Origin of the sequence: Leucobacter alluvii (assembly GCF_039530485.1) — a bacterium.
GTDB lineage: Bacteria > Actinomycetota > Actinomycetes > Actinomycetales > Microbacteriaceae > Leucobacter > Leucobacter alluvii.
On record NZ_BAAAOP010000004.1, the window covers coordinates 67962 to 181838 of the forward strand.

The window sequence follows — 113877 nt, forward strand, 5'->3', positions numbered from 1 at the left end:
CCCCGGGCGTTCCGATCCTGCACTGATGTCGGCGACTAGTCCTTCAGCGCATCGCGCAGCTTGACGCGCACGCCGGTGCGCAGAATCGAGTTGCTGTAGATGCGCGACCCGATCCAGATGACGACCGCGATGGTGACGACCAGGATGCCGAGCGACACGATCGGCTCCCACCACTCGGCGATGCCGAGGTAGAGGCGCATCGGCATCGCGTTCGGGGCGGAGAACGGGATGTAACTCATGATCGCGAGCGCCTGGGGGTTGTCGTTGAAGAGGATGATGAGGAAGAACGGGATCATCACGAGCATCATGACCGGGCTCGTCACCGATCCGATGTCCTCCTGCCGCGAGACAAGCGCTGCCGCGGCCGCGTACATCGCAGCGAGCAGCACGAAGCCGAACGCGAACAGGATGCCGAACCAGATGAGCGAGGCGCCGAGCTCGCCGAGCAGCAGATCCTGCCCCGTCGCGAGCATGCCGACCGAGGCGAGGGCGAGGATCGCGACCACCGTGCCGAGCGCGAGGATGCTGTTGCCCAGGATCTTGCCCGCGAGCATCGTGCGCGCGGAGACGGTGGCGAGCAGGATCTCGATGATGCGCGTCTGCTTCTCTTCGACCACGCTCTGCGCGATCGTCGTGCCGAAGGTGAGCGCGGTGGTGTAGAAGATCATGCCGAAGGCGAGGGCGATGATGTACGCGAGGAACGGGTTCGTGCCGAGGGGTTCGAGCAGTTCGACCGACGGCACCACCGAGAGCGCCTGCACGAGATCGGTCGGAGCGCTGTCGAGCGCGACCACGGTGAGATCGAGCGGGGTGTCTCCGCCGGGAACGATCGCAGCCTCGACGTCGCCGTCGCGCACGAGCTGCTCGGCTTCGGCCCGGTCACCGACCTCGGTCACCTCGAAACCGGCGGAGGTGAGCGCGTCCCCCTGCTCCCCGCTCGCACCGGCCACCGTCGCCACCTGCGTGGGGCTTCCGATTCCGCCGTTCTGGGAGAGCAGCCCGCTGATGACGACGCCCCCGAGCACGACGAGCAGGAGGATGCCGGTCGAGATGAGGAATGCCTTGCTGCGCAGGCGCGTCGTGATCTCGCGCTCGGCGACGAGCCAGGCTCCCTGAGCCCCGCTGATCGGGCGCGACGAGGATCGCCGAGACTGGGAAGTGAGTGGGGCGGTCATCGCACGACCTCCTTGAAGATCTGAGCCAGTGATGGGGTGATGGGGGCGAAGCGCCGCACCGACGTGCCGGGTGCGGAGTGCTGCACGGCGCGAGCGAGCACCGCCTGGGCGGCGGACTCGTCCGGAGCATCGAAGCGGGCGAACCCGCCGTCGAGATGCGTGACCTCGACCCCTGGCAGCTCGCGCACCCAGCCGGCGTCGGCCGCCGGCCCAGCGAGCTCGAGCTCGAAGCTGCTCCCGGAGTGCTGCGCCCGAAGGCCCTCGCGCGAGCCGGAGGCGAGGATCCTGCCCCCGCCGATCACCACGACGTCGTCGCAGAGCCGCTCCACGATGTCGAGCTGGTGCGAGGAGAAGAGCACCGGGGCGCCCTGCGCGGCATAGTCGCGCAGCACCGCGAGCACGACCTCGACAGCCATGGGGTCGAGGCCGGAGAACGGCTCGTCGAGCACGAGGGCGGACGGCTCGTGCACCAGTGCCGCGGCGATCTGCGCGCGCTGCTGATTGCCGAGCGAGAGGCTCTCGAGGGTATCGGTGCCGCGGTCCCCGAGGCCCAGCCGCTCGATGAGGTCGGCCGCGGATTTCTTCGCCGCTCCCGCGCTCATGCCGTGGAGTCGCCCAAGGTAGACGAGCTGCTCGAGCACCTGCATCTTCGGGTAGAGGCCGCGCTCCTCCGGCATGTAGCCGAAGCGCGCGCGGTCGGCCGGGGTGAGGGGCGCTCCGTCGAGGCTGACCGAGCCTGCGTCGGCGGAGAGCACCCCGAGGATGATGCGCATGGTCGTGGTCTTGCCCGCGCCGTTGCCTCCGACGAAACCGGTCATGCGACCGCCCTCGACCGTGAAGCTCACGTCGTCGAGCACGCGCCGCTCGCCGAAGCTGCGGGTGACGCCTGCGATGTCGATCATCTCGATCCCTTCTATCGTGTGATTCCAGCATGGCGGGGCACCGGCGCGACGCGCTTCCCCCTCACGGCTGATTGCTGCGGCGAGGGGCGGATCGCCCTCCCCCGCGCGACGGAAGCGCCGTGTCGGCGGCACACCCTACGCTGGTGCCATGGAGGATCACGCGGAGTGGAGTCGGCCGAGCCCGGGCCGGAGCGGCCTGCGCGCCGACATCGCGCTCGCGCTGGTGCTCGCGCTCGCGTCGGTGACCACCGCGCTGCTCTACCAGCGCACCGGGATGTACCCGGGAGCAGCGGAGCCCTGGGTCTGGGCCGTCGGGCTGGGCTTGACGACGCTGCCGCTGGCACTGCGCCGCCTCTACCCGGTGCCGGTCGCGATCGTCGTGTCGATCGGATTCTTCGTCTGCGGCCAGTTCGGCGTGCCAGAGGTGCTGATCATCAACATCGCGCTGTTCTGCGCGCTCTACACCGTCGGCGCCTGGGAGCGCCGGCGCGCGCTCGCGCTCTGGGTGCGCCTCGGCATCGGGGTCGCCATGATGGTGTGGATCACCGTCGTCCTCATCGTCTCGTCTTCGAGCGATGACGCCTTCGAGGGCATTTCGCGATCAGGCATCTTCTCGGCATACGCCACCTTCGCGGTCATCCAGATCATCACGAACCTGCTGTACTTCAGCGGCGCCTACTTCTTCGGCGAACGCTCCTGGCGCTCGGCGCGTCAGCAGGCGCTGCTCGAGGCGCAGGGGCGCGAGCTCGATCTCGAACGGCAGACGAGCGCGGCGCAGGCCATTGCGCTCGACCGGCTGGCGATCGCGCGCGAGCTGCACGACGTCGTGGCGCACCACGTGTCGGTCATGGGCATTCAGGCGGCCGCAGCGCGGCGCAGCATCGAGCGCGATCCCGCCCGTGCGGTCGCAGCCCTCGGCGTCGTCGAGGAGAGCGCGGGCACCGCCGTCGACGAGCTGCGACGGCTCGTCGGCACCCTGCGCGACCCGGCGAAGGAAGGGTCGGCGCCGACCACGATCGGCGTCGCGCACCTCACCGAGCTCGTGGCAGAGGCGCAGAGCTCTGGCACGCCGACGACACTCATCGTCGCCGGTGCGCCGCGGCCCATCCCCATGCTCGTCGACGTCGCGCTCTACCGCGTCGTGCAAGAGGCGCTGACGAATGTGCGCAAGCACGCCGGCCGCGGTGCGACCGCCGAGGTGCGCCTGCGATTCGGCGCGGATGCCGTCGAGGTGGAGGTCGCGGACGACGGGGTGCGGCAGGAGCTGACGCAGCGCTCCCGCGGGTCCGGCCTCGGCCTGCAGGGCATGCGCGAGCGCATCGGCGCCGTCGGCGGTACCGTGCACGCCGGGCGGCGAGAGCGCGGAGGGTTCATCGTCCGCGCGTGCGTGCCGAATGAACTCGCCGCCGCCCATCCCCGCGCTGCTGCTGCCGCTGCCGCTGCCGCGAGCTGACATGCACCACTTCCCCGAAAGGCTCACATGATCCGCGTGCTGCTCGTCGACGACCAGGCGCTCGTGCGCTCGGGCTTCCGCATCATCCTGGAGTCGGAGCCCGACATCGAGGTGGTCGGTGAGGCCGAGAACGGCGCCGTCGCCGTCGCGCTCGCCGCCGAACTCCATCCCGACGTCATCTGCATGGACGTCGAAATGCCCGTGCTCAACGGGATCGATGCATCGCGGCGCATCCTGACGTCGGCTTCGTCGGCTTCGTCGGCTTCGTCGGCTTCGTCGGTCGCATCGGCTTCGGGCTGCGCGGCTCCGGCGATCCTGGTGCTCACGACGTTCGGGCACGAGCAGTACCTCTTCGACGCACTCGCCGCCGGAGTCAGCGGTTTCCTCCTGAAGACCGCACGCGCCGAGCAGCTCATCGACGCCGTGCACTCGCTCGCGGCGGGCAACGCGCTGCTCGGCCCCGACGTCACACGCGCCGTGATCGAGCGGGTCTCGGCGAGTACCGCCGTCGACGCGAGGGCCGCTGAGGCGGGCGGCGATCCCGAATCGAGCCAGGTACCCGATGCGGCGGCCACGGCGATGACGGAGGCGGGCCTCACCGAACGCGAGCGGGAAGTGCTCGCCCTCGTGGCGCAGGGCAAGTCGAACGGCGAGATCGCTGCGGCGCTCTTCCTCGGCGAGGCGACCATCAAGACGCACGTGTCGAACCTGCTGCAGAAACTCGGCGTGCGCGACCGCATTCAAGCGGTCGTGTGGGTGCACACGCGGCCGTAGCCCGCCGCTCGCGGCCCGGCGCCGGCGCAGCTGTGCGCCTCGAGATGGCAGCGGGGTCACTTTCGGAGCGTGTTGGGCGCTTTCGCAGATGCGACACCCTCCCAAAGTGACCCGGCTCGCAGGGAGGGGAGGGGGGAGGGGGGAGAGGGGAGGAGGGGGGATGGGAGCACGGCGCTCTCCGGCGCGCCGGGCGGCGCCGCAGCGGCGCGCCGCAGCGTCAGGCGCCGCCCACCGTCGAGGCGCGCACCACCAGCTCGGGGGTGAACTCGATCTGCTCGCGCGTCGCATCGGCACCGGCCTGCGCCTCTGACAGCAGCAACCCCACCGCGGTGGCGCCGATCTCGACCGCGGGCTGACGCACCGACGTGATCGGCACCACCGCGGCGCTCGCGAAGTCGATGTCGTCGTATCCGATGAGGGCGATGTCTTCTGGCACCCGCAGCGATCCGGTCATCACGAAGGCCTGCAGCACTCCCATGGCGAGCAGATCATTCGCGGCGAAGACGGCGTCCGGCCTGCGGTCGGCTGGCAGCGCGATGATCTCCTCGGCGATCCTGCGCCCCTCGAGCACGCTCAATGCGCGCGTCTCGCGCACCTCGAGCGTCGCTCCCGACGTCTCGGCGACCACCGACGTCGCGCCGTTGACGCGATCGGAGACCTGCTTGATGCCTGGCGGTCCGCCCACGAACGCGATGCGACGGCGCCCGAGCTCCAAGAGATGGCGGGCGGCGATGCGCCCGCCTTCCACGTCATCGACCGAGACGGAGGAGAAGGAGCGGTCGCTCGAACCGCGGTCGACGAGCACGACGGGGATCCCGGCTTGGCGCAGCCTCCAGAGCTGCGTGAGGTCGGTATCGACGGGAGAGATGAGGACGCCTGCGACACGATGCTCCTCGAACATTTCGAGGATGCTGTGCTCGCGCTGCGGAGAGTCATCGCTGCCCCCCATCAGCACGGTGTACCCGTCATCGATCGCGCGGCGCTGCGCTCCGTGCGCCAGGTCCATGAAGAAGGGGTTGCGGGTGTCGAGCACGACGAGTCCGAAGCTGGTGCTGCGCCCGGCGCGCAGCTGTCGCGCGGCATCGTTGCGCACGAAGCCCAACTGCTCGATCGCTTGGGTGACGCGCGCCACCGTGCCTGCGGCGACGATCTCCGGCCGGTTGAGCACGTTGGAGACGGTCCCGACCGACACCCCCGCCTCGCGCGCGACGTCGCGGATACTCGCTGCCATGGCGTGATCTCCCACTTCGTTGTCGTAAAGCCCTGTGCTGGGCAGCAGTCTACCGATCGCATCACTCTTTTGAAACGCTTCAATAACGACTGTGAAACCGTCTCGACATCGACTTGACTCATTGGAGACTCGCGCCATAAACTCACCTCAATCGCGATTGAAACGATTCACAAGTTCAAGCGCGTACCACCCCTGATATGCCCTTCCAATGGCAGGAAGTCCGTGAGTTCAATGAAGAAACCACCCGCCTGCGAGCCGCTGCTCGAACTGCGCGGCGTCGCCAAGGCCTTCGGCCAGGTGATTGCACTGCGCGACAGCACCCTCGCACTCTACCCGGGATCCATCCACGCCCTCGTCGGCGAGAACGGCGCGGGCAAGTCGACGCTGGTCAAGATCATCGCGGGTCTCTACCGCCGCGACAGCGGCGACTTCCGCTACGACGGCGAGACGGTCGACTTCTCCACCACTGCCGAGTCGAAGGCCGCGGGCATCGCGGTCATCTACCAGGAGCCGACGCTCTTCCCCGATCTCTCGGTCACCGAGAACATCTTCATGGGCCGGCAACCCCGCGGTCGGCTCGGCCGCATCGATCGCGGTGCGATGCGCGCCGAGGTCGAATCGCTCTTCACCCGCCTCGGCGTCGTGATGGATCCGGATCGCACCGCCGACGGCCTCTCCATCGCCGACCAGCAGATGATCGAGATCGCGAAGGCGATCTCGCTCGACGCACGCGTGCTCGTCATGGACGAGCCCACCGCAGCGCTCTCCGGTGTGGAGGTCGAGCGCCTCTTCCAGGTCGCACGCGCGCTCCGCGATGAGAACCGCGCGCTCGTCTTCATCTCGCATCGCTTCGACGAGGTCTTCGCGCTCTGCGACACGATCACCGTCATGCGCGACGGCAGTTACGTCTCGACGCGCGCCATCAGCGAGACGGATCCCGACAGCGTCGTCGCCGAAATGGTCGGTCGCGAGATCACGGACCTCTTCCCGAAGATCGAGACCGAAGCCGGCGAGCCGCTGCTCGTCGTCGAGGGGCTCACGAGCCCCGGCATCTTCAATGACATCAGCTTCACCGTGCGCGCCGGGGAGATCGTCGGGCTCGCCGGACTGGTCGGCGCCGGCCGCAGCGAGGTCGCCCGCGCCGTGTTCGGCGTCGACTCCTACCGCACCGGCACCGTCACCGTCGCTGGCACGAAGGTGGCGAAGAACAAGCCGACGGCCGCCATGCGCGCCGGACTCGCGCTCGTGCCGGAGGATCGCCGCAAGCAGGGTCTCGTGCTCGATTCGAGCGTGGGCCGCAACACCACGTCCGTGATCCTCGACTCCCTCGCGAAACTCGGCATCGTCACGACCGGCGCGGAGAACCGCGCCGCGCGCCCGTGGGCGGAGAAGCTCGAGGTCAAGGCGAACGCGCTGACCACCATCGCCGGCACCCTGTCGGGCGGCAACCAGCAGAAGGTCGTGCTCGGGAAGTGGCTCGCGACCGATCCGCGCGTGCTCATCATCGATGAACCGACGCGCGGCATCGACGTCGGCACCAAGTCGGAGGTGCACCGCCTGCTCTCCACGCTCGCGAGCCAGGGAATGGGCGTGCTCATGATCTCGAGCGAGCTCCCCGAGGTGCTCGGCATGGCCGACCGCGTCGTCGTCATGCACGAGGGCCGCATCACCGCCACCATCGATCGCGAAGACGCGACGCAGGAGAACGTCATGCGCGCCGCGACCCACAGCTCGAGCACGGAATCGGAGCACGCCGCATGAGCGCCACGACATTGAAGGCCCCGAGCGTCGGGTTCGGTGCGATCGTCGGCCGCCTGACACGGGCGCGCGAGGCGAGCATTCTGCTCGCCGTGATGCTCGTCGTCGCAGCCGCAACGATCAAGAACCCCAACTTCCTGTTCTCGACCGACGGGTACCGCGACCTCTGGCTGACACCGTCGCTGCTCCTGCTCGTCGCAGTGGGTCAGGCCGTCGTGCTGATCACCCGCAACGTCGACCTGTCGGTCGGCTCGATCCTCGGCCTCAGCGCGTACCTCACCGGCCGCCTGTTCATCGACACGCCGGGGCTGCCCGCCATCGTCGTCGTCGTGATCGCGATCGTCTTCGGCGGCCTGCTCGGTTTGATCAACGGCGCGCTCGTCGCGTTCGCGAAAGTGCCGGCCCTCGTCATCACGCTCGGCACGATGTACGCCTTCCGCGGCATCAACGTGCTCTGGACGGGATCGGATCGCATCAACGCCTCCGACATGCCCCGCAGCTTCCTCGCCCTCGGCACGGCGCAGGTGCTGACGATCCCAGTGCTCACCATCATCGCCGTCGTCGTGCTGATCGCCGTCGCCTGGTGGATGAAGAACACCCGAGGCGGGCGCGAATGCTACGCGATCGGCTCCGATCCCGACGCGGCCCAGCTCTACGGGCTGCCCGTCACGCGCCGCGTGCTCACCGCCTTCGTGCTGTCGGGCGCACTCTCCGGCTTCGCCGGCGTGCTCTACGCCGCCCGCTACGGCACCATCAACTCGCAGGCGGGCGCCGGCTGGGAGTTCGACGCGATCGGTGCGGCCGTCATCGGCGGCGTCGCCATCTTCGGCGGAGTCGGATCGGTGTGGGGCGCCGCCATCGGCGCGGCACTGCTCATGACCATCAACCGTGCGCTTCCGGTGCTCGGCGTGCCCGACTTCTGGCAGCGCGCCGTCGTCGGCGTCCTGATCATCGGAGCGATCGTGCTCGACCGGGTCCTGTCGCTCCGACAACATCGGAAGCTCATCGAAGAACGGGAGACGCAGCGATGACCGCTCAGACCACCGTCACCACCTCCACGACCAGCCTGCGGCACATCGCAGACTACGATCGTCCGCTCTGGCAGCGCCTCCTCCTCACCCGCGAGAGCGCGATCATCGCCCTCGTCATCGTCGTCGTGCTCTTCGCGAGCATCGTGGTGCCGAACTTCGGCAGCAAGATCACGATGACCTACCTGCTCCTCGACATCTTCCCGATCCTCATCATCGCGCTGCCGATGACGGCGATCATCGTGACGGGCGAGATCGACCTGTCGGTCGCGAGCATCGTCGGGCTCTCGAGCGTGCTCACCGGCGTGCTCACCCAGGCGGGGGTGCCGTTCGGGCTCACCATCGTGCTGGCGCTGGCGGCCGGCCTGCTCGCAGGCACCATCAACGGGTTCCTCATCACCGCGGTGGGGCTTCCCTCGCTCGCAGTGACCATCGGCACCCTGGCGCTCTTCCGCGGCATCGCCGTGGGCATGCTCGGCACCACCGCGGTGACCGAGTTCCCCGCCTTCTGGACGGACCTCGCGAAGGAGAAGATCGGCTCGACCGGCATTCCGGTCGTCATGATCCTCTTCGTGGTACTCGCGATCGCGTTCGCGATCCTGCTGCACTTCACGAAGCTGGGCCGAGGCGTCTTCGCGATCGGCCTGTCGCCGGAAGCAGCGCGATTCTCCGGCGTCGACGTCGCCCGAACGAAGATGCTGCTGTACATGCTCAGCGGCGCGGTCTCAGCTCTCGCCGGCATCTACTTCACCCTCCGCTACGGCAGCGCCCGCGGCGACAACGCGACGGGCATGGAGCTGCAGGTGATCGCCGCAGTGCTGCTCGGCGGCGTGTCGATCTTCGGCGGCCGCGGCGCCCTGCACGGCGTGATCGCCGGCGTCGTGCTGATCGGCGTGCTCGGCAGCGCGCTGCGCCTCGCGAACGTCACCTCCGACGTGATCAACATCATCACCGGAGCCCTGCTCATCGGCGCCGTCATCTCGACCAGCGTGATCGCTGCGGTGAAGTACCGGCGGAGAACGGGAAAGAAGCTGCAGATCGCCGGAGCTCGGGCCGCGACGACGTCCTGACGCACATCGGCACGCTTTCCCAGCACACTTCCACGACCACCCACACCAGTCCCCGCACCGCGGGGTGATGAAAGGAAACAACGAACGATGTGGTTCCAGAACAATAAGAAGAAGGCAGGCGCCGTTCTCGCGCTCGCCGCCAGCGCAGCCCTGCTGCTCTCGAGCTGCTCAGGGGGCGACGCCGGCAACGGCGGATCCGAAGGCGGATCCGAGGGATCGGGCGCGAGCATCACCTTCCTGCCGAAGAACCTCGGCAACCCGTACTTCGACACCTCCAGCAAGGGCGGCAAGGCCGCGGTCGAGGCGCTCGGCGGCACCTTCAACGAGGTCGGCCCCACCGAGGCCACGCCCGACGCGCAGGTCAGCTTCATCAACACCGCGACCCAGCAGGGCGTCGGCGCACTCGCCATCTCGGCGAACGATCCGAAGGCGATCTGCGACGCGGTCAACGAGGCACGCGACAACGACGTGAAGGTCGTCACCTTCGACTCGGACACCAGCGCCGACTGCCGCGACCTGTTCGTGAACCAGGCCGACGCCGCCGGCATCGCCCAGGTGCAGGTCGACATGATCACCGAGCAGATCGGCGACAAGGGTGAGATCGCCGTGCTCTCGGCCGCCGCGAACGCGACGAACCAGAACGCCTGGATCGACCTCATGAAGGAAGAGCTCGAAGCGAACCACCCCGACGTCGAGCTCGTCGAGGTCGTGTACGGCGACGACGACGATCAGACCTCGTTCGACAAGACCGCTGCCCTCCTCCAGACCTACCCCGAGCTCAAGGGCATCGTCTCGCCGACCACGGTCGGCATCGCAGCCGCAGCTCGCTACCTCTCGACCTCGGACGCGAAGGGCGAGGTCGCACTGACCGGGCTCGGCACCCCGAACCAGATGCGCGAGTACGTGGAAGACGGCACCGTCACCGAGTTCGCGCTCTGGAACCCCGAGGACCTCGGTTACCTGACCGCGTACGCGGCGAACGCGCTCGCCACCGGTGAGATCGAGGGCAAGGAAGGCGACACCTTCGAGGCCGGCGACCTCGGCGAGTACTCGGTCGGCGCCGACGGCGTCGTGCTCCTCGGCGATCCGTTCCGCTTCAACGCGGACAACATCAGCGACTTCGACTTCTAAGCCGCCCCGGGCGCGGGGATCCTGATCCGAGATCGTCAGGATCAGGATCCCCTCCGCACGCTCTCCGCTTCACTCCCCCACTCCCCACTCCCCCCTTCGACCGCGAGCCTCTCGGAGAATCACATGCGAGTCTGCTTCCAGATGCAGGTCAAGCCCGACCGCCTCTCCGAGTACGCCGAGCACCACGCCGCGGTCTGGCCCGACATGCTCGCGGCGATCGCAGACGCCGGGCGCCGCAACTATTCGCTCTTCCTCCGCCCCGACGGACTGCTCATCGGGTACTACGAGACCGATGACGACGACGCCGCCCAGCGCGCGCTCGAAGCCGACCCGCGCACCGCCGCGTGGGAGGAGAAGATGGCCGACTACTTCGTCGCCCTGGCCGGCCGCCCCGACCAGGCGGCCCCCCGACTTTCCGAGGTGTTCCACCTCGAAGACCAACTCGCGCGCCACCACGCGGGCACGAATCGCGCATAGCGCAGCATCAGACAGAAAGCCGCAGAACATGAGCACCCAGCTGACTCCCGAAATCCTCAGCACCCTCGAGAAGCAGTCCATCGAGGTCCCGTCGTGGGCCTACGGCAACTCGGGCACGCGCTTCAAGGTGTTCGGCACGCCGGGCACGCCGCGCGATCCGTTCGAGAAGATCGCCGATGCGGCCGAGGTCAACCGGCTCACCGGCCTCGCGCCGGCTGTCGCGCTGCACATCCCGTGGGATCTCGTCGACGACTTCTCGAAGCTCCGCGCACACGCCGAAGATCTCGGCGTGCAACTCGGCACCGTGAACTCCAACACCTTCCAGGATGACGACTACAAGTTCGGCGCTCTCACGCACGAGGACGCCGCGATCCGTCGCAAAGCCATCGACCACCACCTGCAGTGCGTCGACGTCATGGACGAGACCGGCTCGCGTGACCTCAAGATCTGGCTCGCCGAGGGATCGAACTACCCGGGTCAGGCCGACATGCGCGGCCGTCAGGATCGCCTGCAGGAGTCCCTCCAGGAGATCTACGCCCGCCTCTCCGATGACCAGCGCCTCGTGCTCGAGTACAAGTTCTTCGAGCCGGCGTTCTACCACACCGATGTTCCCGACTGGGGCACGTCGTACGCCCAGGTCGCGTCGCTCGGAGAGAAGGCCATGGTCTGCCTCGACACCGGGCACCACGCCCCTGGCACCAACATCGAGTTCATCGTGATGCAGCTGCTGCGGCTCGGCAAGCTCGGCTCGTTCGACTTCAACAGCCGCTTCTACGCCGATGACGACCTGATCGTGGGCGCCGCCGATCCGTTCCAGCTCTTCCGCATTCTCGTCGAGGTCGTGCGCGGCGACGGGCTGAACAACCCCGACGTCAGCTTCATGCTCGACCAGTGCCACAACGTCGAGGAGAAGATCCCCGGCCAGATCCGCTCGGTGCTCAACGTGCAGGAGATGACGGCCCGAGCCCTGCTGCTCGACCGTGACGCACTCGGTGCGGCGCAGCGCTCCGGCGATGTGCTCGGAGCCAACGCGATCATGATGGACGCCTTCTACACCGATGTGCGGCCGGCGCTCGCCGAGTGGCGCGAGTCGCGGGGCCTGCCCGCCGACCCGATGGCCGCGTACGCCGCCTCGGGCTACCAGGCGAAGATCAACGCCGACCGCGTCGGCGGCGCTCAGGCGAGCTGGGGCGCGTAACCGCCTCCCCGCTCCGTCCCCACCCCTCCGTCCCCACTCCTCCCCTCCCCATCTGCGAGCGGGGTCACTTTGGGAGCGTGTTGCTGTGTTTTCGACCGCGACACACTCCCAAAGTGACCCCGCTGCGGGTGTTGGGGTGGGTGAGTGGCTGACGCAGGTACCGAGGGTTGTGGCGGCGATGGCGAGCTCTGGGCGAACAGCTGCGCGTCTCGCGATAGGATCGTTCAATGAACCATCCTCTTCACTGCACCGGGCGGTAGCCCGTGGCGACTATTCGAGACGTCGCCCGCCTCGCAGGAGTGTCCTCGGGAACCGTGAGCAACGTGCTCAACCGTCCCTCGTACGTGCGCGCCGACACTCGCGAACGGGTGCAGCGCGCCATCTCCGAGCTCGACTTCATCCCCGATCAGCGATCGCGTCAGTTCCGCCCCGGCCGCACGCGAACCATCGGCATCACCGTCGCCGAACTCGGAAACCCGTTCTTCGTGGATGTCGCACTCGGCGCCGAAGCGGTGTGCCGGGAGCGCGACCTCGGAGTGGTGCTCTGCAACAGCTCGTACGATCCGCAGTTGGAGTCCCAGAATCTCGACCTGCTCGTGCAGCAGCGCGTGCAGGGCATCATCATCTCTCCAGTGGACGAGCGCAGCTCCCGCCTCGACATGCTGAAGGATCGCGGCGTGCCGATGGTCTTCGTGGACCGCGTGGGCGACGACCGCGACGTCTGGTCGGTGGTGATCGATGACCGCGAAGGCGGACGGCTGGGCGCTCGGCACCTGGTCTCGCGCGGGCACCGGCGCATCGCGTTCCTCGGGCATCCGCACCGCTCCCCCAAGGTGAGGTCGCGGTACGAGGGCGCTCGCGAGGTCGTGCATCAATCAGACGGAGACATCACCCTCGAAGTCGTGACCACGGCATCGTGGACCGTGGACGAGGGCCGGCGCCTCGGCGCGGCCCTCGCAGCGCGCCCGCACGACAAACGACCGAGCGCGGTGCTCTGCGCGAACGACATGCTCGCGCTCGGCCTCATCCAGGAGCTCGTGCGCTGCGGCTTGCGCGTTCCCGACGACATCGCCGTGGTCGGTTACGACGACATCGAGTGGGCATCGATCGGAGCGGTACCGCTCACGACCGTCGCACAGCCCAGAGAGCGGTTGGGCCGCACGGCGGTCGAGATGATGATCCAACTCATCGACCGGCCGGGCCCGCTTCCGCAGGCCAACCACATCGTGCTCGCTCCCGAACTGGTCGTGCGCTCCTCCACCTGATCGGGAGCGGTCTCGCAGCACAGGAACGGGCCCGCTGCACAACGCGGGGCCCGTTCCGTGCCTCTCGGCGGGTGGACCTAGAACGCGGGTTCGACGTCTTCGACGTTCTCCGCAGTGACGACCGTCAGCGGAATGGGGATGCGATTCTCAACGGTCTCGCCCGCCGCGGCCTGGACGATCGTCTCGAGCGCGAGCTTGCCGTCCTCGACCGGCGACTGCACGATGGTCGCGTAGAACTGACCGTCGCGAATCGACTCGAACGCGTCCTGCTGGCCGTTGATACCGACGATCGGCGGAATCTCCGCAGGATCCTTGCCCGCTTCAGCCCACGCGTCGATGAAGCCGCGCGCCATCGTGTCGTCGTTCGCGTAGACGCCGTCGATATCGTCCCCGAAGCGGGTGATCAGATCGCGGCTCGCGACGAGCGCCTTCTGCTGATCGAAGTCGGCGTTGACGGTCTGCAGCACTTCGATGTCCGAGCCGATCTTCTCGAGCTGCTCCGTGAATCCGTCGGTGCGTCCGATACTCGTGCCGTTGCCTGCCTGGCCGGCGATGATGACGACCCCGCCCTCGCCGCCGAGCGCCTCATCCATGGCGTCCGCCGAGAGCACTCCCTCCTCGTAGACGTCGGGGCCGGTGAAACTCTCCACCAGCTCGAGCGCCTCGTCGTCCATCGGCGAGTTGATCAGCACGACCGGAATGCCCGCCGTCTGCGCCTGGATGAGCCCCGGGATGTACGCCTGCGGATCGAGCGGCCACAGCACGATCCCATCGGGGCTGCGTCCGATGCACGTCGTCAGCTGCTCAGTGCCGGTCTGGACATCGAAATCCTGGCTCAGCATGGTGACTTTCGCCCCAGCCTCGTCCGCTGCCGCTTGAAACGCCTCGTTCGCGGGAGTGGCGTACGCGTGCGACTCGGCGGCGGTGATGTAGCAGATCTCCGCCCCTGCACCGGCTTCGGCGTCGGGTGACTCGGCGGCGGAATCGGCTCCTGAAGTCGAGCAGGAGGCGAGGAGGAGTGCCGCGGCGAACGCGGTCCCTCCAAGGAATACCTTCTTGATCATGCGGGTGTCCTTTCGGTTTCGTGTTGACGGGCGACATCCCTCTTCGGTGAGAGGCGCCGCAGCAGTGCGGTAGGTGATACATCAGTGCCACGCTTCGCGTGGGTCAGACGGTCGAGCAGGATGAGGAGGAGCAGGATGGCACCGGTGACGATGTCCTGCACATACGCGGGGATGCTCTGGTACTCCATGGCGGTCGTCAGAGCGGCGAGGGTGAGCAACCCGCCGAGTGTGCCGAGGGCCGAACCGACGCCTCCCTCGAGCCTGGTTCCTCCGATGACCACCGCGGCGATGGCGGTGAGCACGATCGTGTCGCCGAAGACCGGGGACCCCGTATTGGAGGCGATGCCGAACGTCACCCCTGCGAGACCGGCCATCAGACCGCTGAAGGCGAATGCTCCGAAGAGATACCAGCGCGACCGGATGCCGCTCGCCGCCGCACTCGTCGCGTTGCTGCCGACCGCGAACAGGTTTCGCCCTGAGACCATCCGCGTCAGCCAGACATGCAGCAGGAGAATGAGCACGACGAAGATGAAGACGCGCGTGGAGAGCGTGCCGAGGACCGGCTGCGTCAGAGGAATCCCGAAGAACGGATCGATGCCGCTGACGGGCCGCGAATCGGTGATGAGGTGGCACACCGCGCGGAATAGCAGCATCGAGGCGAGTGTCGCGACGAGGGAGTTGATCCGGAGCAGCACCACCAGCACCCCGTTGCAGCAGCCGGCGAGCAGTCCGATGCCGAGGCCGGCGATGGCCGCGGGAACCTGACCCATGGATTCTTGGAGACCGACTGCCGCGATACCGGACAGCGCAAGGATCGCGCCCCCGGAGAGGTCCAGTTGGCCGGCGATCAGCACGACCGTCAGTCCGATCGCGATGAGTCCCATGGTCGCCACGCGATCGATGCCGAGGCTGAGCGTTCGAGCTTCGAAGAACCCGGGGACGAATGTGGCGGCGATGACGAGTGTCGCGATCAGGATCACGATGACGCGGTAGCGCACCAATCCGAGCAACGCGAGACTCCATCCGCCACGCAACGGTGATACCGCGCTCATGAGCGGCCTCCCTTCCGACGGAGGTAGATGTCGAGCGAGACAGCGCCGACGATGAGCAAGCCCTTCGCGATCCCCTGGACCGCCGTGGGTACGCCCTGCAGCACCAGGATGTTGTTGAGCAGGGCGACGAACAGGAGTCCGCCGATCGCTCGAGGAATGCTGCCCGACCCGCCGAGCAGACTGATACCGCCGACGACAACGGCCGTGATCGCGTCGAACTCGTAGCCGACCCCGATCGCGGGCCTCGCCGTCTGCAGGGTGATCCCGAGCAGCGCGCCCGCAAGCCCGCTCAGCCCGGCGGTCATGACGAACGCGGACGCCCGGGTTCGTGCAAGCGGCACCGCACTCGCCCGCGTGGCGTCAGGATTGCTTCCCGCCGCATAGACCCAGCGACCGAGCGTCGTTCGCGAGAGCACCAGATGGCCGATGACTGCGACGATCACGAAGATGATGACGATCACCGGGATCCCGAACACCCGACTGTTCACGAAAGCCTGGGCGTCGGCGTCGGAGCCGTACACGATGACCCCGCCGACGCTCCACTGCGCGATGCCGAGCACGATGGTGCTGACGCCGAGTGTCGTGATCACGGGGTTGATGCGCGCATACCCGATCAGGATGCCGCTCACGACCCCGGCGCCGCACGCCGCCATAATCCCGACGAGCGCTGCCGCGAAGGTGCCGATGGCCGGTTGGAGGCCGAGGGTGAGAATCGCACCGACGGCCACGGTGGCCGGGACCGAGAGATCGGCCAAGCCGCGCGTGATGAAGACGAACGTCATACCCACCACGATCACGCCGAGTATCGAGATGTTGATCAGCACGTTGACCAGATTGCCGACCGAGAAGAACCGGTCGGAGAGCAGCGTGCCGATCACGAGGAGCAGCACGATGCCGACGGGCATTCCGATCACCGGACCGAGGCGCGCCCCCAGATTGGCGCGGGTGACCCGGCTCGTGCCCGGCACCCCCGTGATCGTCGTATCGAGTTTCGTATCGGTCATGCGTGCGCCGCCTCTCCCGTTGCCGCGAGCATCACGGTGGCCTCGTCGGCTTCGGCTCGATCCAGTTCAGCCGTCACGCGCCCCTCACTGAGCACGTATATCCGGTCGCTCACCGCGAGCACCTCTGGCAGCTCAGACGAGATGAGCAGAATCGCTGTGCCAGCGGCGGCGAGCTCGCCGATGATCGCGTGGATGTCTGCCTTCGCGCCGACGTCCACCCCGCGCGTCGGCTCATCGAGGATGAGCACTCGGGGTCGAGCGGCGAGCCATTTCGCGATCACCACCTTCTGCTGGTTGCCGCCGCTCAGGGTGTCGACGGCGCGTTCGATGACCGGCGGTGAGACCCCGAGCGTCTCGACCTGCTCGCGCACCAGGTCCCGCTCGCGCGAGCGGGAGATCCATCCCGCGGTCGAGAGGCTCCGCAGCACGGGGAGCGAAACATTGTCTTTGATGGATGCGGAGGGCACGATGCCGTCGCGCTTCCGATCCTCTGGCACGTACGCGATGCCCGCAGCGACTCCCTGCGCCGGTGTGCGCGCGACCAGCTCGGCTCCATCGACGCGCACGGCGCCCGCCTGCGCACGATCCAAGCCGAACACGGCCCGCGCGACTTCCGTGCGCCCCGCCCCGACGAGGCCCGCCAGACCCACGATCTCTCCTGCGCGAACGTTCAGCGTCACGTCGGAGAACGCTCCGGCTCGCGTGAGCCCGTCGACCTCGAGCACGACGTCCCCGATCGGGACGACGCGTTTCGGGAAGATATCGGTGAGATCCCGACCCACCATCAGGCGGATCATCTCCCCCGCCGTCAACCCGTCCGAAGCCCGGGTGTCGATCTGCTGACCGTCGCGCAGCACCGTGACCTGGTCGGCGAGATCCAACACCTCGCGAAGCCGGTGACTGATGTAGATGATCGCGATTCCATCGGCGCGCATGCGGCGCACGATGCGGAAGAGCGCCTGTGCTTCGTGCTCGCTCAGTGACGATGTGGGTTCGTCGAGCACGATGATGCTCGGGTGCTGCGCGTACGCCTTCGCGATCTCGACGATCTGCTGCTGGCTCACGGTGAGCGACCCGAGAAGCGCCGAGGGATCGATCCGAGCGTTGAAGGCGTCGAGCACGGCAGACGCGGCATCGGAGAGGGCCCGACGACGCACGAAGCCGAACCGGGCAGGGGTCGCGCCGAGCATGATGTTCTCCGCGACCGTCAGATCCGGCACGAGATTCAGCTCCTGGTAGACCATCCCGATACCGCGCTTTCGCGCGTCGATGGGTCCGGCGATCCGGGTTTCTGAGCCTCCGAGGACGATGGAGCCAGCATCCGGCTGATACACACCGGCGAGGATCTTCATCAGCGTCGATTTCCCTGCGCCGTTCTCGCCGACGATCGCGTGCACCTCACCGGCTCTGGCGACCAGATCGACATCCGCGAGTGCCCGGATGCCGGGGAACGATTTCGAGATGCCGCGCATCTCCAGTGCGACGGTCATGCGGATCCTCCTGACTCGGGTGAGCTGCCGACCCGGCTCGCTCCGCAGTGAAACTCGAGACGATAGTCCGCGCTCTCCCCGGCGGCGAGCGTCGGCAGGACGCCGGCCTCGCTCGCGGCGGCACGGCCGCGGCTCCAGTCGACGTTCGTCGGTTCGAGCCCGAGTACGTAATGCCCTTCTCCCAGCATCTTCCACTGGTGCAGCGCCGGCAGCGAGGCGGTGTCGAACCGCACGGCGACGCGGACATCGCGCGTCGGGTTGTCGAGCGACACCTCCGCGATCCCCTGCCCGGTGAAATCGTGCTTGAACACCTGTTCGGCGTACCCCGGAACCGGCCCGGTGATCTCGAACCACTGCGAGAGTCCGTGTTCCGCGTCAGCGTCACGAGGGGACACCGAGACCGACGGCACCTCGAGCACCGAGCCGTCGTCGAGCAGAGGCCACCCGAGATTCGCGTGGTAGAGCACCATGTGCCCTGCCGCCGCCGACCCTTCGTTGGTCACGCGATCCTCCACCACGATCGACGCCCCGCCGAGCGGTACGGTGATGCGGCGGGTGAGCAGCAGGTTGTCTCCGAAGACGCTGGCCTGACGCACCTCCGCTTCCACCACGAGTTCGGCGTCGGTCACCTGCGCCCGAGTGACGACCGACGGCGTCGAACCGATTCGGCCGTGCATCGGGTACTCGACTCCCGCCACCGTGCTCGCGGGGCCGTACGAGTCGAGCCCGCAGGTCGCGAGCAGACCGCCTCCGAACGTGCGGAGCCACTCGGTCCCCGAATCCACGGTGAGGCCGGGGTCGGCGAATCCGGTGGGAGAGTGCCAGGCGATCGGGACGCCCCGGTACGCCACCGCGCCGATGTCGAGTGCGCGATCGGGGTGCAGCTCGACCGTCAGCCCGCCACCCGAGGTGAGCACGATGCGACGAGCGCCCCGAGCCGCGCCCTGCGTCTCGTCGAATTGATCGATGCGGGCGAGCTGATGGAGCGAGCCGGTGCGACGCCTCACCTCCGCGAGTGTCCGGCCGTACAGCTTCGGTTGAGCGGACATCGTTAGAGTCCCAGCTCGACGCGTTCGCTCGCGAGCTGCTGATTGCCCGGCCCGAAGTGCTTCAGAATGACCAGATCGTCGGTCGCCGACGTGTTGACCACCTGCACCCCGCCCGATGCGGCGCCCGCCGTGATGAAGAACTCATCGCTCGAGAACTGCCCATATCGGATGCTCGAGATCGCGGCGATGTGCTGCCCGCCGATGCTGCCGTGCCCGGCGACCGCGATGAGTCCGTGCGCGTCCCGGTCGCCCACGGTGACGGACCCGCCCGGAGCGACGGTGAGTTCCTTGGCGCTGAACGCAGTCGCGCGGTAGGTGATCCAGCGCTCCGTGTGCTCAGGCGACCCGGCGCGGCTTTCGACTGTCTCGACCGGCGGAGTGAAGCGGTGACTCCAGAAGTCGGCGTCGATGTTCAGGTCCCAGTCCGCGAGATCGACGATGAAGTCCAGGTCGCCGACATTGCTCGCGGGCACGTCCTTCCACATCAGTTCGTCCGGAACCTCGCGATTGTTCGACCACGACTCGGTCATCGCGAACACATCGCACGCCGCCTGAGGCTCGTAGGTGCACATGCTGGCCGGTGCGTGCAGGACACCTGCGGGTACGTCCCATCCGGTGCCAGGGGTGATGCGATACGCCTTGGACAGGTCGGTGATGCGGTTGTCGCCGCCGCGGAGGAACGCCTCGAGTTTGTCGCGGAGCTGCTCTTTCGTGACCTCCGGGTGAAGCCCGAAGAACGTGTACGGGAACTGTCCGCCATGGTTGTTCATCTGCGGCGGGAAGTAATAGGCCTCTGGTTTGCCGGGCTTGCCGACGAGGGCGGCGTGTTCATCGCGGTGATGGATGTGGAACGGCAGCGGGAACTCGTTGTCGAAGAACTTCGAGTACATCGGCCAGAGGCCGTGCGACGCCCACAGCGCGCCGATGGCATCGCCCTTCGCGTGCGCGATGAGTTCATCGAGCGGGATCACCCCGCCGTCGGGATCGCGCACGAGGCTCAGACCTTCGAACGGGTCGGTTCGCGGCCCGTTCTCGGCCCGGATCGCACTCGCCAACCAACGCTCATCGATGCCGCCGCGCTCCTTGCCCAGCGGGAAGTAGTCGTCTGGGTGCAGCCGGATACGCCGACCCGGGGTGCAGAACGCGCGCGGCACCCAAGCGGGAGCGAGACGCAGCACGCCGTTCGCATCGTTCATCGCGCGTTCGATCGCGGCTTCAGAACTCGTGACTCCCGCGTATGGACCGGCCTGTGCCATTACTCACTCCTTTGTGGTGATGCTGCGTGCGCTTCTCTGGTTCATTGAACCAAGAAGGTTTCATTGAAACTACCAAATTGTTTCGCGCGGCACAATAGGCGGCGGGGCCGATACGGAATCGTTACCCCGGATCTCCCCGCAGCGCTGCGCGATCGCTCGACACGGGCGCTCGCGCTCCCGACGCATTCCCGGGCCGTGGACGCCGAAATGGATCAATGAAGCGGTCGACCCGCGCGCAGTACGCACCGCTGACCCGCTCCCACCGACCGCGCAGCGCCGCCGCCGCCAAGCGAGCCGGGTCGCCAAGCGAACCGGGCCGCCAAGCGAGCCGGGCCGCCAAGCGAGCCGGGCCGCCAAGCGAGCCGGGTCACTTTGGGAGGGTGTCATGCTGGTATTCGACCGCGACACCCTCCCAAAGTGACCCCGCTGGAAGTTGGCCGGGGTCGGTGGTGGCAGGGTCTCCGCGACGGGGCAGAGGGCGAGTCGATTCGCGCGGCTCAGCGGCGGCGGTCGTTCAGGGCGCTGAGGGTCGCGAAGTGAGCAGTCCGTTCCGCGTAGGCCGCTGTCAACAGGGCGTCCGGCGTGAAGCTCGCCTCGAGTTCACGACCGTGCGAGCGGATCGCGTCGAGCGAGTCGATCGCGCCCGTCGCGATTCCTGCAAGCATGGCCGCCCCCTGCGCCGCACCGTGCCCGCTCGCGGGATGATCGACGCGCACCCCCAGCACATCGGCCTTGATCTGCGACCAGGCGCGCGATGCCGACCCGCCGCCCGTCGATACGACGCGATCGATCGGGAACCCCGCCTCGCGAACCGTCGCGATGTCGCGAGCCAGGGCGAGGGCGTTGCCCTCCATCGCGGCGAGCATCAGATCAGAGGCGGTCGTCGCGAGCGATATGCCGTCGATCACTCCGCGGGAGTGCGGATTCCACCCCGGCGTGCGCTCGCCGGCGAGGCTCGTCACCATGGTGAGCTCGCCGGGTCTCGGCAGCTGCAGGAGCACGGCGTCTTCGCGCAGGTCCGTTGCGCCTTCGAGGCCGTTCACCCAGTCGATGGTGGCGCCCGCGGTCACCTGCGCCGTGATGAGCAGATCGACGTCCGCCACGCAGTGCCGCGTGTGGATGAAACCGGGAACGCGTGTGCCGCGCGGTACCGCGAGAATCGTGACGCTCGAGAACCCGGTCATATCGACGAGCGGATCGCCGACCTCGACCACGCCGGCTTCGAGCGCTGAACCGATCGAGTCGATGCCTCCGGCGACGACGCTCGCCCCCGCGGTGATGCCGGTCGCCTGGGCTGCCTCGAGTGTGACGGTGCCGACGATCGTTCGCGCGGCCACGATGGGCGGCAGATATGCGAGCGAGTCTTCGGCATCGAGCAGCGCCGCGTCGAAGGCACCGGTTTCGTCGTCGAACCCCTGCATGAGTGCGGCCGTCGTGTCGTCGAGCGCGGCGACGCCGCTGAGACGGCGCACGATGAAGCCGTTCGCAGACAGCACATGCTCCGCGGCGGCGAGCGCCTCGGGCCGGTGCGCGGCGAGCCACGGCAGCTTCGCGGTACCGAAGAAGGGATCCGCGCCGTTGCGCGAATGGGGAACGATCTCCGCGATCCGCTCAGCTTCGGCCGTCGCCCGCCGGTCGAGCCACGTGAGCGCCGCACACGTCGGCGATCCGCTCCGATCCACGGGCACGAGTGTCGGAGCCTGCGCGGTGACGGCGACCGCCCGTACCGTTCTTCCGGCGACGACCTGCCGCGTCAACGCGCAGACCGCCTCCCACCACGCCGTCGCATCCTGCTCGGCGGCCGCGCCAGCGGTCGCGGTCGGGTATCGCTGCGACGCATCGGCGACGAGCATGCCAGCCCGATCCGTCGCGACCACTTTCACCGAACTCGTACCGACGTCGATGCCGAGCAGCAGTTGGGTCATGGGGTGAGTTCCTCTTCGTCGAAGGGTCCGGTGACGGTCGCGCCCTGCCCAGCACGGGCCAGAGCAGGCTACCGCCCCAGCGCGGTCGGGCTCGGCGCGGTTCGGGTGATCGTGGGGGACGGCGCCTCGACGAGCGGGTGCAGCAGCGGTTCGCCCGAGAGATACCGGCGTATCTCCTCCGCCACGCCGTCTGCCGCGCGATCCGCGGTCTCACGGCTCGCTCCGGCGATGTGCGGGGTGAAGACGATGTCGTGCCCGGCGGCCGCCAGGCCGAAGATGCGGTGCGTGAAGTCGACCGGTTCTTCGGGGAAGACGTCGAACGCGGCGCCCGCCAGGTGCCCGCGCTCCACGGCATCGGCAACGGCGTCGTAATCGACGAGGCCGCCCCTCGCGGCGTTCACGAGACGCGAACCCGGGCGCATGAGTGCGAGCCGTTCGGCATTGACCATATGGGTCGTCTCGGGAGAGAGTCGCGCGTGCACGGATACGAGATCCGATTGCGCGAAGACGTCCTCGATGCTGGGCGCCGACCGCACGCCGGAGCCCAGTGATCCTGATTGCACGTACGGATCGTAGACGAGCACGTCGGCTCCCATGGCTGCGAAGACACCTGCGACGTGCCCGCCCACGGCGCCTGCGCCGAGGAGCCCGATGGTCGACCCTCTGACCTCGCCGCCGACCTCCTCATGCCGATAGAACTCTCCCCGCCACTCGTGCGACAGCAGCGTGTTGTGCGAGAGCGGGATGCGGCGGAGAAGCGCGAGCGCGAGCCCGATCGTCATCTCGGCGGTGGAGATGCCGTTGCGGCCCGGGACATTCGCGACGGCGACTCCGCGGGCCCGCGCCGCGTCGAGGTTCACGTTCGTCGGGCCGCCGCGCGAGACCGCGATCAGACGCAGGTCTGGGCAGGCCGCGAGTACGTGTTCCGTGAGCGGCGCGAGCTGCGTGGCGATGGCGGTGACCCCGTCGAGCGCTTCGATGAGTTCCTCCTCCGTCCCCGAGGCCTCATCGACCTCTCCCACTCGCCCGAACGGCGCGTCGGGCCACGGGAACTCGATCTCCCTCACCTCGATCTCGGATCCCGGGCCCCCAGCCCCGCTCAGGGCGAGTTCGATCGCGCTGCGAAGACGGGTCGACCGGATGAACAAGTCTCCGGCCGCAAGAATGCGTGTCATGTGTCTGTCTCCTCGACGTTCGCCTGCCGTCGCGCGACGGTGCGGGCAGTGACAGGGCGGCGCGACCCGATCCGGTTCGCGCCGCCCCAGATATCTGATTAGCCGCCGAACATCTCGTCGAAATAGTCCTGCGCGTTGCTCTCGTCGATCACGGTGATCGGCATGAACTGGTCCTTCTCGACCTCTTCGCCGTTCAGCAGGTCGGAGGTGATGTCGATCAGCGTCCGCCCGTGCGCTTTGCCGCCGCCGAGGCTGATGGAGCTCTTCTGCGGGTCGCCCTTGATGATGTTCTCGATCTCGATCTGGGTGGCGTCGATCCCGAACAGTCCGAAGGAGTCGAAGTCGGTGATCCCGCTCGCTTTGACTCCCTCGTTGCCGCCCTGCGCGCCGCCGCCGCCGATCGTGGCGATCATCTTCAGATCGGGGTTGGCCTGCAGGAAGTTCTCGGCGTTCGTCACGCCCTCCTCGGCGGTCAGCGCGGAGTTCGTCGCGACGAGTTCGGCGTTCGGCGCGATCTCCTCCACGGCGTCCTTGATGCCGTTCGCGCGATCGATGATCTCGGGGAACGTCGGCAGGTCCATCAGCGCCCACTCGACGACGTCCTCATCGCCGTAGTTCTCGTTGATCCACTCCGCTGCGGCTTCGCCGTTCGCGTACCCGGTCTCGTATGCATCGACCAGGTACTGGGCGTCGTAGTTGTCGAGCACCTGGGTGTACCCGACGATCTTGATACCCGCGTCCTGCGCCTTCTGCGTCGCCGCCTTGAGCGATTCCGAATCGACGGCGCAGATGATGATCGCGTCCACATCCTGCTGGATGAAGTTCTCGATCTGCGTCACCTGCGTGGCTGCATCGCTCTTGGCGTCGACGTAGTTGACCTCGACGCCTTCCTCGGCGCCGTAGGACTGCGCCTCCTGCACGAGCTCAGCCCAGACGGGATTGGAGAGATCGGAGAATGTGACGCCGACCGAGAATTCGGTGTCGGCCGGAGCGGCGCTGCTCCCGCCGGAGCTGCACGCTGCGAGAACGAGCAGCAGTGCTCCTGTCGCCGCAATCGCAGTGATCTTCTTCATGGGGTTCCTTTCGTTGGTTTCCGTGAGAACGGAGGGTTCAGGAGAGGGGGACGGTCGCGGTCTTCGGTTCAGCCGTCGGCCCTCGTGAGATGGACACGCCACCGATCTGCTTGCGCCGCCCGCCGGAGCGCTTCGAGGTGGCGTCGTAGATCACCGCGACCAGCAGGATGAGGCCCTTGATCACGAGCTGCACGTACTCGCTGACGTTGAGCAGCACGAGACCGTTGTCGAGCACGCCGACGATGAGCACGCCGATGAACGCACCGAACAGGCTCCCGCGCCCGCCCATGACGCTCACGCCGCCGAGCACGCACGCGGTCAGCACGCTGAATTCGAACCCGGCTCCGGTGGCCGACTGCGCCGAGTTCAGTCGGGACAGCAGCAGGATCGCGCCGACGGCGGTGAAGAGGCCGCTCACTGCGTAGACGAGCAGCAGGGTGCGTCGCGTATTCACACCGGACAGGCGCGCCGCCTCGACGTTGTTGCCGATCGCGTAGAAGTACCGACCGATGCAGGTCTGATTCGCGATGAAGTACCCGATCGCCCAGACGAGGGCGAGCACGATGACGGAGATCGGGATGCCGATGACGGCGCCCTGCCCGAGCACGGAGAAGCCGCTCGGGAAGCCGGAGATCGGCAGGCCCTTGGAGAGCAGGTAGCTGACGCCGTTGAGGATCGTCATCATGGAGAGGGTGACGATCAGCGGGGCCACACCCGTCAGGGTGATGATCAGCCCGTTGATCAGCCCGATCACGACGCCGAGCACGAGCACGAGTACGATCGCGAGCGGCCAGGGAACGTCGAATTGCGCCATCATGATGCCGCACACGACGACGTACAACGAGATCTGGTAGCCGACGGAGAGGTCGATGCCGCCGGTCAGCAGCACGAACGCGAATCCCACGGCCACGATCCCGAGCGTCGTGACCTGGCGAAGAATGTTGAACAGGTTGTTCGCGTCCAAGAAGTTCGGGGAGAGCGCGCTGAAACCGATGATGAGCAGCACCAGCACCAGCACGATCCCGAGCTCGTGCAGTCGCGGTCGGAACTTCGAGATCATGCGAGGTCTCCTTCCGAAGCCAGCGTGAGGATGGCTTCCTGAGTGATGTCTTCCGATTCGAGCAGCCCGCGTTGCAGGCCCTCCTGCAGCACGACGACCCGGTCGGACATGCCGATGAGCTCTTCCATATCGGAGGAGATCATCAGGATCGTCTTCCCCTCCTCCGCGAGCCGGTTCATGATCAGGTAGATCTCATGCCGCGCCCCGATGTCGATGCCCCGGGTGGGTTCATCGAAGATGAGCACTTCCGGGCTCGTGGCCAGCCACTTCGCGAGCACGACCTTCTGCTGATTGCCGCCGCTCAGATTGCCGACGATCTCGGCGCCGCTCGGCGCCTTGATGCGCAGCTCGCGCATGTAGCGGTCGGAGAGTTCGCGCTCGGCCGCGGTCGAGATGACGCCGGCGCGCGACATCGCCGGGAGCCGTGGGAGGGAGATGTTCTGCTCGATCGAGAACTCGAGGATCAGGCCGTGCCGTTTGCGGTCTTCAGGGACCAGGGCGATGCCGTTCCTGATCGCCGCGATCGGGTTGAGCGAGAGCACCGAGTTGCCGTGCAGGTCGACCGTGCCGGATTCCGGCCGTTTCGCCCCGAAGACGAGCTCCATGAGCTCGGTGCGACCGGCGCCGATCAAACCCGCGAACCCGAGGATCTCTCCCTTTCGCGCGACGAAGCTGATGTCGCGCACGCCGTTGCCGGTCAAGCCGGTCACCGTCAGCGACGGTTCGGTCAGCACGTTCGTGCGCGTCGGGTAGTCTTCCCCGAGCTCACGGCCGACCATCATCGAGATGAGTTCGCGCTTCGCGGTGGCGGGGGTGTCGACCGTGCCGACGTACTGACCGTCGCGCAGCACGGTGACCCGATCGGAGAGCCGGAAGACCTCTTCCATGCGGTGCGAGATGTAGACGATGGTCATGCCCTCGCGCTTGAGCACGTCGACGATCGCGAACATGGCGTCGACCTCGGAGGCGGTGAGCGGCGCTGACGGCTCGTCCATGATGAGCAGCTTCGCCTCCTTCGACAGCGCTTTCGCGATCTCGACGATCTGCTGGTAGCCGGTGGTGAGCGTCTCGACGAGGGCGTTCGGCGCGATCGATACTCCGAGTCGCTCGAAGAGCGAACGCGATCTCGCCGCCATGGTCTTGCGGTCGAGCACCGGCCCCTTCATGATGAACTCTCCGAGAAAGACGTTCTCGGATGCGCTGAGGTTCGGGAAGAGCGTGAACTCTTGGTAGATCACCGCGATCCCGAGCTCCCTGGCCAGCTGAGGCGTGAGCCGCTCATGGACCACCCCATCGACGGTGATCGTGCCGCTGGTCGGGGCGATGGCGCCCGAGAGGGTCTTGATGAGCGTCGACTTGCCCGCACCGTTCTCGCCGATGATCGCGTGCACCTCACCGGGCCGCAGGTCGAGACTGACGCCGTCGAGTGCGCGAACCCCGGGGTATTCCTTCACCAGCCGGTCGACCTGCAATGACAGACCTGCCCCGCGGCCGGTGGCCGTCGATACGTCCTGTAGGGACATTGCTGCACGCTCCTCACGTCATCGTGGCGTCACCTTCAAGACATGAGTGTGTTACAAGATGTGAGGTTTTGTCAACTTTTGTGAAGTAACGATGACGCAACGGCGCACCCCGGCCCCACGGACCCGGACCACCGCCTCGGCGCGTCAGCGCAAGTCGGAGACGAGGCGGCGGAACGCCGCGAGATCACGAGCATTGGGGGCGAGCTCGGTCGCGAGGGTGTCGATCTCATCGATATCAACGGCGTGCGCGACGGAGACACTGCCGAGCTTCTCGCTGTGCACGCCGATCAGCACGCGCTCCGAAGCACGCGCGATCGCCCGCTTCACCTCGGCCTCCTCGAGCGTGCTCTCATGGCAGCCCCGCTCGTCCAGGGAAGCGGCAGACGCGAAGAACGCCGAGAAGTGGACGCGGGAGACGAAGCCCGTGGTGACGGGCCCCACCAGCGAGTCGCTTCGTCGATCGGCCGCTCCTCCGGTGAGCACGGCGGTCAAGCCGGGTCGCTCCTGGAGCGCCTGGAAGGTGAGCATCCCGTTCGTGACGACGGTGAGGTCTCCCGAACCGGAGATGCGCTGAGCGAGCTGATGCATCGTGGTCGACGAGTCGAGCGCGATCATTCCGCTGGTCGGCACGAGCGGAAGCAGCTTCTCGGCGATGGTCGCCTTCTCGGCGGCCTGAGACTGCTCGCGGCCGTGAAAGCTCACGGGACCGGTGTACATGGCGCCGCCGCGTACCCGTCGAATGGTGCCGCCCAGCTCCAGGCCGTCGAGGTCCCGGCGAACGGTCATCTCGCTGACGCCCAGCTCCGATGCGGCCTCGGCCAGCGAGACGCGCTGGAGCGCACTGAGCCGCTGCAGCAGCCAGGCGCGTCGTTCTTCGGCGGCGAGGGAGACCATGGTGGTCCTAGCGTAGTAGCGCCGGGTCACTAAGCTCAGAGACATGGCCGTGAACGGAAGCATCGAGGGAGAGCGGCGGCGCAGAGAACTCGTCGAACTCGCGCGCACCGCGGGTGAGATCTCCATCGAGCAGGCCGCGACGCAGTTCGACGTCTCGACGATGACCATTCGGCGCGACCTGGAGATGCTCGAGGTCGAGGGATCGGTGCGACGGGTGCGCGGGGGCGCCGTGCCCGCCACCGGCCCGCGCAGCTACGACGAACGGCTTGCGACCCGCGGGAGCGCGAAGCGCGCGATCGCGCGCAAGGCGCTCGATCTCGTGCCCCGCCGAGGTGCGATCGCCCTCGACGCATCGACGACGGTCAACGCCCTCGCTGAGATGCTCGGCGATCACGGCGCGCTCACCGCGTGCACCAACTCCGTCCAGACCTTCGAATTGCTCGCGCGTCTCGGCGGCGTGGAGGCCCAGTTGACGGGCGGTGCGCACGAGGCGATCACCGGCAGCCTGGTCGGCCCGATTGCGAACGCCGGAGCGCGCCTCCTGCACACGCGCGTGTTCTTCACCTCCTCCGACGGGATCAGCCCGGAGGGAGGCACCTCAGAAGCGTCGCTCGCGGAAGCCGAGGTGAAGCGCCACCTCGCGCAGTCCGCCGACGCGACCGTGCTCTGCGCCGACTCGTCGAAGCTCGGAAAGCGCTCGACCGGCATGGCGCTCGAACTCTCCGACGTTTCGACGCTCATCACCGAACTCGACCCCGCAGATCCCAGGCTCGATCCGTATCGGGACCTCGTCGAGATCCGATGATGCACGATCGCTTGTCGGCCATGTTATTTCGTGTTAAATTCACACGAAGCAACAAACGGCAGCTCCGGAGGCACCCATGACCGACCCCACCGCCCAGGCACTCATCGCCCGCTCGAACCGACTCGGCGCAGATAAGAAGAACACGAACTTCGCGGGCGGCAACACGTCGGCGAAGGGGTTCACCACCGATCCCGTGACCGGCGAAGACGTCGAACTCATGTGGGTCAAGGGCTCCGGCGGCGACCTCGGCACGCTCACCGCCGCCGGGCTCTCGGCGCTGCGCATCGACCGCCTCCGCGCACTCGTGAACGTCTACCCCGGCCTCGAGCGCGAAGACGAAATGGTCGCAGCCCTCGACTACTGCCTCCACGGCAAGGGCGGCGCGGCGCCGTCGATCGATACCGCAATGCACGGCCTCGTCGACGCGGCCCACGTCGACCACCTGCACCCCGACTCCGGCATCGCGATCGCGACCGCAGCCGACGGCGAAGCGCTCACCGCGAAGATCTTCGGCGACAAGGTCGTGTGGGTGCCCTGGCGCCGCCCCGGCTTCCAGCTCGGCCTCGACATCGCCGCCATCAAGGCGGAGCATCCCGAGGCGATCGGCTGCATCCTCGGCGGCCACGGCATCACGGCCTGGGGCGACACGAGCGAGGAGAGCGAGCGGAATTCGCTCTGGATCATCGACACCGCTGCCGCCTACATCGCCGAGCACGGCGCACCCGAACCCTTCGGCGGCGTCGTCGCCGGATTCGAGCCTCTTCCCGAGACCGAGCGCCGCGCCCGCGCAGCCCAGCTCGCGCCGGTGGTGCGGGGAATCGCGAGCACCGACAAGCCGATGGTCGGGCACTTCACTGACTCCGACGCCGTGCTCGACTTCCTGTCCCGCGAGAAGCTCGCCCCGCTCGCGGCGCTCGGCACGAGCTGCCCCGACCACTTCCTGCGTACAAAGGTGAAGCCGCTCGTACTCGATCTGCCGGCCACCGCCACGGCCGAGGATCAGATCAATCGCCTGCACGAACTGCACGCGGCATACCGCGAGGACTACCGCGCCTACTACGAGGCGCACGCCGACGAGACGAGCCCCGCCATGCGCGGCGCCGATCCGCTCATCGTGCTCATCCCGGGCGTCGGCATGTTCAGCTACGGCGCGAACAAGCAGACCGCACGCGTCGCCGGCGAGTTCTACGTCAACGCCATCAACGTCATGCGCGGTGCCGAGTCGCTCTCCACCTACGCCCCCATCAGCGACGCAGAGAAATTCCGCATCGAGTACTGGGCCCTCGAGGAGGCCAAACTCCAGCGCATGCCGAAACCGAAGTCGCACCAGGGCCGCATCGCCTTCGTCACCGGCGCCGCCTCCGGCATCGGGAAGGCGATCGCAACGCGCCTCGCCGCCGAGGGCGCGTGCGTCGTCGTGGCCGATCTCGACCTCGAGAAGGCGCAGGCCGCAGCAGCCGAGCTCGGGAATGCAGACGTCGCCATCGGCGTGGCAGCGAACGTCGCCGACGCGGCAGCCGTACAGGGCGCGATCGACGCCGCGGTGCTCGCATTCGGCGGCATCGACCTCGTCGTCAACAACGCCGGGCTCTCGCTCTCGAAATCCCTGCTCGACACCACCGAAGCCGACTGGAACCTGCAGCACGACGTCATGGCGAAGGGCTCCTTCCTCGTCGCCCAGGCCGCCGCACGCGCCATGATCGCGCAGAAGCTCGGGGGCGACGTCATCTACATCTCCTCCAAGAACAGCGTCTTCGCCGGCCCGAACAACATCGCGTACTCCGCCACCAAGGCCGACCAGGCCCACCAGGTGCGGCTCCTCGCCGTCGAACTCGGCGAGCACGGCATCCGCGTCAACGGCATCAACCCCGACGGCGTCGTGCGCGGATCCGGGATCTTCGCAGCGGGGTGGGGCGCCAACCGCGCCGCGACCTACGGCGTCAAGGAAGAGGATCTCGGCCAGTTCTACGCGAACCGCACCATCCTGAAGCGCGAGGTCGTGCCCGAGAACGTCGCCGACGCGGTCTACGTGCTCACCGGCCCCGAGCTGACCCGCACCACCGGTCTCCACATCCCCGTCGATTCCGGCGTCGCCGCGGCGTTCCTGCGATGAGCGACGCGGCTGCAGGATCGGCGGTCGGCGGCGCCGACGTCGGCGCTCCGGCCGCCGGTCGCGCCGTCGCGGCAGTCGACCTCGGGGCGACGAGCGGGCGCGTCATCGTCGGCCGCATCGAGCACGGCCCAGACGGAGCCGAACTGCGCACCCAGCACGTGGCGCGCTTCGCGAACGACCCCGTGCGCACGAGCGACGGCCTGCACTGGAACTTCCTCGAGCTCTACCACCAGGCGCTGCAGGGGCTCGCCACCGCCGAGCGCAGCGCACCCGGGGAGATCGCGTCGATCGGCATCGACTCGTGGGCGGTCGACTACGGCCTGCTGCGTCACGGCCGCCTGCTCGGCATCCCCTACCACTACCGCGATGCGCGCTGCGAAGCCGGCGTCGCAGCCGTGCACGCGCGCGTACCGGCCGAGCGCCTCTACGCCCGCAACGGCCTGCAGCATCTCACCTTCAACACGATCTTCCAGCTCGCCGCAGAGGACGGCCTGCTCGACGTGGCCGACCGCGCACTGCTCGTGCCGGACCTGTTGAACTACTGGCTCACCGGAGTGGAGGCCGCGGAGCGCAGCAACGCATCGACCACCGGGCTGCTCGATCCGCGATCACGCGAATGGGATCTCGAACTCGCGGAAGAGGCGGGCATTCCCGCGCGCATCCTGCCGCAGCTCATCGAGGCGGGCACCCGCCTCGGGCCCGTCACCGGAGACGCAGCGAAGGTCATCGGCCGGGCGATCGACGTCGTCGCGGTCGCCTCGCACGACACGGCCTCCGCCGTCGCAGCGGTACCGGCCACGCGATCCGACTTCGCCTACATCTCGTGCGGAACCTGGGGCCTCGTCGGCCTCGAACTCGATGCTCCCGTGCTCACCGACGCCGCCCGCCTCGCGAACTTCACCAACGAGGGCGGCATCGAGGGCACCACGCGCTTCCTGCACAACGTCATGGGCACATGGCTGTTCTCGGAGTCGCTGCGGCACTGGGAGCCCGGTGCGACGAACGCGCAGCGATCCAGCCTGCTCGGCGAACTGCTCGCCGACGCAGCATCGGTCACCGGCCCCATCCCCGTCTTCGACGCGAACGACCCCCAGTTCATGCCGCCCGGCGACCTGCCCGACCGCATCGTGCGCTGGTTCGAAGCACGCGGCGAACGCGCACCCGAGGGGCGGGCCGAGATCGTCCGCTCGATCACGGAGAGCCTCGCCGTGGCATTCGCCGACGCCGTGGAGACGGCGAGCCGACTGGCGGATCGCGAAGTCTCGACCATCCACGTCGTCGGCGGCGGCTCGCAGAACACCCTGCTCTGCCAGCGCCTCGCCGACCGATCCGGCCTCGAAGTGCTCGCCGGCCCCGTCGAAGCGACCGCGATGGGCAACCTGCTCATCCAGGCGCAGACGCTCGGCCTCATCGGCCCGGGCCTCGCCGAGCTGCGCGCCGTCGTGGCCCGATCCACCGCCCCCATCCGTTACACCCCCGCTTCGCGTTAGGTTTCAGTCATGGTTACCCGTCAACTCCCCGACGCTTGCATCGCGGGGGCCCGCTTGCGCGCCGAGCGGAACGGGTGCTCGACTTCGCACAACGACACCGGCTGCGATAATCGATGGCGATGAAGGCTCACGAGGCGGTCATGGAGTGGGTGACGGAGGAGCTGCGGAGCGGGCGGCTCCACATCGGCGACCATCTGCCGGGCGAGCGCGCGCTCGCGGAGACGCTGCAGGTCTCCCGCAGTTCACTGCGCGAAGCACTGCGCGTTCTCGAGGCGCTGGGCACGATTCGCACCGCCACAGGATCTGGCCCGCGATCGGGCACCGTGATCACGGCCTCACCCGAGCAGGCACTCACTCTCGCACTCAACCTGCAGCTCGCGACGAGCCAGGTGAAGCATCACGACATCTACGAGATGCGTCTGCTGCTGGAGAGCTGGGCAGCAGAGCACTCCGATCCCGCGCGCGGTGACTGGGATGGCGCAAGCCGCCTCCTCGACCGCATGGATGAGCCGGAACTCTCGGTCGAAGAGTTCCTCGCCCTCGATGCTGAGTTCCACGTGCTGCTCTCCCTCGCGGCGAACAACCCGCTGACGAGCACGCTGATGGACGCCCTGCGCATTTCTATCGCCGATCACACGCTGCAACGCGCTCAGTCGCTCCCCGATTGGGCGCGCACAGCGCAGCGCTTGCGCGCCGAGCACCGCAGCATTCTCGAGAGCATGCGCGACGGCCAGCGCGACACTGCCGTCGAACGAATCCGGGCGCACATCCGCGGCTACTACGTCGAGACCGCTCGCTGAGTCGGAGCCCACCGCGAGCCCACCGCCTGAAGCGACTGCACCTCGCGCGAATTGACGACCGGCGAACGGGCGACCTACACTACTTGTGGTCCTACCACATGGTCCGACCACAATTGTTTCGCAGAGATGACATCTTCACGACCGCAGATCTCAAGGGAGAGATGACATGACGTCCACCGCAACCCGACCCGATGCGACACCCGGCATCAATTACCGTGTGCTCCTCGGCAGTCTGAGCGGCAGCGTGATCGAGTGGTTCGACTTCCTCGTCTACGGCACCGTCGCCGCGCTCGTGTTCAACAAGCTCTACTTCCCGAACGACAACGAATTCATATCCACGATGCTCGCCTTCGTGTCGTTCTCCCTCACCTTCTTCTTCCGCCCGCTCGGCGGCATCATCTTCTCTCATATCGGCGACCGCATCGGCCGCAAGAAGACGCTCTTCATCACACTCACGCTCATGGGCGGCGGCACGGTCGCGATCGGCCTGCTGCCCGATTACGCGGCCATCGGGATCGCGGCGCCGATCCTGCTCATCTGCTTCCGCATTCTGCAGGGCCTCGGCATCGGTGGCGAGTGGGGCGGTGCGCTGCTGCTCGCTTACGAGTACGCCCCCAAGAACCGTCGCGGCCTGTACGGAGCGGTGCCGCAGATGGGCATCAGCATCGGCATGCTGCTCGCGGCCGGAGTGGTCGCGCTGCTCACTCAACTGCCCGACGGCCAGTTCATGACGTGGGGCTGGCGCATACCGTTCGTGTCCAGCATCGTGCTCGTATTCATCGGACTGTGGATCCGCAACGGCCTCGACGAAACCCCCGAGTTCAAGCGCGTGCAGGAGACCGGGGCGCGCCTCAAACTTCCCATCAAGGAGGTCGTCACGAAGCACTGGGGCGCTGTGCTCGTCTCTATCGGTGCGAAGGCAGCCGAGACCGGCCCGTTCTACATCTTCGGCACCTACATCGTGGCCTATGCGACCGACATCCTCGGCGCCCGCGACAACGTCGTACTGCTGGCTATCGCCGCAGCCGCGCTCGTCGCAACCGTATGGATGCCGATCTTCGGCAGCATCTCCGACCGGGTCTCCCGCGCTTCCCTCTACCGCTGGTCGGCATGCACCACCATCGTGCTCGTCGTCCCCTATTACCTGATCCTCAATACCGGCGAGACCTGGGCGCTGTTCGTCGCGACGATCCTCGGCTTCGGCTTCCTGTGGGGCAGCGTGAACGCGATCCTCGGCACCCTGATCGCCGAGAACTTCGCCCCCGAGGTCCGCTACACGGGCGCATCCCTCGGTTACCAGCTCGGTGCGGCCATCTTCGGCGGCACCGCCCCGCTCATCGGCGCCTGGCTGCTGGAGATCAGCGGCGGCCAGTGGTGGCCGATCGCGCTGTACGTCGCTATTTGCGCGGCGATCTCCGTCGTGGCATCGCTCTTCATCAAGCGCGTCGCCCACGTCGAGGAGGAGCCCGCACGTGAGCCGGCCAACCCCGCCGGCCAGGCGGCATAGCGTTCCGGTCCACCGCGCCGACCCGACCCCAACCCGAGAGGCAGCTCACATGAAGCGTCAACTCCCCAACCCCTCCGAACTTCTCGACCTCATGCAGTTCAAGCGCCCCGAGTTCGACGGCAAGAAGCGCCGCCTCGACTCCGCGCTCACCATCAACGACCTGCGCACCATCGCGAAGCGCCGCACTCCGAAAGCGGCGTTCGACTACACCGACGGCGCCGCAGAGGGCGAGCTCTCCCTCGCCCGCGCGCGTCAGGCGTTCGAGGACGTCGAGTTCCACCCAGGCATCCTGAAGCCCGCCGCGAACGTCGATACCTCGGTGCAGGTCCTCGGCGGATCATCAGCCCTGCCCTTCGGCATCGCCCCGACCGGGTTCACCCGCCTCATGCAGACCGAAGGCGAGACCGCGGGAGCCGGCGCCGCAGGAGCCGCGGGCATCCCGTTCACGCTCTCCACCCTCGGCACCACGTCGATCGAAGACGTGAAAGCGGCCAACCCCCACGGCCGCAACTGGTTCCAGCTGTATGTGATGAAGGATCGCGAGATCTCCTACGGCCTCGTGCGCCGCGCCGCGGAAGCCGGATTCGACACCCTGCAGTTCACCGTCGACACGCCCGTCGCCGGAGCCCGGCTGCGCGACAAGCGCAACGGATTCTCCATCCCGCCGCAGCTCACCCTCGGCACCATCGTGAACGCGATCCCCCGGCCGTGGTGGTGGGTCGACTTCCTCACCACCCCCAAGCTCGAATTCGCGTCACTCTCCACGACCGGCGGCACCGTCGGCGAGCTGCTCGACGCCGCGATGGATCCCACCATCAGCTACGAAGACCTCAAGGTGATCCGCGAGATGTGGCCCGGCAAGCTCGTCGTGAAGGGCGTGCAGACCGTCGAGGACGCGGCGAAGCTCATCGACCTCGGCGTCGACGGCATCATCCTGTCGAACCACGGCGGCCGCCAGCTCGACCGGGCGCCGATCCCGTTCCACCTCCTGCCGCAGGTCGTGCGCGAGGTCGGTAGCGACGCAACGGTGATGGTCGACACCGGCATCATGAACGGCGCCGACATCGTCGCATCGATCGCACTCGGGGCGAAGTTCACCCTCATCGGACGCGCCTACCTCTACGGACTCATGGCCGGCGGGCGAGCCGGGGTCGATCGCACGATCGCGATCCTGCGCGACGAGATCGAGCGCACGATGAAGCTGCTCGGCGTCGCCTCGATCGCGGAGCTCGAGCCCGCCCACGTCACCCAGCTGCAGCGCCTCGCACCGCTCGAGCACGGCGCCGCGGCCCGCGCCCGCGCTGGCGCGTAGCGCTGCGCTGCAGCGGCGGCGGCCGCGGCTGCGCCCCGCTGCGCTGCGGCCGCGGCGCCCCGCACTTCAACGAGCCGGGTCACTTTGGGAGCGTGTCGCATTTCTGGAGCGTGTCGACACGCTCCGAAAGTGACCCGGCTCGAACAACGGAAGCGATGGGGCGGGGGAAAGGGGCGTGTTTAGCACCCTCCCCCGGGTGCAGCGGTTCTCCCCCCACATCCTGCCGGAGCGCTGAATCCGCGCCACATATCCACCAAGACTGATATTCGACTCAGGCATATTCCGCGCAGAGTGATGCTTGCACTATGTCACGGCGGCACACCATCAATGTTCCTCCCGGCGCCTATCGCTCCGCGGAGCTGATTCAGGCCGGAGTGCATTCGAAACGTCTCGGTGCAAACGATGTGCGCCGGATCGGGCGCGGGATCGTGCTGCACCCGAATTTCGAGTACGACGATTTCAGCTACCGCGACCGTTGCATCGCGGTGGGAATGACGCTCAGGCAGGAGTTCTTCCTGTCGCGTCGATCTGCCGCAGCACTGCTAGAGATTCCGCATCCACCGCACCCTCAGGGGCTCGTCGATGTCGCTTCCTTTTGGCCGCAACGCGCACCCCGGCACCGTCTCATCGACGGTCACCGAGTGAAGAGCGGGATACTCCAGTGGACCGAAAACCACGGCCTCACCCTTCCGTCCGCCAGTGATATCTGGTGCCAGCTCGGCCCGGTGACTACACTCGCCGGCCTCGTCGCCGCGGGAGATTTTCTGATCTCCGGCGCGCGAATCCGAGGCGCACCGGGCGGGCGGGCCGCACCACTCTGCTCGCTCGAGGAGCTCCGACATGCTCACCAGCGCCATCGGACCACGGTGGGCGGACCACTCCGCACGCGCGCACTCGCGCTACTCCGCGCGCCGGTCGATTCTCCTCCGGAAAGCTTTCTGCGAATTGCTATCATTCTTGCCGGCTTCGAGGAGCCGAAAGTGAATTGTCCTGTGCCGACGCGAGCACGGACGTTCCATGCCGATCTCGGCTACCCCGAACTGCGTATCGCGATTGAGTACGAAGGTCGATACCACTTCTCGAGCCCCGATCAAGCGCGGTTCGACTTGCAACGGCGCCGCAGCATGGTCGAAGCAGGTTGGACTGTTCTGCAAGTTCTCGACTCCGACGTCGACGACCCGCACAGCTTCTTCGTCGGCCTCGGCATGGCGATAGAAGCTGCGCGGGCACACCTCGGATAGGGAGACCAGCGTCGCCTGAGCGACCACCCATTTCTCCTCGGCGGGTCACTTTGGGAGCGTGTCATAGATCATTCCTGAGCGACACACTCCCAAAGTGACCCCGCTCGCAGATTGAGGAGGCAGCGGCAGCGCGGCAGCGCGGCCGCGGCAGCGCCGCGCCGCTAGTGGTGCACGGGGTGGCGGCGCTCCAGCGCCGACCCCTCGACGTCGACGTTCGGGATGATGCGGTCGAGCCACTTCGGCAGCCACCAGGCGCCGCGCCCGACGAGATGCATCAGCGCGGGCACGAGCAGCATGCGCACGACGATCGCGTCGAGCAGCACGCCGAGCGCCAGGCCGAAGCCCATCGACTTGATCATCACCGAATCCGATGCGATGAACCCGCCGAATACGGCCACCATGATGATGGCTGCCGCGATGACGACAGTGCGACCGGCCCGGAATCCCTGCGCGACGGCGAGCTTCGCGGGCGCCCCGTGGGCGTAGGCCTCGCGCATGCCGGTCGCGAGGAAGAGCTGGTAGTCCATCGCGAGCCCGAACAGGATGCCGACGAGAATCACGGGCAGGAAGCTGAGGATCGGGCCGGGGTTGTGCACCCCGAGCCACTCGCCGAGCCAGCCCCACTGGAACACCGCGGTGACGGCCCCGTACGTCGCGAAGAGCGACAGCACGAAGCCGCCGGTCGCGATGAGTGGCACGACGAGGGAGCGGAACACCATCACCATGATGAGGAAGGAGAGGCCGACGACGACGACGAGGTACAGCGGCAGCACCTCCTGCAGCCCTTCCGAGATGTCGATGTTGATGGCGGCCTGGCCGGCCACCCCGAGCACGATCTCGCCGTCGACGGGCGGGAGTTCGCGCAGGTCGCGCACGAGGGTCTCGGTTGACAGGCTGTTCGGCCCCTCGGCCGGCACGACCTGGAAGGCGGTGAGACGGTGGTCGTCCGAGACGGCAACCGGAGCGATCGCATCGATGTCGTCCATGGAGGCGAGCTCGCGTGCGACGGCGAGCTGCGCGTCGAGCACTCCGTCGTCGTCGAGCCCCTCGGGCAGATCTGCGGTGATGAGCAGCGGCCCGTTCGCGCCCTCGCCGAACGCCTCGTCGGTCAACGTGTACGCCTCGTACGCGGTCGAGCCTTCGGCCTCCGACCCGCCGTCGGGCAGACCGAGACGCATCGACATCGACGGGATCGCGATGACGAGCAGCACGACCGTGGCGACGACCGCCGTGACGACGGCGCGCAGGTTCGTCATGGGCTTCACGCCGCGATTCACGTCGGGGGCGGTGCCCGGTTCGCCGGCCGCTGCGATCGAAGCCCGCGCACGGGCCTTCTTGCTCAGCAGGCGCGTGCCGGCGAGACCGAGCAGCGCCGGGGTGAGGGAGATCGCGATGAGCACTGCGACGGCGACGCTGACGGCGCCTGCCGTGCCCATGAGGCCGAGGAATGGGATGCCCGTGATGTTCAGCGCGAGCAGGGCGACGATCACGGTGGTGCCTGCGAACACGACCGCGTTGCCCGCGGTGCCGTTGGCGAGCCCGATCGATTCGACGACGCCGGCGCCCTGCAGCATCTGCTTGCGGTGCCGGTACAGGATGAAGAGGGAGTAGTCGATGCCGACGGCGAGGCCGAGCATCACTCCGAGGATCGGGGTGACCGAGGCCATCTGCGTCACGCCGGAGAACGCGAGCGTCGCCATGGCTCCGATGCCGACGCCGACGAGTGCGGTGACGATGGGGAAGGCGGCGGCGAGGATCGAGCCGAGCACGACGATGAGCACGATGGCCGCGATGACGACGCCGACCGCCTCGCCGACGCCGAGGATCTCGGGCACGCCCTGCGAGATGTCGGTGGAGATCGCGACCTGCACCCCGTCGACGGGCGTGCCTTCGAAATGCTCGACCACGGCGTCCTTCGTCTCCTGCGAGAGGTCGAGCCGGGGCTCCGTGAAGGAGACGTTCACGAGCGCGGTCGCCTCATCGGCCGATACGACGCCGATCTTCTCGGCGTAGGAGGCGAGCTCCGCGCCCTGTTCGAGCTTCGCCTGGTTCTCGTCGAGTTCGGCGATGCCGGCGTCGAGCTGCTCCTGCTGCGCGTCGAGCTCGGCGTTCCCGGCGTCGAGCTGCTGCTGCTGCGCTTCGAGCTGTGCGAGCTGGGGCGCTCGCGCTTCTTCTGGCATCTCGATCGCTGCCAGCTGGGCGCCGGCCGCGTCGAGTTGCGCCTGCCCCTCGGCGATCTGCGCGCGGGCGGCGTCGAGCTGCTGCTGACCGGCTTCGGCTTGCGCTCGCCCGTCTGCGATCTGCTGGCGTCCGTCGACGATCTGCTGCTGCTGCTCTTCGAGTTGCTGCTGGGCTTCGAACGGGTCGATGACGTCTGCCACGTCGGGCAGGTCTTTCGCTGCCTCGGCCAGCTCCGAGATGTCGGATCGCTGAGCGTCGGTGAGCGGCGCCCCGTCCTCGGAGTGGAACACGACCGTTCCCGAGGCGCCGCTGAAGTCGGGGAGTGATTCTTCGAGCTCCTCGAGCACCTCGCCGGAGGCGGTTCCGGGAACGTCGAAGCTGGAGCTCAGGCCCTTGAACCCGATGAGGAACCCGCCGACGGCGATGCCGAGGATGACGATCCACGCGAGAATCACCGTCCACGCGCGTTTCGCGGCGAAGGTTCCCAGTCGGTGCAGCAACTCGGCCATGCAATCTCCCCAGTTCGCGGCGGCCGCATCAGGCGGGCCGCCTTCGTCGTCGACCAGCAGGGGCTAAGATAACACGGACCGTCTCGTCTTTACTGAATGGAGGTCACGTGGCAGCGTCATCCCGCAGCGGCCCGGTGCGCAGCGAGGCCGCGCGCCAGGCGATTCTGCAGGCAGCCGTCGAGATGCTCGCGGAACGCGGCTACGACCACCTCGCCATCGAGGGCATCGCCTCCCGCGCGGGCGTCGGCAAGCAGACGATCTACCGGTGGTGGAAGTCGAAGAGCGCGATCATCGCCGAGGCCCTGCTCGAGGGCATGATCCTCGCAGAACGGCTCGAGGTTCCCGACACAGGCGATGTGCGCCGGGATCTGACGGCGTGGCTGCGCGCCGTCGGCGATGTACTGCTCAGCCCGCAGGGTGAGAGCCTGGCGCGCTCGCTGATCGCTGCGGCGACCGACAACGCCGATGTCGGTCAGCGTCTGCGCGACGTGATCGCCGGATCGGGGTCGGGCGCCGTCTCGACGCGGCTCACGGCGGCGCTCGGAAGCGAACCGCACCTGCCGCCTGGCGCTCCGGTCGACGACATCTCCGAGGCGCTCGTCGGGGCTCTCCTGCTCCGCGCGCTGAGCCGCACCCCTCTCGACGATGACGCGATCGCGGCTCTCGTCACCGTCGCCGTGGGCCCGCCGAGCCTCTGAAGCGCTACGCCGCCAGGCGCTTCGCGAGACGATGCTCGAGCCCGAGCCGCACGCCGGCCCACTCTGGCTCGGTGATCGAGAACACGACCGTGTCGCGCTGATACCCGGCGGCCGGCCGGAGGTGGGCGCGCAGGATGCCGTCCTGCTTCGCGCCGAGCCGGGCGATCGCTGCGCGCGATTGGTGATTGTTGTGGTCGGTGCGGAACTCGACGGCGCTGCACCCCCACACCTCGAATGCGTGCTGCAGCATCAGCAGCTTCGATTCGGGATTGGTGCCGGTTCCCTGCGCACTTGCGGCGTTCCAGGTCGACCCGATCTCGACGCGCGGCGTGAGCGCATCGATGTTCATGAAGGTCGTCATACCGATGATCGCGCCCGTGTCCGTGCGACGTGCGGTGAACGGGAGCATCGAACCCGCGTCCTGCAGCCTCAGGCGGCGCCGGATCTCGGTCTCCATCTCGTCGGGTGCTGGGATCGTGGTGTACCAGAGCTTCCACAGCTCACCGTCGGAGCTCGCCGCGGCGAGACCCTCCAGGTGGTCGAGCGAGAGAGGGTCGAGCGTGACGAGAGAGCCGCTGAGCGTGCCCGGGTGATCGAGTGCCATACGCGTCATTCTGCACCGGCTGGTGTCTCGCGGCAATCAGCGGTGCGTCGCTGCGAACCGGCCGTCGTGCGACACGGCGCGCTGCTCCGCGACATCGGCGACTTCGGCGACTTCGGCGACTTCGGCGACTTCGGCGAGGATCGCGCGCGCCACCCGGTCGTGGATGCGGAACGGCAGCGAGTCGAGCCCGGGCCGGGTGAACGCTCCCCCGGTCGGTCCGGCGACGAACGGACCCAGCCCGAACTGTCTGGTTCGGCCGGGGATGCGTCCGCCTGGTCCGGTCTCGATCTGCCCCGTGGTCGATGCGCCGTCGGCGTCGGCCACGGCGTCGGCGCCGGCGTCGGCCACGGTGAGCTCGGAGACGCGCCCAGACGCCACCAGCTGCCGCAGCAGGGGGTTGTCGCTGCGCGACGCTCGAGCCTCGGGCAGCCAGGCGTCGATCAGGGTGCTCGCGGTGATGCTCGCACTCGCGACCGCGGTCTCGCTCACCACGGCGGTGCCGGTCGCCGTGAACGCCCCGCCGTCTTCATCGGCGCTCACCTGCAGCTCGCCCCCGAGAAAGCGCACGACCCCGGCGTCGGCGAGGGCGAGGAGCTCTGCGAGCCGGTGGCCCGGAGGCCCGGAGGCGAGATAGCTGAATGTGGCATGCCAGCGGCGCGGGAGCAGCTGTGTGCGACTTCGAGCGTTCCACCGCTCGGGGGGAATCTCGGCGAGCGAGATGTAGACGTGCAGGCCGGTCATGAAGAGGGCCTGGGTGGCGCTGTGCCGCTGAGCGGTGCGGTGTCGCAGATCGGTGCTGACGTGCTCGACGACGCGGTGGTGCACGTCGCCGCTCGGCGTGCGCTCATCGGGACGACCGGGCGGCTGCGGCTCGCGGCCCGCTGGCGCGAAGGCGAGCGGACGCTCGAAGGCTTCGAGATCGAAGCGATCATCGCAGTCGGGCACATGCGTCGCGATGAGTTCGGCGAGTTCTGCTGAGGCGTAGCCGCCGTCGCGGGCGAGTGCCGCGCGCAGGAGCGGCCAGAACGCCGCCCAGTCGCCGACGACGCGCTCGGCGTGACCGGTGAACAGCTCTCGGTAGTACCCGGTGATCAACTCGTTGGCGACGAGCGGCCAGACGTCGCGCTCGAAGTCGAGCGGCTCGTCACGGTGCTCGACGGCAGCGCGAAACTCGGCCCCGACGTATTCGAGCACGGTGGCATCGCCGACCATGCGGCTCGTGATCTTCGACCGGTAGGGCACACCGCGGCGCGAGCCGAGATGCAGCACCGGCTCGCGGCCGCTCGGGGCGTACTGCAATGCGCCGCGAGCGTTCTCGAAGAAGCGGCCGCCGCGTCCGCTCGTGAGCATGACGATCAGGTCGACGGCGGCGAGCCCCATGCCCCGAACGATCACATCGGTGCCCGCTCGGAGGTGGTCGAGGGAGAGGTCGGCGGTGAACGCGGGCGCCACGTACTCGAGCCCGTTCCGCCGGGCGAAACCGGCGAGGCGCTTCGACTCCGAGGAGGGCTCGGTGCCGTTGTGCCCGAGTGCGTAGACCAGGATGTCGGCGTCGAGTGCTGCGCCGGATGCGAGGTGCACGGATGACCGGTCCGACTCGGAGTCCTGGTGATCCTCGACCGCGACAGCGATGTCTCGATGCCATTCGACCGTGAAGCGGTCGGACGCGCGACGCAGCGTCTCCTCGTACACCCATCCGAGGTAGGCGCTGTTCAGCCGTCGAGTGGGGAAGTCGCGCGCCTCGATCTCACGGATCTCCCGTTCGACGGCCTCGTCGGCCCATTCGGGCATCGGGATCTCGCCTGCGCGCACGCTCCGCACCCATTCGGCGAGCGAGAGCCCGGGGGCGACCGGCCCGTCGAGGGTGCAGGAGGGGTCGGTGAAGCAGGCGACGTCTTCGAGCATGGAGTTGAGTTTGAGCAGCGGCGACTGATCGCGCCGCCAGATGCGGCCGCCGCCCGGGTGGTGCGGATCGACGAGGTGCAGCTCGATCGGCAGCCCGGGGCGATCCCGCTCGTGGTTCGCGATGAGGCGCTCGAGCAGCATGATCGCCGCGGGGCCGGCCCCCACGCATACGACGACGACCGGATCCGCTCCGCCGGCCTCCCACCCGTCGCTCACGGCTTCGGCAGCCCGGGCGGATTGATGAGCGACTCGGCGATCGCCTCGTCCTCCTGCCCCCAGCGCTCGAGCACCGCGTCGTACTGCCCGTTCTCGATGAGGGACGCGAAGACGAGCTGCACCGGTTCGACGAGCCCGCTGCCCTTCGCGGTCACGGCGCCGATCTGCCCGTCGACGGGATAGGCACTGTTGAATGCGCCGACGATGCGCGTGTCTCCGAGCGTCTGCTCCCGGAAGGCGGCCAGCGCGTAGGGCTCGATGCTCGCGTCGGCGCGGCCCGAGGTGAGCGCGAGCAGCCCCGCTGCCGAGTCGTCGTAGTAGACGGCTTCGCCGGGGTCGATGCCCGCCTCCTCGTTCTGGACGAACCAGTCGAGCAGGTACTGCTCCTGGTTCGTCCCGCTGCCCACGATCACCTTGATCCCGGAGACGTCGGCCGGCTCCGCGATCTCGGTCACCTCGGAGTCCTCCGCCACGGTGAACGCCATGACGGCGTCGCGATAGGTGGCGAAGTCGAAGAGCTCCTTCCGCTCCTCGGTCACGCCGATGTTGATGAGGGCGAGGTCGTACTTGCCCGATTCGACGCCGAGCGGCCAATCGGCCCACGCGACGTTCTCGGGCGCGTATGCGAGATCGAGCCCCTCGGCGAGCAGGGATCCGAAATCGGGATCGCTGCCGATGATGGTCTGCGCGTCGTCCTCTGCGAAGAAGGAGGTGGGCGGGGATCCCGCGCCGAGAATCGCGACGGTGAGCTTCCCCGCCTGCGCCGGCTCGAAGCCGCTGGCGGCGAGGGCCTCGACGGCCTGCGGAACAGGGTCCGTGTGCGGGCGGGTGTCGAGGTTCGAGGTGGTGAGGTCGAAGGCGGCTTCGGAAGCAGGTGCGGTCGATTCGGTGCTCGCGCCCCGGCGCTGCTCATCGTCGGTCACGAGCGCCGAGCATGCGGTGAGGGCGCAGGCGGTCGCTGCGAGCGCGGCGAGCAGGGCCGCACCGCGCCGGAGGGAACGGTGGTGCTGCGGGGAACGGTGGCGACTGGCGGTCATGTGATCTCCATCGGATGCGGCGCGGCGGGATCGCGGCACCGAGTGCTGGGTGCGGAAACGGGAGCGGCGCTCGGTCACGGGCGCGGCAGGCCGGGAGGGTTGACGAGAGACTCGGCGACGGCCTCGTCCGAGAGGTCCCAGCGTTCGAGGGCTTTCGCGTACGTGCCGTCCTCGATGATCGCGTTCAGCACGATCGAGACGGGTTCGATGAGCCCGTTGTCGCGAGCCGTGGTCACGCCGATCTGGGCGTTCTCGGGAAACCCTCCGTTGAGCGTGCCGACGACCTTCGATTCACCGCTCACCGCGGCGACGTAGGACGCGGTCGGATTCGGCCCGAAAATGGCGTCGACCCGACCGGATACGAGCGCCAGCTGGCCTGCGGCGTTGTCGTCGTAGTACACGGCTTCGCCCGGTTCGAGTCCGTTCCGCTCGTTCTCCGCGAACCAGTCGAGCAGAATCTTCTCCTGGTTCGTCCCGCTGCCGACGACGACGGTGAGTCCGGCGACATCCTTCGCCTCGGCGATCTCCTCGATCTCGCTGTCGGCGGCGACGGAGAACGCGAGCACGTCGTTGCGGTGCGTCGCGAAGTCGAACAGGTCTTTCCGCTCTTCGGTGACGGTCACGTTCGAGACGACGACGTCGTACTTGCCCGACTCGACGCCGAGCGGCCAGTCCGCCCACGCGACGTTCTCGGGCGCGTACTCGAGGCCGAGCCCGTCGGCGACGAGGTTCGCGATGTCGGGCTCGATGCCGAGGAGGGTCGCGTTGTCGTCCTCGGCCAGGAATCCGAGTGGTGCCTCGTACGCGGAATGAGCGACGGTCAGCTTGCCCTCCTGGATCGGATCGAACCCGCTCGCCTCCAGTGCGGCAACCGCCTCTGGCACGGGATCGATGCGCAGGCGCTCGTCGACGCTCGCGCTGGTCAGGTCGAATGGGGAGTCGCCGGCGGGCGCTGCATCTGCCGCGCTGCCGGGAGCGGCGTTCGCCTGCTCCTCCTCCGTCACGACCGCGCCGCAGGAGGTGAGACCGGCGAGCGCGAGCACGGCGAGCGAGACGAGCGCGACGCGGGAGCGGAGGCGCGGCGCGGGAGCGGAGGGTGTGGGGATCGTGGGCATGGGTGACGTCCTTCGTAATCGTGATGCGGTGGATGCAGAGCGGATGGGCGGATGGAGCGGCGACGGCGTCGCGGCGGCCGACTCGTCGTGAGCGGGCTCGAGTCAGATGACCCAGTCGAGGAACTCCTGCGTGCGCGCCTGCTCGGGTGCCCGCAGCACCTGCTGCGGAGTGCCCGCCTCGATGACGCGACCCGCGTCGAGGAATACGACATGGTCGGAGACCTCTGCGGCGAATCCGATCTCGTGGGTGACGATGATGAGTGTGGTGCCGCTGTGGGCGAGGTCCCGGATCACACGGAGCACCTCGGCCACCAGTTCCGGGTCGAGCGCACTGGTGGGCTCGTCGAACAGCAGCACGTCGGGCTCGAGCGCCAGCGCACGGGCGATCGCCACGCGCTGCTGCTGGCCGCCCGAGAGCTGGCGAGGATAGTGGTCGGCGCGATCCGCGAGCCCCACCCGCTGGAGCAGCACCTCGGCCTGCGCGATCGCCTCACGCCGCCCGGCCCGCTTCAGGCCGATGGGGGCTTCGATGATGTTCTCGAGCGCGGTGAGGTGCGGAAAGAGGTTGAAGTTCTGGAACACCATGCCGACGCGGGTGCGGCGCTCGAGCACGTATTTCTCGTGGAGCTCGTGCAGCTTGCCGCCGCGCCGCTCGTACCCGATGTACTCGCCGTCGATGGTGATGGCGCCCCCGTCGATCGTCTCGAGGTGGTTGATCGCTCGCAGCAGCGTCGATTTGCCCGAGCCGGAGGGGCCGAGCAGGCTCACCACCTGCCCGGGTTCGACGCGGAGGGAGATGTCGTGCAGCACCTCGTTGGCTCCATACGACTTGTGGACGCCGCTGATCTCGACGAGGCCGCTCCGTTCGGAAGGGGCCGCCGACGAGGCTTCGGTGGTGAGAGTCATGCGATGCTCCTACTGGGCGTGCGCGGTGATCGCCGCGACGGAGTGGGTGGACACGGGGCCGGTCGTCGCGATGGTCCGACCGTTTCGAGCGGCGCGCTCGCGAGGGCCGTGGGATCGGCCGCCCGAGAGCGCCGTGATCTTGCGGCGCAGGCGCTGCAGCGGGGTCGGGGGCAGTTCTCGGGCGGTGCCGCGGGAGAACCGGCGCTCGATGTAGTACTGCACAATGCTGAGCACCGTGGTGAAGATCGTGTACCAGACCGCGGCGACGAGCAGCAGCGGCACCACCTGCTGGTTCCGGTTGTAGATGACCTGGACCGTGTAGAAGAGTTCTGGCAGAGCGACGACGAAGACGACCGATGTTCCCTTGAGCAGGCCGATCACCTCGTTGAAGGCGTTCGGGAGGATCGCTCGCGCCGCCTGGGGCAGCACGATGCGGAAGAAGCGACGAGCACGCGGGATGCCGAGCGCGCGTGCCGCTTCGAGCTGGCCCTGATCGACGGAGAGGAGCCCGCCGCGGATGATCTCCGCTGAGTAGGCCGCCTGGTGCAGCGAGAGACCGAGGATCGCCGCGACTGATCCCGACAGCAGCCGCACGGTGTCGAACTCGACGACGAAGAAGTCGTATGTGAACGGCCAGCCGATGCCGAGCGTCGGGAACAGGTACCCGAGGTTGTACCAGATGACCAGTTGCACGACCAGCGGAACCGAGCGGAAGAACCAGATGAACCCCCAGGCGAACGAGCTCAGCAGCGCAGATCCCGAGAGCCTGCCGAGGGCGAGGATCCCGCCGAGCGCGAAGCCGACGACGGCGGAGACGGCGGTGAGCCAGAGGGTGAGCCAGAGGCCGCGCAGCACGGCGTCGTTGAAGAAGTACTCGGCGAAGACGCTCCACCGCCATTGGGGGTTGGAGAAGAACGTCCAGATGAGCTGCGCGAGCAGGAACACGGCGACAGCGCTGAACGCCCAGCGCCACCAGTGGCGCAGCGGTACGACGTCGAGCTGGTGCGGCTGCGCAGCGCGGTCCGCCGCCTCGGTCGTCGGGGTCTCGAGTGTTGCGGTCATGATGGGTCCTTCTGCGCGGTGGGAGTGAGTGGTGCCGGTGCGATCCCGGTGATGCCCTGCGCCACGGGCGCCGCTCGGCCGACGATCGGCGGAAGCGTCTTCTCGAATGCGTGGATGCCGATCGTCGCTGCGTCGAGCGCCTGGTCGAAGAGCGGTGTGTACCCGGCCCTGAGGTAGAGCGCGACCGCCTCGGGCTGGCGCGGCCCCGTCGTGAGCGTGACCCGCTGATAGCCGAGGCGACCCGCCTCCTGCTCGAGCGCGCTCAGCACGCGCCGCGCGAGCCCGCGCCCGCGGAGGTCCGTACGGGTCCACACGCGCTTGAACTCCGCCGTGCGCTCGTCGTATCGCATGCACGCACCGCCGGAGACGGGCTCGCCATCGAGCAGCAGCACGATGAACGCACCGTTCGGGGCCGCGAAGGCGCCGAGCGGGTACCGATTCATCTCGACCGCCGCAGGCTCGCCGAACACCTCGACGCCGTACCGCGCGTCGTACTCGCGCTCCAGGTCGGCGAGCAGCGGCTGGGCGAGCGGATCCGACGGGTGCACGATGCGCACTTCGAATGCCTCGCGATCCGCCGTCGCGCCCCCAGCCGCCGAGGTCGCGAGCGACGGAGGAGCCGCGGTCATGCCGCGACCTCGTCCCGGCGCACCGGTGCCGCCGCCGCGGGAGGCTGCGGCAACCCGAGCGTGCGCCGCAGGGTGACGGGCGCACCGGTCTCGGCGTCGGTCTCGTACCGGTCGCGGAGCACGCCGCGCTCCTGCAGCACGGGCACGACTCGGTCGACGAACGGGTCGAGGCCGCCCGGAGTCAGGTGCGGCACGAGCACGAACCCGTCGGATGCGCGCCCCTGCACGTAGCGGTCGATCTCCGCCGCGATCGTCTCGGGCGAACCGACGAAGGTATGAGACGCTGTCTCGGCGGCGACGAGCTGTCGGAGCGTCAGCCCCTCGGTCGCCGCCCGATCCCGCAGGGCCGCAGCGCGGGCGACGCGATCCTCGACTCTCGTGGAGACCTGACCGAGGCGCTGATTGCCCTCCGCGGGTTCGACCGACGGAAGCGGTCCGTCCGGGTCGAGCCCGGGGAGCTCTCGACCCCAGATCGCCTCGATCCAGGCGACCGCGGTCTGCGGAGACGTCTGCGCGAAGCCGATCTCCCGAGAGATCTCCCGAGCGTCGGCATCGCTGTCGCCGATCGCGAACGTCGCCGCGGGCAGAATCAGCAGCGAGTCCTCTGTGCGCCCCGACGCCGGCAGTCGACCCTTCACATCGCGGTAGAACGCCTGACCCTCGTCGAACCCGGTGTGCCGGGAGAAGATGATCTCGGCGTTGGCCGCCGCGAAGTCACGGCCGGCTGGGGAGTCTCCGGCCTGCACGATCACGGGGAAGCCCTGCGGGCTCCGCGGCACGGTGCTCGTCGCGGAGACGTCGAACTGCCGGCCGCGGTGGGCGACCTCGTGCACGCGGTGCGGGTCGACGAAGCGCCCCGCCGCTCGGTCGGCGAGCACGGCGCCCGGCTCCCACGACTCCCACAGGCGCTTGGCGAGTGCGACGAACTCCTCAGCTCGGGTGTAGCGCTCGTCGTACGGGAGATACCCGCCGCGGCGGAAGTTCTCCCCGTGGAAGGCGTCGGACGAGGTGACGACGTTCCATCCGACCCTGCCGCCGGAGAGATGATCGATGGTGGCGAGCTGCCGCGCGAGCTCGTAGGGCTCGTTGAACGTGCTGGAGAGGGTGCCGACGACCCCGATGCTCCGCGTCACCGATGCCATTGCGGCCAGGATCGCGAGGGTCGCGGGTCTGCCGGCGACATCGAGATCGTGGATCTCGCCGCCGTGCTCGCGCAGGCGGAGCCCTTCGGCCAGGAAGACGTAGTCGAACAGCCCGCGCTCCGCCGTCTGCGCGAAATGCTGGAACGAGGCGAAGTCGATCTGGCTGCCGGAGGCGGGGTCGCTCCACACCGTCGTGCTGTTGACGCCGGGAAAATGGGCGACGAGTCGTGCCTGTCGTGCGCTCATGCTGCGACCTCCTGTGCGGTGCGCTCTCGTTCGTATCGGTTCGGGGCGGGGGCGAGCCCGAATCGCTCGCGGAGGGAGACCGTCTCCTGCGTCTCCGGGCTCGCGAGTCCCCGCGCCCGCAGGAGCGGCAGCAGTTCTGCGGCGATGAGCTGCAGGTCGAGCGGCAGTGCTGCGGGTCGGAGGCGCACTCCGTCGATGCCTGCGGCGCGCCATCGGTCGATGGTCTCGGCGATGTGCGTCGGGGGGCCGCTCTCGACGCGCGCGTCGCTCTTGAACGGGGCTCCGGCGAGATCGTCGAGACGTGCGATGCGATGCGCGCCCGGTTCAGCAGGGGTGTCGAGCGCCACGACGAGGTCTGCGACGATGCGCAGCGGCGGCAACCCGAGCGTCGCACGATCGACCGCCGCTTCGGCCGCGCGCACCTCGGCGACGATCTCGGCGACGTCCGTGCCGGAGGATGCGCCCGCCGGGCGTGCGTCGTGCTCGGGTGCGACGAATACGACATCGGCCGCCCGCGCTGCGAGCTCGTACACCGGCGTGGCGTGCGCCAGCAGCGTGACCACGATCTGACCCTGCGGCGAGCGCGGCACGATCGAAGGGCCGACGACCGAGAACTCCTCGCCGACGAAGTTGATGCGGTGCACGCGGTCGCGGTCCAGGTACCGGCCCGTCGATGCGTCGCGGATGACCGCGTCGGCCTCCCAGCTGTCCCAGAGCTGCCGCGCGACCTCCGCGGCATCGGCCGCACCGGACACGAGCTCTGCCAGCCCGGCGTCCCGCTCTCCGGCGAGGACCGCTGCGGTATCGACGCGGGGCGCTGGCCTGCGCCCGAAGGCTGCAGCCGATTCCGAGTCGGCTGAGATGCGCAGTTGCCACCCGGCGCGGCCCGCCGAGATGTGGTCGAGCGTTTGCAGCGCAGTCGCAACGTGGAACGGTTCGGTGTGCGTCGTGGTCACCGTCGGGATGAGCCCGATCCGGTGCGTGCGCGGTGCGATCCAGCTCGCCGTGAGCAGCGCGTCGAGACGCCCCTGGACGACGGTGGGATCGACGTGCGCCGGGGATCCGGTCGCCGGCTGCACCCGCAGCTCGTCTGCGAACGTGACGTAGTCGGCTCCGGCGGCTTCGGCGATGCCGACCAGCTGCTCCCAGTAGGCGGCGGAGAAGAGCTCGTCGGGTCGCGCGCTGCCGTCGCGCCAGGCGGCGGGGTGCCAACCGGCGCCGTCGAGCGCGATGCCGACGGTGAAGGGTGCCCCAGTTTGATTGGGTTCGATTATGGAAGACATGCGGTGAGCTTATGGCGCGAAATCGCGATCGGGGAAGGAACATGACGAACGATGACCATTACGCACTGTTGCGCTGCACTCGCCGAGCGACGTGAAGACCGACCTACACTGAGCAGCAGCTCCCGGGATGAGATCCCGAGGCGACTCCGCGACATCTCACCGTGGATCACGACCGCCCGCCCATAGCAGCGGTGGTGCCGCGCGGCCCCCGCCCGCCCCCGCCGCGCAGCCGCGCCCCTCGGCACAGGCCGTTCGCGCGCCGCTGCCCTCCCGAAGGGAACGATGTGTCCACCCTCTCCGTCATCGTCGGCAACCCGAAGCCGCACTCGCGCACCCGGCAACTCGCCGAAGCCCTCGCATCACGCATCGCCGCCCGCACCGGCGCCGACACCCTGCCCACCGTCGATCTGATCGATCACGCGACCGACCTCTTCGCCTGGCCCGCAGCGCGCGTCGACGCCATCAGCGCCCAGCTGCGCGCCTCCGACTACGCGATCATCGCCACACCGACCTACAAGGCCAGCTACACGGGGCTCCTGAAGGCATTCCTCGACCGCTACCCGGCGAACGCGCTCCGGGGCGTCACGGCCGTCCCGGTCTTCACCACCGCCTCCGATGAGCACGCGCTCGCCGTCGAATTCACGCTCCGCCCCCTGCTGGTGGAGCTCGGAGCGAGCGTGCCGACGCGCGGGCTCGCGTTCCCGACGCCGCACTTCGATCGCCGCGACGTGATTCTCGACGCCTGGCTGGAGTCGGAGGGCCGGTGGCTGCCTTCCGCACCGGCACGATCGGAGGTCGACGCATGAGCTCTGCGACCACTTCCGCGCTCATCCCCGCCGCGCTCGCCTCCGCCTCACCTCCCCCCGCCGCACCATTCGGCCAGCGTGAGTTCCGCGATGCCATGGGCGCCTTCGCCTCCGGCATCACCGTCATCACGACCCAGAGCGCCGAGGGCCCGGTCGGCTTCACGTGCCAATCATTCACCAGCGTGTCCATCGACCCGCCGCTCATCTCCTTCTCCATCGCGCGAACCTCGAGGAGCCTCACTGCTGTGCGCGCGCACGGCAGTCTCGTCGTGAACGTCCTGGGCGCGCAGCAACGGGACTTGAGCGGGCAGTTCGCGCGCTCGGGGACCGACAAATGGGCGGGCGTCGAGTGGGCCCCGTCTGAGATCAATGGCGCGCCGGTGCTCGCGGGCGCACTCGGCTGGGTCGCGGGAGCGGTCGAGCAGGAGATCGAAGCCGGTGATCACCTGATCTTCCTCGTCTCCGTCTCCGGGATCTCGACCGGGGTCGAGAGCGACCCTCTGCTCTTCTACCGGGGCGCCTACCACGAGCTCGCCCGACAGGCCTGAGGCGGCGGGGTTAGCGCCTCAGCTTCTGGTCAGGGTGCCGATCTCAGCGCCCGGATCGTCGAACACCGTCAGCGTGTTCCCGCTCACCGAAGCCGTGTCGAGACGGTCGAGCCACGACGTGAAACCGCTGCATGCCATCTGGGTGATCGCGACGTCGTCGAACTCGATCTCCGCATCGTCGGCCTCCCACCGGCCGGCGAGACGATTGCAGCCGTCGGTGCCCGAGAAGGTGCCGTCGTCGACGAACGTCAGCTCCGGAGCGGCATCTCCCTCGGCCTGCCCCGCCCACGTTCCGAGCACTTCGGAGGCGAGGGCGGAATCAGCTGCATCGTCGCGGGCATCGGGAGCGTCGGGAGCATCGGGGGTGTTCAGGCTCGGCACGCATGCGGTGAGGAGGACCAGCAGCACCCCTGCCACCGCGGTTCCGCCTGCGCACCGGGCGGCACGTCTTCGCATCGACACGGCGACTCCCCCCACTCGGCATCCCGGCACTCCCCTGCGAGCACCTCGATGGGCTCCAGCGTACGTCGCGGTCCCGACTCGCTCAAGGCCGGCGAACGGGGCCTCGCGGCTCGCCGCGGCGCCTCGGGCAGCGCACCGGTCAGCGCGACGCCCCCACGCGCGCGGCGATTCCCGCGAGCAGCAGATCGAGCCCGCGGTCGAACAGTCGTCGATTGCGTTCGGCACCCGCTGGGTGCTTCGCGAGCAACCCGCTGAGCACCTCACCGGCGCTCGCGGCATCGAGGATCGAGTCGGGTGAGAGCGTGTCGAGCGCCGCTCCGAAGGTGAAGGCGTCGATCACCTCGATCGTGGTGAGCAGCTCGCCCGCCGGGAGGCCCGCTTCGGCGAGCGCGTCGGCGAGCGCGTTGTAGAAGCGCATCACGTCCGGCTCGTCGATGACGGAGGTGACCATGTACTGGAGCACCCGCGGATGATCGGCGTACATGCGCCAGGTGCACTCCACCTCGAGGCGAATGCGCTGCTCCCAACCAGACCCCGCAGGCACGTCCACGAGGTACCGGGGCACGAGCACTTCGCGCATCGCCCTGATCACGCCGTCGCGTCCGTCGACGTGGTGATACAGCGACGACACGCTCACCCCGAGCCTCTTCGCGAGCGGCACCAGCTGGAGTTCGCGACCGGATTCGGCGAGCTCGATCGCTGCGCGCCCGATGATCTCCCGGCTGAGTCGTGCGGTCGTCGGTCGCGCCACGTCTCCCTCTCCCGTCGCCGCGCAATGCCGGTGCACTGCAGGTCCGTATTGACAGATCCTCCCACACGGGGAGAACATGGTTGCGGTTAAACCGAAACCAATTCGGTTAACGCATCCACCCGGCGACGCAGCCGGAGAAACGAGTTCCCGTGTCACGCACGCAGATCGACGCCGATCCCCGGCTCCCGCTGACCCTCCGCAACGGCAGCGCGACCTTCCTCATCGCACTCGCCAGCCTGATGATGGCGAACCTCGCACCGTTCATCATCACCGCGCTCGGCAGCCTCGGCTTCGACCCCGTCGCCTCCGGCAACATCCTCACCTGGGCGCTGCTCGCCTCCGCCGTCGTCGGCCTCGGCACCGGCCGCATCGCCTCCGGCCGACTCCGCCGCCCGCTCGCCATCACCGGGCTCATCGTCGCCGTGGTCGCCTTCGGCGCCGCCGCGCTCGTGCCGTCATCGACGGTCATCGTCACCGGCCTCATCGTCGGCGGCGCAGGCGTCGGCGCGGCGATCTCGACATCGGGCGCCGCCATCGCGGCGCTGCGCAACCCGAATCGCATCTCCGCGACGAGCGGTCTCGTCAACCGAGCACTCATCACCGTGATCCTCGCGGTGATCCCCCTGATCGGCATCACCCAGGGCAGCGTGTTCGGCACGCTCGCACTGATCTCCCTCGTCGGGCTCGCACTCGCGGTGTGGCTGCCGAACGCGCCCGAGCACGCGGCGCCCGTCGACGTGACGCAGAGCCTGCAGATCGCCGAGCCCCGACGCATCACGCTCGCGGGCGTCGCGATCCTCTTCCTCTTCCCGATCTGGGGCACGAGCGAAGACGCGATCTGGACGATGGCCCCGGTACTCGGCGACGCGCTCGCCATCGGCGAGCAGTCGCTCGGTTTCACGCTGAGCCTCTCCGCCGCAGGCGGGATCCTCGGCATGCTGATCGCCGCGGTGATCGGCAACCGCTTCGGACGCGCCTGGCCCCTGACCATCGCGCTCGCGATCGGCGGGGTGCTCAAGATCTGGACCGGTCTCACGGCCGACCCCGCCACCTTCGCCGTGCTGATCATCGCGGTGAGCTCGATCTACGCCTTCGCCTTCGCCCTGTTCATCGCCACGGCAGCCGGCCTCGATGCCCGCGGCCGCTGGTCGGGGCCACTGCTCGGGGCCTACCTCGTCGGCTCCAGCTTCGCACCGCTCATCGGCGGCGTGCTCATCGAAGGTCTCGGCATCGGCCCGTTCACGCTCATCACCGGTATCGTCAGCTTCGTGGTGATCCTTCCGATGGTGTTCGTCGCTCGCGTATCGACCGGAGCCGAGCGCGCGCTCGCCCGCTCGGCGGCGCGCGCCGCCGAGCCCGTCCACTGAGCACCCAGCCCCAGCCGCCGAGCACCCAGGACTCGGCACCCAGCACCAGCACCAGCACCAGCACCGAAAGCGAGCCCCTCATGTCGGCCCCCACCACCGTCTACCGCAACGCCGTCGTCTTCACCGGACCGGCAGACCGCGCCCCGCTGGAGAGCTTCGCGGTCGCCGGCAACCGCTTCCTCGCCGTCGGCGACCTCGATACGGTGCGCGCCGCAGCCGGCCCCGACGCCCGTGAGATCGACCTCGCGGGATCCTTCGTCACCCCCGGGATCACCGAGGGCCACGCGCACATGCTCATGCTGGGTGAAGCGCTCGGCAAGGTCCAATTGCGCGACGCCGATTCCGTGGCCGAAGTGCAGCGCCGCTTGGCCGCCGCTCGCGAGGCGGACCCCGAAGCGATCAAGCTCACCGGAGTGAGCTGGCGCTTCGACATCTTCGCCGAGGGCGAGCGCCCCACCGCGGCGATGCTCGACGCCGTCGTAGCCGACGTGCCCGTCGTGCTCGACGCGAACGATTTGCACTCCGTCTGGGTGAACACGGCGGCACTCGACGCGATGGGCATCACCCGCGAGACGCCCGACCCGGTCGGCGGCGAGATCGTGCGCGATGCGGACGGCGACGCGACCGGCTTCCTGCTCGAGACCGCAGCGGTCAAGTACGCCTGGAGCTACCTGGAGACGATGTCGACCGATGCTGACCGCGACCGCTTCCTCGACAACGCATTCACCGCATATCTCGAGACCGGCGTCACCGGGGCGACGGAGATGTCGTTCGGCCACGCCGAACTCGCGACCTACGGCCGCCTCCTCGACCGCGACGGGCGGTTGCCCTTCCCCGTGAACGCGCACTGGCTGCTCACCGCATCGGGCGATCTCGACACCGACCTCGCCGAGATCGCAGAGGTCGCGCGGATCCGCGACGAGGTCGCCGAGAAGTACGGCGACCAGTGGCTGCGCATCGCGGGCGTGAAGTTCATTCTCGACGGCGTCATCGATGCCTGCACCGCCGCGATGCGGGCACCGTACGCGAACGGCGCGCTCCCCGGTCCGATCTGGGAGCGCGAATTCGCGCTGCCCGTCGCCGTCGCGGCAGACGCGGCCGGCCTGCAGTTCGCCCTCCACGCCATCGGCGACGAGGCGAGCACCATCGCGCTCGACATGGTCGCCGAAGCCGAACGCGTCAACGGCCCTCGCGCAGACCGCCGCTCGCGGGTGGAGCATCTCGAATACGTCGCCGACGACACCATTGCACGCATGGCCGAACTGGGAGTCACCGCCTCGATGCAGCCCGTGCACTGCGATCCCGCCGTGCTCGACAACTGGCAGGCGGTGCTCGGAGACGAGCGCGCCGTCACCGGGTTCCCCTGGCACAAGTTCCGCGAAGCCGGCGTGCGACTCGCCCTCGGCACCGACGCGCCGACCGCTCCGCACGAGGCGGCCGACAATCTGTTCATCGCGCTCACCGCGCAGTCGGTGCTCGAGCGCGATCGCGCGCCCTACCAGCCCGAGCGCGTCTTCACCCCGCCGCAGGCCCTCGAGGCCTTCACCGTCGGAACCGCGTACGCGACCGGACGCGACGACGAGCTCGGCAGCATCGTCCCGGGCTACCGCGCCAACTTCGTCGTCTGGGCGGCCAATCCCCTGGTCGAGGCCCCCGAACTGCTGCTCGGAGCTTCGGCGGTGCTCACCGTCGTCGACGGCGAGGTGGCGACGGCCGGCTGATCCTCGCATCAATAGACTGGTTCCGTCGTCGATCAGCCGAGGAGGCCCCAATGACGGAGCGCGAACACGCCGCAGCCCACCTCGATCTCGACGAGCTGGATCGCAAGCTCATCGCCGCGCTCCAGGTCGACGGCCGTACGCCCTTCAGCAGCCTCGCCCAGGATCTCGGCGTCTCCGCGTCGTCCGTGCGCTACCGGGTGCAGCGCCTGCAGGACAGCGGGCTCTTCCAGATCGTCGGCATCGCCAATCCGCTGAACATCGGATTCGACCGCCTCGCACTCATCGGCATCAAGTGCGAGGCGGGCACCGCGCCCGGGGTGTGCGAGGCGCTCGCAGCACTCCCCGAGACCAGCTACGTCGTGCTCACCAGCGGCGGTTTCGACGTGATGGTCGAGGTGGTGTGCCGCGACATCGAGCACTACACCGACCTCATGTTCAGCACCCTGCAGCAGGTGCCCGGCGTCGTCTCGACCGAGTCCTTCTTCGTGCTGAAGGCGCACAAGCTCGCGTACGGGTGGGGCGTCGGCGACGGCTCGTGACTCCGACGCGCGTTCAGCGCGCTCCCTGGCGCGGGCACCGACGAGACAGCAGAATGGGCAGATGAGCATCACGGGAGAGCGCGTCGAGTTCGACTTCGTCGACGCACACGGTGTCGAGATCCGCTGCTACGAGTGGCGCGCGGCCGAACCGGTCGGCGTCGTGCAGATCTCTCACGGCATCGGGGAGCACGCGCTGCGCTATGAGGCGTTCGCGCGCTTCCTCGCCGACATCGGGTTCACCGTCGTCGCCGACGACCACCGCGGGCACGGCGAGACGGGACGCCGCCAGCACGAGGGCGATCTCTCCCGACTGGGCCGGCTCGGGGTCGGCGGGCTCCTCGCCGCAGAAGCAGCGGTGCGCCGACTGGCCGAGATCGCCCGCGAGCGCCACCCCGGCCTGCCCCTCGTCGCCTTCGCGCACTCCTGGGGTTCGCTCATGGCCCAGCGCATCATGAACGAGCACCCGCGCACGTGGGACGCGGTGGTGCTCTCGGGCTCGGCGTTCCGCACCTTCCGCCACATGGAGAGCGGCAATCTCAACGCGAAGTGGGCCTCTCCCGAGGCCAACGGGTTCGAGTGGCTCAGCCGCGACGCCGCGGTCTCCGCGGCGTTCGCGAACGATCCCCTGTGCTTCGAAGCCGACATCCTGCGACTCTTCGGCGTCGCCGACGGCCTTCGCCTGTTCGGGAAGCCGGCATCCGGCCTCGCGCCTGACGTGCCGATCCTCATCGTCTCCGGATCGCACGATCCGCTGAGTCGCGGTGACGGCATCCGCCTGCTCGCCGATGCCTATCGGGCGAAGGGCGTGCGCGACGTGACCGTCAAGGTCTACGCCGACGCCCGGCACGAAATCTTGAACGAGACGAACCGCGACGAGGTGTTCGCCGACATCGCGACCTGGATCCAGGAGCGCGTCGCGAGCGACTGATCGCCGAAGCCGCAGTGTCGCTGCGCTCCGCGCGGGCGTACTCTGAAGTCATGAGCATGCACGGCGAGTACAAGGTTCCTGGCGGCAAGCTGGTCGTCGTCGATTTCGAGGTCGTCGACGATCGCATCACCGACTTCCGCCTCTCCGGCGACTTCTTCCTGGAACCCGATGATGCGCTCGGGTGCATCAACGAGGCGATCGAGGGGCACCACCCGAACGGCACGATCGAGGAGTTCTCGACCGCCATCCATCAGGCGCTCCCGAGCGAGGTGCACCTGCTCGGGTTCACGCCCGACTCGGTCGGGGTGGCGATCCGCCGCGCCGTCACCGGCGCCGCGCACTGGCGCGACTACGACTGGCAGATCGTGCACGAACCGCCCATCGCCCCCGTGCTGAACGCCGCGCTCGACGAGGTGCTCACCGCAGCCGTCGGCGAGGGGCTTCGTGGGCCGACCCTGCGCATCTGGGAGTGGAACGCCCCCGCCGTGTTCATCGGCAGCTTCCAGTCGGTGAAGAACGAGGTCGACGAGGAGCAGGCCGCGGCGCGCCACGCGCAGATCGTGCGCCGCATCTCGGGTGGGGGCGCCATGTACATGGAGCCGGAGGCCTGCATCACGTACGCGCTCTACGTCCCGGGAGAGCTCGTGCGGGGCATGAGCTTCGCCGACTCGTACGCGTACCTCGACGAATGGGTGCTCGAGGCGCTGAAGTCGCTCGGCATCGACGCGGTGTACAAGCCGCTCAACGACATCACGAGCCCCCAGGGCAAGATCGGCGGCGCGGCGCAGAAGCGCCTCGGGTCGGGCGCCGTGCTGCACCACGTGACCATGGCGTACGACATGGATGCCGAAGCCATGACGCAGGTGCTGCGCATCGGTCGCGAGAAGCTCTCCGACAAGGGAACCGCGAGCGCTGAGAAGCGCGTCGATCCGCTGCGAAGCCAGACCGGTCTGCCGCGCGAAGAGATCATCGAGCGCATGATCGAGGTCTTCAAGCGCCGGCACGGAGGCACCGATGGCGAGGTCACCGAGGGCGAGTGGGATGCCGCCGAGCGGCTGGTCGAGAAGAAGTTCTTGACGGAGGAGTGGATCCGCCGCGTGCCGTAGGGCGCCGCCCGTGCCGGGCAGTGCGCTAGCCCAGTGGGAGACGGGCGCGCACCGCGAATCCGCCGGCGTCGGTGGCGCCGGCGGTGACGGCGCCTCCGAGGGCTTCGACGCGTTCGCGCACCCCGGCGAGACCGAGCCCTGAGCCGGGGGCTGGGTGCTGCGCACGCGTCGCGTCCGCAGGCCCGTTCACCACCGCGACATCGAGCGCTTCGGCGTCGGATCGCACCGAGACGGTGATCTCAGACCCTGGCGCGTGTCGCATCGCGTTGCTGAGCGTCTCCTGCACCATCCGATACGCGGTCAGCCCGAGCGCCGGCGCGAGCGACGGCGAGGCGCTGCCCGACTCCTCAGGTCCCTCGACGACGAGGTCGACGCGCACCCCCGAGTGGCGGGTCGACTCGATGAGCGACGGGATATCCGCGATCGACGGCTGCGGGGCGAGCGGCGCATCGCGATCCTCATCGCCGGATCGCAACAGCGTGAGCAACCCGCGCATCTCGGCGAGTGCCTGCCGTGACGACCCGGCGATCGACGCGAATTCCCGTTCTGCGTCATCTCCGAGCGCCGGAAACCGGTACTTCGCCGTCGTCGCCTGCACGCTGATGACCGACATGCTGTGGGCGACCACGTCGTGCAGCTCACGCGCGATGCGGTTGCGCTCTTCGAGCGCCCGGCGCTGCGCGCTCAGCCCGGCGCTCATGCGGCGCTCCTCGCGGAGGGCGCCGCGGTTCGCGAGCCACTGCCGCCCGAGCACGCCTGCGACGAGCATCGCGCCCGACACCGCGGCCGAGACGATGAGATTGGCCCACCCCGCACCATCGATGCCGCCCGGCAGCGCGGCGATCGCACACGCCAGTTGCGGTGCGGCCCACGCGATCGCCGCCCACACCCAGTGGCGGCGCAGCGCGACGATCATCACGAGCGCGGCCTGCACGAGAAGCGCCATGACCGGCCACGGCCACGGCCACGAGAGCCCGGTCGCTGCGCTCGCCAGCACGGTCGATACCGCCGCGATCGACTGCAGCGCGATGCCCGCCGCCGGCCAGCGAACGACGAGCACCACGGCGAGCGCCTGCCCCACCGCGATGAGCATCGCGATCGCGACGTGGATGCCGTAGAGGGACGCGAGCACCGGCCAGCCGACCGCGACGGCGACGATCGCCACGAACGCCGCTGCGATCCACGACCAGTTCTCGGGAGACCACGACGATGCGGCGCTCGCCGGCGCCGTCGCCGGCGAGCGGTTCGGGGCACTCCCCGCTGGGAGCTCGACTGGTGGCCGCTCCCCCACCGGCACCGCTTGCCCGAGCGCTGCGGTCGTCACGAGCACGTCCAGGCGTGCGAGGCCGCGCAGCACCGCAGGCAGCAGCAGGATGAAGACGACGCCGACGACGAGATTGAATCCGGCGTTGACGAGGTGCGAGTGCGTGTACGTGCCGGGCTCGGCCCCGGTCGCGGATTCGATGGCGATCCCGGGGAAGGTCTGTTCGTGCGGCGGCAGGAAGATGCCCCACACCACGTAGGTGAGGCCGCCGAGCGCTGCCGCCGTCCACGCGATCACGAGCACCGCGCTCACGGTGCGCAGTGGAAATGCGATGAGCGTCTCGAAGACGAGATCCGCCCAGCGGCGCGGCTCGCCGAGCACGCGCAGCTGTCCGCGCAGACCCGGTGCGGGCGCCGCGTACTGCGCCGCGGGCAGCTGCCCGCCCCAGCGGCGCACCCGCGCCCGCGAAAGCTGCGCGGCAGCGGAGGCGGCGCGCAGCGTCAGCGGGAGCAGGAGAGCGCCGATCCACACGATCAGCGTTCCGATCGAGAGCAGTGCGAGCGGAACGAGCACGACGAACGCTGCGAGTGAGAGCAGGAAGCCCGGCACGATGAGGGCGTAATCGCGCCCCATGCCTGACAGCATGCGGGCAAAGCGTCGGGTGCTGCCCGATGAGTCGTTCACCATGTCAGCTTCTCCTATTCTGAGGTGCGACGCCAACGGCGTCGTGTCGTGTTGATGCGGCCGGTGCTGGTGCGAAGCCCGGGTGATGGTGCGCGATGAGCAGAATGCCCGCCGCCGCGGCCCCGCCGCTCGTCACCAGCCCGAGCAGAGCGATCGGTGGCAGCGGTGCGTATTCGCCGAGCAGCAGGACGCCGACCCCCACGGCTACGAGCGGATCGAGCACCGGCAGCCCCGCGAGCACCGTCTCGGGCGGTCCGCTCGCGTAGGCGGTCTGCACCAGCCAGAGACCGACGAGCGCGGCGGCTCCGAGAAGTGCGATGAGCGCCCACATCGCACCGGGGGCGATGGCGCGTGCGCCGTGATCGCCGAGCGTCCCCGCTCCGTTCCGATGCAGGATCGCGACGCCTTCGACCGCCACCACGTGCATTGCGGCTGCGACGGCGCCGTACATCATGCCGGCGGTCACCACGCGGGAGAGGTGACCCGCTCGGCTCACCGCGACGAGCCCCCCGGCCACGATGCCGGCGCCCAGCGCCACCGAGAGCTGCAGCACCTGAGCATCAGCGGGGTGCGCATCCCGGGTGAACCCGGCGCTGACGAGCACGAAGGCCACGACGGCGAGCACGGTGAGTGCGATGCCGGATGCCAGTCCGCGAGTGATCCGCAGCCCCGACGAACCTGCGCTGATGACGGCCGCGACGACGAGGGCGAGTGCGCCGACGGGCTGCACGACGGAGATCGGGGCGAGACCCAGCGCGACGACGTTGAGTGCGGTCGCGCCCACGATGACGGCGCCGCCGAGCAGCCAGAGCGGGGATCGCCACATCTGGAGGAGCCCGTCGGGGATCCGCGCGTTCGGGCGGGGCTGCGACGCCGGGTCGCGATGCATCGCGCCGAGCCGCACCGCGCGATGCTGCAGGTGCGTGCCGGCGGCCAGGCCGACGGCGCCGACTGCGGCGAGAAGCACAGGGAGGAGGACCATGCGGTTCACCGTACGAGCCGCTCACGCATCTGCGCGTCACCCTCAGGGGTCGACTCGGGTGGTACCTCCGGGTGATCCTCCCACTCGATCTTCTCGATACCATCGAGTTCATGGTGCCGTCAGACCGAGAAAATGCCCCCGTGCGGGTGGCGATCATCGACGATCAGGCGATGGTGCGCCAGGGGTTCGGCGCGCTGCTCGACGCGCAGCCCGACCTCATCGTCGTCGGCAGCGGGTCGGACGGCAGCGAGGCCGTGGAACTGGTGCGGCGATCGCGGCCCGACGTGATCCTCATGGATATTCGCATGCCCCAGATGAACGGTCTCGACGCGACCAGGGCGGTGCTCTCGATGCCCGGGCTCGATCACCCGCGGGTCATCATGCTGACCACCTTCGACGCCGACGAGTACGTCTTCTCGGCGCTGCAGGCCGGCGCGAGCGGGTTCCTGCTGAAAGACGCGACCGCGGAAGACCTCATCGCGGCCGTCCGCGTCGTCGCCGCGGGAAACGCGCTGCTCGCGCCCTCCATCACGAGCAAGCTGATCGCCGACTACGTCGCGCGCCCGGCGCCCCGCGACACCTCAGCGCTGCTCTCGCCGTTGACGGAGCGCGAGCTCGGAGTCATGAAGCTCGTCGCGGTGGGCAAGTCGAACAGCGAGATCGCGGAGCACCTGTTCCTCTCCGAGCAGACCGTGAAGACGCACGTGTCCCGGGTGCTCGGAAAGCTCGGATTGCGGGATCGCACGCAGGTCGTCATCGCCGCGTACGAATCGGGGCTCGTCGGCGTCGGGCGCTGATCCGCCTCACCCCGCAGTTCGGCCGGTTCACCCGCGCGAGTGACGCGGAGCGGGCCACCCCGCGTCTACCGTCTCTCCTTGTACCCGATGCAAGGAGCCACCGTGACACTCACCCACTCGCAGCCCGACCTGCTCGCGCTCGACGGCCCGGCCTCACCGCCGCCGGCCGCCCGACCGGCCTCGCCTGCGCGGCCAGCCTCGCACCGCGACCCCACCGTCGATGCGGTGCGCGCGGGCGCTCTGCTGATCGTCGTCGTGCTGCACGCCCTCATGGTCGGCGCGCAGATCGCACCGACCGGGGCGCTGCGCACGAGTGTCGCGCTTTCTGGCGAAGCCTGGTTCGTGCCGATGACGTGGGTGCTGCAGATCATGCCCCTCTTCTTCATCGCCGGCGGCTTCGCCTCACTGTCGCAGTGGCGGCGCATGCGCGAACGCGGTGCAAGCGCCGCCGAGTACGTCATCGCACGCACGCGCCGCCTGGCCGTGCCCGCGATCCTCATGATCGGATCGGTCGGCGGAGCACTGCTGCTCGCCCGAGCGCTCGGGGCGGACGCCGCCCTCATCGACGAGGCGAGCCTGCGGATCGGCCAGCCGCTGTGGTTCCTCGCGACCTACTTCGGAGTCACCGCGCTGGTGCCGGCGCTGGCGTGGCTCCACGACCGGATCCCGCTGATCACCGTGCTCGCGCTCGCCGTCGGCGTCATCATCGTCGACGTGGCGCATGCACGTCTCGGCGCGCCGGTCGGGTATCTCAACCTCGTGCTCGTCTGGCCGCTCATGCAGCAACTCGGATTCCTGATGCGCGACGGGCTGTCGTTCGCCGTGTGGCGCCGGCGGGGCCTGATCACCGGCCTGCTCGCGTCACTGGCGCTGCTGCTCGCGTTGATCGGGCGCGGATGGTCGCCCGACATGCTCGTGAATCTCAACCCGCCGACGACGGCGATCATGCTGCTCGGCACGGCGCAGTTCTTCGTGCTCCAACTGCTGCGCCCTCGACTCGACTCGCTCACCCGCGCGCCCCGCCTCACGCGCGTCATCTCACGGGCGAACGCCGTCGCAATGGGGGTGTATCTCTGGCACATGCCCGTCGTACTCGGCCTGGTCGCCCTCATGTGGAGCGCCGGCCTGCCCCTGCCTGCCCCGCACTCGGAGGCGTGGTGGGCGACGCGCCCGCTGTGGCTCCTCGTGATCGGGTGCTGCGTGCTGCCGGTGGCCGCCTGCATCGCACCGCTCGAGCAGCGGATAGTCGCGCGACTTCAGGCGACGGCTACGGCGACGGCGACGGGCTTCGGCAGCCGCGCCGGCATGCGGGGGATGCGCGGGATGCGGGGGATGCGGGGGATGCGGGGGATGCGCGGCTGGTCGGCGTCGCTCAGCGTGCTGTGCGGCATCGGCGGAACCGCCAGTGCACTGCTCGCCGGGATCGCCTCGCCCCTGCCCTACGCAGCCGCGCTCGCGCTCCTCGCACTCGGCCTCCACTTCGCCACGCTGCGCCCGCGCCCACGCCCGCGCCTCGTGACGCTTCGGTGAGAGATGCCGCTTCGGTGAGTCGGTTCGCGCCCGCAGCTGCGCACCGACGCGAGATCTCCTGCCGAAGCCGCCGGCGTCTTGCCGGGCGGGCCGCCGCTACGGCTCGAGAATCACCTTGCCCGTCGTGGCTCGCGACTCGAGCGCCTGATGCGCGGCAGCCGCCTCGGCCAGCGGGAACCGGGCGCCGATGCGGAAGTCGAGCTGGCCGGCCTCCATCGCTGCGAAGAGCTCGCGATAGCGCCACGCCCGCTCTTCAGCGGTGCGCACGAAGTGCCCCATCGAGGGTCGGGTGACCGACAGGGATCCCCCCGCGTTGAGGCGCTGCAGGTCGAAGGGCGGCACTGGGCCACTCGCCGCGCCGAAGAGCACGAGCTCGCCGCGCACGCGCAGCGCCGCCAGCGAATCGTCGAACGTACGCGCCCCGACTCCGTCGTAGACCACCGCGACGCCCTCCCCGTCGGTGAGCTCACGCGCCCGTGCCGAGAAGTCGTCGTAGTCGAAGACCTCGGCGGCCCCTGCACCGAGACTCAGCTCGCGCTTCTCGGCCGTCGAGACGGTCGTGAACACGCGCACCCCGCGCGCGACCAGCAGCTGGGTGAGCAGCAGGCCGACTCCACCGGCTCCTGCGTGCACGACCACCGTCTCCCCTGCCCGGGGCTGCGCGGCCGACGTGGCGAGATAGTGCGCGGTGATCCCCTGCAGCGGAATGGCCGCGGCGACGTCGGCCGCGATGCCCTCGGGCACGCGCACCGCTCGATCGGCCGGAACGACGAAGCGCTCGGCGTAGGTGCGCGAGGCCTCTGCTGTGGTGATCACGTCACCGGCTGTGTACCCCTCGACGCCGTCCCCGACCTCGAGCACCACGCCGGCGGCTTCTCCTCCGGGGGTGAAGGGGTACTCCACGGAGTAGATGCCCGATCGCTGGTAGGTTTCGATGAAGTTCACGCCGACGGCGCGGGTCTGCACGAGCAGCTCGCCCGCCCCGGGCGCGGGGCTCTCGACCTCGGTGAATCGCAGCAGCTCTGGGCCGCCGGCCTCGGCAACGGTGATCGCGCGCATCTTCGTCATGATTTCAGCCTACGGCGATCGCTCGATCAGCGCTGCCGGAAACTCGCGCTCGCTGCGAGGGTAAGCGGGCGAACGCGTGTTCCTATTCCCGAGCGGGATCGCCTTCGCCATCGCCCCGTTCAAACGCCTCGACGACCTCGGGGCCATCAGTGTCGTCGGGCATTGGCTCGGTGTCCCGAAATGGCTCCGCGTGCGGGTACCCGTGCCCTTGAACAGTGCCGCTCGTTTCGTGTTTCATCTCCTCGTCGAGTTCGGGTCCATGCTTCGAACTGCCCCGCTCAGTGCCGTTCATCTCTGTTCCTCCCGTTGAGCTACTTCATTCGCATTCCTGTCAGGGCGGCGACCTCTCGGCTGTGTCGTGCAGCCGGGCGAAGATCGATGTCTTCACCCGGCTCACCGCGATCGCAGCAGGTGCGTTGCGGTTCGCGAAGTCACCGCATCGACAAGCCTGAGCAGCTTCTCCCGATGCTGCGATGGCCTTGAAACGGCCGCGCATCTCTCTTACTCTGCGCGCCACCATGGCAGCGCGAAGCACGAATGCCCGGGAGATCTCGCTTCTCAAGTCTCGGGCCGCTCCACGTGCGTGTTCGTGCGCGGCACGCAGGACGCCGGTTATTCAACCCCCTCGCGCCTGACAAGATCCGCTGAAATGGTAGGTCCCCCAGTAACCACGGGACGCGATCAGGAGCAAAGGAGTATACGAATGAGCGACCACTTCTCCGCAGAAGTACCGGAAGCCGACGCCCTGGAGCAGAACCGGAACGCGGGGTTCGACTATGAACCAGCTTCTGAAGACGTTCTTTCCACGTCATCTGAAGCGGACACGGCAGATGCGCTTGAGCAGTCGATCACGGTGGAGCTTGATGACGACGATGCGTCGTCGGTCGAGACGTATCGTGACTGAGACACGACAGAGCTACCCAGCATCGACGCAGAAACGTGGAAAGCAGCAGGAGGACAGCGCGATGAGCCAATTGACGGTGACGACCAAGTCGAAGAACGGCCAGTGGGTGAACGAAGTGGAAGGCGCCCCTCATCTCTCGAGGAGTTTCCGGGACAAAGAAGAAGCTGTACAGGCTGCCCGTGAATTCGCCGCCGCGCACGATCGCGAGCATCGGATCGAAGAATCGGATCCGACGGGGGCGATTACGGATCCGGATCCCGCGTCATCACCTGAGGCGGAGTCGGCGGACCCCAACCCACAGGTACCCTTTTCGGAGCCGGGCTAACCGCAGCCTGGACGGGCGTACCCGACCGCCGTCTCATCGATCCGCGGTAAGCTCGGGCGGCTGACCGCCGCCGAAATCCTCGAAGATCAGAATGGTGCGGGTGTTGCGCACACACCGAATCGACTGAATGTCCTCGAGCACCACGCGCCGCAGGTGGCTGTTGTCGGCAGCGCGCACGAGCAGCAGTACGTCGAAGTCGCCGCCGACGAGCGCGATGTGCTCGACTTCCGCGATCTCGCCGAGCCGGGCGCGCACCTCCTGCCATCCGGTCTGGTCGATCAGCAGCGTCACGTAGGCCGAGGCGTGAGCCCCAGCGCGCACCGGGTCGGTACGCACCGTGAAGTTCATGATGACGCCGCTGTCGACGAGCTTGCGCACGCGGGCATGCGCTCCTGCGCGCGAGATGTGCACCGCCTCGGCGAGCGCGGTCATGGAGATTCTGGCATCGTTCCTGAGCACTGCCAGGATCGCTCGATCGGTGTCGTCTACCTGCATGTCTGCTCCCTTGGAGACCGGCTCGTCGCCTGATACAGATATCCAGTATTCAGGCTGTTCTGCAATCAAACATACAGAAGTCGGGCGAAATCGTGCACAGGCGCGTGAATTGCGAGCACAATAGGCGACACATTGACGGACGGATTCAAGGAGGAACCGTGTCCCGATCAGCAGACGCGCTGTTGCCGCGCGACATCCCCGTGCAACTGATCGACGCCGCGGGCGTCGTCCAGCCCGACCCCGAGTTCGCCCTGCCCGATCGCGAGACGCTGCGACGCGCCTACGCGGGGCTCGTGAACGGCCGCCGCATCAACGATCAGTGCAATGCGCTCGTGCGCCAGGGCCGGCTGGCCGTCTACCCGGCATCGACCGGCCAGGAGGCCTGCCAGATCGCGGCGGCGCTGTGCCTCGAGCGCGGCGACTGGCTGTTCCCGACCTATCGGGATTCGGTCGCGGTGATCGCTCGCGGCGTCGAGCCGGCGAATGCGATGGTCCTGCTGCGCGGAGACTGGCACTCGGGCTACGACCCGACCGAGTACGGGATCGCGCCGCAGGCGACTCCGCTCGCGACGCAGCTGCTCCACGCGGTCGGCTTCGCGCACGCCGCTCGGCTCCGGGGCGAAGACACCGTGGTGCTCGCGATGTGCGGCGACGGCGCCACGAGCGAGGGCGACTTCCACGAGGCGATGAACTTCGCCGCCGTCTTCCACCTCCCGGTCGTCTTCTTCGTGCAGAACAACGAGTTCGCCATCTCGGTGCCGCTCTCACGGCAGACCGCGGCGGCGTCTCTCGCGCACAAGGCCATCGGATACGGAATGCCCGGCGAGCGCGTCGACGGGAACGACGTCGCCGCGCTGCTCGCCGTGCTCGGAGCGGCCGTCGATCGAGCCCGTTCCGGTCAGGGCCCGAGCTTCATCGAAGCCCACACGTACCGCATGCTCGCGCACACCAACGCCGACGACGACACCCGTTACCGCGACCGCGAGGAGGTGCAGGCGTGGGTCGGACGGGATCCGCTCACCCGCCTGCGCAGCCACCTCCGCGAGTCAGGCGCCCTGACCGAGGCCGACGAGTCGGAGCTCGCCGCTGCCGCGGAGGAGATCGCGAGCGAACTGCGATACGCGATGAACGCGGACCCGGAATTGAACCCCGAGGACCTCTTCACCCACGTCTTCGCGCAGCGACCCGAGATGCTCGACGCGCAGTGGGACGCGCTGCGCGACGAGATCGAGCGCACGGAGGTCGAGTCATGAGCACCACGATGGCGCACGGCGCCGCTCCGGCCGGAACGCCCGCCGGCGCTGCGCCAGCCGCTCGCGACGCCGAAGCAGGGGCGACGACGGTCGAGACGCTGACGATGGCGAGCGCCCTCAACCTCGCCCTCGCCGACGCTCTCGCGAGCGATGACCGCGTCGTCGTCTTCGGCGAGGATGTGGGAGCGCTCGGCGGCGTCTTCCGCATCACCGACGGCCTGACCGCGCGATTCGGCGAAGACCGCTGCTTCGACACACCCCTTGCCGAGTCGGGCATCGTCGGCACTGCGGTCGGAATGGCGATGAACGGTCTCGCCCCGGTCGTCGAGATGCAATTCGACGCCTTCGCGCTGCCTGCGTTCGAGCAGGTGGTGAGTCACGTCGCGAAACTGGGCAATCGCACCCGCGGCGATCTCCGCATGCCGATGGTGATCCGCATCCCGTACGGCGGCGGGATCGGCGGTGTCGAGCATCACTGCGACTCCTCCGAGGCCTACTACGCTCACACGCCCGGGCTCACGGTGGTGTCCCCGTCGACGCCGCAGGACGCATATTCGCTCCTGCGCGCGGCGATCGCCTCCCCGGATCCCGTGGTCTTCATGGAGCCGAAGAAGCTCTACTGGTCGACCGGGCCGGTCGATACGTCGATCGCCGCCGATCTGCGCCGCGCCCGCGTCGTGCGGCCGGGCAGCGACGTGACGCTCATCAGCTACGGCCCGTCCGTTCCGATCGCCCTCGAGGCAGCCGAGGTCGCGGAAGCGGAGGGGCGCAGCGTCGAGGTGGTCGATGTGCGCACCCTGACACCGTTCGACGATCGCACCGTGATGGAGTCGGTGCGGCGCACCGGCCGCGCTGTGGTCATCGCCGAGGCTCCGGGCTTCGCCAGTGTCGCGTCGGAGATCCAAGCCCGCGTGTTCGAGCAGTGCTTCGAGTACCTGGAGGCGCCCGTGCGGCGCGTGACCGGATTCGACACCCCGTTCGCCTCACCGAAGTTCGAGCACTGGTACCTGCCCGACGCCGAGCGCGTACTCGACGCCATCGAAACCCTGCACTGGGAGGATCAGTGATGAGCACGCGCGTCTTCAACCTGCCAGACCTCGGCGAGGGCCTCACGGAAGCCGCGCTCGTGCGCTGGATGGTCTCCGTCGGCGACACCGTCAGCATCGACCAGCCCATCGCGGAGGTCGAGACGGCCAAGAGCATCGTCGAGCTGCCCTCGCCCTACGCCGGCGTGGTCGTGCAGCTGCACGGCGCCGAGGGCGATGCACTGCTGACCGGCTCCCCGGTGCTCGAGGTGCTCGATGAGCGGGCGCCCGAAGCCGCTGAGCCCGCGGTCGGCTCGCCCGAGTCACCCGGAGCGCCTCCGTCGCCGGACGAGGAGCGCGAGGCCTACCGTCACGAGGAACGGGCGGGATCCGGCAACGTGCTGATCGGTTACGGCACTGGCCGCGGGCCCGCGAAGGGCCGTCGCCGCCGGGCCAGGGGCGGCATCGGCGGGGGGCGCAGCGGCGCCACCTCGACTCCCGCCCTGGTGCACGAAGCCCCCGCCCCGGTGCGGATCAGCGACGCACCGCGCCGCACGGTCGCCGTGCGGTCTCCGATCGTGCGGCGTCTCGCCCGGGAGCTCGGGGTCGACCCGCACCGCGTGCGGGCGACGGGGAGCGATGGCGCGATCACTCGCGCCGACGTGCTGCGCGCTGCGGATGCGCCTCGCGCAGATGCTTCCGAGGGCACTCAGCAGGATCCCGTCACCGCAGGCGCGCACACATCGCCGCTGCCGGTGGCCCGCGTCGAGCGCTTCAGCCCGCTCCGGCGCGTCGTCAGCGAGACGCTCTCGCGCAGCAGGGCCGAGATTCCCGAAGCGACGGTGTGGGTCGACGTCGATCTCACCGAGCTCTGGGAGCTGCGCCCGCTCATGGCGGCGGACGGCGAGCGGCCGCCATCGCTCACGGCGATCCTCGCCCGCTACACGCTGCTCGCGCTGCAGCAGTACCCGATTCTCGCGAGCCGCCTGGCGCCGACCGGTGACGCGATCGAGATCTACGAGGGCGCGAACCTGGGCATCGCCGTCGACACGAGCCGCGGGCTGATGGTTCCGGTGATGCGCGATGCGCACGCGATGTCGATCGCCGAGCTCGACCGCGAGCTGCGGTCGCTCAGTGCGACCGCGCGCGACGGGCGCACGCCCCCTGAGCAGCTCAGAGGCTCCACGTTCACGTTGAACAACTACGGCGGCCTCGGGGTCGACGGCTCCGCCGCGATCATCAACCACCCCGAGGTCGCGATGCTCGGGATCGGGCGCGTGCTCGAGCGTGCCTGGGTGGTCGACGGCCGCGTCCAGGCGCGGCGCATCGCCCAGCTCTCGCTCGTCTTCGACCATCGCGTCTGCGACGGCGGCTACGCGGCTGGCTTCCTGCGCGCGGTGGTTGATCTGCTTGAGCACCCCATGCGCGCCTACCCCGCGGTGTGAGGCCACTACCAGCTGGTGACGGCGCGCACCCGAACCTCTTGTACTGACGCACACGGGCAAAGCACTGAGTGTCAGGGGCAGGGCGCTGTTTCTTCGGGCAAGGGCACTGATTCGCGGGCCGGAGCACTGACGAAGACGGTTCACGGCGTCCCTCCTGGCTAACGTGTCGCTCATCGCTTGCGACGCGTTCAGCTCAGATTGGCAGCCATATGAAGTTCGATGTTGATGAGATCAAGAGAGCAGCAAATCGTTTGACTCACGCCTTCGCCGAAGTGAGGAATTCCGGATACGTCTCGTGTTCGGACTGCGGCAGTGGTGTCGTCGCCGACACACTTCAGTTGTTCGTCGACGAATTCTCACAGTCGGTTCAAGCCGAGAAGGAGCGTGCGCGGAGCACCGCCGAGTCCATGCATGAGTGCGCTGACGATGTCAATCAGGTTGAGACGGCTCATGTGCAAGAGATCCGTCGTTACTTGGCGATGATGAGCTGAACGATGAGCACGCAATGGACAGACGAAGATCCGGGCGCGGGCTCGACAGCGTCACTGGAAAATCTTGCTTCGAAGTTCTCGTCGATGAGTGCAGAATTGGAAATGGGTCGAGGTGATGTCGCCAATAGTCTCGAAGTGTTTTCCGATTACTGGTCTGGGCTCGCGGCATCGGCGGCTCAAGAGCGAGTCAGCGCAATACAGGTTCGCGCCGAGACGCTCGAAGAGGCTGCTGCTGCGGCAAAGCGAGCTCTGAACGCATACATCGATGAATTGGAAGCGATACAACCGCTTGCGAACGATCAGATCGCCATACGCGAGCATGCAAAGGAACAGGTTAGAGAGATCGCGTTCGAGTTGAGCGCCTTATCGGTCACTGGGGACCATTTCCAAGATACAGAGAAGCGGAATGATCTCGAAATGCGACTCAGAGAAGCTCGCGATTCTGAGGAACACGCCGTGGGCCGCGTGCTCGATCTTGCGAAGCGCCGTCAAGCCGGCGATCACGCGCTCCTGGAGACCCTGCGGGCAGTGCTCGCGGACGGCTGGGATCTTCCAACAGGGGCTTTCCCGTCAGATCGCTCCTGGGAGCAGCAGGTTTTCTATGAGTACGATATGGGGCACTCCTTAGGGGTGAGCACGGACGAGTACACCGCTCAGGAGCTGATGGATCTATTCAAGAAGCACCCGACAGAGATCTTCCCGTTTGTGGTCACCGGCGACTCGGCAGAGTTTCGGGATGGCGCGGTATTTGAACTCTCGGAGACCCTGTTCTTCTTCAAGGTGGAATTGACACCGGCAGAGTTGTGGTAAATACGACGGATACCAGCGTCAAGTTCACGGTCATTTCCGACAACTACTTCGACGGCCCAGGGTCCACCATCGAATTCTCGATCGTGGAGAAAGGTGGGCAGTTCGCGCTGCGGAAAGTTGCAAACGCCGAGAAAGCACAAGCCGGGGTGGCGCAGCTGGCCCCGGGCGGTGCCTACCTTTCATGGTCACTACAAGCGGCTGATTTCAAGAATGTGATCAGAAAGTACGGCGCAGGTAACCAATGACTCGAAACTCGACACTCTCCCTGGTTTGCTTCGGCCCACTCGTGTGCAGTGCACCGTTCGTGCTCTATGCGGTGATCTCCGCACTACTCGAACCGGACCGATTCGGTCTTGCGATGTATTGGGGTTTCGGGCTGCTGGTTCTTCCAAGCGTTGCAGTGGGATTCTTCACTGGGCTGATCGGGTATGGCTGCAGTGCAGCGGCGCGGCGATCGCTGCATTGGGATCTTCCCATACCCCATGCGCTCATCGTCGGGGCGGGGAGTGGCGCATTCGGCGCGGTTCCGGTCGGCTTTCTGGTGTCTGTCACGAAGCTTGGTCTCGATCTACCCATGGCGATCCTGGCGAGCGGGATCTACGTGTTCGTCGTCTTCACCGGATACGTCCTTCTCTGGGAACGACGCGCACGGCGACCGCACGGCTCGGACGGGAATCACCCCTGATCAAGTGTTTCGGAGCCTATTTCTGTCTCTCGTGCTCGCGGGCTGCGTCTCCGTCGGCTCGCCCTTCCTCGCGTGGTGCGTCCTGTATCGTCTTATCGATTCCGACGCTTGGTGGGGTATCGGTTGGATGCTGATCCTGTTCATCGCTCCAAGCACCTGAATCGGGGTGTACTCGGGATTGGCTGCGTACGCGTGCGACCATTGGGTGCGCCATTCGTTTCACTGGGACGCCCCACAACCCCGCGCCCTCATCGTCGGGGCGGGAAGCGGAATATTCGGAGCGGTTCCGCTCGGCTTCCTCGTGTCAAACACGGGGCTCGGGCTCAGTCTTGCCCTGTCCATCCTCGTGAGCGCGATCTACGTGTTCGTCATGTTCGCCGGATACGTCCTGCTCTGGGAACGACGTGCGCGGCGCCGGAATGACGCGGATCAGGCGTCGCCCGACCCGCTCGCTCCAGGGGACGCTCCACACGAGCCGATCGATACGACCGAGCCCGCGGGGTTCCCCACCCACTTCGACCGCACCGAGAATCTCATGGAATCGGCGAGTCGAGACGAGAGGAATTCCTCTCCGTACTGGCCGCGAAGCCTCTTCCTCTCTCTCGCTCTCGCAGGTTATGCGTCAGTCGGTTCGCCTTTTCTGGTGTGGTATCTCATCGAACTCGTTCTGGTTCCCGATTCCAGAGAAGCGGTCGGCTTGATGCTCTTCATGTACATCATTCCCAGCGCTTTTCTCGGCTTGTTCACGGGCGTCGCGGCGTACTCCACTGACCGATGGTCGCGTCGAAGATACCGCCGCTTTCCCCGCGCCCTCTTCGTCGGGTCGGGTAGCGGCGTCATCGGAGCGGCTCCGCTCGGTCTGCTCGTGTCATCGACAGCTCGCGGTCTTGCCCTGACGCCCGCGATTCTCGGGAGCGCGATCTACGTGTTCGTCGTGTTCACAGGATACGTTCTGCTCTGGGAACGACGCGCGCCGCGACGCCACGGCTCGGACGGGTGACACCTGCCCCTGACCGCATCGCGGCCCGACGGGATCGCTTCCCGCCGGGCCGTGGTGCGCCGGTCGCCGGCTAGACCGTCACGACCTCGTTCGAGCGCGTGTTCAGCGCGACGCCCTTCGGCTCCTTCACGAGCGACACGGCCACGAGTGAGACGATCGTCACGCCGAGGATGTACAGGCCGATCGTCCACGACGCTCCCGTGGCGCCGAACACGAGATCGGCGATGAGCGGAGCGAACGCACCGCCGAAGATCGCGCCGATCGCGTACCCGATGGAGACCCCGGAGTAGCGCACGTCGGCGGGGAACATCTCGGCGTAGAGCGCGGCCTGCGGGCCGTAGGAGAGTCCGAGCCCGACGGTCATCAGGAACAGGGCGAGGAGGTACATGAAGATGTTGCCGGTGTCGATGAGGAACCACATCGGCACGGCCCAGATACCCAGCAGCACGTACCCGATCTGGAAGGTGCGAACGCGCCCGATGCGGTCGGAGACGATGCCGCCGAACAGGGTGAACGCGAGCCACCCGAAGGAGGCCAGTGTGGTGGCGAGCAGCACCGGGGGCCGCTCGAGGCCGAGCCCGCCCTCGGCTTCCGGCCGCGTCGCATACGCCGAGAAGAAGGCGATGAGCAGGTAGCCGGCCGCGTTGTTCGCGATGAAGATGAGTGCGGCGAGCACCACCTCCTTCGCGTGCTTCGAGAAGAGCGTCTTCAGCGGTGCGGCAGATTCGCCCTTGCGCTCCTGCAGCTCCTTGAAGACCGGGGACTCCTCGACGGCGCGGCGGATGAAGTAGCCGACGAGGATCAGCACGATGGAGAAGAGGAACGGGAGGCGCCAGCCCCAGGTCAGGAACTGCTCCTCGGTCAGCGTCGTGGTGATGACCCACATGGTCGCGGTCGCGAGGATCATGCCGAGCGGCACGCCGATCTGCGGGTACGCGCCGAAGAAGCCGCGCTTGTTCTCGGGCGCGTGCTCGACCGACATGAGGGCGGCCCCGCCCCACTCGCCGCCGGCCGAGAAGCCCTGCAGCACGCGGAGCAGCACGAGCAGCACCGGCGCCGCGACGCCGATCTGGGCGTAGGTCGGCAGCACGCCGATCAGGGCGGTGGCGAGCCCCATCAGAATGAGCGTGAGCACGAGCATGCGCTTGCGCCCGAGCCGGTCGCCGAGGTGCCCGGCGACGATGGCGCCGAGGGGGCGGAACAGGAAGGAGATGCCGAGGGACGCCCAGGCGACGATCTGGCCGACCGTCTCACCCGCGGGGGCGAAGTAGAGCGTCGCGAAGACGGCGCCCGCCGCCTGCGCGTAGATGAAGAAGTCGTACCACTCGATGGTGGTACCGACGACGGTGCCCGCGAGCACCTTGCGCCGTTCCGCCTGCTTGGCAGCAGCAGTCATGGTCATGTGAACTCCGTTGTTCGTATGGACGGCCAAGTTACCGACCGTTCGGCCAGTAATAGAGCGTACACGAATACGACCCATCGCATGCATGATGGGAGCATGTTCGAGAACTTCGCCGTCGAAGACATCGCGACGAATGAGGCGACCATCCACGTGCGGCACGGCGGCGACGGGCCGCCGGTCCTGCTCCTCCACGGGCATCCGCGCACTGGGGCCACCTGGCACAGCGTCGCCCCCAGGCTCGTCGACGCCGGGTATTCGGTGATCTGCCCGGATCTCAGGGGGTACGGCCGATCGCGGGGACCGGATCCGACCGAGGATCACAGCGCTCGCTCGAAACGCTCGATGGCCGGGGATCTGACGCAGCTCATGACGGTCCTCGGTCACGATCGTTTCCACCTCGTCGGACACGACCGCGGCAGCTACGTCGCGCTCCGCCTCGCGCTCGACCACGGAGAACGAGTCGATCATCTGGCGCTGCTGGATTGCATTCCGATCAGCGAGCACCTCGCTCGCGCAGATGCTCGGTTCGCCGCGCTGTGGTGGCACTGGTTCTTCTACGCTCAGCCCGAGACTCCCGAGCGCGTCATCAACGCCGACCCCGAGAGCTGGTACGGCGCGGACCCGGAGCGCATGGGTGCTGAGAACCATGCGGAATGGTTGGCGGCGATCCGCACCCCAGGTGTCGTGCGGGCGATGCTCGAGGACTATCGCGCCGGACTCACGATCGATCGCGCCCATGAGGAGGCCGACCGCGCCGCTCGCCGTCGGCTCTCGATGCCGGTACTGGCGCTGTGGTCGGAGCAAGACGACCTCGAACAGCTCTACGGCGACCCGCTCGCGATCTGGCGAGACTGGGCGGTCGATGTACGAGGGCACGGCATCGACTCGGGTCATCACGTGGCCGAGGAAGCGCCTGCGCCCCTGAGCCAAGCGCTCATCGACTTCTTCCCCACCCGCAACGCGGAAACACCCGATCGCTGAGGGCGGGTACGGATCAGGGGCGGCCGGGCTCTCGGCCGGGCGCCCCTGTCAGATGCGTCTCTTACAGCGCGCGACGGCGCCGTGAGAGGAGCAGCAGCACCCCACCGGCCACGAGCCCGGCTGCGAGCAGAGCACCGGTGAGCAACTCACCGCCGGTCACCGCGAGCCCGGGGGCGACCCCGATCTCGTTCTCGAGATCGACGAGCGCCTGAGCACCCGCGTCTCCCGTGACGGTGAGCACGATCCGCTCGCCCGCTCCGTCGATCGACGCACCCGCCGACTCGGTCGACCAGTCGGCTCCGACCCAGCTGACGGCTGCGGGCAGATCCGCCGCCGTTTCAGTGAATGTCACCTCAGTGCCGAGCGGCAGCCTGTCGAGCACCGTCGGCTCGCCGGCGACGAGCTCGAGCTCGACGCGCTGGGGTTCACCCATCAGGTCGGTCCAGCTCGCGCTCACCGGGTACACGGTGTCCGCGGGCACCTGCGATGCACCGTCGCCCGTGAGCGACTTGGTCACCGAGAGGCTTCCGAGCTTCGGCGTCACCGTGTTGATCAGGTCGACGGCCAGCGTCTGCGCGGCCCCGATGGTGAGGGTGGCGGTGCCGTCGTCGTGCACGACGAGTCCATCCATCTCCCATTCGGGAGCGTTCCAGCTGAACGCATCTGCGTCATCGGAGGCAGCCTCGGAGAGCGTCACCTCCGTGCCGTGCGGAAGGCTCCCGTCGAACTGCACCGGAGTGCCGTCGGTCGGGATCGCGAGCTCTGCCGAGTGCGGCTCACCGGCCTCGAACCACGAAGCGGTGACCGCGACGGACTCGGGGACGCCCGCCGCTTCGAGCTCGACGCCGTCGACATGCTTCGCCACGGAGAAGGTGCCCGGAGCCCACGTCGCCTCGTTCACCACGGTGACCAGGGTCATCTCGCCCTGCTGATCCGAGACCACGATCTCGGCGCTGCCGTCACCGTTGTCCGTCACCCGGTCGCCGGAGATGGCGATCGCGTCCCAGATGACGGTGTCGATGCCGGGGCGGTCGCCCTCGGTGATCGTGACGACGGTGCCAGCGGGAAGGTCGACTCCCAGCGGGGTCGGTTCGACCGCGTTGATCGTGAGGTCCTTCGACTGTTCACCGTCTGCGTCGGTCCACGTCGCGGTGACCGGGAACTGCGTCTCGGGATCGACCTCTCCCGCTGCCGCGCCTCCGATTCCCTTGAGCAGGCTGATGCCGGCGACTGACGTCGCAGCGTGGTTCTCCAAGAACACCTGCGCAGTCGCGTCGCGTCCGATCGTCACGGTCGCCGACTCTTCGGTCACGACGACGCCGTCACCGGACCAGACGGGTGCCCCCCACGCAATGCCAGAAGCATCTTCGAGCGGAGTCTCCATCAACTCGACCTGCGTGCCGACCAGCAACTGCTCGCCGAATTCGACGGGCGTGCCATCGGTCGGCACCGTGAGGGTCTTCGAGCCGGGTACGCCCTCCTGCTCCCAGACCGCGGTGACTGTCACCGCATCGGGCACGGCCGGATTATCAGCCTCGGCGCCGGTCACGTTCTTCACGATCGAGAACGTTCCCACGGTCCGCTCGACGCTGTTCGTCAGCGTGACGACCGCTGGAGCCGTTGCGTGGTCGCCGGTGATCGTGATGCTCTCCGGGGAGAAGACCGGGTCGCCCCAGGTGAACCGGTCATCGTCGACCGGGCGCGCTTCGCTCAACGCGACCGTCGCACCGATCGGCAGATCATCGATGAGCACGGGTGCTCCGGCCCGCACGGTGACCGTGCGATCCGCCTGCTTCGGGAACCCTTCGCCCAGCGCGGTCGTATCGATCGCCGCGGTCACTTCGTAGGCGCGATCCGTGTCGACCTGGCTCGCCGCCCCGCCTGCGATCTGCTTCACCAGCGACACCGCGCCGAGCTGCGCCTCATTCGTGAGGTCGACGGTGACGTTGCTGCCCGGTGTCAGTGCTGCGACGGCGGTCTTCCCGCCGTCACCCACGGTGACGGCTTCGCCCTCCGCGAATACGGGATCACCGAACACGACGCCGGGGATCGCCGGGAAGGTCGGTTCTGACAGCGCCACCGTCCAGCCGAGGCCGCGCGAGTTCGGGCCGCTGATCCGATCGCCGTTCAACGGCACCTGGAGGTCGTACTCGAGCTGCATCTGGCCCTGCGGATCGATCTCCTGCACGTGCACGGTGAACATCGTGCCCTCGGGAACGAATGCTGCTCCCGCAGTGTCGGCGAGGGTCTTGCTGATCCCCACCGAACCGCGTGAGACGCCCTGACCCGTGCCGCTGCCGCGATTGCTCTGCGTCACCGACTTCTCATACGTCTTCCCAGCGACCTCGGCGGAGTTGCCGTACGAGGTGCCCGGCGCGTCCATGCCACCGCTCGAGGTGCACGACGTGTAGCTGATCACGTACTGGTACTCGGCGCTGAACCCAGTCGCCTGGCTCCCACCGGGCTGCGCCAGCGTCGGGCGCGGGATCGCGAGCGTGATCACCCCATCCTCGTGCGACGCGGTCACGGAGTCGGTGAGATCGACAGTCGCGAGCCCCCCGTTTCCGACCTGGTCGCGAGCTTCGACCTTCAGGCCGAGCTGCGAAGCCAACCCGCTCGTGGGATCACCGGCGACGCACACTTCGTGCGCACCGGAGAGGGTGTCCGTGACGACGAGGTCGCTGTCCACCGCCGAGAGCCGCTCGCCCGGGACGGTGATGTTCCAGTTCATGGTCGTCTGCGGGAGGTGCTCGACGCCGTCGAGCGTGACCGACCTGCCGTTGATGGCGCCGTTCTTGCCCTCGGATCGTCCGGGGACCCTGGTCTCGGTGCCGGCGACCTGACCGTCGACCTCTACCTGGTTGGTGTACGCGGTGCCGCCTGCTGGCAGCCCGTCCTGACTCACGCACGTCGAGTAGGTGATGACGTACCGGTAGTCCGAGGCCTTGAAGGAGAATGCCGGATCGGAGATGTCGAAATCGATCGCGAATGCCTGCGCCGAGGAAGACGTCACAGTCGGGGCGAGCATTCCGGTGACGTCGCGCTGGAGCTGATTGCTCGGGCCGTAGCGCTCGGTGATCCGGATCCCGCTGATCGTGTCGCTGCACACCTCGTGCCCGGCTCCGAGCTGTTCGCTGAACACGAAGCCGTCCTTGCCCAGCAGCTGGTCGCCCGGCACGCTCACCGTCCAAGCGATCTTTCCGTTGCGCTCTCCACCGCCGAGCACCGTGCCCGACTTGGTGAGCGACCCCTGCCACGGTCGCGGATGCAGCCCGATGATGCCAGAGGACTCGCCCCACACATCGATGCTGGCCTCGTTCGTGTACTCGGTGCTCTCGGGGTCGATCTGCCCGTCGGGCGTGCAGGTGTCGTAGGTGATGCGGTACGTCACGTCGGGATCGAAGCCGCCTTCGGGAGCAGTGAGCTTGATCGTGAAGTGCTGCGCATCCGCGCCCGGCACGATCTCGGCGACGCTCGTCACGTCGGCGACGGCACTGCCTCGCACCGTCTCCACCTTCATGTTCGACGGCGTGCACAGCGCGTGCCCCGCTCCGAGCGTGTCGGCGACGTTGATGACGTCGTGGGCCTGCATGCGCGAGCCCGGGAGGTCGATCGTCCATTTCATGGACCAGTTGTTGGCGTTCATCTCGCCCGTCTTGCTCCAGGTGTCCGGAATCTCGATGCCGTCATCGATTCCGCCGCCACCGGGCAGCTCGACGGGGACGTCCTGCCCGTTGAGGTCGAAGACGAGGGCTTGCTCGTCCGTCGCCTCCACTGCCGTGACGTCGAATGCGAACTCGCCGCTGACGAGCTCGGGATACAGCGCGACTTCCTCGGTGAGCGTGCACGTGACGATCCCCGTCGACGCGTCCGCGAGACACGTCGCCCAATCGACGACCTCTCCCGTTTCCGTCGGCCCGCTCAGCGAGAACGGCACGTTGGCCGGGATCCGCAGTTCTTTGGGAAGGCCGATCGTGAAGACGTCTCCCGGCTGCGGGTCCGCCGCGGCCGCATCCCAGCTGCCCGTGACCGACACCGTGTCGCCGACGACCAACTGTCCGCCGGGCCCGCTTCCCGCGCCGATCACCACTTTCGTGACGGCGATCTCGGGGTTCGGAGCGGCGTTCGCCGCCGCGGGAATCGTCAGCAGACCGCTGACGGCGAGCAGCGCCGCGGTCAGCGCTGAGATGATCCTTCCGATTCGGAAGGGGCGGACCTGATGTCCGTGTGTGCTGTGGGAACGCATGTGCGCGCTTACTCTCCTCGTGCTCGTGGCATGGATGGACCGCGTCTACGCGGCGATTCCGGGGCGCCCGTGTAAATGTCTGGGGCGCCTCGGAGCAGGCAACGGCCGGCTCCCGGGGTACGTCGGGGAACGGTCCACAGGAGCCGACTCACCGATAACACGGCGCACGCCCCGTTTCGTGACGCACGTTTCACGAAATGCTCGAGAAAACTCTCCGGCGCCCGCTCAAGCTGCGTACCGGAGATCCCGCGATGGCGTGGCGTGGATTCCGGGGAAGACGTGCATTCCGAGAGAAAAGGACTCATAATGCATCGGGGTGCTCTCCGGCATCGCAACATCGGGAGCGCGAAGGGGGATGAGATCGTGGCCGACCAGCAGCACGACTCCGACGAAGACCTCCTCTCCGCGTACCGGGCAGGAGATTCCCCGGCGCTCGCCGTGCTGTGGGAGCGGCACGTTCGGCCGGCGATCGTTGCGGCCAGAAGCATCGCGCCATCGCTGGACGCGGAAGACGTGGTGTCAGACGCCTACCTGAAGATCATCGAGAGCATCGAGAAGGGCAGGGGACCGCACGGCGCCTTTCGGCCATACCTGTACCGGGTCGTGCAGTCGGTCGCCGCAGACAAGCTCCGCAGCCCGGAGACGCACGTTGCCGAACTGCACGAATCCCACGAGATCCCCGAAGCAGATCCGTGGGAGGACCATGCGTTCGACCGCAACGCCGCGGCGCAGGCCTTCAACTCGCTCAGCGAGCGCTGGCAATCGGTGCTCTGGTACACCGAAGTCGAGGGTCTGCCCCCTCGAGAGGCGGCACAGCTGCTCGGGATCAAGCCCAACGCCGTGTCAGCCCTCGCCTCACGGGCCCGCGAGGCTCTGGCATCCGCATGGGTCGAAGCGCACGTGCAGCGCGAACTCGCCTCCGCCGAGTGCGAATCCACGCTGCAGGATCTGCAGCGGTATCAACGCGGAAAGTTGACGAGTGCGCGCTCGCGCGCGGTGCAGGCGCACCTGCAGACCTGCCGCTCGTGCGCCGCAGCCGCCGATGAGGTCGCGCTCCTGAACCGCAAGCTCGCCCTCATCCTGGCGACCATCTTCGTCGGCGGCGGTTCGGCCACCGCCCTGCTGGGCGGTTTCACCGGGAGCACGCCGGCGGCCGCGAGTACCGGCGGCACGATCCGGAAGCATCTCTCGAGCGCACCCGCGAGAACCGCGGTGATCGCCGGCGCCACCATCGTCGGCATCGCCGCCGTGGTGACCGCGGCACTGGCCTTGAGCGCGTCGACGGCACCCGTTGCCGCCACCGGCTCCGGGATCTCGGCAGCAGCGCCCGGGTCGTCGAGTGACGCCGCAGATGCGCCGCTCGGCGGCGGAGCGGAGTCCGACTCCGACTCCGACTCCGAGGATGGGGGCTCTGAGTCATCCGATCAGCGCGAGCACACCGGAGCGGACGATGATCGCCGAGCGTTCGTCGAGATTCTGGGCGTCGAACCCGCACCGGGCCCGGGGCCCTCCGAGGGTCCCGACCCTGCCGGCGATGAGTCGGGCGATTCGCGAGGGACAGGTGATGCCTCGGCCGATGGATCAGGCAGCGTGGAGGGCGACTCAACGGGAACCGCGTCGAGCGACGGATCCGGTGCATCCGGTTCCGCCGGGGGCGCGGATGCGGGAGCCACCGGAGCGCACACAGCCGCATCGACCGCGGACGCCGATGCGAGCGGCGGTGCGGACGCAGACGCGGGCGGCGATTCCGGCGGCGAGCCGGTCGATGATGCCGATCCCACGCTGCTCGTCGGCTTCGCCTGTTACGCCGAGAACCCGGACCAGGGTTTCGTGCTGACCGGAACGTCGTCGACGGCGGGCGCGCTGCAGGCGCGGATCACGCAGCTGCCGTCGACTGCTCCCGTGCTCCTCATTGCGTATCCCAGCGTGCAGGACCCTTCCGGCGTCGTCTTCGAGAACGTATTCACGGGCACCGATCCCGACCCGAATCCGTGGTGGTGGACGCCCTCCCTCACTCCGCTCTCGCAGTGGGACGGGCTGCACGATGCTCCGATCACTGACGTCATGATCGAGATGCGACTGCTCTCGCTCGACGGCAGGCACTCACCGTGGACGACGGTGACGCCCGACACCACCTGCTAGCTGCGCTTCGCGGGTGCGATGAGCGGGATCGCCGCAGCGACGAGGATCAGGCCGAGGCCGACGAGGTCGGGCGCCGTGGGGATCTCCCCGAGGAGCACCGCGGAGGCGAGGACTCCGAAGAGCGGCACGAGGAGGCTTCCAAGGCCCGCAGCACCCGCCGAGATCCGTTGGAGGAGCCCGAACCAGATCAGGTACGCGATCACGGTGCCGAGCAGGGCGTTGTAGGCGAGCCCTGCGGCTGCGCTGCCGGTCAACAGGAAGGGAGCGGTCCTCGGGTCGAGGACGAGCCCGACGAGTGAGACCGCAGCAGCCGCGACGAGCTGCCATGCGGTCGTCGCGATCGGAGGGGCGTCCACATCGATGCGCTTCAGGTACACGGTGCCGATGGCCCAGCTCACCGCGGCGGCCAGCGCGTAGAGCGCGCCGAGCCAGTCGCCGGTGCCGAGCAGCGGCCACGCGAGGATCACCAGCCCTGCAGCACCGAGGGCGAGGCTGGCCGACCGTCTCGCGGTGATCGGTTCGCGGAGCACGAAGCGTGCGAGCAGCACGACCCAGATCGGCATGGTGTAGACGCAGATCGTGGCGCGCCCTGCGGTGGTGTTGAGCAGCGCGAGCGCCGAGAACACACCGAACCCTCCGATCCCGAACGCGCCTGCGATCAGCAGGCGGACCAGGTCGCGAGGATCGCCGATGCGCAGTCTGGTGCGGGTGCAGAGGGCGATCGCGACCAAGACGACGGCGGCGCCGCCGAAGGTGATGACGCGCAGCTCCCACAGCGTGAAGGATGCGAGGGCGGCTTTCGCCGCGACGAAGTTGACGCACCAGAGCAGTGCGACCAAGACGAGCGCTCCGCGGTCGGCCGCCTTCACGAGTCGCCGTAGGGTGCGGTGCGCGTCATGGTGGCCTTCTCGAGTGAACCTGGGCGATCGGATCTGCCGACGATCTGCACCGTTGGCGTCTCCTCACCGTAGAGTCTGTTCCGGTCTGAACGGAAGGCCGGAAATGATCGATATGCACGGACCAGTGCGCTCACTGGGTAGAAGCCGAGGCGCCACCCCGTACTCCGTGTGCTCCGCCGTCCGGCCTATCGCGCGATGAGTTCCGCGATGAGGGTTTCGACACGACCCTTGATCTCGTCGCGGATCGGGCGCACCGACTCGATGCCCTGGCCCGTCGGATCGTCGAGCTTCCAGTCTTCATAGCGCGTGCCAGGGAAGAACGGGCACGCGTCGCCGCAGCCCATCGTGATCACGACATCCGAGACCTGCACCACCTCGGGCGTGAGCATTTTCGGTTGCTCGGCGGCGATGTCGACACCCTCCTCGAGCATGGCCTCGACGGCGACGGGGTTGATCTGATCGGCGGGTATCGATCCGGCAGAACGAACCTCGATCCGGTCTCCCGCGAGCTGACGCAGGTAACCTGCAGCCATTTGAGAACGACCGGCGTTATGGACGCAGACGAACAAGACGGAGGGCTTCTGAGCTGTGGTCATGACGGGATCCTCCGGGGCTTGCTGGTGAGCGTAGTGAGGAGTTCGCGGACGCGGCCCTCGACGTCGTCGCGGATAGCCTCGACGCCTTCGGGTGAGGCGAGGGCCGGGTCGCCGACGGCCCAGTCCTCATAGCGGACGCCCGGAATGATCGGACAGACGTCGCCGCACCCCATCGTGATGACGACATCGGCGGCGCGCACGGCGTCGTCGGTGAGCGGCTTCGGGTAGGCCTCCCCGGCCCCTTGATCAAGTTCGATCGCGGTGAGCAGGGAGCGCACACGCGGGTGCACCTCGGCGGCCGGGGTCGAGCCGGCCGACCGGGCGAGGACAGCACCGTCGGCGAGCTGGTTGACGATGGCCGCGGCGAGTTGAGACCGGCCCGCATTCTGAACGCACACGAACAGAACTTGCGGCACCCCGGTTCCGCGGTCGCGAGTCAGGTCGGCAAGACGCTGCCGGGCAAAGCGCTCAGTGAGCGGGATCAGGTGACGGGTGACCTTCGCGGAACGTACCAAGCCCGCGAACGACTCGCGCACGATTGAGATCACGAGATCACGATGCAAGTCGGCCCATTCATCGGCAAGCTCCTCGCCGAGACGCGTGATTCGACCGTCGAGCTCGCGCATCGCCTCGTCACTGGGCCTGGCTTCATCGGAGGCATCGGCGACTGCTGCAGGGGCGAACGCGTCGAGCAGGGCTGCGACGGCGCGCTGTTTCGCAGGCGCGATCCGATACCAGACCCACGTGCCGCGTCGGTCCGACAGCAGCATGCCGGTCTCCTTCAGCACTTTCAGGTGGTGTGAAACGGTTGGTTGAGACACGTCGGCGAGCTCCGCGAGGTCGCACACGCAGGATTCACCCCGCGGATCGGTCGCGATCGCGGACAACATTCGCAGCCGCAGCGGGTCGGCGAGCGCTTTGAGTGCCCGGGCCACGGTTGTGGCAGCAGCTGTGCTGATCGCGTGCGTCGTCGATACCCCGCACATCTCGGCGTCGGGTATGGCGGTCGTGCGGGTCATGTGGTCCTCACATCGGGAGCAGTGACAATTTCAGGGGCGTACGGGTCGGTGTGGAACCAGGCTCTGGCTGCCCACAGCGAGACGTAGACGAGGCCGACCAAGACGGGGACCTCGATGAGGGGGCCGACGACCCCGGCGAGCGCCTGGCCCGAGGTTGCACCGAACGTGCCGATGGCGACGGCGATCGCCAACTCGAAGTTGTTTCCCGCTGCGGTGAACGCCAGTGCCGTAGATCGCGCGTAGCCCAGACCGAGCCCTTTGCCGAGCAAGAGGCCCGCGAACCACATCACGCCGAAGTAGATGAGCAGCGGCAACGCGATGCGCGCAACGTCGAGCGGGTTCGACGTGACCTGTTCGCCTTGCAGCGCGAACAGCAGCACAATCGTGAACAGCAGCCCGTACAGCGCCCAGGGTCCGATCCTCGAGACGAACGTATCGTCGTACCATTCGCGTCCCCTCCGACGCTCGCCGATGAACCGGGATGCGAATCCAGCGAGGAGCGGGACACCGAGGAACACCAGCACGTTGAGTGCGATCTTCCACACGGAGATGTCGAGTCCCTGCGTATCCAGACCGAGCCAGCTCGGGAGGATGGTCAGGTAGAACCAACCGAGGAGAGAAAATGCGACGACCTGGAAGACCGAGTTGATTGCGACGAGTACGGCGGTCGCTTCTCGGTCGCCACAGGCGAGGTCGTTCCAGATCACGACCATCGCAATGCAGCGCGCGAGCCCCACGATGATCAGCCCAGTGCGATACTCGGGCAGGTCGGTCAAGAAGATCCACGCGAGCGCGAACATGACAGCGGGCCCGACGAGCCAGTTCAGTACCAGCGAGGAGACCAGGAGCTTCTTGTCTCCGGCGACAGCGGCAACCTTGTCATAGCGGACCTTCGCGAGCACCGGGTACATCATCACGAGCAGGCCCAGGCCGATCGGAATCGAGATCCCGCCAATTTCCATCGCGGACAACGCGTCGGAGAGCGCGGGGACGAAGCGGCCGAGCAGCAACCCCACCATCATCGCGAGCCCGATCCAGAGCGGCAACCATTTGTCGAGCGTGGAGAGACGCTTCCGAGTAGTGCGGATCGATGTGTCCGTCATGCGCACACCTCCAGCATCGGGCACCCGCTGTACTGGGCCGTGATGCGCCCGAGTTCTTGATTCGACATGTTTCTATATTGGAATGCGCCGATGTAGTCCGCAAGTCGAGTTGCGACTCTCCCCCGACTGTTCATGTTCGGGCCCCGCGTCTGGGAGCCATCAATACTGCGGGGCGTGTTTGCGCGCGGTGACGCGGCCCCCTATTCTGGTATTCATTACCGAACGGTCAGTCACTAATTCGACTGACTCGGGCAGACACGGAGGTCACCGCCCATGCCAGAGGCATTTCTCGTAGGCGGCGTGCGCACGCCGGTCGGCCGGCACGGGGGCGCTCTCGCTGCGATGCGCCCCGACGATCTCGCCGCGATCGTGGTGCGCGCGGCGGCCGAACGAGCCGAGATTCCCGGCTCTGAGATCGATGAGGTGATCCTTGGGGCTGCGAACCAGGCCGGGGAGGACAACCGCAATGTCGCACGCATGGCCGTCCTGCTCGCTGGTCTCCCCGACAGCGTGCCCGGCTACACGGTGAATCGACTCTGCGCGTCAGGCATGACCGCGGTAGCGAACGCATCGCAGGCGATTCGCGCAGGCGACGCCGACCTGATCGTCGCCGGCGGCGTCGAATCGATGACCCGTGCGCCCTGGGTGCAGCAGAAGCCCGATCGGGCATGGGCGAAACCCGGCGCCCAATTCGACACGTCCATCGGCTGGCGCTTCACGAACCCCGAGCTGCAGCGCCGCGACAAGGCGACGTACTCGATGCCCGAGACCGCTGAGGAGGTCGCCCGGGTCGACGGCGTGAGCCGGGAGGACGCCGACGCATTCGCCGCCGAAAGCCATCGCCGCGCCCTGGCAGCCATCGCAGGCGGCCGCTTCATCGAGGAGATCGTGCCGGTCGCGGTCCCAGGGCGACGCGGGGAGACCCGGATCGTCGACACGGACGAAGGACCGCGGCCGGGCACATCGATCGAGGTGCTCGCCGACCTGCGCCCGGTCGTCGACGGCGGCACCGTCGTGACGGCGGGCAACGCCTCCTCGTTGAACGACGGCGCCTCGGCGGTCGTAGTGGCGAGCGCCGACGCTGTCGAGCGCCACGGTCTGAGGCCGCGGGCCCGCATCGTGACCAGCGTCTCCGTCGCCCTCGCCCCCGAGATCATGGGACTCGGGCCGGTTCCCGCGACGGAGAAGGCACTCGCCCGCGCTGGGCTCACGATCGACGACATCGGCTCGATCGAACTCAACGAAGCCTTCGCCTCGCAGTCGCTCGCCTGCATGCGACGGCTCGGTCTCGATCCCGCCCGCGTCAACGCCGACGGCGGCGCCATCGCGCTGGGGCACCCCCTCGGGTCTTCGGGGTCGCGCCTCCTCGTGACGCTCCTCGCCAGGATGGAGCGCGAGGGCTCGCGCTACGGCCTCGCGACGATGTGCGTCGGCGTCGGCCAGGGAACGGCGACAATCATCGAGCGGGTGGCCTCATGACCGGCGCGGCCCTGCGCGTCGAGGATCGCGGAGACTTCGTGCTGGCGACGCTCGATCGGCCCGAGAAGCGGAACGCGATCGACCTGGCCGTGATCGACGCACTGCACGAGCTGTGCGCCTCGCTCGAAGCGCACCCTCGAACGCTGGTGCTGCGGGGCGCCGGCGGCGCCTTCGCGGCCGGCGCGGACATCGCCCAGCTGCGGGAGCGGACGGCCGCTGACGCCCGCGCAGGCATCAACACCCGCGCGTTCATGCGCGTGCACGCCCTCCCCATGCCGGTGATCGCGGTGCTCGAGGGGCACACGCTGGGCGGCGGCGCGGAGTTGGCGTACAGCGCCGACATCCGCATCGGCACGCAGTCCCTCACGATCGGCAACCCGGAGCCCGGCCTCGGCATCATCGCGGCGGCAGGAGCGAGCTGGCGGCTGCGGGAGATCGCCGGCGAGGGCATCGCCGCGGAGATAGTGCTCACCGGCCGCATCCTGTCAGGCGACGAAGCGTTCGCCGCCGGAATCGTCACCCATCTGCACGCCGACGGCGACGCGGCGTTCGCGACGGCGGTCGCCATTGCGAAGCGCGTGGCAGCACTCGACCCGGCTGCGGTGCAGGCGTCGAAGCGCGTGCTCGGCGCGCCCCGCTCCGCCCACCCGCAGGTCGATCTCACCGAACAGGCGATCCTCTTCGACAGCCCGGAGAAGCATCGGCGCATGACCGCCTTCCTCGAGCGAAAGCAGCAGCGATGAACGCAGCGAACGAGAATCCGCGCATCGATACCGTTCCATCGCGCGTCGGCGTGCTCGGGGGCGGCCGCATGGGCGGCGGCATCGCGCACGCCTTCCTGCTCGCGGGAGCCTACGTGGTGGTGGTCGAGCAGCACGTCGCGGCAGCCGACTCGGCGCGCGAGCGCATCGAGCGGAGCATCGACGCATCGATCGCGCGCGGGCACGAGGGCGACGCTGCGCTGCTCAAGCAGGCGCTCACGGTCGCGACCGACATCACCGCGTTCGGCGCCTGCTCGCTCGTGATCGAAGCGGTGCCGGAATCGCTCGAGCTCAAGACCGAGGCGCTCGCAGAGATCGAGCGGCAGCTCCCGCACGATGCCGTGATCGCGTCGAACACCTCGTCGATCCCGCTCGCCCGACTGGCCGAGGCCCTCGACCGCCCGGACAGGTTCGTCGGCCTCCACTTCTTCAATCCGGTGCCGGCCTCATCGCTCATCGAGGTCGTGGTGAGCGCCGGTACCGCGCCCGAGCTGCCCGCGATCGCAGCCGGCTGGGCGCGCGCCTTGGGCAAAACACCGATCACCGTGCACGACGCGCCCGGATTCGCCTCCAGCCGCCTCGGTGTGGCGCTCGCGCTCGAGGCGATCCGCATGGTCGAGCAGGGCGTCGCCTCGGCCGCCGACATCGACCTGGCGATGGAGCTCGGCTACCGGCACCCCGTCGGCCCGCTGCGCACCACCGACATCGTGGGGCTCGACGTGCGACTCGGCATCGCCGAGCAGCTCGAACGCGATCTCGGCCCGACGTTCGCCCCGCCGCAACTGCTGCGCGACCTGGTGGCGGACGGGCGCCTCGGACGCAAGAGCGGCCGCGGCTTCTACGACTGGCCAGCATGACCAGCACCAGCACCAGCACGACAGGAGAGTCACCGATGACCCGCACGCTGCAGAGCTACGTCCACGACGCATGGTGGAGCCCGGCCGATATCACCAGAGGCGCGGAGGTGCGCGACGCGACCACGGGAGAACCGGTGGCGATCGTGTCGAGCGAAGGTCTCGACCTCGCGGGTACGATGGAATACGCACGGACGGTCGGCCAGCGCCATCTGGGCGAACTCACCTTCCATCAGCGCGCGGTGATCCTGAAGCAGCTCGCGCTGGCCCTGACCGAGCGCAAGGCCGAACTGTACGAGCTCTCGACGCGAACGGGCGCCACGAAGGCCGACTCCTGGGTCGATATCGACGGCGGCATCGGCGTGCTCTTCACCTATTCGGGCAAGGGGCGGCGCGAGCTGCCGAACGCGCGCGTGCAGCTGGACGGTCCCGTCGAGCCCCTGTCGAAGGACGGCACGTTTCTCGGCCGGCACATCCGCACCACGCTCCCCGGCGTCGCGGTGCAGATCAACGCCTTCAACTTCCCGGTGTGGGGCGCACTCGAGAAGCTCGCGCCCGCCTTCCTCGCCGGCATGCCCACCATCGTGAAGCCGGCGACGCCGGGAGCATACGTCACCGAGCACCTCGTGCGCATCATGGTCGAATCCGGGCTGCTGCCCGCCGGATCCCTGCAGCTGGTCACAGGATCGATCCGCGAGGTGTTCGACCATGCGCGTCTCGGCGACGTCGTCGCATTCACCGGCTCGGCATCGACGGCCGACGGCTTGCGCCGCCATGACGCAGTGCAGGCCGGAGGGGTGATCTTCAGCGCGGAGACCGATTCGATCAACGCTTCGGTGCTCGGCCCGGACGCGGTGGCTGGGACGCCGGAGTTCGACGCGTACGTGCGTCAGCTGGTCACGGAGATGACCTCGAAAGCCGGGCAGAAGTGCACCGCCATTCGCCGTGCCATCGTGCCGCTCACGCTGGTCGACCCGCTCATCGCCGCCGTGCGGGACCAGATCGCGTCGAAGGTCGTCGTCGGCGATCCGCGCGCGGACGGGACCACCATGGGCGCGCTCGCCTCGATCGAGCAGCGCGACGAGGTGCTGCGGCAGGTGCAGGCGCTCGTCGACGGCGGTGGTCGCATCGCGCTCGGAGACGGTCAGAATCCGGGCGAGGAGACGGCCTTCCTGGAGCCCATCCTGCTCCGCTTCGACGACGCCTGGGCGCCCCGGGTGCACGACACCGAAGCGTTCGGGCCTGTGGCCTCGGTGATCGGGTACGCGACGCCGGAGGAGGCGGCCGCGCTCGTCGTGCGCGGCGGCGGTTCGCTCGTCACGAGCGTCGCCTCGGCCGACCCCGAGTTCGTCGCCGGCCTCACGCGCATGAGCGCTGCAGCGAACGGACGCATGCTCGTGCTCGACCGCACCGACGCGCGCAGCTCGACCGGCCACGGCTCGCCGCTGCCGAACCTGGTGCACGGCGGCCCCGGCCGTGCGGGCGGCGGTGAAGAGCTCGGCGGCGTGCGCAGCGTGTTCCACTACATGCAGCGCACGGCGATCCAGGGCAGCCCGGAGATGCTCACCGCGATCACCGGAGTGTGGCACGCAGGAGCCGCGACGCGCGATGAGGCGCACCCCTTCCGCAAATCGCTGCAGGAGCTGCGCGTCGGCGATCGGGTGGTATCGGAGGAGCGCGAGATCACCCTCGACGACATCGCGCACTTCGCCGACTTCACCGGCGACACGTTCTACGCCCACACCGACGAGGCGGCCGCGGCTGCGAACCCCTTCTTCCCGGGCCGCGTCGCGCACGGCTACCTCCTGCTGTCATTCGCCGCAGGCCTCTTCGTCTCACCCGAGCCGGGGCCGGTGCTCGCGAACTACGGCCTCGAGAGCCTCCGCTTCATCACGCCGGTATCGCCGGGCGACCGCATCAGAGTCGCGCTCACGGCGAAGCAGATCATTCCGCGCGAGACGGACGAGTACGGCGAGGTGCACTGGGACGCGGTGCTCACGAACCAGGAGGGCGAGATCGTCGCCACCTACGACGTGCTGACGCTGGTGTCGAAGACGCACGAGGCGGTGGCCGCCTGACAGCCCCGGGCGGGGTCATCTGAAGTCGGCGACCTCGTTGACCCGCAGCCCGGAGCGCACGTAGGCGAGCACCGCGTCGGCGAGCGCGTCGGGGGTCTCGGGGCCATCCGGCCGGTACCACTCGACGAGCGAGTTCACGAGGCCGAACGTGAAGCGGGCGGCGAGCCCTGGATCGAGGTCGTCGCGGAGCGCGCCCTCGCTGCGCGCCCGCTCGAAGATGGCGCGCAACCGCGCGGTGAGCGCACGGCGCCGCTCGAGCGCACGAAGCTCGACGTCGGAGTTGCCGTGCAGGCGGAGCAGCAGAATCAGATAAGGCTGCTGCTCGCAGGCGACGAGCACGGCGGCGCGCACGATCTCCCGGATCTGCCCCACCGCATCGGCTCGACCGGACGCCTCGCGTTCCCCGCCCTCAGCGGTGTCGCGCCCCTCGGCCTCGTCGAACACGCGCTCCAGCGCGCCGAGGGCGCGTTCGAGCGCGATCTCGAGCATCTCGGCCTTCGAGGCGAAGTGGTGGTAGACCGCCGACTTCGAGAGCCCCAGCCGGTTCGAGATCATGCCGAGCGACGAAGCGTCGTACCCGTGGTCGGTGAAGACCTTCACGATGACTTCGAGCATGCTGCTCTGGTCGTACCCCGGTCGGCCCCTGCGGGGTGCTGCGTCCGAGCTCTCCATGGATCTGTTCCCCTCAGGCTCGGTGACCCGCACCTCCAGAAGCGTGAGCGCGGTCTTCCGCGCTGCACGCAAATCTACCGCAGGTCGTAGAGGCGCTTGAGCTTTCCCTCCGAGCGCGGCAGCGACCCGATCGGCGCCAGTTCCACGCCGATCGTCGCTCCGATCCGATCCTTCACGCACTTCTGCAGCCGTCGCAGCGCGGCGTCTGCACCGTCGGGGTGCGCATCTGGATCGGCCTCGATCTTGATCGTGAGGTGATCCAGCGCCCCCCGCTTCGTCAGTTCGAGCACGAAGTGGCTCGTCAGCCCGTCGACCTCGCACGCGATCTCCTCGATCTGGGTGGGGAAGAGATTGACGCCGCGCAGGATGATCATGTCGTCGTTGCGTCCCGTGATCTTGGCGATGCGGCGGTGGGCGGGGCGGCCGGTGCCGGCGTGCAGCGAGGTGAGGTCGCGTGTGCGGTAGCGGATCATGGGGAAGGCTTCTTTCGTCAGCGTCGTGAAGACGAGCTCGCCGGTCTCGCCGTCGCTCACCTGCTGCAGCTGATCGTCGATGATCTCGGGCAGGAAGTGATCTTCCCAGATGTGGGGACCGTCCTGCGTCTCCACGCACTCACTGCCGACGCCCGGACCCATCATCTCGGAGAGTCCGTAGATGTCGACGGCGCGGATGTCCATGCGTTCCTCGAGTTCGCGTCGCATCGCCTCGGTCCAGGGCTCTGCTCCGCAGATCGCCACTTTCAGGCTCGTGCCGCGCGGGTCGAGCCCGGCCCGCTCGAACGCGTCGGCGATCGTCAGCAGGTAGCTGGGCGTGCACATGATGGCGTCGGGCTCGAAGTCGCGAATCAGCTGCACCTGCTTCTCGGTCTGGCCGCCAGACATGGGGATCACCATGCAGCCGAGGCGTTCGATGCCGGCGTGGGCGCCGAGCCCGCCCGTGAAGAGGCCGTAGCCGTAGGCGTTGTGCACGCGCCAGCCGGGCCGAACGCCTGCGGCGTACAGCGATCGCGCGATGAGGTCCGCCCAGTTGTCGAGGTCGCGCTCGGTGTATCCGACGACCGTGAGCCGCCCGGTCGTGCCCGACGATGCGTGCACGCGGCGCACCTGCTCCATCGGAACGGCGAAGAGCCCGAACGGGTAGTGATCGCGCAGGTCGCTCTTCGTCGTGAACGGCAGCCGTTCGATGTCTGCGAGGGAGCGGATGTCGTCGGGATGCACGCCGGCTGCGGCGAACTTCTCGCAGTAGAACGGCACGTTCTCGTAGGCGTGGCGCACCGTCCACTGCAGACGTTCGAGTTGCAGCGCCTCGAGTTCGGCGCGCGTGAGGCGCTCGGCCGGGTGGAGGCCGGCCTCGATCGGGGTGTCCTCAGTGGCTGCGCGCGTGGCAGGGGCGGCAGGGATCGCGGGTGCGTGAGTCTCAGTGATCATGGGTGCGCTCTTTCGTATTCGGAGTCTCAGGAGGCGGGCAGCGGCCGGTCGGTGGCGAACGAGCGGCCTCGGAATTCGGCGATCGTGTCGCCGTGCTGGTCGCGGACGGTGATGTCGTAGAGCCCGTTGCGGCCCGACACCCACCGCCGCTCGGCGACTGCGGTGAGCGTGTCGCCTGCTCGGCTGGCTCGGGTGAAGGTGATGTCGACGCCGGATGCGACGACGGCGTTCTCGCCCTCGTTGCAGGCGTAGGCGAAGGCGGTGTCGGCGAGGGTGAAGACCATGCCGCCGTGGGTGATGCCGAAGCCGTTGACCATGTCGTCCCGCACCGCCATCGACAGCTCGGCTCTGCCGCGCTCGAGCGATTGGAGTCGGATGCCGAATGCCGTCTTGGCCGTGTCAGAGCGGAGCATGGCGGTTGCGGACCAGCTCGGGTCGAAGGCGATGCGATCCTCGATGCCGCCGTGCGGCGAAACGTTCGTCGGTGAACTCATATGGCGCTCCGTTGCGTCGATTGCGGGAAGGCTCACTCCCCTTTGCAGTCACGGGCGGGGAAGCGTATACTGACTGAATGGTCGGTCAGTAATTCCATTGGAAACTCTACCACCACTGTTCCACCCAGAGCGAGAGTCGCAGCGCATTGCACCGATGCAAGGAGGCACCAGATGGCAACGACGACTGAAGAACTCACGGAGACCGCTGAGCAGGAGCGCTTCGACGCCCTGATCGCCGACGAGCAGCGCATCGAGCCCCGCGACTGGATGCCCGAGAAGTATCGGCGCACCCTGATCCGGCAGATCTCCCAGCACGCGCACTCCGAGATCATCGGCATGCAGCCTGAGGCGAACTGGATCACCCGCGCACCGAGCCTGAAGCGCAAGTCCATCCTCATCGCGAAAGTGCAAGACGAAGCGGGCCACGGGCTCTACCTCTACTCGGCCGCGCAGACGCTCGGCATCACTCGAGAGGAGATGACCGACGCGCTCATCCAAGGCCGAGCCCGGTACTCGTCGATCTTCAACTACCACACGCCGACGTGGGCCGACATGGGGGCGATCGGCTGGCTCGTCGACGGCGCCGCGATCTGCAACCAGGTGCCGCTCTGCCGCGCGTCGTACGGCCCCTACGGCCGTGCGATGGTGCGCATCTGCAAAGAGGAGTCGTTCCACCAGCGCCAAGGATTCGAGATCCTCTACGAACTGTCGCACGGCACTCCCGAGCAGAAGCAGATGGCCCAGGATGCGGTCGATCGCTGGTACTGGCCGTCGCTCATGATGTTCGGGCCCAGCGACGACGCGTCGCCGAACTCCGCGCAGTCGATGGCGTGGAAGATCAAGCGATTCTCGAACGACGAGCTGCGCCAGCGCTTCGTCGGCATGTGCGTGCCGCAGTTCGGGGCGCTCGGGCTCGAGTGCCCCGACCCGGAGCTGCGCTACGACGAGGAGTCAGGCCAGTGGATCATGGGCGAGATCGACTGGGCCGAGTTCGAAGAGGTGCTCGCGGGTCGCGGGCCGGCCAACGCCGAGCGACTGCGGCATCGCCGCGACGCGCACGACGAGGGCGCCTGGGTGCGCGAGGCCGCGGCCGCCTACGCGCAGAAGATGCAGGATCGCCGCCGTTTCGCGGCCTGACCGCGACCACGCAGTACGCAGTACGCAGTTGGCAGTAGGCAGTACGCACACGTTACGAGGAGACACAGATGTCGACACCCGGAGAGACGGGCACGGAGTCCTGGCCCCTGTGGGAGGTGTTCATCCGCGCCAACCGCGGCTTGAGCCACGTGCACGCCGGATCGCTGCACGCACCCGATGAGGCGATGGCGCTGCGCAACGCACGAGACCTGTACACACGACGCCACGAGGGCGTCTCGATCTGGGTCGTGCCTGCGGCCGCGATCACCACGAGCGACCCCGACTCGAAGGGCGTGTTCTTCGAGTCACCGGCGGGCAAGAACTTCAGGCACGCCGTCTACTACTCGCGCGCGGAAGGGGTGAAGCACCTGTGAGCACCGAGCCCGCCGCGGCCGCCGCCGACCTCCACGGCGACGTCAGCGTCGACGACCTCCATCTCGCCGACGAGCTGGCCGGCTCCGGCGAAGTCGCGGCACCGGAGACGGCCGAGTACGCCCTGCGCCTCGGCGACGACGCGCTGATCCTCTCCCAGCAACTCGGGTGGTGGGTGTCGCGCGGCCCGGAGCTCGAAGAGGATCTGGCGCTGAGCAACATCGCGCTCGATCTGCTCGGCCACGCCCGGTCGCTCCTGCGCTACGCCGGAAGCGCGACGGGTCGCAGCGAAGACGACCTCGCCTTCTGGCGCGACGAGCCCGAGTTCCGCAACTGCTGGCTCGTCGAGCAGCCGAACGGTCACTACGGCGACACCATCGCACGGCAGTTTCTGTGCTCCGCCTACCAAGCCGAGCTGTATCGGGGGCTGCTCTCGAGCACCGATGCGACACTCCGCGCGATCGCCGGAAAGGCCGAGCGGGAGGTGCGCTACCACCTCGACCATTCCGCTCAGTGGATCCTCCGCCTCGCCCTGGGCACCGATGAGTCGCGCGGCCGCATCGCGGTGTCGCTGCGCGATCTGTGGCCGTACGTCGACGAGCTCTTCACCGACGATCCGCTCATCGACCGCCTCTCAGGCATCGCCGTGCGACCGAGCGACCTCCGAGCGGGCTTCGACGACACCGTGCGCACCGTGCTCTCCGAGGCCGAACTCGAACTCCCCGACGTGCAGCCCGCCCGAGCGCGCGGGCGCGACGGCCAGCACAGCACGCGCCTCGGCTACATCCTCGCCGAGATGCAGTGGCTTCCGCGGCGGCACCCGGGAGCGTCATGGTGACCCCGCTGCGCCCGGCAGAGCCAGCAGCGGCGCAGGCGTGGGATATCGCTGCGCAGGTGCCGGATCCCGAAGTGCCCGTGCTCACCATCGAAGACCTGGGAGTGCTCCGCTCGGTGGTCGCCACCGACACCGAAGTGCGCGTCGTGCTGACACCGACGTATTCGGGCTGCCCAGCCATCGATCAGATGCGCGACGACGTCGCCGCGCGACTGCACGAGGCCGGCTACCCGCAGGTGCGCGTCGATACGACGCTCAGCCCGGCCTGGACCACCGACTGGATGAGCGACGCCGGCAAGCGCAAGCTCGAGGCCTACGGCATCGCTCCCCCCGACTTCCGCGCGGCTGGGCGCCGTGGCCCGATCACCGTCGCACTCGCCGTGAAGTGCCCGCGCTGCCACTCGACCCGCACCCGCGAGATCGCCCGCTTCGGCTCCACCTCCTGCAAGGCCCTCTACGAGTGCCAGGACTGCCTCGAGCCGTTCGACTACTTCAAGGTTCACTAGGAGCACCATGGCCGCCATCAATCTCGGCGCGAAGCAGCGCGCGACATTCCATGAGCTGCGAGTCGCGGAAGTGCGCCCGCTGACCGAATCGAGCGTCGAGGTGACCTTCGAGGTGCCAGACGAGCTCGCGCCAGAGTTCACGTACCTCGCCGGGCAGTACCTCGCCCTCCGCACCACCATCGACGGCGAGGACCTTCGCCGCTCGTACTCGATCTGCAGGCCCCCGACGCCCGGGCGCATCTCGGTCGCGATCAAACGAGACCTCGGAGGCCGCTTCTCCAGCTGGGCCAACGAGTCCCTGCGGGCCGGCGACACGCTGCAGGTGATGACCCCGCAGGGAGCCTTCACCTCGAATCTCGACGAGCTCGACGGCCGGCACGTCGTCGGCGTGGCCGCAGGCTCCGGCATCACGCCCATCATCACGATGGCGCATCGCGTGCTCACCCACAGCGAGACCAGCAGGTTCGACCTGCTCTTCACGAACCGCTCCTCCCTCGACGTCATGTTCGTCGAAGAGCTCGCGGATCTGAAAGACCGCTTTCCGCAGCGCTTCGCCATCCACCACGTGCTCTCGCGCGAGCAGCGGTCAGCCCCCGTGATGTCGGGCCGCCTCGACGAGGAGCGACTGCGCACCATCCTGAACACCGTGATCCCGGTCGGCATGGCCGACGAATGGGTGCTCTGCGGCCCCTTCGAGCTCGTGCAGCTGTGCCGCGACCTCCTCGCCGAGCACGGCGTCGAGGCATCGCACGTTCGCTTCGAGCTGTTCTCGACGGGCGAGCCCGCTCCGACGCGGGCGAGACCCGTCGAGGTGCGCACCGGAGCAGAGACGATCACCATCGACTTCACCCTCGACGGCACCTCCGCGTCGGTCGAGAGCCCGGTCGCGGCACGTGAGACGATCCTGAACGCGGCACTGCGCGTGCGCAGCGACGTGCCGTTCGCCTGCGCCGGAGGCGTCTGCGGCACCTGCCGCGCGCGAGTCGTCACCGGATCGGTGTCGATGACCGAGAACTACGCGCTCGAGGCCGAAGAGCTCGAGCGCGGGTACGTGCTCACCTGCCAATCCCACCCGCAATCAGACCGCGTGGTCGTCGACTACGACGCGTGACCCGATCGGAGCCAGCATGATCACCCTGACCGTCGCCGACGACATCGCCGAGATCACGCTCGACGCCCCCGAGCGGCTGAACGCGCTCGCGCCCGACGACGTCCGCCAGCTCTCCGAGGCCTACGCCGAGGCCGAACGGCAGCGGGTGCGCGCACTCCTGCTGCGCGGCGAGGGGCGCGCCTTCTGCGCAGGGCGCGACATCTCCGGCGTCGACCCCCGCTCCGACGATGTGCTCGGCTATCTCGACGATCTCGTGCAGCCGTTGCTCGAACGCATGAGCCGCTTCCCCGCCCCCACGTTCGCCGTCGCGCACGGAGCGTGTCTCGGCGTCGGGCTCGGTCTGCTGATCGCGAGCGACGTGGTCTACGTGGCGGAGACCGCCAAGATCGGCAGCCCCTTCGCGAACCTCGGCGCAACGCTCGACTCGGGCGGGCACGCGCTCTTCTTCGAACGCCTCGGGGCGCACCGCACCCTCGACCTCATCTACACGGGACGCCTCATGTCAGGCGTCGAGGCGGTGACAGCCGGCCTCTTCTCGCAGTCCCTGCCCGACTCCGAGGTGCTCGAGTCGACCCGGGCTGCTGCGGCGAGCGCGGCCAGCGGCGCCACCGAGGCGTATCTCGCGTCGAAAGCGCTCGTCGCCGAGCTGCGCGATGAACGGCTCGGCCTCTGGGGGTCGATGTCGCACGAGAACCGCGTGCAGGCCGCCCTCTGCGACACCGACGATTACCGCGAGGGCTTCGCGGCGTTCCAGCAGAAACGACGGCCGGAGTTCACGGGCGGCTCGCGGCGAGGAACCCACGCGTGAGCGGCGCCGATCGAGGCGCCCCGGCCGCCGACGAGAACTGGGTGGCCGCGAACGGGGCCGGCGAACTCGCCGAGGCGATGGGGATCGAGTTCCTCGAGTTCGCCGTCGAGCGCACGGTCGGCCGCATGCCGGTGCTGGGCAACCGCCAGACCGTCGGGTTCTTGCACGGCGGCGCCTACGTGGTGCTCGGCGAGACGCTCGGATCGCTCGCCGCCAATCTGCATGCCGGCCCCGGCCGCCTCGCGGTGGGCGTCGACATCAATGCGACCCATACCCGGTCGGCGACCGAAGGCTTCGTGACCGCCGTCTGCACGCCGGTGCACCTGGGCGGCAGTCTCGCCGTGCACGAGATCGTCGTCACCGACGAGGCCGGCCGCCGCTGCTGCACGATGCGCATGAGCAACCTCATCAAGCCGATGCCGGATCACGCCCGCACGGACCTGCAGCCCTGATCGTCGGCCGTGGTCGCGCTCCCCGGCCCGACGAGCACGTCGGTGATGTGCCGCAGGGCATCGTGCAGCTGCACATCGGTCGACGCTCCGTAGCCGAGCACGAGGCCATGGGGCGCGTTCGCTGGAGCGTCGTAGTAGGTGTGCAGCGGCGCCACGGTCACCCCTCGTGCCGCGAGACCGCGCGCCGCCGCAGTGGCTGACGGGCCGGGCTCCCATGTCAGCGTCGCGTGCAGGCCCGCTTCGACCGCGTGCACGGCGACCCCAGGCACCCCGTCGAACGCGGCGATGACGAGCGTGCGCCGATGCGCGTATTCGCGTCCGACCCGAGCGAGATGCCTGCGGAGGCCGCCGCTCTCCAAGAACTCCGCGAGCGCATGCTGCACCGTTCCCGAGAGCGGAAGCCCGAGGTCGGCGCGCGCCGCCATCGCTCGCTCGCGGATCTCCGGATTCGTCACGACGACGTAGCCGCACCGCAGCCAGGGCGAGAGCGTCTTCGAGTAGCTGCCGACCAGCGCGACGCGGCGCTCGTCGTCGAGCGATGCGATCGCCGGCAGCGCCGGGGCGCCGTGCCGGAACTCGCTGTCGTAGTCGTCCTCGATCACCAGGGCGTCCTGGTCGCGCGCCCAGTCGAGAACGGCGAGCCGGGCGGCGACCGGCATGCGCCCGCCGAGCGGATACTGATGGCTCGGAGTGAGCAGCGCCCCCGCGAAGCGCCCGCCCCGCGAGCGCAGCTCCTCGACGTCCATCCCGCCGTCGCGCACCGGAATGGCGATCGACTGCCCGCCGAGTCTCCGGATCACCCGGCGCGATGCCGGATACCCGGGTTCCTCGGTCGCGATCCGCGCGCCGACGGGGCCCTCAGCGCTGAGCCCGTGCATCAGCAGCCCGATCCCGTCATTCGTGCCGGCGGTGAGCAGCACGTCGTCTCGCCCGCACTGCACCCCGCGGGCCTGCAGGAGGTGATCGGCGATGAGTTCTCGCAGGCGCTCGTCACCCGCGGGCGGCGGCGGCACCGAGGGGAGCTCGCGCCGGAGTGCCCGGCGCCAGGCGGTCTGCCACTCCCGAGTGCTGCTGAAGCGCGTCGATGGGCTTCCCGGCGAGAGGTTCTGCGTGTGAGGGGAGGTCGCACCGCTCGACGTGGAAGGCGCGGCGAGTCTGCGATCCGCTCGCGCCCGTTCCGGCGCCGCCCGGCGCACGGAGCCGGTGCTCAGGTCCGCAGCGACGAAGGTGCCCGATCCTGGTACGGATTGGAAGTACCCCTCGCCGATGAGCTCCTCGAACGCGGCGATGACGGTGCCCCGGGAGTATCCGGTCGCAGCCGCGAGCGATCGCGAGGACGGGAGCTGGGCGCCTGCCGCGATCTGCCCGGCGAGCACGACGTCGCGCAGCTGGGTCACCAGGTGCTCCCGCGCGGTCACCCCGGGCGGGAGCCCCGTGTCGAGAACGAGGTCTACCGGGATCCGATGCCGCATCACTGCCTTTCTGGTCTACTGAAGTCGAACGTTTCTGGAGTAACGGTACAACCAGTTCACGCGGCACGATAGTCCACAAGCCATCCGCGTCGCCCCGGCGCGCGCCCCCAGTAATGGAGTCCACCCGTGTTCACCGGTCTCAGCGCGTTTCCCCTCACCCCCTTCGTCGACGATGCGGTCGACGCGGCCGCGTACGCGGGGCTGATCGAACGACTCGCCGCCTCCGGGGTCGACTCGATCACGGCACTCGGTTCAACCGGCTCGTACGCCTACCTCAGCCTGGAAGAGCGCTCCCGAGTGGCCCGCCTCGCCGTGGCCCACGCGGGTGCGAAGCCCGTGCACGTCGGAGTCGGGGCGCTGCGCACCTCCCACGTGCTCGAGAACGTGCGGAGCGCCGAGGCCGCTGGCGCCTCCGGGGTGCTGCTCGCGCCGATGACCTATCAGCCGCTGACCCCCGATGACGTCTTCGAGCTCTTCGCGACCGTCGCCGACGCGACGGAGCTCCCCGTGATCGTCTACGACAATCCCGGCACGACGCATTTCACCTTCACCACGGAGCTCTACGGCCGCATCGCGCAACTGCCCGGCATCGCTTCGGTCAAGATTCCCGCCCTCCCGGAGGGCGATGCCGCAGCGTCGGATCGCATGGCCCAGATTCGTGCGGTGCTCCCCGACCATGTGACGGTCGGCATCTCGGGCGACGCATCCGCCGCCGCGGGTCTCACCGCGGGGTGCGACGCCTGGTACTCGGTGATCGCAGGCACCCTCCCAGAGGCCGCCCTGCGCATCGCCCGCGCGGCGCAGGCGGGAGATCGCGACGCGGCGCTCCAGGCATCAGCAGAACTGCAACCGCTCTGGAATCTCTTCAGCACGATGGGCGGAAGCCTGCGCGTCACCGCCGCAATCGCCGAACTGCTCGGACTCGTCGCACCGCGATCGCTCCCGTTGCCGATCCTCGGCCTGACCGCAGCGCAGCGCGCAGAGGTTGCGCGAGTCTCAGATGTGCTCGGCCTCGGCGGCTGAGGCGCCCGCCGCCTCCGGCGCCACCCGGCGGAGCGGCGGCCTCGCGCGATACGTCTTCGCCGCGACGCTCGTGCGCAGCGCCGACGGCGGCGCGGTCGTCGCGATCGTGCTGCTCGCGCAGCACACCGGTCTGCCAGCATGGGTGTCCGGCCTGTTGGGCGCGTCGATCACCGCGCCCCATCTGCTCGGCCCGTTCATCTCCCGGCGGCTCGACACCGCCCGAGACGGGCGCGTCGTCATCGCCGTCTCCGCCGTGGTGCACGGTGCGCTTCTCGGCGTCGCCGCGCTCCTCCTGCCCCACACCTGGGCGGCTGTGCCCGCCGTCCTCCTGTTCGTCTCCGGCCTGTTCGGCCCGATGCTCACCGGCGGCATCAGCAGCAGGCTTCCGGCGATCGCCGGGCCGTCACGGCAGCACCAGCGGCGAGCGCAGAGCTGGGACGTCGCGAGTTACGGCATCAGCGGCACGCTCGGCCCCGCCGCGGTGGCATGGATCGCCGCCGGACCCGGGCCGCTGACTGCGGCCCTCGTACTCGCCGCGGCCGCGATCACCGGGGCGGCAGCGGTGCTGGCACTCCCCCGTCAGCCTCCCGTCACCGATGCGTCTGCAGTGCCCTCGCCGCTGCAGACCTTCCGGCAGATCTGGGGCTCCGGCCCGCTGCGGCGCACGCTCGCGCTGACCGTCACGGTCGCGTTCTCCGTCGCGGTGCTGCCGATCTACGCCGTGGCGATCGCTCCGCAGTTCGGCGGCGCCGCTCTGGCCGGAACGCTGGTCGCGGGCTACGGCGTCGGCAACCTGATCGGGTCGGCGCTGCTCATGGTGAAACCGCTCCCGGGCGACGCCGATCGACTCGTCGTCATGCTGTGCTTCGTCGTCGCCGCCGCCTTGGCCGTCGTGGCCGCGATGCCGAGCTTCGTCGCAGCGCTCGTCGCCTGCGGGGCGGCGGGAATCGCGAACGCACTGTTCTTCGCTGCGACGCTCGCTGCGCGCAGCGAGTACGCACCCGCCGAGGCCCGCGGTCAGGTCTTCATCTGGGTCGGCGCACTGAAGATCGCCGCCGGTTCTGCGGGAACGGCCACCGCCGGCGTGCTGCTCTTCGGGGCGGCGTGGATGCCGGTGGCCCTGGTGGCCGGCGTCTGCGTCCTCGCGGCGCTCGCGGGCGCGCGGTCGCGAGCCGCGGGCCTGTCACGCTCGGCGGGCGCCTCGGGCTCGCGGAGCGGGAACGGGCACGGCCCCGCTCCCGCTACCGCGCCGCAGACCGGCGAGCTCGCACGACGGCGAGCCCGGTGAGCACGAGGCCGGCCACCGCCCACAGCACCAGCAGCAACGCCGCGCTCCCGGCTGATCCTGCACCCGTGGCGATCGACTGGAAGCCCTCGAGCCCCGCCCCCAGCGGGCTGACATCGCCCACTGCGGCGAGCGCACCCGGAACCGTCGAGACGATGCCGACCGCGAAGGCGACGACCAGCAGCACGAAGGCGAGGAACCGGCCGAGGCCGCCGAGCAGCGCGGAGAGTCCCTGCACGAGCAGCGTGAAGGCGATCCCCGCGAGCAGCGCGAACCCGAAGAACCGCGCGCCCTGACCGAAGTCGTACCCGAGTGCGATCGGCATCGCCACCCCGGCGGCGGCCCCCTGGATCGCGCCGAGCGCGATCGCCGGAACCGCGCTCCGCAGCGTGATGTACCCGACTCCGCGGGCCGCGTCGCGCGCACGTCGCCAGAGCGGTGACAGCACGAGGAACGCGGCCAGGGCTCCCGCCCAGAGCGCGATGCCAGCGAAGAGCGGCACGCCCGATGCGGTGAACAGTTCGTCGCTCGCGCCGTCGGCCAGCACCGGCGTCGCCGCGGCGCGTGAGAGCTGCTCGCGCTCCGCGTCGGTGGTGACGGGCACGTTGTCGGCCGCGGTCTGCAGACCCGTCGCGAGCTCGCCGGCTCCGTCTTCGAGTTGCGCGGTGCCCTCGACGAGCTCCGAAGTGCCGTCCGCGAGCTGCGACGCCCCGTCAGCCAGCTGCGGGGCGTTCGCGGCGAGCTCCCCGGTGCCCGCACTCAATTGCGCCGCTCCGTCGGCGAGCTGTGCCGCGCCGGAGGAGAGCTGGCCGCCCTGCGCGGCCAGTTCGTGCAATCCGGAACCGAAGTCGGCGAGGCCCGCGGTGAGCTGGCCGAGCTGCGCCGCCGGGTCGACGCCAGGCGGGGTCGCACCGCCGAGTTGCTGCTGCAACGCCTGCGTGGCCTCGGCCACCCCGGCCGCGCCGTCGCTCGCCGTCTCCAGCCCGCCGCCAATGGCTCCGGCGTGAGCTGTGAGCGCCTCACTCAGCCGTTCGCAGTACTCGACGTCGCCCGTCGACACCACGCAGTCGGTCACCAACGGTTCGATGTCCGTGCCGAACGAAGCGGCGCCGGCGCCAGCGGCCGTCAGCCCCTGCTCGAGCTGCGCCGACGGCTCGGCCGAAGCCGCCTGCAGCTGCGTCATCGCCCCGATGAGCGTCTGCAGCTGCTGCACCGCGGCGGTCGCACCCGCCGAGAGCTGCGGATACGCGTCGGCCAGCTGCTGAGCGCCGGCGACGTACTGCCCGACGCCGGAGGCCAATTCGCCGGAGCCGCTCGCCAACGTTCCGGCACCGGACGCGAGCTGCTGCGTGCCGTCCGCGAGCTGCTGCGTGCCGTCCGCGAGCTGAACCGCGCCCTCGTCGAGCTGCGCGGTGCCCGTCGACAGTTCTGACACCCCGGTCGCCAACTGATCGGCTCCGTCGGCGGCGTCGCCCACTCCGTCTCCGAGCTCATTGAACCCGACGTAGACGCCGGCGACGAATTGCTCGCCGAGCTGCTCGTTCAGCACCTGCGTCGCGGTCTGCGTCACGATGCCAGACAGCGCTGCATCGATCAGACGCCCCCGATCGCTCTCAGTGACGTCGATCCGCGCCTGCCTGACGTCTCCCGGCTCGCCCGACAGCGACGTCGCATCGGCGGAGAAGGTCCTCGGAATCGTCACGACGGTCGCGTACCGGCCATCGGCGACGCCCTCAGCCGCGTCCTCGGCATCGGTCAGCACCCACGTGAAGTTCGCGGTGCCGTCGTCGCCGGCCGACGAATCGGATTCGGGCTCGCCGATCAGCTCGCCCGCGAGCACCCGTCCGAGCGGCACGGTCTGCCCGTCGACCTCGGCGGCCTCGTCGAGGTTCACGACGGCGGCGGTCACATTCTCGAGGCGCTCCGTGGGGTTCCAGAGCCCCCACAGCAGCACGCCGGCCACCGTCAGGGGCACGAGCATGATGCCGATGATCGTCGTCCATCGCACGGGTCGGTCGCTCTTGAGTCGGGTCAACGCGGCGCTCATCGTGCGCTCCCTTCACGGTCGCTGAAATGCGACAGAACTTCTGGTTTCACGGGGCTGATGAGCGGACGTTCTGTCGCGCTTTCAGCGGGCGGAGTCGAAACGGGGGACGGAACGCGGGCCGAGGCCGCGGCCGAGGTGCGGTCGAGCGTCACCAGCTCCGTACCCTCTGGCAGGATCCGCCGCGCGAGCTCGGCGCCGCCGAGCACGACCGGCGTGACTTCTGGCGCCGCTCCCCGTGCGACCGACACCGCATGCGCTGCGAACGCCGAACGCATGCCGTCGACGGCCGCCGACGAGGCATCGGCCTGCCCCGCCTCGCGCAGGTCGAGCACGAGTACGGCCGGGCGATCCTGCAATGCCTCGCGCAGCGTCGCCGGCGTCGCCCAGGCCGCGCGCGATCGCAGGGATGCCGCGCGCTCCGGCAGCAGGAGGCCGGCCACCTTCGCCGTACCGGCGATGATCGGCCCGCGGCCCGACAGCGCTTCGGCGATCGGCACGGCTCGGCCCGTCTGCTGCGGGTCCAGCACCAGCGCTTCGCCGACTCCGACGCGAATCGTCGGCGTTCCGACACCCGCCGCATCCGCGCCACCCGCGCCGCCAGACGTGCTCGCGGCGTCGCCGGGCAGGACGAGCGCGTCCGCCGCGATCCGCGCCTGTGGCATATCCGCCGGCCATGCAGCGTGCGCGATCTCGCGGGCGAGACCTTCGCCTTCCACATCGAACGACGGCAGCACGCGGCTCAGCCAGCCCGGCATGCTCCAGGCGCGGTCGCCGAGGAGCGCCAAGACCGCCGGCACGAGCGTCATGCGCACAATGAAGGCGTCGACGAAGACGCCGACCGCGAGCCCGAGCGCGATCACCTTGATGCTCGGGTCGCCCTCGGGCACGAAGGCCGCGAACACCGCGAACATGATGAGCGCCGCGGCGGTCACCACTTTCGCGCTGCCGACGAAGCCGCGCCGGATCGCGGTCTGAGCATCTGCGCCGTGCACGTACTCCTCGCGGATGCGCGAGACGAGGAACACTTCGTAGTCCATTGCGAGCCCGAAGAGCACCCCCATCAAGATGATCGGCATGAAGCTGAGCACCGGTCCAGTGGCGTGCACGTTGAGCGCATCGCCGAGCCATCCCCACTGAAAGACGGCGACCACGGCTCCGAAGGCGGCGCCCACGGAGAGCAGGTAGCCGAGGGTCGCCTTGATCGGCACCCAGACCGAGCGGAAGACCATGGCGAGCAGGATCAGCGAGAGTCCGACCACCAGCACCCCGAACGGCAGCAGCGCTTCGCCGAGCAGGTTCGACACGTCGATGCCCACCGCGGTGAATCCCGTCACGGCGAGACTGACCCCGTAGTCGTCGAGCCACTCGTCGTGGTGCGCTCTGAGCTCGGCGACGAGCTCGGAGGTGCTCTCGGCCTGCGGCCCGTCCTCCGGGACGACCTGGATGATGCCGGTATCCGCGTTCTGGTTCGGGGTCGCGAGCGGCACATCGTGCACGCCGGGAATGTCGCGCACCTCGTCGGCCAGGTCTTCCATCAGGCCGACGGGATCATCGCTGGTGATGATCGATCCGGTGAGGATGAGCGGCCCGTTCGCGCCCTCGCCGAAGTGCTCCCCGGTCAGCTCGTAGGTGACGCGAGCCGGGTCGGTCTCCTCGAGTGTTTCGGCCCCGGGGAGCGCGAGCCGCAGCTGCGTCATCGGAATCGCTGCGACGCCGAGCACGACCAGAACGGCGAGGATCGTCGCGACCGGCTTCGCCGTCACTCCGCGCACCCATCCGCCGAAGAAGCGGTCGGCGCGGCTGGGGCCGTGGGAGGCGCTGGCCGGTGCTGACTCGATCGGTGCGCCGGCGGCGAGCGCGTCGCGCTGCCGTTTCGGAAGGATCTTCAGCCCGGCCATGGCGAGGACGGCAGGCGTGAGCGTCACCCCGATGAGCACGGCCACTGCGACACCGGCGGCGGCGGCGACCCCGAGCGCGGTGAGGAACGGAATGCCCGCGACCGCGAGGCCGAGCAGGGCGATGATCACGGTGAGCCCCGCGAACACGACGGCCGAGCCGCTCGTCGCCGTCGCCCTGGCGATCGACTCGGTGACTCCGAGCCCCGACCTCAGTTGCTCCTGATGCCTGCTCACGATGAAGAGGGTGTAGTCGATGCCGACCGCGAGCCCGAGCATGAGCGCGAGCATCGGGGTCGTCGAGGTCATCTCGGCGAAGGCCGTCGTGACGAACAGACCCGCGATCGTCACGCCAACGCCGATGATGGCGATGATGAGCGGCATGCCCGCCGCGACGAGCGACCCGAGCGTGAAGAGCAGCACGACGAACGCGATGACGACGCCGATCGCCTCGGTCGCGGTGAAGCCGGGGATCGAGACCGAGAACACGTCTCCGCCGTACGAGACTTCCGCGTCGGCGGGCAGGCGATCCTGCAGCTGTTCGGCTACGGCGATGATGCCGTCGGCCGTCGCGTCGGATACATCGCTCTGCGCGCCGGTGATCTGCACGGTGACGAGCGCCGCCTGCCCGTCGTCGCTCAGGCCCGCCGCGGCCTGCTCGTCGAACGGGTGGGTCACCGCACTCACGTCGTCGAGTTGCTCGAGTTCGTCGACGGCGTCGACGATGGTCTGCTCGTAGGGCTGCTGGTCCGCCCGCTCGCCGTCTGCGGCGACGACGATGATCGTCGCACTCGTGCCGCTCACCTCGGGGAATGTGCGCCCGAGCGTGTCGATCGCCTCCTGCGACTCCGTGCCGGGAATCGTGATGGGCGCGTTCGCCCCCTGCGAGAACAGGCCGGCGGCGATGCCGAGGACCGCGAGGATCGCGATCCAGGTCGCGAGCACCAGCCATCTCGCGCGGGTCGCCCAGAGTCCGATGGCGTGCAGCAGTGTCGACATGCGGGGTGAGGCCTTTCGATCTCGGGCGGGAGGGGAACGGATCGGTGCGCCTGACCGCCGGTTCAGCGATCGATACACGAATGCATCCGTTTCGATACACGAGTGTATCTGATTGGGTACACTGATGTATCGGGAATCTTTCAGGCTAGGCTCTGCATGCTGTCTGCCGAGACGAGAAGGGGCTGCGATGACGAACGAGCCGCACCAGGGTCCGCCGACCGCACGGCGACGAGAGACGCGCGGCCGCCTGCTCGACGCCGCCATCGAGGTCTTCGCCGAGGCCGGAGTGCAGGGCGCGTCAGTCGAGCAGATTTGCGCCCGCGCCGGATTCTCACGCGGCGCCTTCTACTCGAACTTCTCGACGAAGGAGCAACTGTTCCTCGCCGTGCTCGAACGCGAGTTCGATCGACGCATCGAAGAAGTCGAATCGACGATCGCCGAGCTCACGCCGGCGTTGCAACGACTCCAGGGCAAGATCGATGCGGAACAGGCTGCCGAGTACATCACGCGATTCATCGCCGTGGAGCAGGGCGATGCCCACTGGATCATTCTCGAGAACGAATTCGCGCTGCTCGCGATGCGCGATCCCGACATCGCGCCGGGATACCTCGCCCTGCTCGACCGCGCGACGGCGAGCCTCGCCGAACTCGTCGAGACGGCCATCGCCGCCGCGGGTCGCCGCTTCATCTTCCCCGCCGATCGCACCACCGAGATCATCAACGGCATGTGCGAGCGCTCGGCGCGCGTCTCCGCACTCGAGGGCGAGCAGCACCCGCGCGGCATCGCGGCGCTCCCCCACCAGATCGGCGAACTGCTCTTCGCCGTCACCGAACCCCTCAGCCCGCGCTGATCGTGCGGCCGAGCTCGGCCGCCTCCACCTGCGCGCGCCGAAGATCGTCCGCAGCCCACTCCAGGCCGAGCTCGGGCAGCATCTCAGCGAGTGTGCGACTCGTGCCCACCACGAACACCTCCATGCCGAAGCCCGCTCCGAACAGATGGGCGAGCGGCGCCGTCACGAAATCCTGCACCTCGGGTTCGAGCGGGCCCCCCTGGGCGGTGACGATCACGGCGGGCCTGCCCTCGAGCGGCCGCGGCGATCCGGCCCACGACGACGTGAGCCCTGGCACATGGACCAGGTCGACCCAGGCCTTCAGCGTCGAGGGCATCGCGTAGTTGTACATCGGCGCACCGACGACGAGCGCATCCGCGTCGAGCAGTTCGGCGATCAGCTGATCCTGCACCCGCTGCCGCGAGGCGCGAAGGCTCTCACCGCCTCGCAACTCGGCGGGCCAGTGCTGCGAGCGCTCGGTCAAGTGCGGCGGCTGGTCGTAATGCAGATCGCGCTGTACCACGACGAACTCGTCCCCCCTGGCGATCCAGGCCTCCGCGACCGCGTTCGTGAGCATCCGAGTGCGCGACGCGCTGTCGGCGATGGCGCCGTCGACCTGCAGCAGAGTCGGCATGACTTCCCCTTCCCTCGTTACGAGACGAGGATAACCGCCACCCCGTAGAATCGTCCCGTGCTGCTCTCAGATCGTGACATCAAAGCCGAACTCGAATCAGGACGCATCGGCCTCTCGCCGAGCGAGCCGTCGATGGTGCAGCCCTCGAGTGTCGACGTGCGACTCGATCGCTACTTTCGCCTCTTCGACAACCACAAGTACGCGGTGATCGACCCGTCCGAGGAGCAGCCGGAGCTGACGCGCCTGATCGAGGTCGACCCGGAAGAAGGCTTCATCCTGCACCCGGGCGAATTCGTGCTCGGTTCGACGTACGAACAGGTCTCGCTGCCCGACGACGTCGCGGCGCGCCTCGAGGGCAAGAGCTCGCTCGGGCGGCTCGGCCTGCTCACGCATTCGACGGCAGGCTTCATCGATCCCGGTTTCGAGGGCCACGTGACGCTCGAGCTCTCGAACGTGGCGACCCTGCCGATCCGGCTCTGGCCCGGCATGAAGATCGGGCAGCTCTGCTTCTTCAAGCTGACCTCGCCAGCGGAGCGCCCCTACGGTTCTGGTGCGACGTTCTCCCGGTACCTCGGCCAGCGGGGCCCGACGGCTTCGCGCTCGCACCTCAACTTCCACCGCGCCGATGTGCGCTCCACCGAAGCCGGCGCGATCGGCGCTTGAGCACGGGGCTGGGCCCCGTCGCGGCTGCCTATGGCTGGCGCGATGCCTCGATCCGCACCGCTTCCTGACGCGCCTCCGACGCTGCGACGATCGCCTGCTGCCGCTTCATCTGACGTGACAGCACGACCGACAGCACAACGCCGCCGACCAGCGCGACCCCGATGAGCAGATACAGGCCGAGATCCGGGTCGATGATGCGCGCGGCGTACATGAGCACGATGAGGATCGCGAGCACTGCGCCCTCCGTCAGCGCGAACCGCAGAAAGAACCGCATGCGCTCCCGCGTGAGCGCGTGCATCTCCTGCCTGCCGGTCGCGTCGAGGGGCGGTGCGCCGTGCACGTCGTGTTGCGTCATGACCATGAGGCTATCAAGCGTCGGAGGCCCGCATGCCGCCCCGCTCCGCCCGCGTCGCGCGCGCGGCTAGCGGCGCTGAGGGTCGCTCGCGCGCTTCCCGTCGCGGCGGGCCTGCTGGGCGAGCATCTCGTTGTACGCCTCGAGCTCGGCGCCGCCGGAGCGGTCGTCCGCGCGATCCTTGCGCTTCTGCTCCTTCTCATCGCTCCGCGACCACTGCACGGCCACGATCAGGGCCAGCGCGAGGGTCGGCAGTTCGCCGATGCCCCAGGCGATGCCGCCGCCCGTCGACTGATCCTCGAGGGGAGGAGCGCCCCACGTGCGCCCCATGGCCCCGTACCAGTCGGAGAGCAGCAGTCCGTCGCCCGTCATGATCGTGACGCCGAAGAAGGCGTGCGACGCCATCGTGGCGAACAGGGTGACGATGCGCAGGGGATACGGGAAGCGGTAGGGCACCGGGTCGACGCCGATCATCGACAGGTTGAAGAGGTAGCCGGAGATCAGGAAGTGGATGATCATCCACTGGTGCCCCAGGTGCTCCTCGGCGGCCCAGCGGGCGATCGGCGTGAAGTAGAACACCCACAGCGAACCGGAGAACATGACGGCGGCGAAGGCGGGGTGCGTCACGATCTTCGAGAAGGGCGTCTGCACGGCCCACAGAATCCATTCGCGACCGCCCCACGAGCCGTCGGATCGCTTGTGCGTCGCCCGAAGCGCGAGTGTGACGGGAGCGCCGAGAACGAGGCAGAGCGGGATCAGCATCGCGAACATCATGTGCCCGAGCATGTGCACGCTGAAGAGGTACTGCTCGTACGCGTTGAGCGCACCGTTCGTCGTGTAGGCGAGCAGCAGAATGCCGAGGAGCCATGCCGTCGTGCGGCCCGACGACCAGCGATCGCCGCGACGAGCGAGGCGCACGACCGCAGCGAGGTACATGCCCGCTGCGAAGATGCAGACGAGCACCCAGAGCAGGTCGAACTTCCACTCGGTGAGATAGCTCAGCGGCGTGAGCTCTGGCGGCAGGGGGTCGCCCGTGAGCCACTCGGCCGGACTGATCCCGCCCGGCTGGTCGCGCACCGGTTCGAGGGCCACCGGTGTCGCGGTGCGGCCGAGGGCGCCCGCGATGCCGCTCGCGACGCCCATGACGGCGAGCTCGCACACCACGAACCAGGCGAACGGGCGCATGCCTCGTGCGGAGTCAGCGATGCGCGGGATCAGGCGTACGCGCTGTATCGCGCCGAACGCCCCGAGCACCACGAGCGATCCCGTCTTGAGCAGCACGAGCTGCCCGTACCCGGTGCCGAGCAGAGCGTCCCAGGTGCCGACGCGCAACCACGCGCTCACGACTCCCGACGCCGCGACTCCGATGAAGGCGAGCAGCGCGATCGAGGAGTAGCGGGCGGTGACCGCGGCGAGTCGCCTGTGGTCGACCGCGCGCGCGATGAAGATGAGCGTGAGCAGACCGCCGAGCCACACTGCGGCGCCGACGATGTGCACGAGGAGCGCGTTCACCGCCGCACCGTGACCCGACGCCCCGGCCGCGTGCCCCTGCTGAGCGAGTGGAAGCGCGGTCGCCAGAGCCGCCACCAGCACGATCAGCATCAGCTTGCGGCCGCGAATCGCGAACGCGAGCACCGTCGTCACCGCCGCGAGCAGCAACTCGAGCAGCCAGAGTTGACCGAGTTCGATCTCCGTCAGGAACTGCGCGAGGCCGGCACCGAACGAGGCGTCACCGGAGAGCGGCTGGCTCGACACGTCGAGGTAGGTGAACAGCGTGGCCGCGGCACTCGCGACAGTGAGCACCGCTGCGGAACCGGCAGCGAGATCCATCGCGAGACGCGTCTCCGGGCGATCGCTCGCGAACACCCACACCGACATCACGATGGAGCCGATGAGAGCAGCCATCGCGATGTTCACGATCGTCCGGGTGAGCGGCAGCCCGACGCGCACGATCGCACCCGGGTCGGCGAGCGAGCGCTCGGCGGCCGCACCGCCGATGCTCAGACCGAGCCACAGCGCCAGGAGGGTCGCCGCGAGCAGCGCAGCGGGGGCGAGAACGCGGACGAAACGGGGCACCCGACTAGCCTACGCGTAGTGCGGTGGGAGCGTGATCGATGCCCCGTCGCCTGCGGTCCGGCTCATCACGCCGCCCGACGGGCCCCGAAACGACGAAGCTCCCGAGCCGCAACGCGGCCCGGGAGCTTCGAGGAAGACGATGTTACTTGACAGCAGCCTTGAGCTTGCTGCCGACCGACACCTTGACGCGCTTGCCAGCGGGGATGTCGATGGACTCGCCGGTGCGGGGGTTCCGGCCGGTGCGAGCAGCGGTGGTCGCGGTCTCGAAGGAGATCCAGCCCGGGATCGAGACCTTGTCGCCCGAAGCGACGGTCTCGGAAACAGCGGAGAACAGTCCGTCGATCACGCTGGAGACGGCGGCCTGGCTCTGGCCGGTCTCGGCAGCGATCTTCGCGACAAGCTCGGTCTTGTTGAGTGCCATGTTGTGTCCTTCCAAGGCGATGCGCCGCAACCGGGCACGCCCCTAGATCTTGGTTCAGGGTTCCCTCCGGATGGAGAGTCCGATCGATTGATCGGTTCGAATCTACCCCAATTCGGCGGAATGATGCGGAACTTCGGTCGGGGATTCCCCAGAGTGACGCACTGCGACCTGGTATTGCGGCTGATCGGAGACCGTTTCGGGTGCGGGGCGCCGGCAACGCAAAATGGCGTGGACCCCGAAGGATCCACGCCATTCTCAGCTCAAGCGCCAGCTACGAGTCGTTACCAGCTCGACTTGGTGATGCCGGGCAGCTCGCCGCGGTGCGCCATGTCGCGGAAACGCACACGCGAGACGCCGTACTTCGTCAGCACGCCACGGGGGCGGCCGTCGATGACGTCGCGGCTGCGCACGCGCACCGGTGACGCGTTGCGGGGCAGCTTCTGCAGGCCGACGCGTGCGGCCTCGCGGCTCTCGTCGGTGCCGTTCGGGTCCACGAGGGCCTTCTTCAGCTCGAGGCGCTTCGCCGCGTAACGCGCAACGATGACCTGGCGCTGCTTGTTCTTCGCAATCATGCTCTTCTTCGCCATGATTAACGCTCCTCTCGGAAGTCGACGTGCTTGCGGATGACCGGATCGTACTTCTTCAGCACGAGACGGTCGGGGGTGTTGCGACGGTTCTTCTTCGTCACGTAGGTGAACCCGGTGCCGGCCGTCGAACGGAGCTTGATGATCGGACGTACGTCCTTATCCTTAGCCATTAGAGCTTCACCCCGCGCTTCTGCAGATCAGCGATTACCGATTCGATACCGCGAGCGTCGATCATCTTGATGCCCTTGACCGAGAGGGTCAGGGTCACCTTGCGGCCGAGCGAGGGCACGAAGTAGGTCTTCTTCTGGATGTTCGGATCGAACCGACGCTTGGTGCGACGGTGCGAGTGCGAGATGTTGTGTCCGAAGCCGGGAACGGCGCCGGTCACCTGGCACACTGCTGCCAT

General features: G+C 68.5%; 104 protein-coding genes. 53 read left to right on the plus strand and 51 right to left on the minus strand.

The features are described 5' to 3' along the window. Nucleotides 1-35: 35 nt before the first annotated feature. Nucleotides 36-1175: an ABC transporter permease gene (locus tag ABFX18_RS03755; RefSeq protein WP_200330513.1), complete on the minus strand. Its 1140-nt coding sequence runs from the start codon at nt 1173-1175 to the stop codon at nt 36-38. Next, the gene (locus ABFX18_RS03760) at nt 1172-2077 is read right to left on the minus strand and encodes an ABC transporter ATP-binding protein (RefSeq protein ID WP_346057441.1); all 906 of its coding nucleotides are present in this window, start codon (nt 2075-2077) and stop codon (nt 1172-1174) included. The genes ABFX18_RS03755 and ABFX18_RS03760 overlap by 4 nt, the downstream gene beginning before the upstream one ends. Nucleotides 2078-2225: 148 nt before the next feature. Here ABFX18_RS03760 and ABFX18_RS03765 point away from each other — a divergent pair, with 148 nt between their 5' ends. Beyond that, complete coding sequence (locus ABFX18_RS03765; protein WP_346057442.1) at nt 2226-3530, plus strand: sensor histidine kinase; 1305 nt, start codon at nt 2226-2228, stop codon at nt 3528-3530. 27 nt (nt 3531-3557) lie between these two features. Further along, a complete protein-coding gene (locus ABFX18_RS03770) occupies nt 3558-4304 on the plus strand; it encodes a LuxR C-terminal-related transcriptional regulator (protein ID WP_346057443.1) in 747 nt (248 codons plus the stop codon). A gap of 217 nt (nt 4305-4521) precedes the next feature. On the opposite strand, the gene ABFX18_RS03775 is transcribed toward ABFX18_RS03770, so the two are convergent. Beyond that, nucleotides 4522-5535: a LacI family DNA-binding transcriptional regulator gene (locus ABFX18_RS03775; RefSeq protein ID WP_346057444.1), complete on the minus strand. Its 1014-nt coding sequence runs from the start codon at nt 5533-5535 to the stop codon at nt 4522-4524. A gap of 231 nt (nt 5536-5766) precedes the next feature. Here ABFX18_RS03775 and ABFX18_RS03780 point away from each other — a divergent pair, with 231 nt between their 5' ends. From ABFX18_RS03780 to ABFX18_RS03810, 7 genes are all read left to right on the plus strand, one after another. After that, nucleotides 5767-7296 (plus strand): sugar ABC transporter ATP-binding protein, encoded by a 1530-nt coding sequence (locus tag ABFX18_RS03780; protein ID WP_346057445.1) that lies wholly within the window; start codon nt 5767-5769, stop codon nt 7294-7296. After that, on the plus strand, nt 7293-8324 hold the full coding sequence (locus ABFX18_RS03785; RefSeq protein ID WP_346057446.1) for an ABC transporter permease: 1032 nt from the start codon (nt 7293-7295) through the stop codon (nt 8322-8324). Before ABFX18_RS03780 ends, ABFX18_RS03785 begins: the two co-directional genes overlap by 4 nt. Beyond that, complete coding sequence (locus tag ABFX18_RS03790; RefSeq protein WP_346057447.1) at nt 8321-9391, plus strand: ABC transporter permease; 1071 nt, start codon at nt 8321-8323, stop codon at nt 9389-9391. The genes ABFX18_RS03785 and ABFX18_RS03790 overlap by 4 nt, the downstream gene beginning before the upstream one ends. Before the next feature lie 87 nt (nt 9392-9478). Continuing rightward, nucleotides 9479-10522, plus strand: coding sequence for a rhamnose ABC transporter substrate-binding protein (rhaS, locus tag ABFX18_RS03795; protein WP_200330525.1), 1044 nt, complete (start codon nt 9479-9481; stop codon nt 10520-10522). A gap of 123 nt (nt 10523-10645) precedes the next feature. Next, nucleotides 10646-10999, plus strand: a complete 354-nt coding sequence (locus tag ABFX18_RS03800; RefSeq protein WP_090146074.1) for an L-rhamnose mutarotase — start codon at nt 10646-10648, stop codon at nt 10997-10999. Nucleotides 11000-11027: 28 nt separating this feature from the next. Then, the gene (rhaI, locus tag ABFX18_RS03805) at nt 11028-12197 is read left to right on the plus strand and encodes an L-rhamnose isomerase (RefSeq protein ID WP_090146072.1); all 1170 of its coding nucleotides are present in this window, start codon (nt 11028-11030) and stop codon (nt 12195-12197) included. 263 nt (nt 12198-12460) lie between these two features. Beyond that, complete coding sequence (locus ABFX18_RS03810) at nt 12461-13462, plus strand: LacI family DNA-binding transcriptional regulator (RefSeq protein WP_090146070.1); 1002 nt, start codon at nt 12461-12463, stop codon at nt 13460-13462. Nucleotides 13463-13539: 77 nt separating this feature from the next. Here ABFX18_RS03810 and ABFX18_RS03815 read toward each other — a convergent pair whose 3' ends face one another. From ABFX18_RS03815 to ABFX18_RS03870, 12 genes are all read right to left on the minus strand, one after another. Further along, a complete protein-coding gene (locus ABFX18_RS03815) occupies nt 13540-14526 on the minus strand; it encodes a sugar ABC transporter substrate-binding protein (RefSeq protein WP_090146067.1) in 987 nt (328 codons plus the stop codon). Then, on the minus strand, nt 14523-15578 hold the full coding sequence (locus ABFX18_RS03820) for an ABC transporter permease (protein WP_211649805.1): 1056 nt from the start codon (nt 15576-15578) through the stop codon (nt 14523-14525). The genes ABFX18_RS03815 and ABFX18_RS03820 overlap by 4 nt, the downstream gene beginning before the upstream one ends. After that, entirely contained in the window at nt 15575-16582 is a 1008-nt protein-coding gene (locus ABFX18_RS03825; protein ID WP_346057448.1) for an ABC transporter permease, read from the minus strand. The genes ABFX18_RS03820 and ABFX18_RS03825 overlap by 4 nt, the downstream gene beginning before the upstream one ends. Next, complete coding sequence (locus tag ABFX18_RS03830; RefSeq protein WP_346057449.1) at nt 16579-18072, minus strand: sugar ABC transporter ATP-binding protein; 1494 nt, start codon at nt 18070-18072, stop codon at nt 16579-16581. The genes ABFX18_RS03825 and ABFX18_RS03830 overlap by 4 nt, the downstream gene beginning before the upstream one ends. After that, a complete protein-coding gene (locus ABFX18_RS03835; RefSeq protein WP_346057450.1) occupies nt 18069-19079 on the minus strand; it encodes an aldose 1-epimerase family protein in 1011 nt (336 codons plus the stop codon). The genes ABFX18_RS03830 and ABFX18_RS03835 overlap by 4 nt, the downstream gene beginning before the upstream one ends. Nucleotides 19080-19123: 44 nt before the next feature. Continuing rightward, nucleotides 19124-20377, minus strand: coding sequence for a hypothetical protein (locus tag ABFX18_RS03840; protein WP_346057451.1), 1254 nt, complete (start codon nt 20375-20377; stop codon nt 19124-19126). A 497-nt stretch (nt 20378-20874) separates the two neighbouring features. Beyond that, nucleotides 20875-22302 carry a xylulokinase gene (locus ABFX18_RS03845; protein WP_346057452.1) on the minus strand — a complete coding sequence of 476 codons (1428 nt, stop codon included), beginning with the start codon at nt 22300-22302 and terminating at the stop codon, nt 20875-20877. A gap of 68 nt (nt 22303-22370) precedes the next feature. Further along, nucleotides 22371-23477 (minus strand): NAD(P)-dependent oxidoreductase, encoded by a 1107-nt coding sequence (locus ABFX18_RS03850; RefSeq protein WP_346057453.1) that lies wholly within the window; start codon nt 23475-23477, stop codon nt 22371-22373. Between the two features lie 98 nt (nt 23478-23575). Next, nucleotides 23576-24550: a sugar ABC transporter substrate-binding protein gene (locus ABFX18_RS03855; protein WP_346057454.1), complete on the minus strand. Its 975-nt coding sequence runs from the start codon at nt 24548-24550 to the stop codon at nt 23576-23578. A 37-nt stretch (nt 24551-24587) separates the two neighbouring features. Continuing rightward, nucleotides 24588-25610 (minus strand): ABC transporter permease, encoded by a 1023-nt coding sequence (locus ABFX18_RS03860; protein ID WP_346057455.1) that lies wholly within the window; start codon nt 25608-25610, stop codon nt 24588-24590. Continuing rightward, complete coding sequence (locus ABFX18_RS03865) at nt 25607-27133, minus strand: sugar ABC transporter ATP-binding protein (RefSeq protein ID WP_346057456.1); 1527 nt, start codon at nt 27131-27133, stop codon at nt 25607-25609. Before ABFX18_RS03865 ends, ABFX18_RS03860 begins: the two co-directional genes overlap by 4 nt. A gap of 144 nt (nt 27134-27277) precedes the next feature. Beyond that, complete coding sequence (locus ABFX18_RS03870; RefSeq protein ID WP_211649797.1) at nt 27278-28027, minus strand: DeoR/GlpR family DNA-binding transcription regulator; 750 nt, start codon at nt 28025-28027, stop codon at nt 27278-27280. A gap of 43 nt (nt 28028-28070) precedes the next feature. Between ABFX18_RS03870 and ABFX18_RS03875 the strand changes: the two genes are divergently transcribed. From ABFX18_RS03875 to ABFX18_RS03905, 7 genes are all read left to right on the plus strand, one after another. After that, on the plus strand, nt 28071-28832 hold the full coding sequence (locus ABFX18_RS03875) for a DeoR/GlpR family DNA-binding transcription regulator (protein ID WP_200330547.1): 762 nt from the start codon (nt 28071-28073) through the stop codon (nt 28830-28832). A gap of 76 nt (nt 28833-28908) precedes the next feature. Next, entirely contained in the window at nt 28909-30945 is a 2037-nt protein-coding gene (locus ABFX18_RS03880) for a bifunctional aldolase/short-chain dehydrogenase (protein WP_211649795.1), read from the plus strand. Continuing rightward, nucleotides 30942-32435, plus strand: a complete 1494-nt coding sequence (locus ABFX18_RS03885) for a rhamnulokinase (protein WP_346057457.1) — start codon at nt 30942-30944, stop codon at nt 32433-32435. The genes ABFX18_RS03880 and ABFX18_RS03885 overlap by 4 nt, the downstream gene beginning before the upstream one ends. A 119-nt stretch (nt 32436-32554) precedes the next feature. Beyond that, nucleotides 32555-33235 carry a FadR/GntR family transcriptional regulator gene (locus ABFX18_RS03890; protein ID WP_346057458.1) on the plus strand — a complete coding sequence of 227 codons (681 nt, stop codon included), beginning with the start codon at nt 32555-32557 and terminating at the stop codon, nt 33233-33235. Nucleotides 33236-33401: 166 nt separating this feature from the next. Then, the gene (locus ABFX18_RS03895) at nt 33402-34742 is read left to right on the plus strand and encodes an MFS transporter (RefSeq protein WP_346057459.1); all 1341 of its coding nucleotides are present in this window, start codon (nt 33402-33404) and stop codon (nt 34740-34742) included. Between the two features lie 49 nt (nt 34743-34791). Next, nucleotides 34792-36054, plus strand: a complete 1263-nt coding sequence (locus ABFX18_RS03900; RefSeq protein ID WP_346057460.1) for an alpha-hydroxy acid oxidase — start codon at nt 34792-34794, stop codon at nt 36052-36054. 305 nt (nt 36055-36359) lie between these two features. Then, on the plus strand, nt 36360-37295 hold the full coding sequence (locus tag ABFX18_RS03905) for a hypothetical protein (RefSeq protein WP_346057461.1): 936 nt from the start codon (nt 36360-36362) through the stop codon (nt 37293-37295). Nucleotides 37296-37456: 161 nt separating this feature from the next. Here the strand turns inward: ABFX18_RS03905 and ABFX18_RS03910 are convergent, their stop codons facing one another. Then, complete coding sequence (locus ABFX18_RS03910; protein ID WP_346057462.1) at nt 37457-39985, minus strand: MMPL family transporter; 2529 nt, start codon at nt 39983-39985, stop codon at nt 37457-37459. 107 nt (nt 39986-40092) lie between these two features. On the opposite strand from ABFX18_RS03910, the gene ABFX18_RS03915 reads away from it, so the two are divergent. Continuing rightward, on the plus strand, nt 40093-40683 hold the full coding sequence (locus ABFX18_RS03915; protein WP_346057463.1) for a TetR/AcrR family transcriptional regulator: 591 nt from the start codon (nt 40093-40095) through the stop codon (nt 40681-40683). Nucleotides 40684-40687: 4 nt separating this feature from the next. On the opposite strand, the gene ABFX18_RS03920 is transcribed toward ABFX18_RS03915, so the two are convergent. The 9 genes from ABFX18_RS03920 to ABFX18_RS03960 form a co-directional block, all read right to left on the minus strand. After that, nucleotides 40688-41287 carry a GNAT family N-acetyltransferase gene (locus tag ABFX18_RS03920; protein WP_090146032.1) on the minus strand — a complete coding sequence of 200 codons (600 nt, stop codon included), beginning with the start codon at nt 41285-41287 and terminating at the stop codon, nt 40688-40690. 36 nt (nt 41288-41323) lie between these two features. Further along, nucleotides 41324-43408 (minus strand): FAD/NAD(P)-binding protein, encoded by a 2085-nt coding sequence (locus ABFX18_RS03925; RefSeq protein ID WP_346057464.1) that lies wholly within the window; start codon nt 43406-43408, stop codon nt 41324-41326. Further along, the gene (locus tag ABFX18_RS03930; protein ID WP_346057465.1) at nt 43405-44445 is read right to left on the minus strand and encodes a transporter substrate-binding domain-containing protein; all 1041 of its coding nucleotides are present in this window, start codon (nt 44443-44445) and stop codon (nt 43405-43407) included. The genes ABFX18_RS03925 and ABFX18_RS03930 overlap by 4 nt, the downstream gene beginning before the upstream one ends. Nucleotides 44446-44519: 74 nt before the next feature. Beyond that, nucleotides 44520-45560 carry an ABC transporter substrate-binding protein gene (locus ABFX18_RS03935; protein WP_336662354.1) on the minus strand — a complete coding sequence of 347 codons (1041 nt, stop codon included), beginning with the start codon at nt 45558-45560 and terminating at the stop codon, nt 44520-44522. Nucleotides 45561-45662: 102 nt separating this feature from the next. Continuing rightward, nucleotides 45663-46466, minus strand: a complete 804-nt coding sequence (locus ABFX18_RS03940) for an ATP-binding cassette domain-containing protein (RefSeq protein ID WP_090146024.1) — start codon at nt 46464-46466, stop codon at nt 45663-45665. Nucleotides 46467-46475: 9 nt separating this feature from the next. Further along, nucleotides 46476-47528, minus strand: a complete 1053-nt coding sequence (locus ABFX18_RS03945; protein WP_090146021.1) for an amino acid ABC transporter permease — start codon at nt 47526-47528, stop codon at nt 46476-46478. Further along, a complete protein-coding gene (locus ABFX18_RS03950) occupies nt 47525-48157 on the minus strand; it encodes a GNAT family N-acetyltransferase (RefSeq protein WP_346057466.1) in 633 nt (210 codons plus the stop codon). The genes ABFX18_RS03945 and ABFX18_RS03950 overlap by 4 nt, the downstream gene beginning before the upstream one ends. After that, nucleotides 48154-49545, minus strand: coding sequence for an NtaA/DmoA family FMN-dependent monooxygenase (locus tag ABFX18_RS03955; RefSeq protein ID WP_346057467.1), 1392 nt, complete (start codon nt 49543-49545; stop codon nt 48154-48156). The genes ABFX18_RS03950 and ABFX18_RS03955 overlap by 4 nt, the downstream gene beginning before the upstream one ends. Beyond that, nucleotides 49542-50828, minus strand: a complete 1287-nt coding sequence (locus ABFX18_RS03960; protein WP_346057468.1) for an LLM class flavin-dependent oxidoreductase — start codon at nt 50826-50828, stop codon at nt 49542-49544. Before ABFX18_RS03960 ends, ABFX18_RS03955 begins: the two co-directional genes overlap by 4 nt. A 284-nt stretch (nt 50829-51112) precedes the next feature. On the opposite strand from ABFX18_RS03960, the gene ABFX18_RS03965 reads away from it, so the two are divergent. Together ABFX18_RS03965 and ABFX18_RS03970 are read left to right on the plus strand one after the other, a co-directional pair. After that, nucleotides 51113-51634 carry an NADPH-dependent FMN reductase gene (locus ABFX18_RS03965; RefSeq protein WP_336662352.1) on the plus strand — a complete coding sequence of 174 codons (522 nt, stop codon included), beginning with the start codon at nt 51113-51115 and terminating at the stop codon, nt 51632-51634. Further along, entirely contained in the window at nt 51631-52182 is a 552-nt protein-coding gene (locus ABFX18_RS03970; RefSeq protein WP_346057469.1) for a flavin reductase family protein, read from the plus strand. The genes ABFX18_RS03965 and ABFX18_RS03970 overlap by 4 nt, the downstream gene beginning before the upstream one ends. Before the next feature lie 18 nt (nt 52183-52200). Here the strand turns inward: ABFX18_RS03970 and ABFX18_RS03975 are convergent, their stop codons facing one another. Both ABFX18_RS03975 and ABFX18_RS03980 read right to left on the minus strand, forming a co-directional pair. Then, nucleotides 52201-52599 carry an META domain-containing protein gene (locus tag ABFX18_RS03975; protein WP_346057470.1) on the minus strand — a complete coding sequence of 133 codons (399 nt, stop codon included), beginning with the start codon at nt 52597-52599 and terminating at the stop codon, nt 52201-52203. A 184-nt stretch (nt 52600-52783) separates the two neighbouring features. Further along, on the minus strand, nt 52784-53395 hold the full coding sequence (locus ABFX18_RS03980; RefSeq protein WP_346057471.1) for a TetR/AcrR family transcriptional regulator C-terminal domain-containing protein: 612 nt from the start codon (nt 53393-53395) through the stop codon (nt 52784-52786). A 149-nt stretch (nt 53396-53544) separates the two neighbouring features. On the opposite strand from ABFX18_RS03980, the gene ABFX18_RS03985 reads away from it, so the two are divergent. The 5 genes from ABFX18_RS03985 to lplAB all read left to right on the plus strand — a co-directional run bounded on the left by ABFX18_RS03985 (nt 53545) and on the right by lplAB (nt 59056). Beyond that, nucleotides 53545-54762 carry an MFS transporter gene (locus ABFX18_RS03985; protein WP_346057472.1) on the plus strand — a complete coding sequence of 406 codons (1218 nt, stop codon included), beginning with the start codon at nt 53545-53547 and terminating at the stop codon, nt 54760-54762. Between the two features lie 80 nt (nt 54763-54842). Next, nucleotides 54843-56483: an amidohydrolase gene (locus ABFX18_RS03990; protein WP_346057473.1), complete on the plus strand. Its 1641-nt coding sequence runs from the start codon at nt 54843-54845 to the stop codon at nt 56481-56483. A 50-nt stretch (nt 56484-56533) separates the two neighbouring features. Next, nucleotides 56534-57022, plus strand: a complete 489-nt coding sequence (locus ABFX18_RS03995; RefSeq protein ID WP_090146003.1) for an Lrp/AsnC family transcriptional regulator — start codon at nt 56534-56536, stop codon at nt 57020-57022. Between the two features lie 61 nt (nt 57023-57083). Then, on the plus strand, nt 57084-57950 hold the full coding sequence (locus ABFX18_RS04000; RefSeq protein WP_346057474.1) for an alpha/beta fold hydrolase: 867 nt from the start codon (nt 57084-57086) through the stop codon (nt 57948-57950). Between the two features lie 56 nt (nt 57951-58006). Then, nucleotides 58007-59056 carry a lipoate-protein ligase LplAB gene (gene lplAB / locus ABFX18_RS04005; RefSeq protein ID WP_200331105.1) on the plus strand — a complete coding sequence of 350 codons (1050 nt, stop codon included), beginning with the start codon at nt 58007-58009 and terminating at the stop codon, nt 59054-59056. 25 nt (nt 59057-59081) lie between these two features. On the opposite strand, the gene ABFX18_RS04010 is transcribed toward lplAB, so the two are convergent. Both ABFX18_RS04010 and ABFX18_RS04015 read right to left on the minus strand, forming a co-directional pair. Beyond that, entirely contained in the window at nt 59082-61007 is a 1926-nt protein-coding gene (locus ABFX18_RS04010; protein WP_346057475.1) for a sensor histidine kinase, read from the minus strand. 1 nt (nt 61008) lies between these two features. After that, a complete protein-coding gene (locus ABFX18_RS04015) occupies nt 61009-61986 on the minus strand; it encodes a hypothetical protein (protein ID WP_346057476.1) in 978 nt (325 codons plus the stop codon). 110 nt (nt 61987-62096) lie between these two features. On the opposite strand from ABFX18_RS04015, the gene ABFX18_RS04020 reads away from it, so the two are divergent. After that, nucleotides 62097-62783, plus strand: a complete 687-nt coding sequence (locus ABFX18_RS04020) for a response regulator (RefSeq protein ID WP_346057477.1) — start codon at nt 62097-62099, stop codon at nt 62781-62783. Between the two features lie 102 nt (nt 62784-62885). Next, nucleotides 62886-64313 (plus strand): acyltransferase family protein, encoded by a 1428-nt coding sequence (locus ABFX18_RS04025; protein ID WP_346057478.1) that lies wholly within the window; start codon nt 62886-62888, stop codon nt 64311-64313. A gap of 96 nt (nt 64314-64409) precedes the next feature. On the opposite strand, the gene ABFX18_RS04030 is transcribed toward ABFX18_RS04025, so the two are convergent. Both ABFX18_RS04030 and ABFX18_RS04035 read right to left on the minus strand, forming a co-directional pair. Next, nucleotides 64410-65381 (minus strand): quinone oxidoreductase family protein, encoded by a 972-nt coding sequence (locus ABFX18_RS04030; RefSeq protein WP_346057479.1) that lies wholly within the window; start codon nt 65379-65381, stop codon nt 64410-64412. 82 nt (nt 65382-65463) lie between these two features. Next, a complete protein-coding gene (locus ABFX18_RS04035; protein WP_211649762.1) occupies nt 65464-65673 on the minus strand; it encodes a hypothetical protein in 210 nt (69 codons plus the stop codon). Nucleotides 65674-66084: 411 nt separating this feature from the next. Between ABFX18_RS04035 and ABFX18_RS04040 the strand changes: the two genes are divergently transcribed. Continuing rightward, the gene (locus tag ABFX18_RS04040; RefSeq protein ID WP_346057480.1) at nt 66085-66285 is read left to right on the plus strand and encodes a hypothetical protein; all 201 of its coding nucleotides are present in this window, start codon (nt 66085-66087) and stop codon (nt 66283-66285) included. A gap of 61 nt (nt 66286-66346) precedes the next feature. Beyond that, nucleotides 66347-66610: a DUF2188 domain-containing protein gene (locus ABFX18_RS04045; RefSeq protein WP_346057481.1), complete on the plus strand. Its 264-nt coding sequence runs from the start codon at nt 66347-66349 to the stop codon at nt 66608-66610. Nucleotides 66611-66643: 33 nt separating this feature from the next. Here ABFX18_RS04045 and ABFX18_RS04050 read toward each other — a convergent pair whose 3' ends face one another. Beyond that, nucleotides 66644-67105, minus strand: a complete 462-nt coding sequence (locus ABFX18_RS04050) for an Lrp/AsnC family transcriptional regulator (RefSeq protein WP_346057482.1) — start codon at nt 67103-67105, stop codon at nt 66644-66646. A gap of 158 nt (nt 67106-67263) precedes the next feature. Here ABFX18_RS04050 and pdhA point away from each other — a divergent pair, with 158 nt between their 5' ends. The 8 genes from pdhA to ABFX18_RS04090 all read left to right on the plus strand — a co-directional run bounded on the left by pdhA (nt 67264) and on the right by ABFX18_RS04090 (nt 73814). Further along, entirely contained in the window at nt 67264-68358 is a 1095-nt protein-coding gene (gene pdhA, locus ABFX18_RS04055) for a pyruvate dehydrogenase (acetyl-transferring) E1 component subunit alpha (protein WP_346057483.1), read from the plus strand. After that, nucleotides 68355-69425 carry an alpha-ketoacid dehydrogenase subunit beta gene (locus tag ABFX18_RS04060; protein ID WP_346057484.1) on the plus strand — a complete coding sequence of 357 codons (1071 nt, stop codon included), beginning with the start codon at nt 68355-68357 and terminating at the stop codon, nt 69423-69425. The genes pdhA and ABFX18_RS04060 overlap by 4 nt, the downstream gene beginning before the upstream one ends. Beyond that, entirely contained in the window at nt 69425-70828 is a 1404-nt protein-coding gene (locus ABFX18_RS04065; RefSeq protein ID WP_346057485.1) for a dihydrolipoamide acetyltransferase family protein, read from the plus strand. Before ABFX18_RS04060 ends, ABFX18_RS04065 begins: the two co-directional genes overlap by 1 nt. Before the next feature lie 209 nt (nt 70829-71037). Further along, nucleotides 71038-71319: a hypothetical protein gene (locus tag ABFX18_RS04070; protein WP_346057486.1), complete on the plus strand. Its 282-nt coding sequence runs from the start codon at nt 71038-71040 to the stop codon at nt 71317-71319. A 3-nt stretch (nt 71320-71322) separates the two neighbouring features. Further along, nucleotides 71323-72129 (plus strand): hypothetical protein, encoded by an 807-nt coding sequence (locus ABFX18_RS04075; RefSeq protein WP_346057487.1) that lies wholly within the window; start codon nt 71323-71325, stop codon nt 72127-72129. Then, nucleotides 72123-72374, plus strand: coding sequence for a hypothetical protein (locus tag ABFX18_RS04080; protein WP_346057488.1), 252 nt, complete (start codon nt 72123-72125; stop codon nt 72372-72374). Before ABFX18_RS04075 ends, ABFX18_RS04080 begins: the two co-directional genes overlap by 7 nt. After that, complete coding sequence (locus ABFX18_RS04085; protein ID WP_211649751.1) at nt 72371-72814, plus strand: hypothetical protein; 444 nt, start codon at nt 72371-72373, stop codon at nt 72812-72814. Before ABFX18_RS04080 ends, ABFX18_RS04085 begins: the two co-directional genes overlap by 4 nt. 301 nt (nt 72815-73115) lie before the next feature. Beyond that, complete coding sequence (locus tag ABFX18_RS04090) at nt 73116-73814, plus strand: hypothetical protein (RefSeq protein WP_346057489.1); 699 nt, start codon at nt 73116-73118, stop codon at nt 73812-73814. A 70-nt stretch (nt 73815-73884) separates the two neighbouring features. Here ABFX18_RS04090 and ABFX18_RS04095 read toward each other — a convergent pair whose 3' ends face one another. Continuing rightward, nucleotides 73885-75216: an MFS transporter gene (locus ABFX18_RS04095; RefSeq protein WP_346057490.1), complete on the minus strand. Its 1332-nt coding sequence runs from the start codon at nt 75214-75216 to the stop codon at nt 73885-73887. A gap of 96 nt (nt 75217-75312) precedes the next feature. On the opposite strand from ABFX18_RS04095, the gene ABFX18_RS04100 reads away from it, so the two are divergent. Continuing rightward, nucleotides 75313-76197, plus strand: coding sequence for an alpha/beta fold hydrolase (locus ABFX18_RS04100; protein WP_346057491.1), 885 nt, complete (start codon nt 75313-75315; stop codon nt 76195-76197). 61 nt (nt 76198-76258) lie between these two features. On the opposite strand, the gene ABFX18_RS04105 is transcribed toward ABFX18_RS04100, so the two are convergent. Next, nucleotides 76259-80443: a DUF5979 domain-containing protein gene (locus ABFX18_RS04105; RefSeq protein WP_346057492.1), complete on the minus strand. Its 4185-nt coding sequence runs from the start codon at nt 80441-80443 to the stop codon at nt 76259-76261. Nucleotides 80444-80749: 306 nt separating this feature from the next. Here ABFX18_RS04105 and ABFX18_RS04110 point away from each other — a divergent pair, with 306 nt between their 5' ends. Further along, nucleotides 80750-82585, plus strand: coding sequence for a sigma-70 family RNA polymerase sigma factor (locus ABFX18_RS04110; protein ID WP_346057493.1), 1836 nt, complete (start codon nt 80750-80752; stop codon nt 82583-82585). On the opposite strand, the gene ABFX18_RS04115 is transcribed toward ABFX18_RS04110, so the two are convergent. The 4 genes from ABFX18_RS04115 to arsB form a co-directional block, all read right to left on the minus strand. After that, entirely contained in the window at nt 82582-83454 is an 873-nt protein-coding gene (locus ABFX18_RS04115) for a DMT family transporter (protein WP_346057494.1), read from the minus strand. The two genes, ABFX18_RS04110 and ABFX18_RS04115, sit on opposite strands and share 4 nt — an antisense overlap. Nucleotides 83455-83669: 215 nt before the next feature. Continuing rightward, entirely contained in the window at nt 83670-84080 is a 411-nt protein-coding gene (locus ABFX18_RS04120) for an arsenate reductase ArsC (RefSeq protein ID WP_346057495.1), read from the minus strand. Continuing rightward, nucleotides 84077-85099: a metalloregulator ArsR/SmtB family transcription factor gene (locus ABFX18_RS04125; protein WP_346057496.1), complete on the minus strand. Its 1023-nt coding sequence runs from the start codon at nt 85097-85099 to the stop codon at nt 84077-84079. The genes ABFX18_RS04120 and ABFX18_RS04125 overlap by 4 nt, the downstream gene beginning before the upstream one ends. Then, nucleotides 85096-86202 (minus strand): ACR3 family arsenite efflux transporter, encoded by a 1107-nt coding sequence (arsB, locus tag ABFX18_RS04130; RefSeq protein WP_346057497.1) that lies wholly within the window; start codon nt 86200-86202, stop codon nt 85096-85098. Before arsB ends, ABFX18_RS04125 begins: the two co-directional genes overlap by 4 nt. 273 nt (nt 86203-86475) lie before the next feature. Here arsB and ABFX18_RS04135 point away from each other — a divergent pair, with 273 nt between their 5' ends. From ABFX18_RS04135 to paaZ, 4 genes are read left to right on the plus strand one after another with little or no spacing between them, the layout of a single operon-like run. After that, on the plus strand, nt 86476-87681 hold the full coding sequence (locus ABFX18_RS04135) for a thiolase family protein (protein WP_346057498.1): 1206 nt from the start codon (nt 86476-86478) through the stop codon (nt 87679-87681). Next, entirely contained in the window at nt 87678-88424 is a 747-nt protein-coding gene (locus ABFX18_RS04140) for an enoyl-CoA hydratase/isomerase family protein (protein WP_346057499.1), read from the plus strand. The genes ABFX18_RS04135 and ABFX18_RS04140 overlap by 4 nt, the downstream gene beginning before the upstream one ends. After that, entirely contained in the window at nt 88421-89299 is an 879-nt protein-coding gene (locus tag ABFX18_RS04145; protein WP_211649739.1) for a 3-hydroxyacyl-CoA dehydrogenase family protein, read from the plus strand. Before ABFX18_RS04140 ends, ABFX18_RS04145 begins: the two co-directional genes overlap by 4 nt. Beyond that, the gene (gene paaZ, locus ABFX18_RS04150) at nt 89296-91374 is read left to right on the plus strand and encodes a phenylacetic acid degradation bifunctional protein PaaZ (RefSeq protein WP_428833632.1); all 2079 of its coding nucleotides are present in this window, start codon (nt 89296-89298) and stop codon (nt 91372-91374) included. The genes ABFX18_RS04145 and paaZ overlap by 4 nt, the downstream gene beginning before the upstream one ends. Nucleotides 91375-91389: 15 nt before the next feature. On the opposite strand, the gene ABFX18_RS04155 is transcribed toward paaZ, so the two are convergent. The 3 genes from ABFX18_RS04155 to paaI form a co-directional block, all read right to left on the minus strand. After that, nucleotides 91390-92046 carry a TetR/AcrR family transcriptional regulator gene (locus tag ABFX18_RS04155; RefSeq protein ID WP_346057500.1) on the minus strand — a complete coding sequence of 219 codons (657 nt, stop codon included), beginning with the start codon at nt 92044-92046 and terminating at the stop codon, nt 91390-91392. Nucleotides 92047-92120: 74 nt separating this feature from the next. Beyond that, a complete protein-coding gene (paaK, locus tag ABFX18_RS04160; RefSeq protein ID WP_346057501.1) occupies nt 92121-93473 on the minus strand; it encodes a phenylacetate--CoA ligase PaaK in 1353 nt (450 codons plus the stop codon). A gap of 26 nt (nt 93474-93499) precedes the next feature. Further along, a complete protein-coding gene (gene paaI / locus ABFX18_RS04165; RefSeq protein WP_090145943.1) occupies nt 93500-93967 on the minus strand; it encodes a hydroxyphenylacetyl-CoA thioesterase PaaI in 468 nt (155 codons plus the stop codon). A 171-nt stretch (nt 93968-94138) separates the two neighbouring features. Between paaI and paaA the strand changes: the two genes are divergently transcribed. The 7 genes from paaA (at nt 94139) to ABFX18_RS04200 (ending at nt 99188) form a co-directional block, all read left to right on the plus strand. Then, nucleotides 94139-95104 carry a 1,2-phenylacetyl-CoA epoxidase subunit PaaA gene (paaA, locus tag ABFX18_RS04170; protein WP_346057502.1) on the plus strand — a complete coding sequence of 322 codons (966 nt, stop codon included), beginning with the start codon at nt 94139-94141 and terminating at the stop codon, nt 95102-95104. Nucleotides 95105-95172: 68 nt separating this feature from the next. After that, the gene (gene paaB, locus ABFX18_RS04175; protein WP_090145939.1) at nt 95173-95478 is read left to right on the plus strand and encodes a 1,2-phenylacetyl-CoA epoxidase subunit PaaB; all 306 of its coding nucleotides are present in this window, start codon (nt 95173-95175) and stop codon (nt 95476-95478) included. Continuing rightward, entirely contained in the window at nt 95475-96314 is an 840-nt protein-coding gene (gene paaC / locus ABFX18_RS04180; protein ID WP_346057503.1) for a 1,2-phenylacetyl-CoA epoxidase subunit PaaC, read from the plus strand. Before paaB ends, paaC begins: the two co-directional genes overlap by 4 nt. Then, nucleotides 96308-96817 (plus strand): 1,2-phenylacetyl-CoA epoxidase subunit PaaD, encoded by a 510-nt coding sequence (gene paaD / locus ABFX18_RS04185; RefSeq protein WP_090147298.1) that lies wholly within the window; start codon nt 96308-96310, stop codon nt 96815-96817. The genes paaC and paaD overlap by 7 nt, the downstream gene beginning before the upstream one ends. Nucleotides 96818-96824: 7 nt before the next feature. Then, nucleotides 96825-97928, plus strand: coding sequence for a 1,2-phenylacetyl-CoA epoxidase subunit PaaE (gene paaE / locus ABFX18_RS04190; protein WP_346057504.1), 1104 nt, complete (start codon nt 96825-96827; stop codon nt 97926-97928). Between the two features lie 16 nt (nt 97929-97944). Continuing rightward, nucleotides 97945-98736 (plus strand): enoyl-CoA hydratase/isomerase family protein, encoded by a 792-nt coding sequence (locus tag ABFX18_RS04195; RefSeq protein ID WP_346057505.1) that lies wholly within the window; start codon nt 97945-97947, stop codon nt 98734-98736. 77 nt (nt 98737-98813) lie between these two features. Next, entirely contained in the window at nt 98814-99188 is a 375-nt protein-coding gene (locus ABFX18_RS04200; RefSeq protein WP_336662370.1) for a PaaI family thioesterase, read from the plus strand. Here the strand turns inward: ABFX18_RS04200 and pdxR are convergent. Next, nucleotides 99161-100660, minus strand: coding sequence for a MocR-like pyridoxine biosynthesis transcription factor PdxR (gene pdxR, locus ABFX18_RS04205; protein WP_346057506.1), 1500 nt, complete (start codon nt 100658-100660; stop codon nt 99161-99163). The genes ABFX18_RS04200 and pdxR overlap by 28 nt on opposite strands. A gap of 126 nt (nt 100661-100786) precedes the next feature. Between pdxR and ABFX18_RS04210 the strand changes: the two genes are divergently transcribed. Together ABFX18_RS04210 and ABFX18_RS04215 are read left to right on the plus strand one after the other, a co-directional pair. Beyond that, nucleotides 100787-101683, plus strand: coding sequence for a dihydrodipicolinate synthase family protein (locus ABFX18_RS04210; RefSeq protein WP_346057507.1), 897 nt, complete (start codon nt 100787-100789; stop codon nt 101681-101683). Continuing rightward, the gene (locus tag ABFX18_RS04215) at nt 101661-102971 is read left to right on the plus strand and encodes an MFS transporter (protein WP_346057508.1); all 1311 of its coding nucleotides are present in this window, start codon (nt 101661-101663) and stop codon (nt 102969-102971) included. Before ABFX18_RS04210 ends, ABFX18_RS04215 begins: the two co-directional genes overlap by 23 nt. On the opposite strand, the gene ABFX18_RS04220 is transcribed toward ABFX18_RS04215, so the two are convergent. Next, complete coding sequence (locus ABFX18_RS04220; RefSeq protein ID WP_346057509.1) at nt 102925-105015, minus strand: YhgE/Pip family protein; 2091 nt, start codon at nt 105013-105015, stop codon at nt 102925-102927. The genes ABFX18_RS04215 and ABFX18_RS04220 overlap by 47 nt on opposite strands. Next, nucleotides 105012-107909, minus strand: a complete 2898-nt coding sequence (locus ABFX18_RS04225) for an MMPL family transporter (RefSeq protein ID WP_346057510.1) — start codon at nt 107907-107909, stop codon at nt 105012-105014. Before ABFX18_RS04225 ends, ABFX18_RS04220 begins: the two co-directional genes overlap by 4 nt. Before the next feature lie 187 nt (nt 107910-108096). Here ABFX18_RS04225 and ABFX18_RS04230 point away from each other — a divergent pair, with 187 nt between their 5' ends. Further along, nucleotides 108097-108759, plus strand: coding sequence for a TetR/AcrR family transcriptional regulator (locus ABFX18_RS04230; RefSeq protein WP_346057511.1), 663 nt, complete (start codon nt 108097-108099; stop codon nt 108757-108759). Here ABFX18_RS04230 and ABFX18_RS04235 read toward each other — a convergent pair. Further along, entirely contained in the window at nt 108746-109372 is a 627-nt protein-coding gene (locus ABFX18_RS04235; RefSeq protein ID WP_346057512.1) for an FMN-dependent NADH-azoreductase, read from the minus strand. The two genes, ABFX18_RS04230 and ABFX18_RS04235, sit on opposite strands and share 14 nt — an antisense overlap. A 57-nt stretch (nt 109373-109429) precedes the next feature. Here ABFX18_RS04235 and dcd point away from each other — a divergent pair, with 57 nt between their 5' ends. After that, nucleotides 109430-110035 (plus strand): dCTP deaminase, encoded by a 606-nt coding sequence (gene dcd / locus ABFX18_RS04240; protein ID WP_090145917.1) that lies wholly within the window; start codon nt 109430-109432, stop codon nt 110033-110035. A 28-nt stretch (nt 110036-110063) separates the two neighbouring features. Here dcd and ABFX18_RS04245 read toward each other — a convergent pair whose 3' ends face one another. The 6 genes from ABFX18_RS04245 to rpmB all read right to left on the minus strand — a co-directional run bounded on the left by ABFX18_RS04245 (nt 110064) and on the right by rpmB (nt 113877). Next, nucleotides 110064-110390, minus strand: a complete 327-nt coding sequence (locus ABFX18_RS04245) for a hypothetical protein (RefSeq protein ID WP_141653188.1) — start codon at nt 110388-110390, stop codon at nt 110064-110066. 66 nt (nt 110391-110456) lie between these two features. Next, the gene (locus tag ABFX18_RS04250) at nt 110457-112463 is read right to left on the minus strand and encodes a cytochrome c oxidase assembly protein (protein ID WP_200330671.1); all 2007 of its coding nucleotides are present in this window, start codon (nt 112461-112463) and stop codon (nt 110457-110459) included. Nucleotides 112464-112605: 142 nt separating this feature from the next. Beyond that, nucleotides 112606-112884: an HU family DNA-binding protein gene (locus tag ABFX18_RS04255; RefSeq protein ID WP_090145911.1), complete on the minus strand. Its 279-nt coding sequence runs from the start codon at nt 112882-112884 to the stop codon at nt 112606-112608. Nucleotides 112885-113165: 281 nt separating this feature from the next. Further along, nucleotides 113166-113471 (minus strand): 30S ribosomal protein S14, encoded by a 306-nt coding sequence (gene rpsN, locus ABFX18_RS04260; RefSeq protein ID WP_090145910.1) that lies wholly within the window; start codon nt 113469-113471, stop codon nt 113166-113168. A gap of 2 nt (nt 113472-113473) precedes the next feature. Beyond that, entirely contained in the window at nt 113474-113641 is a 168-nt protein-coding gene (rpmG, locus tag ABFX18_RS04265) for a 50S ribosomal protein L33 (RefSeq protein WP_010155688.1), read from the minus strand. Further along, nucleotides 113641-113877 carry a 50S ribosomal protein L28 gene (gene rpmB, locus ABFX18_RS04270; protein ID WP_090145908.1) on the minus strand — a complete coding sequence of 79 codons (237 nt, stop codon included), beginning with the start codon at nt 113875-113877 and terminating at the stop codon, nt 113641-113643. Before rpmB ends, rpmG begins: the two co-directional genes overlap by 1 nt.

What these genes read in the sequence shown, in the direction of transcription:
- ABFX18_RS03765 (WP_346057442.1), top strand. Translation starts at nt 2,226, where the DNA reads ATGGAGGATCACGCGGAGTGGAGTCGGCCGAGCCCGGGCCGGAGCGGC.
- paaZ (WP_428833632.1), top strand. Translation starts at nt 89,296, where the DNA reads ATGACCAGCACCAGCACCAGCACGACAGGAGAGTCACCGATGACCCGC.
- ABFX18_RS04045 (WP_346057481.1), top strand. Translation starts at nt 66,347, where the DNA reads ATGAGCCAATTGACGGTGACGACCAAGTCGAAGAACGGCCAGTGGGTG.
- ABFX18_RS04230 (WP_346057511.1), top strand. Translation starts at nt 108,097, where the DNA reads ATGACGAACGAGCCGCACCAGGGTCCGCCGACCGCACGGCGACGAGAG.
- paaE (WP_346057504.1), top strand. Translation starts at nt 96,825, where the DNA reads ATGGCCGCCATCAATCTCGGCGCGAAGCAGCGCGCGACATTCCATGAG.
- ABFX18_RS04040 (WP_346057480.1), top strand. Translation starts at nt 66,085, where the DNA reads ATGAGCGACCACTTCTCCGCAGAAGTACCGGAAGCCGACGCCCTGGAG.
- ABFX18_RS03820 (WP_211649805.1), bottom strand. Translation starts at nt 15,578, where the DNA reads ATGAGCGCGGTATCACCGTTGCGTGGCGGATGGAGTCTCGCGTTGCTC.
- ABFX18_RS03815 (WP_090146067.1), bottom strand. Translation starts at nt 14,526, where the DNA reads ATGATCAAGAAGGTATTCCTTGGAGGGACCGCGTTCGCCGCGGCACTC.
- ABFX18_RS03880 (WP_211649795.1), top strand. Translation starts at nt 28,909, where the DNA reads ATGACCGACCCCACCGCCCAGGCACTCATCGCCCGCTCGAACCGACTC.
- ABFX18_RS03960 (WP_346057468.1), bottom strand. Translation starts at nt 50,828, where the DNA reads ATGTCTTCCATAATCGAACCCAATCAAACTGGGGCACCCTTCACCGTC.
- ABFX18_RS03755 (WP_200330513.1), bottom strand. Translation starts at nt 1,175, where the DNA reads ATGACCGCCCCACTCACTTCCCAGTCTCGGCGATCCTCGTCGCGCCCG.
- ABFX18_RS04195 (WP_346057505.1), top strand. Translation starts at nt 97,945, where the DNA reads ATGATCACCCTGACCGTCGCCGACGACATCGCCGAGATCACGCTCGAC.
- ABFX18_RS04065 (WP_346057485.1), top strand. Translation starts at nt 69,425, where the DNA reads ATGAGCACGCGCGTCTTCAACCTGCCAGACCTCGGCGAGGGCCTCACG.
- ABFX18_RS03900 (WP_346057460.1), top strand. Translation starts at nt 34,792, where the DNA reads ATGAAGCGTCAACTCCCCAACCCCTCCGAACTTCTCGACCTCATGCAG.
- ABFX18_RS04125 (WP_346057496.1), bottom strand. Translation starts at nt 85,099, where the DNA reads ATGACCCGCACGACCGCCATACCCGACGCCGAGATGTGCGGGGTATCG.
- rpsN (WP_090145910.1), bottom strand. Translation starts at nt 113,471, where the DNA reads ATGGCGAAGAAGAGCATGATTGCGAAGAACAAGCAGCGCCAGGTCATC.
- ABFX18_RS04155 (WP_346057500.1), bottom strand. Translation starts at nt 92,046, where the DNA reads ATGGAGAGCTCGGACGCAGCACCCCGCAGGGGCCGACCGGGGTACGAC.
- ABFX18_RS04060 (WP_346057484.1), top strand. Translation starts at nt 68,355, where the DNA reads ATGAGCACCACGATGGCGCACGGCGCCGCTCCGGCCGGAACGCCCGCC.
- ABFX18_RS03970 (WP_346057469.1), top strand. Translation starts at nt 51,631, where the DNA reads ATGAGCTCTGCGACCACTTCCGCGCTCATCCCCGCCGCGCTCGCCTCC.
- ABFX18_RS03885 (WP_346057457.1), top strand. Translation starts at nt 30,942, where the DNA reads ATGAGCGACGCGGCTGCAGGATCGGCGGTCGGCGGCGCCGACGTCGGC.
- ABFX18_RS04140 (WP_346057499.1), top strand. Translation starts at nt 87,678, where the DNA reads ATGACCGGCGCGGCCCTGCGCGTCGAGGATCGCGGAGACTTCGTGCTG.
- ABFX18_RS04225 (WP_346057510.1), bottom strand. Translation starts at nt 107,909, where the DNA reads ATGTCGACACTGCTGCACGCCATCGGACTCTGGGCGACCCGCGCGAGA.
- ABFX18_RS04135 (WP_346057498.1), top strand. Translation starts at nt 86,476, where the DNA reads ATGCCAGAGGCATTTCTCGTAGGCGGCGTGCGCACGCCGGTCGGCCGG.
- ABFX18_RS04000 (WP_346057474.1), top strand. Translation starts at nt 57,084, where the DNA reads ATGAGCATCACGGGAGAGCGCGTCGAGTTCGACTTCGTCGACGCACAC.
- paaD (WP_090147298.1), top strand. Translation starts at nt 96,308, where the DNA reads ATGGTGACCCCGCTGCGCCCGGCAGAGCCAGCAGCGGCGCAGGCGTGG.
- arsB (WP_346057497.1), bottom strand. Translation starts at nt 86,202, where the DNA reads ATGACGGACACATCGATCCGCACTACTCGGAAGCGTCTCTCCACGCTC.
- ABFX18_RS03790 (WP_346057447.1), top strand. Translation starts at nt 8,321, where the DNA reads ATGACCGCTCAGACCACCGTCACCACCTCCACGACCAGCCTGCGGCAC.
- rhaI (WP_090146072.1), top strand. Translation starts at nt 11,028, where the DNA reads ATGAGCACCCAGCTGACTCCCGAAATCCTCAGCACCCTCGAGAAGCAG.
- ABFX18_RS04110 (WP_346057493.1), top strand. Translation starts at nt 80,750, where the DNA reads ATGCATCGGGGTGCTCTCCGGCATCGCAACATCGGGAGCGCGAAGGGG.
- ABFX18_RS03955 (WP_346057467.1), bottom strand. Translation starts at nt 49,545, where the DNA reads ATGAGCGCACGACAGGCACGACTCGTCGCCCATTTTCCCGGCGTCAAC.
- ABFX18_RS04050 (WP_346057482.1), bottom strand. Translation starts at nt 67,105, where the DNA reads ATGCAGGTAGACGACACCGATCGAGCGATCCTGGCAGTGCTCAGGAAC.
- ABFX18_RS04085 (WP_211649751.1), top strand. Translation starts at nt 72,371, where the DNA reads ATGACTCGAAACTCGACACTCTCCCTGGTTTGCTTCGGCCCACTCGTG.
- ABFX18_RS04120 (WP_346057495.1), bottom strand. Translation starts at nt 84,080, where the DNA reads ATGACCACAGCTCAGAAGCCCTCCGTCTTGTTCGTCTGCGTCCATAAC.
- ABFX18_RS04075 (WP_346057487.1), top strand. Translation starts at nt 71,323, where the DNA reads ATGAGCACGCAATGGACAGACGAAGATCCGGGCGCGGGCTCGACAGCG.
- ABFX18_RS03785 (WP_346057446.1), top strand. Translation starts at nt 7,293, where the DNA reads ATGAGCGCCACGACATTGAAGGCCCCGAGCGTCGGGTTCGGTGCGATC.
- ABFX18_RS04015 (WP_346057476.1), bottom strand. Translation starts at nt 61,986, where the DNA reads ATGGTCCTCCTCCCTGTGCTTCTCGCCGCAGTCGGCGCCGTCGGCCTG.
- ABFX18_RS03935 (WP_336662354.1), bottom strand. Translation starts at nt 45,560, where the DNA reads ATGCCCACGATCCCCACACCCTCCGCTCCCGCGCCGCGCCTCCGCTCC.
- lplAB (WP_200331105.1), top strand. Translation starts at nt 58,007, where the DNA reads ATGCACGGCGAGTACAAGGTTCCTGGCGGCAAGCTGGTCGTCGTCGAT.
- rpmB (WP_090145908.1), bottom strand. Translation starts at nt 113,877, where the DNA reads ATGGCAGCAGTGTGCCAGGTGACCGGCGCCGTTCCCGGCTTCGGACAC.
- ABFX18_RS03780 (WP_346057445.1), top strand. Translation starts at nt 5,767, where the DNA reads ATGAAGAAACCACCCGCCTGCGAGCCGCTGCTCGAACTGCGCGGCGTC.
- ABFX18_RS04020 (WP_346057477.1), top strand. Translation starts at nt 62,097, where the DNA reads ATGGTGCCGTCAGACCGAGAAAATGCCCCCGTGCGGGTGGCGATCATC.
- ABFX18_RS04100 (WP_346057491.1), top strand. Translation starts at nt 75,313, where the DNA reads ATGTTCGAGAACTTCGCCGTCGAAGACATCGCGACGAATGAGGCGACC.
- paaA (WP_346057502.1), top strand. Translation starts at nt 94,139, where the DNA reads ATGGCAACGACGACTGAAGAACTCACGGAGACCGCTGAGCAGGAGCGC.
- ABFX18_RS03775 (WP_346057444.1), bottom strand. Translation starts at nt 5,535, where the DNA reads ATGGCAGCGAGTATCCGCGACGTCGCGCGCGAGGCGGGGGTGTCGGTC.
- ABFX18_RS03905 (WP_346057461.1), top strand. Translation starts at nt 36,360, where the DNA reads ATGTCACGGCGGCACACCATCAATGTTCCTCCCGGCGCCTATCGCTCC.
- ABFX18_RS04245 (WP_141653188.1), bottom strand. Translation starts at nt 110,390, where the DNA reads ATGACGCAACACGACGTGCACGGCGCACCGCCCCTCGACGCGACCGGC.
- ABFX18_RS03850 (WP_346057453.1), bottom strand. Translation starts at nt 23,477, where the DNA reads ATGACACGCATTCTTGCGGCCGGAGACTTGTTCATCCGGTCGACCCGT.
- ABFX18_RS03840 (WP_346057451.1), bottom strand. Translation starts at nt 20,377, where the DNA reads ATGGCACAGGCCGGTCCATACGCGGGAGTCACGAGTTCTGAAGCCGCG.
- ABFX18_RS03855 (WP_346057454.1), bottom strand. Translation starts at nt 24,550, where the DNA reads ATGAAGAAGATCACTGCGATTGCGGCGACAGGAGCACTGCTGCTCGTT.
- ABFX18_RS04030 (WP_346057479.1), bottom strand. Translation starts at nt 65,381, where the DNA reads ATGACGAAGATGCGCGCGATCACCGTTGCCGAGGCCGGCGGCCCAGAG.
- ABFX18_RS03830 (WP_346057449.1), bottom strand. Translation starts at nt 18,072, where the DNA reads ATGACCGTCGCACTGGAGATGCGCGGCATCTCGAAATCGTTCCCCGGC.
- paaK (WP_346057501.1), bottom strand. Translation starts at nt 93,473, where the DNA reads ATGATCACTGAGACTCACGCACCCGCGATCCCTGCCGCCCCTGCCACG.
- ABFX18_RS04070 (WP_346057486.1), top strand. Translation starts at nt 71,038, where the DNA reads ATGAAGTTCGATGTTGATGAGATCAAGAGAGCAGCAAATCGTTTGACT.
- ABFX18_RS03760 (WP_346057441.1), bottom strand. Translation starts at nt 2,077, where the DNA reads ATGATCGACATCGCAGGCGTCACCCGCAGCTTCGGCGAGCGGCGCGTG.
- ABFX18_RS03945 (WP_090146021.1), bottom strand. Translation starts at nt 47,528, where the DNA reads ATGACCGCAACACTCGAGACCCCGACGACCGAGGCGGCGGACCGCGCT.
- ABFX18_RS04220 (WP_346057509.1), bottom strand. Translation starts at nt 105,015, where the DNA reads ATGAGCGCCGCGTTGACCCGACTCAAGAGCGACCGACCCGTGCGATGG.
- ABFX18_RS04105 (WP_346057492.1), bottom strand. Translation starts at nt 80,443, where the DNA reads ATGCGTTCCCACAGCACACACGGACATCAGGTCCGCCCCTTCCGAATC.
- ABFX18_RS03940 (WP_090146024.1), bottom strand. Translation starts at nt 46,466, where the DNA reads ATGACTCTCACCACCGAAGCCTCGTCGGCGGCCCCTTCCGAACGGAGC.
- ABFX18_RS03860 (WP_346057455.1), bottom strand. Translation starts at nt 25,610, where the DNA reads ATGATCTCGAAGTTCCGACCGCGACTGCACGAGCTCGGGATCGTGCTG.
- rpmG (WP_010155688.1), bottom strand. Translation starts at nt 113,641, where the DNA reads ATGGCTAAGGATAAGGACGTACGTCCGATCATCAAGCTCCGTTCGACG.
- ABFX18_RS04035 (WP_211649762.1), bottom strand. Translation starts at nt 65,673, where the DNA reads ATGAACGGCACTGAGCGGGGCAGTTCGAAGCATGGACCCGAACTCGAC.
- paaB (WP_090145939.1), top strand. Translation starts at nt 95,173, where the DNA reads ATGTCGACACCCGGAGAGACGGGCACGGAGTCCTGGCCCCTGTGGGAG.
- ABFX18_RS03990 (WP_346057473.1), top strand. Translation starts at nt 54,843, where the DNA reads ATGTCGGCCCCCACCACCGTCTACCGCAACGCCGTCGTCTTCACCGGA.
- ABFX18_RS03845 (WP_346057452.1), bottom strand. Translation starts at nt 22,302, where the DNA reads ATGACCCAACTGCTGCTCGGCATCGACGTCGGTACGAGTTCGGTGAAA.
- ABFX18_RS04010 (WP_346057475.1), bottom strand. Translation starts at nt 61,007, where the DNA reads ATGGTGAACGACTCATCGGGCAGCACCCGACGCTTTGCCCGCATGCTG.
- ABFX18_RS03910 (WP_346057462.1), bottom strand. Translation starts at nt 39,985, where the DNA reads ATGGCCGAGTTGCTGCACCGACTGGGAACCTTCGCCGCGAAACGCGCG.
- ABFX18_RS04145 (WP_211649739.1), top strand. Translation starts at nt 88,421, where the DNA reads ATGAACGCAGCGAACGAGAATCCGCGCATCGATACCGTTCCATCGCGC.
- ABFX18_RS04200 (WP_336662370.1), top strand. Translation starts at nt 98,814, where the DNA reads ATGGGGATCGAGTTCCTCGAGTTCGCCGTCGAGCGCACGGTCGGCCGC.
- ABFX18_RS03770 (WP_346057443.1), top strand. Translation starts at nt 3,558, where the DNA reads ATGATCCGCGTGCTGCTCGTCGACGACCAGGCGCTCGTGCGCTCGGGC.
- ABFX18_RS03895 (WP_346057459.1), top strand. Translation starts at nt 33,402, where the DNA reads ATGACGTCCACCGCAACCCGACCCGATGCGACACCCGGCATCAATTAC.
- ABFX18_RS04255 (WP_090145911.1), bottom strand. Translation starts at nt 112,884, where the DNA reads ATGGCACTCAACAAGACCGAGCTTGTCGCGAAGATCGCTGCCGAGACC.
- ABFX18_RS03950 (WP_346057466.1), bottom strand. Translation starts at nt 48,157, where the DNA reads ATGACCGCGGCTCCTCCGTCGCTCGCGACCTCGGCGGCTGGGGGCGCG.
- ABFX18_RS03890 (WP_346057458.1), top strand. Translation starts at nt 32,555, where the DNA reads ATGAAGGCTCACGAGGCGGTCATGGAGTGGGTGACGGAGGAGCTGCGG.
- ABFX18_RS04235 (WP_346057512.1), bottom strand. Translation starts at nt 109,372, where the DNA reads ATGCCGACTCTGCTGCAGGTCGACGGCGCCATCGCCGACAGCGCGTCG.
- ABFX18_RS03995 (WP_090146003.1), top strand. Translation starts at nt 56,534, where the DNA reads ATGACGGAGCGCGAACACGCCGCAGCCCACCTCGATCTCGACGAGCTG.
- ABFX18_RS03870 (WP_211649797.1), bottom strand. Translation starts at nt 28,027, where the DNA reads ATGGTCTCCCTCGCCGCCGAAGAACGACGCGCCTGGCTGCTGCAGCGG.
- ABFX18_RS04095 (WP_346057490.1), bottom strand. Translation starts at nt 75,216, where the DNA reads ATGACCATGACTGCTGCTGCCAAGCAGGCGGAACGGCGCAAGGTGCTC.
- paaI (WP_090145943.1), bottom strand. Translation starts at nt 93,967, where the DNA reads ATGAGTTCACCGACGAACGTTTCGCCGCACGGCGGCATCGAGGATCGC.
- ABFX18_RS03800 (WP_090146074.1), top strand. Translation starts at nt 10,646, where the DNA reads ATGCGAGTCTGCTTCCAGATGCAGGTCAAGCCCGACCGCCTCTCCGAG.
- ABFX18_RS04215 (WP_346057508.1), top strand. Translation starts at nt 101,661, where the DNA reads ATGTGCTCGGCCTCGGCGGCTGAGGCGCCCGCCGCCTCCGGCGCCACC.
- ABFX18_RS03930 (WP_346057465.1), bottom strand. Translation starts at nt 44,445, where the DNA reads ATGACCGCCAGTCGCCACCGTTCCCCGCAGCACCACCGTTCCCTCCGG.
- ABFX18_RS03865 (WP_346057456.1), bottom strand. Translation starts at nt 27,133, where the DNA reads ATGTCCCTACAGGACGTATCGACGGCCACCGGCCGCGGGGCAGGTCTG.
- pdxR (WP_346057506.1), bottom strand. Translation starts at nt 100,660, where the DNA reads ATGCGGCATCGGATCCCGGTAGACCTCGTTCTCGACACGGGGCTCCCG.
- ABFX18_RS03920 (WP_090146032.1), bottom strand. Translation starts at nt 41,287, where the DNA reads ATGGCACTCGATCACCCGGGCACGCTCAGCGGCTCTCTCGTCACGCTC.
- ABFX18_RS03825 (WP_346057448.1), bottom strand. Translation starts at nt 16,582, where the DNA reads ATGACCGATACGAAACTCGATACGACGATCACGGGGGTGCCGGGCACG.
- rhaS (WP_200330525.1), top strand. Translation starts at nt 9,479, where the DNA reads ATGTGGTTCCAGAACAATAAGAAGAAGGCAGGCGCCGTTCTCGCGCTC.
- ABFX18_RS03875 (WP_200330547.1), top strand. Translation starts at nt 28,071, where the DNA reads ATGGCCGTGAACGGAAGCATCGAGGGAGAGCGGCGGCGCAGAGAACTC.